General features: G+C 35.9%; 93 protein-coding genes, 4 tRNA genes and 5 pseudogenes. 35 read left to right on the forward strand and 67 right to left on the reverse strand.

The features are described 5' to 3' along the window. Both ACFINY_RS05475 and ACFINY_RS05480 read left to right on the forward strand, forming a co-directional pair. Positions 1–606: pseudogene (locus ACFINY_RS05475) on the forward strand (DNA adenine methylase); the annotation flags it as partial. Positions 607–729: 123 nt separating this feature from the next. Next, a pseudogene (locus tag ACFINY_RS05480) lies at positions 730–1,097 on the forward strand (XRE family transcriptional regulator). 100 nt (positions 1,098–1,197) lie between these two features. On the opposite strand, the gene ACFINY_RS05485 reads toward ACFINY_RS05480, so the two are convergent. The 4 genes from ACFINY_RS05485 to ACFINY_RS05500 form a co-directional block, all read right to left on the reverse strand. After that, positions 1,198–1,273 (reverse strand) — tRNA-Thr (locus tag ACFINY_RS05485). 195 nt (positions 1,274–1,468) lie between these two features. Beyond that, positions 1,469–2,827, reverse strand: coding sequence for an acetyl-CoA carboxylase biotin carboxylase subunit (accC, locus tag ACFINY_RS05490; RefSeq protein WP_375657794.1), 1,359 nt, complete (start codon positions 2,825–2,827; stop codon positions 1,469–1,471). Between the two features lie 14 nt (positions 2,828–2,841). Further along, positions 2,842–3,339: an acetyl-CoA carboxylase biotin carboxyl carrier protein gene (gene accB / locus ACFINY_RS05495; RefSeq protein ID WP_375700914.1), complete on the reverse strand. Its 498-nt coding sequence runs from the start codon at positions 3,337–3,339 to the stop codon at positions 2,842–2,844. A gap of 260 nt (positions 3,340–3,599) precedes the next feature. Then, positions 3,600–4,472 (reverse strand): DsbA family protein, encoded by an 873-nt coding sequence (locus tag ACFINY_RS05500; RefSeq protein WP_375611947.1) that lies wholly within the window; start codon positions 4,470–4,472, stop codon positions 3,600–3,602. 345 nt (positions 4,473–4,817) lie between these two features. On the opposite strand from ACFINY_RS05500, the gene glpD reads away from it, so the two are divergent. The 3 genes from glpD (at position 4,818) to cobT (ending at position 9,418) form a co-directional block, all read left to right on the forward strand. Next, positions 4,818–6,347: a glycerol-3-phosphate dehydrogenase gene (gene glpD, locus ACFINY_RS05505; RefSeq protein ID WP_375611946.1), complete on the forward strand. Its 1,530-nt coding sequence runs from the start codon at positions 4,818–4,820 to the stop codon at positions 6,345–6,347. Between the two features lie 699 nt (positions 6,348–7,046). Next, positions 7,047–8,027: a tRNA dihydrouridine(20/20a) synthase DusA gene (gene dusA, locus ACFINY_RS05510; RefSeq protein ID WP_375611945.1), complete on the forward strand. Its 981-nt coding sequence runs from the start codon at positions 7,047–7,049 to the stop codon at positions 8,025–8,027. 392 nt (positions 8,028–8,419) lie between these two features. Continuing rightward, the gene (gene cobT, locus ACFINY_RS05515) at positions 8,420–9,418 is read left to right on the forward strand and encodes a nicotinate-nucleotide--dimethylbenzimidazole phosphoribosyltransferase (protein ID WP_375611944.1); all 999 of its coding nucleotides are present in this window, start codon (positions 8,420–8,422) and stop codon (positions 9,416–9,418) included. Positions 9,419–9,453: 35 nt separating this feature from the next. On the opposite strand, the gene ACFINY_RS05520 is transcribed toward cobT, so the two are convergent. The 7 genes from ACFINY_RS05520 to topA all read right to left on the reverse strand — a co-directional run bounded on the left by ACFINY_RS05520 (position 9,454) and on the right by topA (position 18,091). Further along, positions 9,454–9,945: an Lrp/AsnC family transcriptional regulator gene (locus ACFINY_RS05520; RefSeq protein ID WP_375608344.1), complete on the reverse strand. Its 492-nt coding sequence runs from the start codon at positions 9,943–9,945 to the stop codon at positions 9,454–9,456. Between the two features lie 21 nt (positions 9,946–9,966). After that, entirely contained in the window at positions 9,967–10,596 is a 630-nt protein-coding gene (locus ACFINY_RS05525) for a uracil-DNA glycosylase family protein (protein ID WP_375611943.1), read from the reverse strand. 27 nt (positions 10,597–10,623) lie between these two features. Then, positions 10,624–11,187, reverse strand: coding sequence for a thermonuclease family protein (locus ACFINY_RS05530; RefSeq protein WP_375611942.1), 564 nt, complete (start codon positions 11,185–11,187; stop codon positions 10,624–10,626). A 331-nt stretch (positions 11,188–11,518) separates the two neighbouring features. Then, positions 11,519–11,686: a 50S ribosomal protein L33 gene (rpmG, locus tag ACFINY_RS05535; RefSeq protein ID WP_004864083.1), complete on the reverse strand. Its 168-nt coding sequence runs from the start codon at positions 11,684–11,686 to the stop codon at positions 11,519–11,521. A gap of 102 nt (positions 11,687–11,788) precedes the next feature. Beyond that, positions 11,789–12,961 carry an MFS transporter gene (locus ACFINY_RS05540; RefSeq protein WP_375700915.1) on the reverse strand — a complete coding sequence of 391 codons (1,173 nt, stop codon included), beginning with the start codon at positions 12,959–12,961 and terminating at the stop codon, positions 11,789–11,791. Between the two features lie 276 nt (positions 12,962–13,237). Beyond that, a complete protein-coding gene (gene rnr / locus ACFINY_RS05545; protein WP_375611940.1) occupies positions 13,238–15,514 on the reverse strand; it encodes a ribonuclease R in 2,277 nt (758 codons plus the stop codon). Between the two features lie 3 nt (positions 15,515–15,517). Then, positions 15,518–18,091: a type I DNA topoisomerase gene (topA, locus tag ACFINY_RS05550; RefSeq protein WP_375611939.1), complete on the reverse strand. Its 2,574-nt coding sequence runs from the start codon at positions 18,089–18,091 to the stop codon at positions 15,518–15,520. Between the two features lie 263 nt (positions 18,092–18,354). Between topA and ACFINY_RS05555 the strand changes: the two genes are divergently transcribed. Then, on the forward strand, positions 18,355–18,561 hold the full coding sequence (locus tag ACFINY_RS05555) for a hypothetical protein (RefSeq protein ID WP_005773510.1): 207 nt from the start codon (positions 18,355–18,357) through the stop codon (positions 18,559–18,561). Here ACFINY_RS05555 and dprA read toward each other — a convergent pair. From dprA to ACFINY_RS05575, 4 genes are read right to left on the reverse strand one after another with little or no spacing between them, the layout of a single operon-like run. Further along, entirely contained in the window at positions 18,491–19,723 is a 1,233-nt protein-coding gene (dprA, locus tag ACFINY_RS05560) for a DNA-processing protein DprA (RefSeq protein WP_375611938.1), read from the reverse strand. The genes ACFINY_RS05555 and dprA overlap by 71 nt on opposite strands. Further along, positions 19,680–20,312, reverse strand: coding sequence for a glycerol-3-phosphate 1-O-acyltransferase PlsY (plsY, locus tag ACFINY_RS05565; RefSeq protein WP_375611937.1), 633 nt, complete (start codon positions 20,310–20,312; stop codon positions 19,680–19,682). Before plsY ends, dprA begins: the two co-directional genes overlap by 44 nt. Before the next feature lie 11 nt (positions 20,313–20,323). Further along, entirely contained in the window at positions 20,324–21,625 is a 1,302-nt protein-coding gene (locus tag ACFINY_RS05570) for a dihydroorotase (RefSeq protein ID WP_375611936.1), read from the reverse strand. Continuing rightward, positions 21,622–22,587 (reverse strand): aspartate carbamoyltransferase catalytic subunit, encoded by a 966-nt coding sequence (locus ACFINY_RS05575; protein ID WP_375611935.1) that lies wholly within the window; start codon positions 22,585–22,587, stop codon positions 21,622–21,624. Before ACFINY_RS05575 ends, ACFINY_RS05570 begins: the two co-directional genes overlap by 4 nt. Positions 22,588–22,712: 125 nt before the next feature. On the opposite strand from ACFINY_RS05575, the gene ACFINY_RS05580 reads away from it, so the two are divergent. Beyond that, on the forward strand, positions 22,713–24,332 hold the full coding sequence (locus ACFINY_RS05580) for an acyl-CoA dehydrogenase family protein (RefSeq protein WP_375611933.1): 1,620 nt from the start codon (positions 22,713–22,715) through the stop codon (positions 24,330–24,332). Here ACFINY_RS05580 and ruvX read toward each other — a convergent pair. Then, complete coding sequence (ruvX, locus tag ACFINY_RS05585; RefSeq protein WP_375611932.1) at positions 24,317–24,796, reverse strand: Holliday junction resolvase RuvX; 480 nt, start codon at positions 24,794–24,796, stop codon at positions 24,317–24,319. The two genes, ACFINY_RS05580 and ruvX, sit on opposite strands and share 16 nt — an antisense overlap. Positions 24,797–24,943: 147 nt before the next feature. Here ruvX and gatC point away from each other — a divergent pair, with 147 nt between their 5' ends. Both gatC and gatA read left to right on the forward strand, forming a co-directional pair. Next, positions 24,944–25,231: an Asp-tRNA(Asn)/Glu-tRNA(Gln) amidotransferase subunit GatC gene (gene gatC, locus ACFINY_RS05590; RefSeq protein WP_273791024.1), complete on the forward strand. Its 288-nt coding sequence runs from the start codon at positions 24,944–24,946 to the stop codon at positions 25,229–25,231. 31 nt (positions 25,232–25,262) lie between these two features. Next, positions 25,263–26,747 carry an Asp-tRNA(Asn)/Glu-tRNA(Gln) amidotransferase subunit GatA gene (gatA, locus tag ACFINY_RS05595; protein ID WP_375611931.1) on the forward strand — a complete coding sequence of 495 codons (1,485 nt, stop codon included), beginning with the start codon at positions 25,263–25,265 and terminating at the stop codon, positions 26,745–26,747. Between the two features lie 95 nt (positions 26,748–26,842). On the opposite strand, the gene ACFINY_RS05600 is transcribed toward gatA, so the two are convergent. The 5 genes from ACFINY_RS05600 to ACFINY_RS05620 form a co-directional block, all read right to left on the reverse strand. Next, the gene (locus ACFINY_RS05600; RefSeq protein ID WP_273791026.1) at positions 26,843–27,553 is read right to left on the reverse strand and encodes an ABC transporter ATP-binding protein; all 711 of its coding nucleotides are present in this window, start codon (positions 27,551–27,553) and stop codon (positions 26,843–26,845) included. Then, a complete protein-coding gene (locus ACFINY_RS05605; protein WP_375611930.1) occupies positions 27,540–28,322 on the reverse strand; it encodes an ABC transporter ATP-binding protein in 783 nt (260 codons plus the stop codon). The genes ACFINY_RS05600 and ACFINY_RS05605 overlap by 14 nt, the downstream gene beginning before the upstream one ends. Continuing rightward, complete coding sequence (locus tag ACFINY_RS05610; RefSeq protein WP_375611929.1) at positions 28,319–29,377, reverse strand: branched-chain amino acid ABC transporter permease; 1,059 nt, start codon at positions 29,375–29,377, stop codon at positions 28,319–28,321. The genes ACFINY_RS05605 and ACFINY_RS05610 overlap by 4 nt, the downstream gene beginning before the upstream one ends. Continuing rightward, entirely contained in the window at positions 29,377–30,453 is a 1,077-nt protein-coding gene (locus tag ACFINY_RS05615) for a branched-chain amino acid ABC transporter permease (protein WP_375611928.1), read from the reverse strand. Before ACFINY_RS05615 ends, ACFINY_RS05610 begins: the two co-directional genes overlap by 1 nt. A 114-nt stretch (positions 30,454–30,567) precedes the next feature. Beyond that, positions 30,568–31,701 (reverse strand): ABC transporter substrate-binding protein, encoded by a 1,134-nt coding sequence (locus ACFINY_RS05620; RefSeq protein WP_273791030.1) that lies wholly within the window; start codon positions 31,699–31,701, stop codon positions 30,568–30,570. A 323-nt stretch (positions 31,702–32,024) separates the two neighbouring features. Here ACFINY_RS05620 and ACFINY_RS05625 point away from each other — a divergent pair, with 323 nt between their 5' ends. The 4 genes from ACFINY_RS05625 (at position 32,025) to ACFINY_RS05640 (ending at position 34,967) form a co-directional block, all read left to right on the forward strand. After that, entirely contained in the window at positions 32,025–32,600 is a 576-nt protein-coding gene (locus ACFINY_RS05625) for a cold-shock protein (protein WP_273791031.1), read from the forward strand. 251 nt (positions 32,601–32,851) lie between these two features. Continuing rightward, the gene (locus ACFINY_RS05630) at positions 32,852–33,364 is read left to right on the forward strand and encodes a DUF192 domain-containing protein (protein ID WP_375611927.1); all 513 of its coding nucleotides are present in this window, start codon (positions 32,852–32,854) and stop codon (positions 33,362–33,364) included. After that, the gene (locus ACFINY_RS05635; protein ID WP_375611926.1) at positions 33,361–34,134 is read left to right on the forward strand and encodes an alpha/beta fold hydrolase; all 774 of its coding nucleotides are present in this window, start codon (positions 33,361–33,363) and stop codon (positions 34,132–34,134) included. The genes ACFINY_RS05630 and ACFINY_RS05635 overlap by 4 nt, the downstream gene beginning before the upstream one ends. A 620-nt stretch (positions 34,135–34,754) precedes the next feature. Further along, positions 34,755–34,967: a DUF3126 family protein gene (locus tag ACFINY_RS05640; protein ID WP_375611925.1), complete on the forward strand. Its 213-nt coding sequence runs from the start codon at positions 34,755–34,757 to the stop codon at positions 34,965–34,967. A gap of 44 nt (positions 34,968–35,011) precedes the next feature. On the opposite strand, the gene radC is transcribed toward ACFINY_RS05640, so the two are convergent. From radC to sfsA, 3 genes are read right to left on the reverse strand one after another with little or no spacing between them, the layout of a single operon-like run. Next, positions 35,012–35,806 carry a DNA repair protein RadC gene (gene radC, locus ACFINY_RS05645; protein WP_375611924.1) on the reverse strand — a complete coding sequence of 265 codons (795 nt, stop codon included), beginning with the start codon at positions 35,804–35,806 and terminating at the stop codon, positions 35,012–35,014. 17 nt (positions 35,807–35,823) lie between these two features. Next, positions 35,824–36,654, reverse strand: coding sequence for a type I methionyl aminopeptidase (map, locus tag ACFINY_RS05650; RefSeq protein ID WP_375611923.1), 831 nt, complete (start codon positions 36,652–36,654; stop codon positions 35,824–35,826). Then, positions 36,647–37,363, reverse strand: coding sequence for a DNA/RNA nuclease SfsA (gene sfsA, locus ACFINY_RS05655; RefSeq protein WP_375611922.1), 717 nt, complete (start codon positions 37,361–37,363; stop codon positions 36,647–36,649). Before sfsA ends, map begins: the two co-directional genes overlap by 8 nt. Positions 37,364–37,665: 302 nt before the next feature. Between sfsA and ACFINY_RS05660 the strand changes: the two are divergent. From ACFINY_RS05660 to ttcA, 4 genes and pseudogenes are all read left to right on the forward strand, one after another. Next, a pseudogene (locus ACFINY_RS05660) lies at positions 37,666–38,503 on the forward strand (RNA methyltransferase). Next, entirely contained in the window at positions 38,496–39,323 is an 828-nt protein-coding gene (murI, locus tag ACFINY_RS05665) for a glutamate racemase (protein WP_375611921.1), read from the forward strand. Before ACFINY_RS05660 ends, murI begins: the two are co-directional and overlap by 8 nt. A gap of 170 nt (positions 39,324–39,493) precedes the next feature. Continuing rightward, positions 39,494–40,111: a 30S ribosomal protein S4 gene (gene rpsD / locus ACFINY_RS05670; protein WP_273722651.1), complete on the forward strand. Its 618-nt coding sequence runs from the start codon at positions 39,494–39,496 to the stop codon at positions 40,109–40,111. Between the two features lie 267 nt (positions 40,112–40,378). Continuing rightward, positions 40,379–41,254, forward strand: coding sequence for a tRNA 2-thiocytidine(32) synthetase TtcA (gene ttcA / locus ACFINY_RS05675; protein WP_375628128.1), 876 nt, complete (start codon positions 40,379–40,381; stop codon positions 41,252–41,254). A gap of 525 nt (positions 41,255–41,779) precedes the next feature. Here the strand turns inward: ttcA and rimO are convergent. Continuing rightward, the gene (gene rimO, locus ACFINY_RS05680) at positions 41,780–43,093 is read right to left on the reverse strand and encodes a 30S ribosomal protein S12 methylthiotransferase RimO (RefSeq protein ID WP_375700916.1); all 1,314 of its coding nucleotides are present in this window, start codon (positions 43,091–43,093) and stop codon (positions 41,780–41,782) included. A 461-nt stretch (positions 43,094–43,554) separates the two neighbouring features. Beyond that, positions 43,555–44,259 (reverse strand): transcriptional repressor LexA, encoded by a 705-nt coding sequence (gene lexA, locus ACFINY_RS05685; protein WP_375611918.1) that lies wholly within the window; start codon positions 44,257–44,259, stop codon positions 43,555–43,557. A gap of 1,204 nt (positions 44,260–45,463) precedes the next feature. Here lexA and ACFINY_RS05690 point away from each other — a divergent pair. From ACFINY_RS05690 to ACFINY_RS05730, 9 genes are all read left to right on the forward strand, one after another. Then, positions 45,464–45,539, forward strand: a tRNA-Lys gene (locus ACFINY_RS05690). Between the two features lie 539 nt (positions 45,540–46,078). Then, positions 46,079–46,978 (forward strand): septal ring lytic transglycosylase RlpA family protein, encoded by a 900-nt coding sequence (locus ACFINY_RS05695; protein WP_375610370.1) that lies wholly within the window; start codon positions 46,079–46,081, stop codon positions 46,976–46,978. Between the two features lie 1,089 nt (positions 46,979–48,067). Continuing rightward, entirely contained in the window at positions 48,068–49,231 is a 1,164-nt protein-coding gene (locus ACFINY_RS05700; protein ID WP_375700917.1) for a D-alanyl-D-alanine carboxypeptidase family protein, read from the forward strand. Positions 49,232–49,259: 28 nt separating this feature from the next. Then, complete coding sequence (gene tmk, locus ACFINY_RS05705; RefSeq protein WP_375613423.1) at positions 49,260–49,904, forward strand: dTMP kinase; 645 nt, start codon at positions 49,260–49,262, stop codon at positions 49,902–49,904. Beyond that, on the forward strand, positions 49,901–50,944 hold the full coding sequence (locus tag ACFINY_RS05710) for a DNA polymerase III subunit delta' (RefSeq protein ID WP_375700918.1): 1,044 nt from the start codon (positions 49,901–49,903) through the stop codon (positions 50,942–50,944). The genes tmk and ACFINY_RS05710 overlap by 4 nt, the downstream gene beginning before the upstream one ends. Positions 50,945–51,020: 76 nt before the next feature. Next, a complete protein-coding gene (gene metG, locus ACFINY_RS05715) occupies positions 51,021–52,580 on the forward strand; it encodes a methionine--tRNA ligase (protein WP_375611914.1) in 1,560 nt (519 codons plus the stop codon). Then, complete coding sequence (locus tag ACFINY_RS05720) at positions 52,570–53,343, forward strand: TatD family hydrolase (RefSeq protein WP_375611913.1); 774 nt, start codon at positions 52,570–52,572, stop codon at positions 53,341–53,343. The genes metG and ACFINY_RS05720 overlap by 11 nt, the downstream gene beginning before the upstream one ends. Positions 53,344–53,353: 10 nt before the next feature. Further along, the gene (locus tag ACFINY_RS05725; protein ID WP_375611912.1) at positions 53,354–54,163 is read left to right on the forward strand and encodes an MBL fold metallo-hydrolase; all 810 of its coding nucleotides are present in this window, start codon (positions 53,354–53,356) and stop codon (positions 54,161–54,163) included. Positions 54,164–54,271: 108 nt separating this feature from the next. After that, the gene (locus tag ACFINY_RS05730; protein WP_273791051.1) at positions 54,272–54,631 is read left to right on the forward strand and encodes a hypothetical protein; all 360 of its coding nucleotides are present in this window, start codon (positions 54,272–54,274) and stop codon (positions 54,629–54,631) included. A gap of 310 nt (positions 54,632–54,941) precedes the next feature. Here ACFINY_RS05730 and ACFINY_RS05735 read toward each other — a convergent pair whose 3' ends face one another. Genes ACFINY_RS05735 through pcsA form a run of 3 tightly spaced genes read right to left on the reverse strand, consistent with a single transcriptional unit; the run spans position 54,942 to position 57,238 of the window. Further along, a complete protein-coding gene (locus ACFINY_RS05735; protein WP_375611911.1) occupies positions 54,942–55,355 on the reverse strand; it encodes a DUF6163 family protein in 414 nt (137 codons plus the stop codon). Continuing rightward, positions 55,352–56,398, reverse strand: a complete 1,047-nt coding sequence (locus ACFINY_RS05740) for an enoyl-CoA hydratase/isomerase family protein (RefSeq protein WP_375700919.1) — start codon at positions 56,396–56,398, stop codon at positions 55,352–55,354. The genes ACFINY_RS05735 and ACFINY_RS05740 overlap by 4 nt, the downstream gene beginning before the upstream one ends. A gap of 21 nt (positions 56,399–56,419) precedes the next feature. Further along, positions 56,420–57,238 (reverse strand): phosphatidylcholine synthase, encoded by an 819-nt coding sequence (gene pcsA, locus ACFINY_RS05745; RefSeq protein WP_375611909.1) that lies wholly within the window; start codon positions 57,236–57,238, stop codon positions 56,420–56,422. A 185-nt stretch (positions 57,239–57,423) separates the two neighbouring features. On the opposite strand from pcsA, the gene ACFINY_RS05750 reads away from it, so the two are divergent. The 4 genes from ACFINY_RS05750 (at position 57,424) to sodC (ending at position 60,781) form a co-directional block, all read left to right on the forward strand. Beyond that, positions 57,424–58,650, forward strand: coding sequence for a UbiH/UbiF family hydroxylase (locus ACFINY_RS05750; protein ID WP_375611908.1), 1,227 nt, complete (start codon positions 57,424–57,426; stop codon positions 58,648–58,650). Between the two features lie 503 nt (positions 58,651–59,153). Continuing rightward, positions 59,154–59,498 carry a hypothetical protein gene (locus ACFINY_RS05755; protein ID WP_375611907.1) on the forward strand — a complete coding sequence of 115 codons (345 nt, stop codon included), beginning with the start codon at positions 59,154–59,156 and terminating at the stop codon, positions 59,496–59,498. After that, positions 59,476–59,799 carry a hypothetical protein gene (locus tag ACFINY_RS05760; RefSeq protein WP_375628109.1) on the forward strand — a complete coding sequence of 108 codons (324 nt, stop codon included), beginning with the start codon at positions 59,476–59,478 and terminating at the stop codon, positions 59,797–59,799. Before ACFINY_RS05755 ends, ACFINY_RS05760 begins: the two co-directional genes overlap by 23 nt. A gap of 454 nt (positions 59,800–60,253) precedes the next feature. Beyond that, complete coding sequence (sodC, locus tag ACFINY_RS05765; protein ID WP_375632234.1) at positions 60,254–60,781, forward strand: superoxide dismutase [Cu-Zn] SodC; 528 nt, start codon at positions 60,254–60,256, stop codon at positions 60,779–60,781. A 546-nt stretch (positions 60,782–61,327) separates the two neighbouring features. Here the strand turns inward: sodC and ACFINY_RS05770 are convergent. From ACFINY_RS05770 to ACFINY_RS05810, 9 genes are all read right to left on the reverse strand, one after another. Continuing rightward, the gene (locus tag ACFINY_RS05770; protein ID WP_375611904.1) at positions 61,328–62,266 is read right to left on the reverse strand and encodes a COG2958 family protein; all 939 of its coding nucleotides are present in this window, start codon (positions 62,264–62,266) and stop codon (positions 61,328–61,330) included. A 370-nt stretch (positions 62,267–62,636) separates the two neighbouring features. Continuing rightward, positions 62,637–65,390 (reverse strand): DEAD/DEAH box helicase, encoded by a 2,754-nt coding sequence (locus ACFINY_RS05775; RefSeq protein WP_375700920.1) that lies wholly within the window; start codon positions 65,388–65,390, stop codon positions 62,637–62,639. A gap of 22 nt (positions 65,391–65,412) precedes the next feature. Then, complete coding sequence (locus tag ACFINY_RS05780; RefSeq protein ID WP_375611902.1) at positions 65,413–67,053, reverse strand: site-specific DNA-methyltransferase; 1,641 nt, start codon at positions 67,051–67,053, stop codon at positions 65,413–65,415. An 83-nt stretch (positions 67,054–67,136) separates the two neighbouring features. Then, the gene (locus tag ACFINY_RS05785) at positions 67,137–67,538 is read right to left on the reverse strand and encodes an SUF system Fe-S cluster assembly protein (RefSeq protein WP_273787976.1); all 402 of its coding nucleotides are present in this window, start codon (positions 67,536–67,538) and stop codon (positions 67,137–67,139) included. Continuing rightward, positions 67,531–68,775, reverse strand: a complete 1,245-nt coding sequence (locus ACFINY_RS05790) for a cysteine desulfurase (protein WP_375700921.1) — start codon at positions 68,773–68,775, stop codon at positions 67,531–67,533. Before ACFINY_RS05790 ends, ACFINY_RS05785 begins: the two co-directional genes overlap by 8 nt. Positions 68,776–68,785: 10 nt before the next feature. Beyond that, complete coding sequence (gene sufD, locus ACFINY_RS05795) at positions 68,786–70,048, reverse strand: Fe-S cluster assembly protein SufD (protein WP_375611953.1); 1,263 nt, start codon at positions 70,046–70,048, stop codon at positions 68,786–68,788. 11 nt (positions 70,049–70,059) lie between these two features. Next, positions 70,060–70,815, reverse strand: a complete 756-nt coding sequence (sufC, locus tag ACFINY_RS05800; RefSeq protein WP_375611899.1) for a Fe-S cluster assembly ATPase SufC — start codon at positions 70,813–70,815, stop codon at positions 70,060–70,062. A 159-nt stretch (positions 70,816–70,974) separates the two neighbouring features. Beyond that, a complete protein-coding gene (sufB, locus tag ACFINY_RS05805; protein WP_375700922.1) occupies positions 70,975–72,486 on the reverse strand; it encodes a Fe-S cluster assembly protein SufB in 1,512 nt (503 codons plus the stop codon). A 139-nt stretch (positions 72,487–72,625) separates the two neighbouring features. Further along, positions 72,626–73,801, reverse strand: a complete 1,176-nt coding sequence (locus tag ACFINY_RS05810; RefSeq protein ID WP_375611897.1) for a cysteine desulfurase family protein — start codon at positions 73,799–73,801, stop codon at positions 72,626–72,628. 160 nt (positions 73,802–73,961) lie between these two features. On the opposite strand from ACFINY_RS05810, the gene ACFINY_RS05815 reads away from it, so the two are divergent. The 3 genes from ACFINY_RS05815 (at position 73,962) to ACFINY_RS05825 (ending at position 76,895) form a co-directional block, all read left to right on the forward strand. Beyond that, entirely contained in the window at positions 73,962–74,642 is a 681-nt protein-coding gene (locus ACFINY_RS05815; RefSeq protein WP_375611896.1) for an alpha/beta hydrolase, read from the forward strand. A gap of 323 nt (positions 74,643–74,965) precedes the next feature. After that, positions 74,966–76,219 carry a tyrosine--tRNA ligase gene (gene tyrS / locus ACFINY_RS05820; protein ID WP_375650266.1) on the forward strand — a complete coding sequence of 418 codons (1,254 nt, stop codon included), beginning with the start codon at positions 74,966–74,968 and terminating at the stop codon, positions 76,217–76,219. A gap of 190 nt (positions 76,220–76,409) precedes the next feature. Further along, positions 76,410–76,895: a peroxiredoxin gene (locus ACFINY_RS05825; RefSeq protein ID WP_375646714.1), complete on the forward strand. Its 486-nt coding sequence runs from the start codon at positions 76,410–76,412 to the stop codon at positions 76,893–76,895. Positions 76,896–77,233: 338 nt separating this feature from the next. Here the strand turns inward: ACFINY_RS05825 and prfB are convergent. The 3 genes from prfB to ACFINY_RS05840 form a co-directional block, all read right to left on the reverse strand. Beyond that, a protein-coding gene (prfB, locus tag ACFINY_RS05830) for a peptide chain release factor 2 (protein WP_375650261.1) occupies positions 77,234–78,362 on the reverse strand; the annotation gives its coding sequence in 2 pieces (ribosomal slippage) (positions 77,234–78,292 and positions 78,294–78,362; 1,128 coding nt in all). A gap of 170 nt (positions 78,363–78,532) precedes the next feature. Next, positions 78,533–80,998: a penicillin-binding protein 1A gene (locus ACFINY_RS05835; protein ID WP_375611892.1), complete on the reverse strand. Its 2,466-nt coding sequence runs from the start codon at positions 80,996–80,998 to the stop codon at positions 78,533–78,535. A 168-nt stretch (positions 80,999–81,166) separates the two neighbouring features. Then, positions 81,167–82,396, reverse strand: coding sequence for an N-acetylmuramoyl-L-alanine amidase (locus ACFINY_RS05840; RefSeq protein ID WP_375700923.1), 1,230 nt, complete (start codon positions 82,394–82,396; stop codon positions 81,167–81,169). 586 nt (positions 82,397–82,982) lie between these two features. Between ACFINY_RS05840 and ACFINY_RS05845 the strand changes: the two genes are divergently transcribed. Next, positions 82,983–85,613, forward strand: a complete 2,631-nt coding sequence (locus ACFINY_RS05845; protein ID WP_375700924.1) for a ribonuclease E/G — start codon at positions 82,983–82,985, stop codon at positions 85,611–85,613. An 89-nt stretch (positions 85,614–85,702) separates the two neighbouring features. Here the strand turns inward: ACFINY_RS05845 and ACFINY_RS05850 are convergent, their stop codons facing one another. The 24 genes and pseudogenes from ACFINY_RS05850 to ACFINY_RS05965 all read right to left on the reverse strand — a co-directional run bounded on the left by ACFINY_RS05850 (position 85,703) and on the right by ACFINY_RS05965 (position 113,919). Continuing rightward, positions 85,703–86,314: an invasion associated locus B family protein gene (locus ACFINY_RS05850; RefSeq protein ID WP_273791265.1), complete on the reverse strand. Its 612-nt coding sequence runs from the start codon at positions 86,312–86,314 to the stop codon at positions 85,703–85,705. 1,559 nt (positions 86,315–87,873) lie between these two features. After that, entirely contained in the window at positions 87,874–88,743 is an 870-nt protein-coding gene (locus ACFINY_RS05855; protein WP_375700925.1) for a hypothetical protein, read from the reverse strand. Between the two features lie 261 nt (positions 88,744–89,004). Then, on the reverse strand, positions 89,005–92,505 hold the full coding sequence (mfd, locus tag ACFINY_RS05860; RefSeq protein WP_375700926.1) for a transcription-repair coupling factor: 3,501 nt from the start codon (positions 92,503–92,505) through the stop codon (positions 89,005–89,007). Between the two features lie 5 nt (positions 92,506–92,510). Continuing rightward, on the reverse strand, positions 92,511–92,798 hold the full coding sequence (locus tag ACFINY_RS05865) for a succinate dehydrogenase assembly factor 2 (RefSeq protein WP_375611887.1): 288 nt from the start codon (positions 92,796–92,798) through the stop codon (positions 92,511–92,513). Positions 92,799–92,863: 65 nt separating this feature from the next. Beyond that, positions 92,864–93,544, reverse strand: coding sequence for an ABC transporter ATP-binding protein (locus ACFINY_RS05870; RefSeq protein WP_375611886.1), 681 nt, complete (start codon positions 93,542–93,544; stop codon positions 92,864–92,866). Then, entirely contained in the window at positions 93,544–94,812 is a 1,269-nt protein-coding gene (locus ACFINY_RS05875) for a lipoprotein-releasing ABC transporter permease subunit (RefSeq protein WP_375611885.1), read from the reverse strand. The genes ACFINY_RS05870 and ACFINY_RS05875 overlap by 1 nt, the downstream gene beginning before the upstream one ends. Positions 94,813–94,823: 11 nt before the next feature. Further along, the gene (gene proS, locus ACFINY_RS05880; RefSeq protein ID WP_375611884.1) at positions 94,824–96,149 is read right to left on the reverse strand and encodes a proline--tRNA ligase; all 1,326 of its coding nucleotides are present in this window, start codon (positions 96,147–96,149) and stop codon (positions 94,824–94,826) included. 203 nt (positions 96,150–96,352) lie between these two features. Then, positions 96,353–98,029: a ribonuclease J gene (locus ACFINY_RS05885; protein ID WP_375611883.1), complete on the reverse strand. Its 1,677-nt coding sequence runs from the start codon at positions 98,027–98,029 to the stop codon at positions 96,353–96,355. Positions 98,030–98,074: 45 nt separating this feature from the next. Continuing rightward, the gene (locus ACFINY_RS05890) at positions 98,075–98,878 is read right to left on the reverse strand and encodes a biotin--[acetyl-CoA-carboxylase] ligase (protein WP_375611882.1); all 804 of its coding nucleotides are present in this window, start codon (positions 98,876–98,878) and stop codon (positions 98,075–98,077) included. A 5-nt stretch (positions 98,879–98,883) separates the two neighbouring features. After that, positions 98,884–100,338, reverse strand: coding sequence for an NADH-quinone oxidoreductase subunit NuoN (nuoN, locus tag ACFINY_RS05895; protein ID WP_375611881.1), 1,455 nt, complete (start codon positions 100,336–100,338; stop codon positions 98,884–98,886). A gap of 17 nt (positions 100,339–100,355) precedes the next feature. Beyond that, positions 100,356–101,825, reverse strand: a complete 1,470-nt coding sequence (locus tag ACFINY_RS05900) for an NADH-quinone oxidoreductase subunit M (protein ID WP_375611952.1) — start codon at positions 101,823–101,825, stop codon at positions 100,356–100,358. Then, on the reverse strand, positions 101,825–103,789 hold the full coding sequence (gene nuoL / locus ACFINY_RS05905; protein ID WP_375611951.1) for an NADH-quinone oxidoreductase subunit L: 1,965 nt from the start codon (positions 103,787–103,789) through the stop codon (positions 101,825–101,827). Before nuoL ends, ACFINY_RS05900 begins: the two co-directional genes overlap by 1 nt. Positions 103,790–103,795: 6 nt before the next feature. Then, positions 103,796–104,104, reverse strand: a complete 309-nt coding sequence (nuoK, locus tag ACFINY_RS05910) for an NADH-quinone oxidoreductase subunit NuoK (RefSeq protein WP_273791275.1) — start codon at positions 104,102–104,104, stop codon at positions 103,796–103,798. Positions 104,105–104,117: 13 nt separating this feature from the next. Continuing rightward, a complete protein-coding gene (locus ACFINY_RS05915) occupies positions 104,118–104,738 on the reverse strand; it encodes an NADH-quinone oxidoreductase subunit J (protein ID WP_375611880.1) in 621 nt (206 codons plus the stop codon). Between the two features lie 94 nt (positions 104,739–104,832). Next, on the reverse strand, positions 104,833–105,324 hold the full coding sequence (gene nuoI, locus ACFINY_RS05920; RefSeq protein ID WP_273723184.1) for an NADH-quinone oxidoreductase subunit NuoI: 492 nt from the start codon (positions 105,322–105,324) through the stop codon (positions 104,833–104,835). 14 nt (positions 105,325–105,338) lie between these two features. Then, positions 105,339–106,385 carry an NADH-quinone oxidoreductase subunit NuoH gene (gene nuoH / locus ACFINY_RS05925; protein WP_375611950.1) on the reverse strand — a complete coding sequence of 349 codons (1,047 nt, stop codon included), beginning with the start codon at positions 106,383–106,385 and terminating at the stop codon, positions 105,339–105,341. Positions 106,386–106,407: 22 nt separating this feature from the next. Then, a complete protein-coding gene (gene nuoG, locus ACFINY_RS05930) occupies positions 106,408–108,477 on the reverse strand; it encodes an NADH-quinone oxidoreductase subunit NuoG (protein WP_375611879.1) in 2,070 nt (689 codons plus the stop codon). A 68-nt stretch (positions 108,478–108,545) separates the two neighbouring features. Next, positions 108,546–109,850: an NADH-quinone oxidoreductase subunit NuoF gene (gene nuoF / locus ACFINY_RS05935; protein WP_375611878.1), complete on the reverse strand. Its 1,305-nt coding sequence runs from the start codon at positions 109,848–109,850 to the stop codon at positions 108,546–108,548. A gap of 130 nt (positions 109,851–109,980) precedes the next feature. Continuing rightward, positions 109,981–110,671: pseudogene (nuoE, locus tag ACFINY_RS05940) on the reverse strand (NADH-quinone oxidoreductase subunit NuoE). Next, positions 110,671–111,861, reverse strand: a complete 1,191-nt coding sequence (locus ACFINY_RS05945) for an NADH-quinone oxidoreductase subunit D (protein ID WP_375611877.1) — start codon at positions 111,859–111,861, stop codon at positions 110,671–110,673. Before ACFINY_RS05945 ends, nuoE begins: the two are co-directional and overlap by 1 nt. Before the next feature lie 120 nt (positions 111,862–111,981). Continuing rightward, positions 111,982–112,593: an NADH-quinone oxidoreductase subunit C gene (locus ACFINY_RS05950; RefSeq protein WP_375611876.1), complete on the reverse strand. Its 612-nt coding sequence runs from the start codon at positions 112,591–112,593 to the stop codon at positions 111,982–111,984. Between the two features lie 14 nt (positions 112,594–112,607). Further along, positions 112,608–113,189 carry a NuoB/complex I 20 kDa subunit family protein gene (locus tag ACFINY_RS05955; protein WP_375606831.1) on the reverse strand — a complete coding sequence of 194 codons (582 nt, stop codon included), beginning with the start codon at positions 113,187–113,189 and terminating at the stop codon, positions 112,608–112,610. After that, entirely contained in the window at positions 113,180–113,545 is a 366-nt protein-coding gene (locus ACFINY_RS05960; RefSeq protein WP_005773599.1) for an NADH-quinone oxidoreductase subunit A, read from the reverse strand. The genes ACFINY_RS05955 and ACFINY_RS05960 overlap by 10 nt, the downstream gene beginning before the upstream one ends. Before the next feature lie 297 nt (positions 113,546–113,842). Then, positions 113,843–113,919, reverse strand: a tRNA-Asp gene (locus ACFINY_RS05965). Positions 113,920–114,091: 172 nt separating this feature from the next. Between ACFINY_RS05965 and ACFINY_RS05970 the strand changes: the two genes are divergently transcribed. Then, positions 114,092–114,167 (forward strand) — tRNA-Val (locus tag ACFINY_RS05970). Positions 114,168–114,201: 34 nt separating this feature from the next. Here ACFINY_RS05970 and ACFINY_RS05975 read toward each other — a convergent pair. Both ACFINY_RS05975 and ACFINY_RS05980 read right to left on the reverse strand, forming a co-directional pair. Beyond that, a pseudogene (locus ACFINY_RS05975) lies at positions 114,202–114,635 on the reverse strand (XRE family transcriptional regulator). A 49-nt stretch (positions 114,636–114,684) separates the two neighbouring features. After that, the gene (locus tag ACFINY_RS05980) at positions 114,685–115,299 is read right to left on the reverse strand and encodes a hypothetical protein (RefSeq protein ID WP_375611875.1); all 615 of its coding nucleotides are present in this window, start codon (positions 115,297–115,299) and stop codon (positions 114,685–114,687) included. Between the last annotated feature and the right edge of the window lie 44 nt (positions 115,300–115,343).

Below are 115,343 nucleotides of genomic sequence, written 5' to 3' on the forward strand. Positions count from 1 at the left end.
GGCTCTGGTGTTATTTTCCTAAATAAAAGACCAGCAAAATATTCCGTGATTAATGATTTGAATGGAGAGATCACGAATCTGTTTCAATGCGTTCAAAACCATTTTGATGATTTAGCCAAACGATTGGAGTAGTTTGTTTGTTCAAGACAGTTGTTTTTTGACCTTGCTGCGATTGACCCAGAAGAGCTCTCCAAAGTTGAAAGAGCCGCACGGTTTTTATTTCTCCAGCGTTGTGTGATGTATGGGAAAAAAGAGTATGTCTCTTTTAGCTTTGGAAGAAAAAAGCCTATAGCATTTAATCCCGAAAAGCTTTTAGCGAGGATGAAACGTGTTAGACAGAAGCTTCTTGATACGACGATTTTAAATTTGTCGTGGGAGCGGGCTATCGAGCTATTTGATGCACCCGACAGTTTATTTTACCTAGACCCTCCTTATCTTGTAAAGAAGAAGTGCTATAGCTCTGGGAATTTTGTTGAAGATGATTTTGTAAGTATGGCAAAAGTTCTCAAAAGTATTCAAGGCAAATTTGTCTTGAGTCTGAATGATTGTGATGCGGTTCGAGAGATCTTTAAGGATTTTGACTTTTTAGAATTAGAGACCCTTTGAACCTCTGGTTTTGCTAAAAAATCACTCCGAAAAGAACTCTTGATTCGCAATAATTGAAGAAAATCATAAAAAGATTTGTTAGAATCAGAAGAAAATATTTCTTCTCTAATAGGACTTTTTTTGATGCTTACACCATTTGGTAAAACCTTACGCAAACTTCGCATTGATCATTCAGAACGCCTTTAGATATGGCTAAAAAATTAGACATATCTGTAGCATTTTTATCTTCTGTCGAGATTGGCAAAAAATCTGTTCCTGTAGGACTGGAGAAAAGGATCATAGAGCTTTATGGTTTAGATAAAGAGAAGGCTTCTCTCTTAAGGAAAGCAGCTTATGCTTGTCGCAAAAGTTTTACAATCAAGACTTCTGATCCGTTGAGGCGTGAAGCTGTTGGTGAGTTTGTTAGAAATTTAGAGAATTTTTCACAACAAACCTTAGCAGAATTAAAAGACCTTCTTGAGAAAGTTTGCAAAAAAAGAGGCGTCCTATAGAGATAGGTTAAAAAATCCTATTCCCTAACTTTTATTTACGCGTCCCTCACTGTAAAAAATATATGGAAAATCAATAAATCATTTTGGATAAAAAAGAGCATGGTGCCCCCAGAGAGACTCGAACTCCCGACCCCCTGATTACAAATCAGGTGCTCTACCAACTGAGCTATAAGGGCGTAACCATGTAGGAGTTAGCACAAACTAACAAAAAGGAAAACAGAAAATTATTAAATTTTATGTATATTAAAAGAAAACTATATAAAAAATAACCAATTTATTTCCTTTTACCACTTTTTACAGCAAGGTTGGCACTATCCTTATGTTGATATCTTATAGAATCTTTTATAAGAATGCACTATTTTGCTATCAAATTACGAATCTGAAGACTTTGATTGATGAGAAAGGTATTTTTCAAGCCAGTGAATATTATAATTACCATCAGCAACATCTTGATTATTAATAAGATCGCGAAAAAGAGGCAGTGTAGTTTTTATCCCATCGACGACAAATTCATCTAAAGCACGCCGTAAACGCATCATACATTCTAAACGGGTACGTCCATGAACAATCAGCTTTCCAATCATGCTATCATAGTAAGGAGGAATGCGATAACCTGAATAAGCGCCTGAATCAACACGAATCCCTAAACCTCCAGGTGTATGAAAATGTGTAATGGTTCCAGGTGATGGCGTAAAGTTAATAGGATCTTCTGCATTAATACGGCATTCAATGGCATGACCAGAAAAACAGACTTCATCTTGTGTCACTGAAAGTTTACAGCCTGATGCAATATGGATTTGTTCGTGGACTAAATCTATACCTGTAATTGCTTCAGTTACAGGATGCTCGACTTGTAAACGTGTATTCATTTCAATAAAATAAAATTCGCCATTTTCATAAAGAAATTCAATAGTACCAGCTCCACGATATCCAAGTTTGGCACAGGCATTTGCAACAATACTTCCAATTTTTTTCCGTTCTGTTTCATTAAGTGCAGGTGATGTAGCTTCTTCCCATACTTTTTGATGCCGTCGTTGAAGTGAACAATCGCGTTCTCCTAAATGAATAGCATTTCCCGCACCATCACCTATGACTTGAATTTCAATATGACGGGGTTTTTCTAAATATTTTTCTATGTAAACAGCGTCATCACCAAAAGCAGCTTTCGCTTCTGAACGTGTCGTTTTGAGAGCTATAGAAAATTCTTGTTCAGAATGAACAACCTTCATACCACGTCCACCACCACCGGCAGAAGCTTTGATAATAACTGGATAACCAATTTCACGAGCAGTGCGTAAAGCATCTGATTCTTCAGTGACGGCCCCATCTGAACCGGGAACTACAGGAATACCAAGTTTTTTGGCGGTTTTCTTTGCTTCGATTTTATCGCCCATGATTCGGATATGAGTAGCTGTTGGACCGATGAATGTAATATCATGAGCTTCTAGAACATCCGCAAATTTTGCATTTTCAGAAAGAAAACCATAACCTGGATGAACAGCATCAGCTCCTGTAATTTCACAAGCAGCAATAATTTGCTGAATACTCAAATAAGAATCGCGAGCGGGAGGAGGTCCAATACAAACACTTTCGTCAGCAAGACGAACATGCATTGCATCTGCATCAGCGGTAGAGTGAACAGCCACGGTTTTTATGCCAAGTTCTTTACATGCACGTAAAACGCGAAGAGCAATTTCTCCCCGATTAGCAATGAGGATTTTTCGAATCATGGTTGCCCCTCGTTTTATTCAACAATAATAAGTGGTTCACCAAATTCAACAGGTTGACCATCTTTGACAAGAACAGTGGTTACTGTGCCTGAGCGTGGTGATGAAATTTGATTCATTGTTTTCATGGCTTCAATAATAAGTAATGTCTCCCCTTCAGAAACATTTTGTCCTACTTCTACAAAAGGTTGCGCGCCTGGTGAAGGTGCAAGATAAGCTGTTCCAACCATGGGAGAGGTTATTGTGTTTTTTGATTTATCTTCTTGGATAGATTGTATAGGAGATTCAGCTGTTGGAACTGGAGAAGATGTTACAGAAAAAGTAGGAGTAGAAACAGGAGCATAGATTGCTTGCTCAGAAGAAATTAAGGTATTTTGGCGTGAGACACAAATACGAAGCTCCCCTTGTTCAACTTCAATGTTCGTTAAATTTGTATCATTCAAAATTTCAGCAAGATCACGAATAATTTTCGTATCAATTGCGGTTTTTGCCGAATCCATTTTTTTTGTTGCCATTTTATTTCTAACTCCTTGATCAATGAAGATCGTCATTATCTCATTTTATGACCGAATCTCATTTTATGACCGAATATCTCTAGATTAGGGATGACATCTTTTGAGGCTTTAAAGATTTTTATTTCCTTTAAATCATTATACTTTGCAATTTAAAACTTGTATCTGCTTTACGTAAAATTGCACTTATAAGCCTGTTATCAAAAAAGAGAAAGCATAAAATTACCTCATTTACAGTATTCTTCCTAAAACGGATCAGGTATTCACTGTGTATTATCTATCGCTTGTTTTAGAATATCTTGTCTGGCTGCGCCGATGAATATTTTATTACCAATGATGTAAGAAGGTGTTCCCGTAATATGAAGTGCAGAGGCAATTTGAATGTTTTCTTTAAAAGCGTTTTGCAGAGTGGGATCTTTTATTGCATTATGTAGTTTTTTTTCATCTGCTCCTAATGAAACAGCTATTTTTATAGCTTTAGCTTCATTTGCACGCCCTTGATGCATTAAAAGCTTTTTATGAAACTGAGGATATTTTTCTGGAAATTGTTTTCGAAATGCATAGGCAACGGTATGAGCCGCCATAGAATCAGATCCCAAAATCGGTAAATCCTTGATAATAACCCGTAGATCTGGATATTCTTTTATCAAGCTTTCTATATCTGAATAGGCACTTTTACAAAATCTGCAATTGTAATCAAAAAAATCAACAAGTATTTTTTTACCATTTGGATTCCCCAAAACAGCGTCATGAGGAGAGTGAAAAATTTCCTTTTCTAATGAATGAATGACAGAAGTTTGTTTTTGGTTTTCGTATTCATTCTGTTTTTCCAGCTTATCTTGAAGAATAAGCTGCATTTCAATCATAATTTCTGGATGAGTAAGAAGATACTCTCTGACGATTTGTTGAATATGATGAGAATCAGTATGTGGTATCATTTTTTCTTTAAGCTTAGATAAAAAGCTAGAATCTTCCAAAAGTTGTGATTTAAGCTTTTCTAAGCTTAAATCATTTGCTGTTTTTGAGTGTGATGTTGCGTTTGATAAAGAAGGTAAAAAGATTAAAATACTCGACATAACTATGACTAAAATTTTTGAAAAAAGTATTATTTTCGAGTTTTGAGAGTGATAATTCATTTGTATACCTTCACATTTTTTAGGGTGTCACTGAGTGAACTATATGAAAAGCGCTATCTATGTGCAATGAAGCATTTAGTTATAGTGTATCTTTAAGAATGAGAAAAAACATCAATTTTTCTCTAAAAAGATTTCATATGATAAACCTTGTCTTGGTAAGGATTATGTTTTGTAAAAGATAAAAAAAATCTCTTTAATTTGTCAAATGTTGTTTTGATGTATAAGGGTATCAAAAGCTTTTTGTGCATGTTTATTTTAGGAAAAAGTACGTTGATAATACAATGAAGAACACTTGTATTATTTTTTCCTGTTGATTTATTGAGTACTGAGAAACAAAATAAAATAATGAAAAGTGAAATTATGAAAACCACAACACATTATGAGCTGTTTATCATTGGAGGAGGGATAAACGGCTGTGGATTGGCAAGAGATGCAGCAGGACGCGGATTTAAAGTGGGATTGGCTGAAATGAACGATCTTGCATCTGGGACCTCAAGTGCGTCAACAAAGCTTATTCATGGTGGGCTTCGTTATCTTGAACACTATGAGTTCAAACTTGTTCGTGAAGCATTGAAAGAACGCGAGATCATTTTACGTATGGCTCCACATATTGTGCGTCCTTTGCGTTTTCTCCTTCCTTATCATAAAGAATTGCGCCCTGCTTGGATGTTGCGTTTTGGACTTTTTATTTATGATTATTTAGGGAATTGGAATCAGAAATTGTGGCGCAGTAAAACGATTAATTTTTCAAAAAAATTTTGCTCTACACTGAAGAAAGAATATCAGAGAGGTTTTGAATATTCTGATGCAAGAGTAGATGATGCGCGTTTAGTTATTGGCAATGCTCGTGATGCAGAAAAGTGGGGAGCTGATATAAAAGTACGAACAGAAGTTCTCTCTTTAAAAAAAGAAGACAATAAATGGCGTATCTTTCTTCAAGACAAGTTAAGTAGCAAAGAATATAGTGTCACAGCTTCTTATGTCGCGAATATGACAGGTCCTTGGATTGATCATGTTTTAGCAAGCATATTAGATTGTAAAGAACATTCACCAGTACGGCTTGTTAGAGGTTCTCATATTTTGGTTCCCAAGCTTTATACTCATGATCGTGCTTATATTTTTCAAAATGGTGATGGGCGTATTATATTTGCTATTCCGTATCAAGAAGATTTTACCTTACTTGGAACAACAGATTGTAATTATCAAGGAGATCCGGCTGACGTTCATATTACTGATACAGAAATTGATTATATTTGTGCAGCAGCCAGTGAATATTTCATACAACCAGTGTTGCCTGAAACGATTGTCTGGTCTTACTCGGGAGTTCGTCCACTCTATGATGATGGAGCTTCAAAAGAACAAGAAATTACGCGCGATTATGTTTTAAAAGAAATGGGAACAGGAACGACACCAAAGATACTTAATCTTTATGGTGGAAAGATTACAACTTATCGTAAGTTGGCTGAAGATGCGATGAAATTTGTTGAAAAAGAGCTTGGTAAAAAGGGAGCATCATGGACGGCTAAGGCAGTACTTCCAGGGGGTGATTTTCCCTATAACAAATTAGATACAATCGAAAATAGGATTGCTCTTTTAATGCCAGATTTAGATGCTTTTACACATCGCAGGCTTGCACGCTCCTACGGTACGGAAGCATTGGTGATCTTTGCACATGGTAAGGCAAATAAAGGAAAAAATTTTGGACATGGGCTTTATGAAGTAGAAGTAAAATGGTTGATGGAAAAAGAATGGGCTAAAGTATGTGAAGATGTGTTATGGCGTCGTTCAAAACTGGGGCTCCTATTTAATGAACAAGAGGTTGATACTCTTTCTTCCTATATGCAAAGCCAACAAGAGATTGAACAACGTTTATGATCATTTCATTTTACAGATTGTATCTGCAATATTGTAAAATATTTTCCTTCGAGAGATACTGATATTATTATAGATATTAAAAAGGCAATGGTTGTCTATACCCTGATTTTAGTTTTTTTTTGCAAGAATCACGAAATGGCAAAATTAGATAGAATATTTAAGATGAAATTTGTCTATCTTATAAAGTGAAATCTAAGAATATTACCAAAAAGAACTCATTGATAAAAAATAATTTATAATTAGATTCCTGTGAAATAAGGGTTTTTCCTTCTTTAGGAGAAGATAAAGCTACTTTCTGTATCGTTTATTTGCACAATGAGTTAAAAAAATCTAAAGAAAATTAAATCGATCATGAAAAATTCTATAATGTGTTAGTTTAGCATTTATTATCTTAAATGCTGTACTAAATCATGTAAGGGAAGAGGCTTGAAGAGCGTAAGAAGAACTTATAAATGAGTTTTTTATATTATAGTAAAAATCTTCTTTTTTCATGTTTATATACCTGAACACTAATCTATGAGAAATGCGATATTGTGTTGTGGCATGATTGATTGTAGTAAACCTTGATATCAATTGAAAATAATGAGCTGTTATTATACTCATGATAGTATAAGAGAATAAAATTTTCCGTAAACTAAAAGTAAGTATTTTTTTTTATGTATAAAGAGAGAGCTATAGGGACATGAGAGTAATACCCTCATGATATTTTACAATCTTCCATCGCCTATAAAATTTGCAGTAGCACCAATGTTGGACTGGACAGACCGACATTGCAGATTTTTTTATCGTCTTTTAACGAAAAAAGCTCTCCTTTATACGGAAATGATGGTAGCAGATGCTGTCATTCATGGTGTTCGCGAACAATTGTTGGCTTTTAGCGACAAAGAACGTCCAGTTGCATTACAATTAGGGGGGGCAGATCCGAAAAAGTTAGCAGAAGCTGCACGAATTGCTGAGGATTTTGGCTACAACGAAATAAATCTCAATGTTGGTTGTCCATCAAATCGTGTTCAAGCAGGTGTCTTTGGAGCTTGTTTGATGCTACATCCAGACATTGTGGCAAATGCCGTAGAAGCAATGAAACGAGAGGTTACTATACCTGTAACTGTCAAATGTCGGATTGGAGTGGACGAACAAGATGAAGAATTAGCATTAGATCTTTTGGCTAATCAAGTTTGGAATGCTGGATGTGATGCGCTCTGGATACATGCACGCAAGGCATGGCTACAAGGATTGAGTCCGAAAGAAAATCGCAATATTCCGCCCCTTAATTATGAAAGGGTTTACAAATTAAAACGTCAATATCCTCATAAATTCATTGGGATAAATGGTGGAATTAAATCGATTGATGAGATCAAAGAACACTTAACTTTCTGTGATGCTGTCATGGTTGGTCGCCAAGTTTATCATGATCCAACTTTGTTAAAACATATTGATTTTGAACTCTATGGTGAGTCGCAGAATAGTCTAAGTGAGAGTGATCTTATTGAGCTTATGTGTGATTATGCAGCTCGACATATTGCATCGGGGGGGCGGCTTTCTCATGTGACACGTCACATGATTGGTTTATTTCATGGGCGGGGTGGGGCACGTCGATGGCGGCAAATACTATCAAATGATGCGACAAAACCAAACGCAGATATATGTACTTTAAAAGAAGCTTTTTATGCTCTCATTTAATAACAGTCAGACAATTAACATATATTAAAGTTGAGATCCTTTGCGTTTTGATTTCTTTGCGATAATTTTGATCCTTTTAATTTTATAAGTTTTTGAAAGTTTATAACTTTTATTATGAATAAGAATGTTAGAATTTATATATTAAACGGCATGCTGATTATACCTATTAAATAAAAAATAACTTAAGGGTATCACTGTAAAGGTAGTCATAAGATATTAATAACATTTTGAATCTTGCACGTTTGTTATTGGGGTAGAAAATAGAATGTAGAAATTATTGCTTTCATAGTATTTAACATTTTTAAAGCACTGTTAAAAAAACAATAAATTATTCATATCCTGTATATATGACGTGATTTTCATAAACATTGTAGATTTTAAAAGGTATCCTTATGATCGCTAGTCCATTTGATGATTTTCGTGCTTTACTTACAAATTTACCTGTTGCTGATGAGTTTTCTATAATTTTGGCAAAAAAACGGCAAAAAAACTTAACAAAAGAGCAAGGAACATTGGGAAAACTAGGAGATCTTGCTGTTTGGTATGCGGGGTGGAGAGGTACAGAAAAACCTATAGTAACGCGACCTTTGGTTGCTATTTTTTCTGGAAACCATGGTATTGTAGAGGAGAATATTACACCATTTCCACAATCTATGACACAAAAAATGGTACAAAATTTTGCATCTGGCGGTGCTGCTATCAACCAAATTTGTATCGCTTATGATCTGGGATTAAAAATTTTTGATTTAGCATTGGAATATCCAACAATGAATATTACCAAGGATGCTGCAATGGACGAGAGAAGTGCAGCTGCTACAATGGCATTTGGAATGGAATCCATTGCGGGTGGAACAGATCTTTTATGTATTGGTGAAATGGGAATTGGAAACACAACAATAGCTTCAGCTTTATGTTTAGCATTGTTTGGTGGAGACGTTGAAGAGTGGACAGGATATGATATGGAATCGGAGGGTGATTTTTATCAGCGTAAAATAGCAGCGGTTAAGGCAGCAGTTTCCTTGCATAAGGAGCATTTAAATGATCCTTTTGAGATAATGCGTCGCTTAGGAGGACGTGAAATTGCTGCTATGGTTGGTGCTATTTTAGCGGCAAGAATGGAAAAGATACCCGTTATTTTAGATGGTTTTGTGGCAACAGCAGCAGCAGCGATCCTTTATAAAATACATCCAAAAGCTCTTGATCATACCCTTGTTGGACATGTTTCTTCTGAGACAGCTCATCGTAAACTTTTAAAAAAAATTGGCAAAGAACCACTTCTAGATTTGGGGATGCGTCTTGGTGAAGGGACAGGAGCAGCTATGGCAGCTGGTATTGTCAAAGCTGCTGTTTTAACACATGCACAAATGGTGTTTTTTAACAAGAAAGTTTGAATGCCTAAAAGATCATAAGACGGATATAAAAAATCTTAAGAGCTTTGTTCATGCGTCTTGTCGTGTAATTTAATATAATTAAGTGGAAGTTCTGTTGTATATTTAATCTGTTCCATTGCGAAAGAAGAAGAGACATCACGGATGTCAATTTTAGAAATTAATTTTTTATAAAAAAGATCATAAGCTTCAATGTTGGGCACAACAACACGCAATAAATAGTCAATATCTCCACTCATTCGATAAAATTCAATGACTTCACGGAATTCTTGCACAATTTTTGAAAAACGCTTAAACCATTCATGACTATGTGTATTTGTGCGAATAGACACAAAAACAGTGACGTGTGCGTTTACTTTTTCTGGAGAAAGAACAGCAACACGACGCTGAATGACGCCATCTTCTTCAAGTTTTTGAATTCTACGCCAGCAAGGAGTGGTCGAAAGTCCCACTTTTTTAGCAATATCAGCAACAGAAAGTGTCGCATTTTCTTGCAAAAGATGTAAAATTTTTCGGTCAAGACGATCCATATTTTTTCTCAATATTTTAATTTATAAAAATTTACGCACTAAACAACGCAGATATACAATAAGCTCATCGTTAAACCATGGTTTTTTCTGTAACCAAGAAGTATTTCGCCATGACGGATGAGGCAAAGGCATAACATTATAGCCTCGAGGTTGAGGAATGGAAAGAATATTTCTCCAATCACCAACAGTTGCAGAAACGGTTTTATGTTTTAATTCTGTAATGTGCCACTTTTGCGCATAACGACCAATGGCAAGAACAAGCTTTATTTGAGGCATTGCCTGAAATATCTTTTCATGCCATATTTCTCGACATTCACGTCTTGGTGGTAAATCAGCTTTATTTTTATCATAACCTGGAAAACAAAATCCCATAGGAACAATAGCAAAGAGAGATTTATTATAAAATTCTTCTTTCGTGACACCTAGCCAATTACGCAATTTTTCGCCAGAGCGATCATTAAAAGGGATAGAAGTTTCATGGACACGCAACCCTGGTGCTTGGCCTGCAATTGCAATCGAAGCAGTATCGGATAAATAAACGACAGGGTTTGGTTCATGAGGAAGAGGAGGAAAATAATGGGGTTGTTGGACGCAAACACGACAGGAATAGATCTCTTTTTCAAGTTTGATAATTGGGCTACATTGTTTCATTAGTAAATAAAATTAAAAAATATTTTTTTATTCTGTGCGAGGATTTGCTTTGCGCCATTCTTTTGGTCGTTGAAAACTTGATGCCCATATTCCTTTCTTTTTCTTTCTAGCTTCTTGCTCTTCTTTGGGGTATTCATAATAATTTACAGCCCAACCATTATGTACAAGTGTTGCGTTGATATTGCTAACTTGTTTTGTTTTACATGTTGCAAGAATACGGCGATATTTATCTGTTTTTTGCCAGTGACATGTAACAGTTTGATTTTTTAATAGTTTTTCTAAATATTTCTTTGCCTCAAGCCCACAAGGGTAGCGTGCTTCTTTTTTTCCACAAAATTGGTGGAGTTCAGGAGCATCAATTCCAGCTAGTCGAATCTTAATTGAAGAAATCATAATGGTATCGCCATCAATGATTAATGCATTTCCTTCAACAGTGTTTTGAGAAGAAAATTTTTCTTTTTGAGGCAACAGCTGAGTTTTCTTAAAATAAGTTGACATAATGATAAGAATGCTAGCAGCGACAAAAATACTGAAACCGATAACTTTTAGATTAAAGCTTCTTAGATTAAAATGAGAAAAAGATTTTTTCATGAAATAAAGAAACTGCTAACATTATTATAACTCTATTTTAGTATTGTTTATAATTGACCCGAGAAACTTTATTCATATGACGAAACAGTGTTTCGTTTTAATGACAAAATTTTCATTAGATATCACAATAATCAAATACTCATACAGAATATATGTAAGCAACTTAAATAATAAATCAACTTATCCAAATCCGTACAAAACATACAAAGTTTAAAGTAAACTTTTTAAACTTAAGGAAATAAAAAAACATCCCTCAAAAAATAACTTTGAAGAGCAATACTCCCACATTTCTTTTGGAGTATAAAATCTATCAATTTAATAATAATTTTATTTATTTAATTTTTGTTTCCTTAAATTCAACGTGCTTTTTTACAACTGGATCATATTTACGCTTGCTCATTTTATCTGTCATTGTACGGCTGTTTTTCTTTGTTACATAGAAAAAACCAGTATCTGCAGTTGATAAAAGCTTGATCTTAATGGTTGCTGCTTTAGCCATAATGTAAATACCCTATTTATACTGAAAAAATATTATTGCTGTCAAAACTTATTTCCGACATCATCAGATTTTCCGGCAACACTACGGATGTTCTCAAAAAAGTCAAGAGCTGATTAATTTTCTCATAAGTTGGACAAACACCAAAATGACATATAAACCGAAAAAAACAGCCATGGCTATTGAAAAACCAAAGGGTTTAAAGATATCCATGGATTTTCCGATAAAGGTCGGTCCGATGAGCATACCAATTCCATAACAAAAAATAAAAGCAGAATTAGCAGCAGCAAGTTCTTGCCCCTTGAGACGGGCTCCTAAATGTGCAAGACTAATTGTATAAAGGCTCGCTGATACACCACCCAGAAAAAACAAATCAAGCATCAGAATCCATGGATATTGAAGAATCCATGGTACTATAAAAGTTCCTATAAAACCTAGAATAGCGCAACTCATCAGCGGGTAGCGTCGATCTTTGGCGTAGTCGCTTATAATGCTGATAGGAATTAAGAGGAAAATATTCCCAAGTGCAAGGGTTGCCATAAAATGTGCTGCTTCATTCTCATTATAACCAATGGATAAACTAAAGGGTATTATAAGAGTTAATACGCCCATTTGAATGGCCCCGTAAACAAGGACCGCCATCATTGCACTTGGAACGTGAAAAAGATAACGAAAAAATGGCATATATTGATTTTTTTGAAATTCTGGACTTAATTTCCAAGCGGTAAGAATTGGTATAGTAGCAAGTATAATAAGGCTATATCCAACAGCAAAAGGAATAAATCCTTGTGTTCCCACTTTTGCTAGCAGCGTTAGACCTATTATAAACCCTAATCCTAAGACAATAGCATAAATAGAAAGGATCAAACCGCGTTTTTTTGGGGGAGCATAACTGTTGATCCAAAACTCTGACAGGATAAACATAACTGTCATGCTGAAATGTAATATAAACTTTAAAATAAACCAAATCCATATGGGATCAAAAAAATAGAATCCTAAAAAACTTAAAGATTCTATCGCCATCATAAGCAATATTGTTTGAGCGATTCCTAAGCATAAGGCAATTCGAGACGTAAAAATAGCTGCAATAATTGTGGCGATTCCACCAACTGTTCCACTATAGCCGATTGTACTGTTGGAAAGTCCTTTCTCTGCCATAAGAAGAGAGACAAGTTGTGTTCCCATTGCCAATGCTGTTCCAACAGTGCCAATGGTTGCAATAGCGGCAATAATTGCACGCAAAGAATTATTTTGAGAGTCAAAAGGTTTTTTTTTCATGAGAATGGCTTAAGGTACTCTTGTTTATTTAAACAATGAAAAGATGAGCTGAAATGAAAGGGAGCCAAAACTATCCTTTGCAGTTTCTCTCATTTCCTAAGTATAAAAAACTGCAAGATTTTTATATGGTTATTATAGACTTAACAATAAAATTTACCCTCTTGTATACTAAAGAAAGAAGATTGTACATATAAAATAATATAAATATTATATAATATAAGCCATTTCTTAAATTGAATTTATTATTCATATTATATTTAATGGAGGGCAAGAAGATTAATTTTTTCTTTTCCCATAAAAAGTATACTTTTGTTTTTTTAATTTGTTTTTATGGTAGGATGTCGGTGAAAATTTTATTGGACGAGGTTTTGTTAACAGTTCAAAGCATAAAGCGCCAGCAAAAGGTTGTACCGTTATAAGTTTTACTTCTACAACATCACTGAGCTGATAGCCTTTATGGCTACGCTGTCCTACAAGAACATGTTGTGCTTCATCAAAATGATAATAATCATTTTTAAGTGTAGAAATATGGACAAAACCATCTGTATTGAGTTTATCAAGTGAGATAAAAAGACCTGCTTTTGTAACTCCGGAAATGCGACCTGTAAAAATACGACCGATTTTATTCATTAAATAGTGAGCAACAAGCCGATCAATCGTTTCTCTTTCAGCCATCATTGCACGGCGTTCGTATAAAGAAACTTGCGTAGCAATTTCTGCAAGATTTTGTTCTTGTGTATCTGTTAATTGATCATTTCCTAATTTGAGAGCTTTAATGAGTGCTCGATGAATAATGAGATCAGCATAACGACGGATTGGTGATGTAAAATGTGTATAGTTCTGCAAATTTAAACCAAAATGGCCACTATTTTTAGGGTTGTACTCTGCTTGTGATTGTGAACGCAAAATAACTTGATTGACTAGTTCTTGTTGTTGAGTATGAGCGACCTTTTCTAAAATTCTATTAAGGCGCGCTGAGGTAAGTTCGCTTCCGCGGGAGAGTGGTATCCCCAAACTTTGAAGAAAGCTCCGAAGTATTTCTTGCTTAGCAAGAGAAGGTTTTTCATGAATACGATAAATGAGCGGCTGGTGATGTTGTTTTAATGTTTCAGAAGCTGCAATATTAGCTTGTATCATAAACTCTTCAATTAAACGATGCGCTTCTAGTTGTGGTTCACTCACAACATCTTTTATGCATCCATTTTGATCAAGAATAATCTTTTTTTCTGCAATTTCTAATTCTAGTGGTTGGCGACGATTTCGCGCAGCTTTAAGGCATGCATAGGCTTCCCATAAGGGGTGCAAAATGCTCTCAAAAAGAGGGGTTATTTTTTCATTTATATTACCTTCAATTGCCAATTGTACTTCTTGATAAGAAAGTTTGGCTCTTACACGAATCATAGTACGATGAAAACTATGTTTTCGTTTATTACCGTTTGCATCAAAAATCATACGAACGGCTAAAGCTGGTCTTTCTTTTCCTTCACGCAGAGAACATAAATCATGAGAAAGGCGTTCAGGTAACATTGGCACAACGGTATCGGGAAAATAAACAGAATTTCCACGTTTCAATGCTTCTTTATCTAAAGCACTTCCTGTTTTGATATAATAAGAAACATCTGCAATGGCTACAATAATAATCCAACCATCATTATTTGCTGGATCCTTATCCTTGGTTGCATAAACTGCATCATCATGGTCTTTTGCATCTGGTGGATCAATTGTAATAAAGGGTAATTGTCGCCAATCTTCACGATTATCCATATTGGCAGCTTTGATATGTTTGGCTTGCTCAAGAACACTTTCAGGAAAAATATAAGGAATTCCTTTCGAAAGAAGCGCTATCATTGAGAGTGTTTTCTCACTCTTAATGTGCCCTAAAACATTCTTTATTTTTGCGCTCTTTAATCCGTAACCAGTATTTTTTTTTATTTCGACTTCAACGAGATCACCAATTTGAATCTTCATTTCTGGAGACATTTCAACAATGAGTTCATTGGTTTTGCGGTCTATAGGATCAAGGCGCCATTGATTATTTTCCAATTTTCGTACAATAGCAAATGCGCTTTTGGGAGATACATCAATTTTACGAATAATTCGTCCCGTATAAGGATGGCTTGAGCTTTCAGAATTTTTATTTCGAAAAACTTTTACAAGAATATGATCTCCAACACCAATATTACTTCCTGTTATGTGATGAAAAGAGTGTATTTCAATATTGGGCTTTGGAGAATCTTCCCATTCAAGAGGTTGTGCAATAAAACTTCCATCTTTATCACGTCCGCTAATTTTTACTAAAGAAACAGGGGGTAATTTTCCTTTGTTTATTGCTCTTTTGTGGTGTTTAGATATGAGATTTTGATCCTTTAACTCACGTAACATATCTCTAAGCCAGATACGAGAATCGCCTTTTAAGTTAAAAGCTTTAGCGATTTCTCGTTTACTTGAGTGGTTAGGATTCTCAATTATAAAGGAAAGGATTGCTTCCTTATTGGGAAAAGTTTTCCCCTTGAATGAAGAGAGATATTTTATGTTTTTTTCACCTTTAGCCAAAATTTATGTCTCTTTTATTTTTGCTTTTGTTTTAGAAGAAGCTCTTTTTGAAGTTGTTTTTTTACTCGATGCTTTAGCCGATATAAGTTCTAGTGCCTCTGGAAGTGTTACACTAATGGGATCTTTATCTTTTGGCAATGTTGCATTAATTTTACCCCAATTGACATAAGGACCATAACGCCCGTTGCGCACGGTAATGGTTCCTCCTTCGGGATGCTCTCCTAATGTTGCCAATGCTTCAGGTGTTGTTCTGCTTTGCCTGGTTTTGTTTTCTTGTTGTTCTGCTAATACTGTAACAGCGCGATTGATACCAATATCAAAAACTTCATCTGCATGAAGAAGGCGCGCAGATTTTCCATTATGGCTAAGATAGGGACCATATCGTCCAATCGTAGCCGTGATTGTTTTTCCGGTTTCAGGATGAATGCCAATTTCACGGGGAAGGGATAGTAAAGCCAAGGCTTTATCAAGGGTTACATTTTCTGCCTGCCATTCTTTTGGTAATCCTGCACGCTTAACTTCTTTGCTTTCACCAAGTTGAATATAGGGACCAAACCGGCCATTACGAAGAGAGATCTCTTTTCCTGTTTCAGGGTCAATACCAAGTATAACAGGTTCATCATTGCGTACAGCTTCATTCTCTTCTCCAGTATCTGTACCAAGTTGGTGTGTGTATTTACATTCGGGATAATTGGAACAGCCAACAAAAGCACCATAACGCCCAAGTTTTAATGATAATTGACCATTTTTACAAAGAGGACAGGAACGCACATCACTTCCATCTTCGCGTTCAGGAAAAGCGAGAGGTGCTAATGTTACATTTAAAGCATCAAGAACATTGGTTATACGGAGTTCTTGGATATTGCTAATAGATGCATTAAATCCATCCCAAAAATCTCGCAATACGTCTTTCCAAGAAAGTTTGCCATCAGAGATAAGATCCAGCTTTTCTTCAAGATCTGCTGTGAAACCATATTCTACATAGCGATTAAAAAAATTTTCAAGAAAGGCTGTAACAATACGTCCCTTGGCATCGGGAATAAGCTTTCGTTTATCAATGACAATATATCCACGGTCACACAATGTCGCTAATGTGGATGCATAAGTTGAAGGACGACCAATTCCTAACTCCTCAAGCTTTTTAATTAATGAAGCTTCAGAATAACGAGAAGGGGGCTCTGTGGTATGTTGTACAGATTCAACTTTTTCTTTTGTAAGTGCTTCACCAGTGTTTATTTGTGGTAAACGTGTTGTTTCATTTTCTTCATTATTTTCTTCGTCTCGTTGATCCGTGTAGACGGAAATAAAGCCATCAAAACGAACAACAGATCCTGTTGCCCGTAGATTTGCACGCTCTTCTCCTTGCTGTGCTTCAATTTCAACGGTTGTACGTTCAATGTCAGCAGAGCGCATTTGGCTGGCAATGGCACGCTTCCATATCAGATCATAGAGCTTTGCTTGATCGCTATCGAGAAAATTACGGACTTGACTAGGATTGCGTTGAAAATCTGTTGGGCGGATCGCTTCATGTGCTTCCTGTGCATTTTTTGCCTTTGTTGAATAAAAACGTGGCTTTTCAGGAATATAGTCTTTTCCGAAAGTTTCATGAATAACTTTTCGTGCTGAATCAATAGCCTCTGGTGCTATCTGCACACCATCGGTACGCATATAAGTAATAAGCCCTGCCGTTTCACCATTAATTTCAATGCCTTCATAAAGCTTTTGGGCAATTTGCATAGTGCGAGAAGCTGAAAAACCTAGTTTTGAAGAAGCTGCTTGTTGTAGTGTAGAGGTCGTAAATGGAGGAAAAGGATTTCTCTTTGTAGGTTTTGCTTCAACACTGAGTGTATGATATTGAGCTTTCTCCAGCATAAAGCGAATTTGGTCTGCTTGTTCTTGAGATTGAATATCAAGCTTGCCTATTTTTCTTTGATTAAACATTGTCAATCTTGCTTGGAAACTATCATTTCGGATGGTTTTTAACTGTGTTGTAATGGACCAATAATCTTCTTTGATAAAATGTTCTATTTCTGATTCACGATCACAAATAATACGCAAAGCAACCGATTGAACGCGTCCTGCTGAACGCGCACCAGGGAGTTTACGCCATAAAACAGGTGAAAGTGTAAAACCAACGAGATAATCGAGAGCACGACGTGCAAGATAAGCATCGACAAGGGATGTATCAATATCACGTGGATTATTCATAGCATCAAGCACAGACTTTTTGGTGATGGCATTGAAGACAACTCTTTTAATAGGTTTATCTTTTAAAACTTTTTTTTGACGGAGAACATCCAGAATATGCCATGAAATAGCTTCCCCTTCACGATCAGGGTCTGTTGCTAATATAAGGCTATCGGCTTCTTTAACGGCTTTTGCTATTTCATTTAAACGTTTAGCGGCAGCAGAATCTATATCCCATTTCATAGAAAAATCTTGATCCGGTAAAACAGAACCATCTTTTGCAGGCAAATCACGAACATGTCCAAATGATGCGACAACTTTGTATTGAGATCCAAGATATTTATTAATTGTTTTTGCTTTTGCTGGAGATTCAACGATAACGATATTCATAATTTTACCCAAATATTGAAATAAAAATTTTTTTATAAACGCCTTTTACGCGAATAGCTAATGCCAATTGCTTAAGAGCACATAAAAAATATTAGCCATATAAAAAACATGAATATTGTACAACTTATGATTGTCATTATTAGAGTACACCCTATATAGAATTACACGATTTATTTTCCACTGTTATTACAAAAACATACGGCGAAATACTAAGATAACGTCTATTGAGAGGTAGGAGGGAAAATGCTCAAGGATAGAGGATTATGTTTATAAATCATTTAAAAGTTATCCAATATATTACAGACATGTCAAAGCAAATGAATCAGATGGCGCGTCAGGCGCACAGTCCGCTTTTAGCATTGCTTTTGGATATGGTTGCCAAAGAAGGGCAAAGCATTATTAATAGTGCTGAGGCTCTTGGGGAAGATCAAGATTCGACAATGACACACAACCACCAGAGTGTCGAATAAGCTTTCCAGCAAGGTCGAGTTCTACCAACAAGAGGTAGAGAGCTGGGAGTGAAACACCTGAGTGGATACTGAGTGTGTCTAAATCGATTGGCGTTGTTGAAAGAGCGGAGAGAACTGCTGCACGTGCTGCATCATCATCTGCTAAAGAGGGATCACTGTTTTTTTCATCTGCTAAATTAAAATTCTCCTTTTCAAGTTGTAAAGAGGATGGTTCCTCAAAAAAATTGAGTTGCGAATTTGGAAGCGGTGAAATTAATGGCGTAAGTGTTTCTATAATGTCAGAAGGATGTGTGGTGAGTAGAGCACCGTCTTTGATAAGATTGTTTGTACCAACAGATCTTGGATCAAGTGGAGAACCGGGAATGGCAAAAATTAACCGTCCCATTTCAGCTGCTTGACGTGCGGTAATTAAGGACCCTGAGCGCAGGGCTGCCTCTACAACCAAGAGACCAAGTGATAGAGCTGCAATAATACGGTTTCTTCTTGGAAAATCGATAGCACGCGGCTTCCAAGAAATGGGCATTTCGCTGATGATGGCTCCACCGTTGGCGATAATATCTTCGTGCAACTTTTTATTTTCAGGAGGATAGATATGATCAATTCCTCCAGCCATGACTGCAACAGTTCCTGTTTTTAAACTTGCTTGATGCGCAACGCTATCAATTCCACGAGCGAGCCCAGAAATTGTTACAAAGTCTGCTTCTCCGAGAAAACGCGCAAATTGAGCCGTAAGCTTTTTCCCAGCAGCTGAAGCATTTCGAGAACCTATAATTCCAATAGAAGTTTTTTGAAAAATTGAAATATTACCTTTGATAGCAATAAGCGGCGGAGGGGCTTCTGTAACCTTAAGAAAAGCTGGATAGTCTGGTTCGCCCATACCGATGAACCGAATATCTAATCTTTCAGCTTCTTGCATTTCTTTTTCTGCATCTTCTAAGCTTGCTATTTTAATAGATACAGAACCACCCCCTTTTCTACTAAGCTCTGGCAGTGCTGCCAGAGCATTTTCTGCTGTTTTATAATGATCAATGAGATTGCGAAAACTAACAGCTCCAATATTTTCACTGCGCAATAACCGTAACCAGCTTAGACGTTGATGATCAGTAAGCAGGATTCCTTTATTTATCTCCGTGTTGCGTACCAATCTTACTTTCTTCCCCAATTAATAATCTACCGATATTTGCAGAATGTTTTATAAACACAAATACGCTCATCACAATCAGCATACAATAGAAATAAGAAGCGGAAAAATAAAAAACAAATATCGGTGTGATCGTAACAGCAATAAGCGCAGATAATGAAGAATAACGCATGAGGAGAAAAATCGCACTCCATACAATAATAAAAATAATTGCTGCAGGCCAATAGATTCCTAAGCAGACTCCTAGATAGGTAGCAACACCTTTGCCACCTTTAAATTTAAGCCATACGGGGAAAAGATGTCCTAAGAAAACAAAAAAGCCTGCTAGAGAAACAAGGATACTATTGTCTAGCGGATCACTAAAAAACTTTATAACGAAAACAACGATAGTTCCTTTCAACATATCACAAAGAAGTGTTAGAGCAGCAAGCTTTTTATTTCCTGTTCGTAAAACATTTGTTGCTCCAATATTGCCGGAACCGATTGTTCTTATATCACCAATTTTGAACAATTTCGTAAAAAGAAGCCCAAATGGAATCGAGCCAATGAGATAAGATACGAGGAAAATAAACCATGGAGTGGACTGAAAAAATATTTCTGCTTCATTCATTAAGAATCTCATTAAGTTTGTTGATCAAGTTTAAAAACGTTTTTCCCTTTCACAAAAGTCTGGATCACGCGTCCTTGAAAACGTGCATTCTCAAAAGGGGTATTTTTTGAACGTGAATAGAGCTTCTCTTTCGAAACAACCCATGGTTCTTCAAGATCAACCACAATAAGGTCTGCATGAGCCCCTTTTTTGAGTGTTCCTGCATTGAGTCCAAAGAGCTTTGCAGGCGCCGTTGACAAAAGTTCCGTTATCCGTAGAAGAGATAGGCTCTCATTATGATAAAGACGTAAGGCTGCGCTCAATAAGGTCTCCATACCAATAGCGCCAATTGCCGCGTCATTAAATGGTAAATGTTTTGTGTCGATACTCTGAGGATCATGAGAAGAGACAATAACATCTATAATCCCATCCTTTATTGCTTCAATCATTGCTACACGGTCTTCTTCTGTACGCAATGGGGGCATTAAGCGAAAAGAAGTGCGATATTGTCCAATGTCATTTTCATTGAAAGATAAATGATTAATAGATACACCCGCTGAAATTTTCTCACTGCGTTTTTTACCTAAACGAAGTGCATCAGCAGAGAGTGCTGTCGATATTTGAGCGGCATGATAGCGTGTTTGCGTTAATGCTGCTAAACGTAGATCTCTTTCAAGTGGGATAACTTCTGCTTCGCGAGGGATGCCAGAAAGACCAAGCCAACTGGCAAGCAGTCCTTCATTCATCACACCTTGCCCTGTAAGATCTTTATCTTGCGTTTCATGCATCAATGGAACATCAAAATCGCGTGCATAAGTCATTGCACGCCGCATAACAGATGAATTTTGAAGTGTTTTTTTTCCTTCACTAAAGGCAACGGCTCCAGCATCTTTGAGCAAACCAAATTCGGTTATTTCTTGTCCGTTGAAACCTTGTGTGATTGAAGCAACGGGATAAATATTGACCAATGACATTTCCTGTGCTGTATGCGTAATAAATTTAACGAGTGCTACATTATCAATAACTGGATGCGTGTTTGGCATCATAAGAAAGGAAGTAATACCACCTGCTGCGGCCGCGTAACTTGCTGATGTAATTGTTTCACAATGTTCATTCCCTAATTCTTCAACAAAAACGCGCGCATCAACAAGTCCAGGGAGAATTGCTTTGTTTTGTGCGTTAATAACTTCTGCTTCTTCAGGGAATCCCTGATTCAGAGCTTCTTTTCCAGCGGCTATAATTCGTCCATTTTCAACAATAACTGTACCAATTTCATCGATTGCGCGCGAAGGATCAATAATACGAGCATTTTGAAAAACAATTGGTTTTATCATTTTTTTTCTCCACTGATCTTTGCGCGTGAATCTAATAAAGCCTCCATGACAGCCATACGCACTGCAATTCCCATTTCTATTTGTGTATGAATCATACTTTGTGGTCCATCTGCTATGTCGGATGCAATCTCTACACCACGGTTTAATGGGCCAGGATGCAGAATAATAGAATCATTTTTGGCATAGGCTAAATTTTCTTTATGTAAGCCAAAATAATGGAAATATTCACGCGTAGAGGGAATAAAAGAGCCTGTCATCCGTTCATGCTGTAAGCGCAACATCATGATAACGTCAGCATTTTTAAGACCTTCTTTCATCGTGTTAAAAACCTCAACACTCATATGAGCGATTTCTGCGGGTAAGAGTGTTGAGGGAGCAACAGCACGAACACGAGCACCCAAAGCATTGAGACACAGGATATTGGAACGGGCAACACGTGAGTGTAAGATATCTCCGCAAATCGCAACAGTTAATCCTTCAATACGACCTTTTGCCCTTTTAATGGTTAGAGCATCTAATAAAGCTTGGGTTGGATGTTCATGAGCACCATCACCTGCATTAATAACACAACAATCAACTTTTTGCGCTAATAAAGCTGCCGCTCCTGCACTGTTATGGCGAAAAACCAGTATATCTGGCTTCATCGCATTGAGAGTTGTAGCAGTATCAAGTAATGTTTCTCCCTTTTTTACAGATGAGTTGCCGATCGCAAGACTCATCACGTGTGCACCTAGCCTTTTACCCGCTAATTCAAAAGAAGATTGTGTTCGCGTAGAGGCTTCAAAAAAGAGATTAATTTGAGTCCGTCCATGCAAAGTAGATTTTATTTTATCAATTTTGTTAGAAAGGATAATATTTGCTTCTGCACGATCAAGCAATGTATTAAGATCTTGTACACTCAGATCTTTAATAGCTAAAAGATGTTGATGAGGGAAAAGTGGGAAAAAATTATCTTGCATCATAGCATTCTTCTTTATCTCTCTCTAAACAGGTTAAACAAGCATTTGTTTGAATATGATAAATGTTTCTTAACTCTAAAAAGACAAATAGTCTATGATATGAATGATTTGAATGTAGGAATATACCTATGAGTGCTGTATCTGCGCAAAATACTCGTCGAAAAAATACATTTCTTAGCGATACGCTTATGTTTCGTATTGCTTCTACTTTGCCTAAGTTTTTGTTAGCAAGTTTTGAAGAAATAGGGGATTTTGCCGCGAGTCGAGAAGCATGGAAACTTTCTTGCTTAGCGAATCATTATAAGCCTTTACTACGCTATAATGATGAATGGGGGCAACCAACAGAAAGATTAGAGATCCATTCTTCCTATCAAGCTCTTCAACAATATTCTAGACAAGCAGGTTTGGTTACCTCGCTTTGGGAAAATACGAGCTCAGAAAATGGAGTACGCTATCAAGCGCGTGCGATTCGTTTAGCTTTATCTGCTGGTTTAGAAACAGGACATTTGAATGAAGTTATCATAACGAGTGCAGCTATTGCCGTTTTAATTAGTGATATTGAGCTCTTCAAAAAATGGCAAAATGTACTTTTATCACGCCAATATGATTCCTCATCAAAACCTATTCATCATAAAAAGGCTGCTTCTCTAACTTGTGCATTTGACGATATTGAAAAATACGCTTTCAATTTTCCAAGTGTTAAGAAAATTTCTTTCGATGAAAGTATGGAACGTGATCTATATCGTTTAAATGTTGTAAAAACCAACGTTATTAATCCTACCGCTGACGGATATCTTGTTAGTGCAGATTTAGATGGTCATTTAAGTTGTTTTTTTATTCCACGCATACAAGAAAATGGCGCATTAAATGGATCTATATCGATTCGTCATTTAATTCAGCGTTCTGGAGAACTTTTAACACCAGAGGGGGTTGTCGACTTCCAAGGCAGTTATGGCTGGCTTTTGGGAAATGCTGGAGAAGGGCTTAAAGTTATTAAAGATATCGAGACGATGATGCGTTTCGATCAATCTGTCATATCGGCAGGTGTTTTACGAGCGGCTCTTCAATTTGGTATGGATTTTTTCCGGAAAAAAATCCCCAATCAGCCTTTACCTCCACTGACAGAACGTATTTTTGCAGATATTGCATTAGATATAGCTGCCTCACAAGCATTGGTTTTGCGTTTAGCGAGAGCATTTGACAATGCAGCAAATGACCGTTCTGAAGCAGCTTTTGCCCGCATTATGACACCTATTATTGCTTATCATGTAAGTCAATTGGTTGTGCCTATTATTGGTGAAATTATCGCACAACTTGGTATTGAAAGTTTTATAGAGAATAATCCATTATCACAAATGTTGCATAATGGGCCTGCGCGAATTGTGAGAAATAGTTCTGCTAATCAATTGGTAAAGGATGCCATTCTTATTGCTGAAAAAGCACCGGGATTGTTTCAGAAATTGTTGGAAAAAATTGCTCTTGATATTGGACCAGCAGGACCCCGAGCAATTGAAATTATTAAGTCAGCAGATGATATGGCATCAGCAAATGAAGGTGCAGGAAGATTTTTTGTTGAACAAGTAGCTTATGCAGCAGCAGCAGCAGCATTACGTTCTACAGACATAGAACATGTTGCGAATGCCTATATGGAAAGCCGCCTTGGGGGACAATGGAGATCTTCTTACGGGATGCTCATTGCACGATATAATGCAGGGCATTTGCTCAATGTTCTCTATCCTTCCATATGATGAAAGTTTTGAATTCTATTGAGAGCACCTTGCAATATAAAAGCGGCGGCGGCCGAATCAATACGGCTTGCTCTTTTAGCGCGCGATACATTCATTTCTAAAAGAGACCGTTCCGCAGCAATTGTTGATAAACGTTCGTCCCAAAAAACAAATGGAATTTTTGTATAAGCTTTCATATTACTCACAAAAGCTCTGGTTGCTTGAACACGAGAGCCACTGCTTCCATTCATGTTAAGAGGTAAGCCAATGATAATAACGCCTACATTTTCACGGTCAAAAATTTTAATAAGTGTGTAAGCATCTTCTGTAAATTTTTTTCGCTGTAGTACAGGACGCGGATTTGAGACAGTCAGCCCCATATCAGAAATCGCAATTCCGATCGTTTTTGTCCCTAAATCTAAGCCTGCTATTGTTTGTCTAGGCAAAAGATGTTTTATAACTTCATCTATATTAATAACAGTCATAAAGGTATAATACGTTTTTTAATGTTTCAGATCTATAGTTATATTCTTTATTCATGTTATCTAATATTCTTGCACTTACAAGTGCAGCCTTGTATAGCCAGAATAAAGATCAATAAATAAACAAAAAAGCAGAAAGGCGTAAAGAGTATGTCTGTTGATCAAGAGACAGTCAAGCGGATAGCACATTTAGCAAGGATTGCCCTCCACGATGATGAGATAGAACCTGTGACAAAAAAATTCAATGCTATTTTAGGTTTTGTAGAACAATTGAATGAAGTTGATGTCAGTGGAATTGAGCCATTAACATCTGTGATGCCGATGACTCTACGAATGCGTGAAGATAGTGTTACAGATGGTGATAAAGCAGCAGATATTGTAGCCAATGCCCCTGTTACAGAAGAAAATTTTTTTCTTGTCTCAAAAATTGTTGAGTAACTTTTTATATTTTTGAAATTTGAGAACCAATATGACTGATTTAACAACTCTCACAATTGCGCAAGCTCGTGATGCTCTAACAAAGAAAAATCTCAAAGCAACAGAATTAACGGAAGCTTATTTACAAGCAATAGAGTTGGCGAATCCAACTTTGAATGCTTATGTAACAATAACAGCAGAACAGGCAATGAAAATGGCTGCTGAATCAGACAGTCGCTTAGCGAAAGGGCAGGGAGGGCTTTTAGAAGGAATTCCCTTGGGGATTAAAGATCTTTTTGCAACCTATGGTGTTCATACTCAAGCCTGTTCAAATATCCTTGATGGTTTTAAACCGCACTATGAATCAACTGTCACGGCTAATTTATGGCAAGATGGTGCTGTGATGTTAGGAAAACTTAATATGGATGAGTTTGCTATGGGCTCATCCAACGAAACATCATATTATGGTCCCGTTATTAGTCCATGGAGAAAAAAAGGCTCAAATGAAAAACTCGTACCCGGTGGTTCTTCGGGAGGATCCGCAGCCGCTGTTGCTGCACAAATTTGTGCTGGTGCAACTGCAACCGATACAGGTGGCTCAATACGTCAACCAGCAGCTTTTACTGGAACTGTGGGAATAAAGCCAACTTATGGACGTTGTTCGCGATGGGGCGTTGTCGCGTTTGCTTCATCTCTTGATCAAGCTGGACCTGTTGCTAGAGATGTTCGTGATTGTGCTATCTTACTCAGATCAATGGCCTCTTTTGATGAAAAAGATTCTACTTCCGTCAATTTACCAGTTCCTGATTATGAAAGTTATCTTGGTCAATCAATCAAAGGAATGAAAATCGGTATTCCAAAAGAATATCATGTGGATGGAATGTCTCCAGAAATTATTGAGCTTTGGCAAAAAGGAATAAATTGGTTAAAAGAAGCAGGTGCTGAGATTAAAGATATTTCTTTGCCCCATACAAAATATGCTCTACCTTCTTATTACATTATAGCTCCTGCAGAAGCCTCTTCTAATTTAGCGCGTTATGATGGTGTGCGTTTTGGTTTGCGCATGCCTGGGAAAGACATCATTGAGATGTATGAAAATACGCGTTCTGTTGGTTTTGGTGATGAAGTCAAACGGCGCATTCTGGTTGGGACTTATGTTCTTTCATCAGGTTATTATGATGCCTGTTATTTAAGAGCTCAAAAAGTAAGAACACTCGTAAAACGTGATTTTGATCAATGTTTTGCTTCAGGCATTGATGCTATTTTGACACCAGCAACACCAACATCTGCTTTTGGTATTGCTGATGAAAAAATAAAAAATGATGCTGTAGCAATGTATCTTAATGATATTTTTACTGTACCAGTTAATATGGCTGGATTACCAGGAATTTCTGTTCCTGCTGGTCTGTCATCAAATGGTTTACCTCTAGGATTGCAATTGATTGGTAAACCTTTTTCTGAAGAAGTCATTTTTCAGATAGCGCACATTATTGAACAAGAAGCAGGAATATTCAGTGCAGAAAAATGGTGGATGTAATAGTCAAAATTCACAAAGGAGCATTTCTCATCCTTAATGAGAAATGCTCTTTTAAATGGTGGAGGGAATGAGCTCTATTTCCTTAATTCGTAGTCTTACCCACCAAGATAGGCTTCTTTAACACGCGAATCAGAGAGCATAGTTTTTCCTTCACCGTGAAATAAAATATGTCCTACCTCTAAAATATAAGCATAGTCAGCTATGGAAAGTGCAGCAAATGCATTTTGTTCAATAAGAAGAACAGTTTTCCCCATATCATTAATTTTTCGAATAATCGAAAAAATTTCTCGAACGAGAAGTGGTGCTAACCCCAACGAGGGTTCATCTAATATGACCATATCAGGATTGCTCATGAGTGCACGGCCCACAGCAACCATCTGTTGTTCACCACCTGACATTGTTCCTCCCAACTGTTTTGCTCTTTCACGTAGGCGCGGAAAAAGGTCAAATATCCATTCAATATCACGGGAAATTCCCTGCTTATCGTGACGAATATAAGCGCCTAGATGAAGATTCTCTAAAACAGTGAGATGGGGCATGATACGTCGTCCTTCAGGGCTTAAAGCAATCCCTAATCGCAAAATCTCTTCTGGTGATTTTTTAATAATAGATTTGCCATTATAGGTAATTTCTCCATAAACAGAGCGATTAAGCCCTGTAATAGAACGTACAATACTGCTTTTTCCTGCACCATTGGCTCCAATTAAAGTGACAATACTGCCCCGCTTTATGGACATAGAAAGATTTTGGACAGCTTTAATGGCGCCATAATGAACGTAAAGATTTTTTATTTTAAGAATATCCATAAACATCTCCGCCAAGATAAGCTTCAATAACTTTAGGGTTATTACGAATTTCATCTGGTGTACCACTGGCAATGCAACAGCCATATTCCATAACCAAAATATGTTGGCAAAGCCCCATAACCACTTTCATATCGTGCTCAATAAGAAGAATTGTAAGATCAAAGTCTTTTTGCACTTTTGCTATGAATTTTCTAAGATCTTCACTTTCTTGTGGATTCATGCCAGCAACAGGTTCATCAAGAAGAAGCAATTTGGGCTTTGTGGCTAACGCACGTGCAATTTCTAGACGTCGTTGCACACCATAAGGTAAAGCTGTTGCCGATTGATTGGCAAGATGATCAAGTTGTAGCTGTTCAAGGAGCTCCAAGGAATTTTTATAAACTTCCTTCTTTTCTTTTATTGCTTTTGAAAAAAAGAGAGCTGAAGAAAACCAAGGATATTTTTGTCGAACATGCGCTCCTACCATAACATTCTGCAAAACCGTTAACCCTGAGAAAAGACGAATATTTTGAAATGTTCTGGCAATATGGCTTCTACAGATAATATAAGGAGACGCTCCAGAAATTTTTTTCTCATCAAAAAGAATGATGCCGCTTGTAGGAGCATAAAATCCAGAAATCATATTGAAAACTGTTGTTTTTCCAGCACCATTGGGACCAATTAATCCAGTAATACTTCCTCGTTTAATTGCCATATTAACATTATTTACAGCAACTAATCCGCCAAAACGCATTACAATATTATTGAGTGAAAGGATATTGTCGTTCATAGCTTTCCCTCAGTATTAGAAAGCTTTTTGCGTGTCAAAAAGCTATAAATTCCATTCCATGAAAATTCTCGTTGTCCCATTAACCCTTTTCTCCAAAACAAGATAATTACCAGCAATAAAAGAGAAAAAACAACCATACGAAGCCCTGGGGTTTCTGGAATATGTATAAAACCTAAGTCAAATGGACTTTCAATGATACGAAGCCATTCAAGCATGACTGTAATAATAATGCTGCCAATAATGCTCCCTGTAATTGAACCGAGACCACCAGCAACAACAATCATTAAAATATTAAAAGTCAGAAGAAAATTAAACATTTTTGGATCAATGGTTGAAATAAGAGCCGCCATTAATGCGCCACCTATACCTGCAAAAAATGCTCCAACAGTAAAGGAAAAACTACGGTAGAAAAAAGCATTAATTCCCATAGTTTTCGCAGCTATTTCATCATCACGGATAGCACGTAATACGTTACCAGTATTGCTTTGCAGTAAGAGGACAATAAAGAGAACTGTAAATGCTAGCCAACCATAGTTCCACCATAATGTTGCATTTTGAGGTATTCCTTTGATTCCCAAAGAGCCATTTGTGAGCGATGTTGCGTTCGTAATGACAATGCGAATAATTTCCGCAAAACCTAATGTTGCAATTCCAAGATAATCGCCACCAAGACGCAATATTGGTAAAGCAATTAATAAACCTACAACAGCAGCACACAAACCACTTACGACAACAGCGATAAAAAAAGGTAACTGCAAATGATATAATGGTTCAGCAATAGGATCAAGAATCCACATCATTTCTTTTTGTTCAGGGGAAAGAAGTAAAATTGCGCAAACATAAGCACCAATAGCCATAAATCCAGCATGTCCAAGAGAAAACATACCTGTGAAACCGTAAATCAAATTAAGCGAAATTGCCAATATCGCATTAATAGCAATCAGATTGATGATACGAAGCGTATAGTCATTAAAATGGCTATCAGCATAAAATAAAAAACCTATGAGAACTAAAACACTTATACACGATAAAACAGTTGTCGCTGACTTTGCCATTAGATTTTCTCCTGATTTCTTTTACCCATTAATCCTGTGGGCAATATCAATAGAATCAGAATCAATAAAATGAAAGCGAAGGCATCTCGATATCCAGATAGCGCGGGGAAAAATGCGATAATCATAATTTCAATAAACCCTAATAACAATCCTCCCAACATTGCTCCTGGTATCGAACCAATACCTCCGATAACAGCAGCAATAAATGCTTTGAGACCAGGAAGAACACCCATATAAGGCTGAATTTGAGGATAACGTAAAGACCACATAATGCCTGCTATGGCGGCAAGAGCTGAGCCTATTCCAAATGTAAACGCAATAACTTTATTGACAGACACACCCATCAAACGTGTTGTTTCAATATCATGGGAGATTGCGCGCATAGCAAGACCCGGTTTTGTTTTATGGATAATCCATAATAGTAATAAAATAAGAATTAATGACACAAAGGGAACGATCAGAGACATGGGAGCAATTCTGATGATACCATCTGCTCCTGATCCTAGATGCCATAAAAATGGTGTTACAAGAAAGTCTGGCTGTTGTACACCTTTCGGAACACCACTAAAGAGTACAGTAGCAAGATTTTCAATAAAAAAAGAAACACCAATTGCACCGATAAGTGCCGAAATACGCGGAGCATGGCGTAGAGGTTTATAAGCAAATTGATCAACAGCAACACCCACAGCACTTGTAATAAAAATGGAAAAACAAAGAGCTAAAACCCAAATCGGTGTAAAGTCTTGCGGGGAAATTTTAAAATAATAAACAAATCCTAGCGCAAGAATTAAAAAAGCAGCAATCCAATAAATTGGAGGACGCCTTTTAAAGCCTATAAAGACCGAATAATAAACAAGAGCAGCAAGGAACAAAAGAAGAAAAGCTGCCCAAGCAGGCATAAAGCCAATTGTGGAAAAGAAAACAAAATATGCTCCCAGCATAAAGATATCACCGTGAGCAAAATTAATGAGTCTCAGTATACCGTAGACCATGGTGTAGCCAATAGCAATAAGCCCATAAAGAGATCCCAATGCCAGTGCATTAAAAAAGTACTGGATGAACATTTCAGTGCTCATCTCTCATCCTTCCACATTTGTTAATTTACATAGGACAATAAGAAATTTCTAAGTTTTTGGTTGAGAAAAAGATCCTCAACCAATTCTTGCATTTTAATAAGCACAACTTTTTAATTAAAAAGCAGGTTTAACTTCTTCTAAATAAACACGTTTTCCATCCTGTATTTTAATGATACCAATAGGAATTTTAGGATTATGATTTTCATCCATTGACATATCCCCAAAGGGGGTAGGAAAATCTTTTAATTGGCTAAGTGCGATAGTAATTTTTTCACGATCAGTGCTACCAGCATTTTCAATAGCCTTCATGAACATCATATAACTCGTGTATCCCAAAACAGAATTGATATTTGGCTCTTTGTCTGGGTAAGCTTTTTTCCATTCTTTTGTGAATTCTTGCGCAGCTACTGACATATTTGGCATATCCTCACTATAGGGAAGTGTCGTATGTAAGAAACCTTCTGCAGCTTTTCCTGCAATCGTAATGGTTTCTGGATTATCCATAGCATCTCCACCCATAATTTGAAATTTAGCCCCTAATTCTCGTGCTTGTTTCATGATGATAGCACCTTCAGAAAAGTAAGATGGAATGAATAAGATATCAGGTTTCTGGGCGATAATTTGCGTGAGAACAGCTGAAAAGTCCTGATCTCCAGAATTATAATTTAAATTTGAGATAACTTCACCACCTAATTTTTTGAAAGCACGCGTAAAATAACTTGCAAGACCAATAGCATAATCGCTTGAAATATCTTTAAGGATAGCAGCCTTTTTTGCGTGTAAAGTTTGGCTTACATAAGTTGCGATTCCTACTCCTTGATAGGAATCAATAAAGCAAGCACGAAAGTAATATTTTTTACCCTGTGTAACAAGGGGACTTGTTGAGGACGTTGCAATGGTTGGAGTCTTTGCCTTTTCAGATATTTCACCACCTGCTAACGAGAGCGAAGAACCATAGCTACCAATGATTCCACTCACTTTTTCACTTGCTGTTAAACGCATAACAGCATTAGCCGCTTCTACTTTATCAGACTTATTATCAATAATAACAAGTTCTACTTTACGTCCTAAAATTTCTGGAACTTTTTTATGGGCTAATTCTATACCTCTAATTTCAAGCTGACCTCCAAATGCATTTTGACCACTTAATGGAAGATAAACACCAATCTTAATAGGTTCACTCGCATAAACATTTGCTGTAAATGCCATAAATGCTGCGATTATCGTAAGGATTTTCTTCAATTGCATTGCGCATTTTCCTTAATTGAATTGTCGTTTTTTCACCTTATATTGAACTTCTTCATCATGCAAGTTACACATTAATCAAAATATCATTATGTAAAAAAACTTTTATATGATCTCTTTTGTAGGGCACTTCTTGTAAGGTATGTAAAGTGTACAATCAAATAGTTTTATAAATATTCACGTTGATATTCTCTGACATTAACATAGAAGATACGACAATGTGGGGAAATCTTATCTTGGGGCTTGCGTGTTGATACAAGAGCAATGTTTACTTAAACCTAGAGAATCAATATCGTACAATTTATAAGCTACAGGATCACGTTATTATGACGAGTAAGGATGCATTAAAGGATTGTTCCCCATCTGAGGATAGTATAGGTGCTTGTGGGGAGATTATCGAAATCAGTGGTGTCATTAAGTGGTTTGATGGTAGTAAGGGGTATGGATTTATTGTACCTGATTTACCTCATTTTCCAGATATATTATTGCATGTTACGGTAATGCGAAGGGATGGTTTTCAAACAGCTTTAGAGGGAGCTAAAGTCATTTGTGCTGTGGAAAAAACTGAACGAGGGTTAAAGTGCGTTCAGGTGAAATCCATAGATTGTTCTTCAGCAATTCATCCATCAGAAGTTCCTGCCCGTACCCATGTTGTTGTTACTCCAGAAAGTGGACTAGAACGAGCAATTGTTAAATGGTTTAATCGTGACAAAGGATACGGTTTTCTTAGCCGAGGGCAAGGAACAGAAGATATTTTTATTCATATGGAAACATTGCGCCGTTTTGGTTTAGCAGAGCTTCGTTCCGGCCAAGTTGTTCTTGTACGTTTTGGTAAAGGAGAAAAAGGTTTAATGACAGCAGAGATTTATCCGGACATAGGCATTCCTTTAGCTACGCATTGAATTTCACGAGTGAAATCAGTGTGTTTTCTATATTTTTAAAGATGGTTATTCCGTAAATTGCTATAGAGGTAGATTTTTAAAGAAAATATGGCTCTCGTTAATCCATAAACCAAATGAAGAAAATTTCGCATATTACGTTGAAAAAACTAGAAAATAACAAGGAAGCAATCCTCCTTTTTTTTTGACTTTTAAACTCTGGTACTTTTTATTTTAGAAACAAAATTTAAAATTTTTCTGTGGTGGAGACAAGAATGTTAAAGCCTTTTAAAAAGGGGTATATTGTTTTATTGGTGATGCTTTTTATGTTAGATATGCCTGTTGTTGTAGCAAAGGAGCCCATAGAGATTCCTGTGCATCCGATTCCTTTAGAAATACATACAAAGCAAGGTCCGGTTTTTTATAAGGTAGAGATTGCTTTTACGCCATCTCAAGCAGCAGCTGGTTTAATGTATCGAACTGATTTTCCACGCGATCGTGCAATGCTTTTTAAGCAGCTAAAAAGTTCTCGATCCGGAGATGAGCAGAAAATTTTTATGTGGATGGCAAATACGCCTTTACCTTTAGATATGATTTTCTTAAACTCTGAGGGAATTATTGTATCGATTATTGAAAATACTTCGCCACTTTCAACAAATACCATTTCATCAGAAGTTCCTGCAGCTTTTGCACTTGAAATTAACGCTGGTGAAGTTTCTAAAAAAAAGATCCAAAAAGGACAACGTGTTATTCATCCTGTACTTTGTGGAAAGTGCAATAAAAAATGACCGCTGAAGATATTCGTTTTTTTGAATATAATGGTTTGCGATTTGCTTATCGAGAAGAAGGGCAGGGCGCGCCTATTTTGTTGATCCATGGTTTTGGATCTTCTGCACGGGTGAATTGGTATGCAACGGGTTGGTTTCGTATTCTCACTGAAGCAGGATATCGTGTTATTGCTCTTGATAATCGCGGTCACGGAGATTCAGTTAAAAGTTATGATCCTATCTTTTATACACCTCAAGCTATGGCTGGCGACGCAGTAAAGTTACTGCAGCATTTAGAGTTATCTAAAGCCCATGTTATGGGATATTCTATGGGGGCTCGTATTAGTGCTTTCATGGCTCTTTTGCATCCAACATATGTACACAGTGTTATTTTTGGTGGTTTAGGTATTGGTATGGTGACGGGAGCAGGAAATTGGGAGCCTGTTGCTGAGGCCCTTTTAGCAGAAGATATTTCCACTATTACCAATACGCGCGGTTTAATGTTCCGTAAATTTGCAGATCAAACGAAAAGCGATAGGCGTGCTCTTGCTGCTTGTATCATTACATCAAAACAGGAGTTAACGGCGTCTGAAGTTTACAAAATCAAACAACCAGCACTTGTTGCCGTTGGTTCATTAGATGAAATTGGCGGTGATGCAGAGCCATTGGCAGCCTTGTTGCCTTGTGGTGAAGCTTTATCAATTCCTGATCGAGATCATATGCTTGCTGTAGGCGATAAAGTTTATAAAAAAGGCGTTATCGATTTTCTTTCTCGTTATCCTATAAAATAAGAACTCTTCATAGCTTTTAGAATTTACAGAAATACCCAATATTTTTATTTCGTATAAATTGAAAAAAGCTTATTAAAAAATCTTTCTGTTGTGACGTAAGTTTTTATAAAAAATGAAAAGAAAAATAAACTCTTATTAGCTTATTTTGTATATTTTTCAGAGACGTAATTCTTCTAAGATTAGATAATTATACTTTAAAGGTTATTAAAAAGAATTATTTTCGAATGATGTAATAAATATTTTTTGCTAAAAAATGTAGTTTTAAATAAAAAATATTTTTATTTATATTTTTTATAAAATAAACAAAATTATAAATTATTGATCAATTTATTCTTACGAATATGCATTTTAAATACAGATGCTAAAATTGGAGATAAAGTAAAATTATTAAAAATATACAGTTTTTTTTTTGCCATTTTTTAATCTATACGGGTATATTTAATAATGATAGACTCCTTTTGTAAACGTTCTTTATGAATGTATAAAGAACGTTGTGAATATATGTAATATTAAGTAAATATTCAGATTATGCTTTTTTACTGACTTTACAGAATCATAAGAGTGTCTTATTTGCACGACACGCAATTATTTTAATCGTTTCAAAAAAACAGGAGAGCATAGTGAATGCTGATGAAATAAAAAAACTTGATAATTATTTTAGAAATATATTCCAAAACTCAGCATTGCAAGTCAGAGCACGTCCTAAAAAGAGTGATTCTTGTGAGGTTTATATGGGAGATGAGTTTTTAGGCATTATCTATCGAGATGAAGATGAAGATGAGCTCTCCTATAATTTCTCAATGGCTATATTAGATATTGATTTAGAAAATTGATTCGTTATTCATAGTTGAATGAAGTCTTTTTTATCCCATAAGATTTATATAAGTTTTAACGCTTTAAAACTCGTATGGTTATTTCGTGCAATAATAAGATGGTCATGGATAATAATGCCTAATGCATTTGCTGCATCTTTTAATCTATATGTCATTGTTATATCTGCATTAGAGGGGGTGGAATCGCCAGAAGGGTGATTGTGGACTAAGATAAGTCCTGATGCGGATAACTCTAAAGCTCGAGAAATAACTTCACGAGGATAAACAGGGGTATGATCAATGGTTCCAGTTTGTTGCACCTCATCAGCAAGTAAGCCGTTTTTCTTATCAAGAAACAAAATACGAAACTGTTCACGTGTTTCGTGAGCCATAACAGCTTTACAATACGCTAACACTTTATCCCATGATGAAAAAATATCGCGCTTAAACAATTGCGCACGAGCAAGACGTCCAGCAACATCTGAAATAATTTTTAAATCAACTGCAGTGGCGGGACCACATCCTGGAATTTCTTGAAGTCGGTGAATATCCGCTCCCAACACATCAGCTAATGAACCAAAACGCGCTATCAAATTTTTAGCTATGGGTTTTGTGTTTGCACGGGGTATTGTGCGAAAAAGCAATAATTCAAGATATTCATAATCTTCAATTGCATTTCCTTTTGACTTTAAATAGCGCTTCCGAAGACGTTCACGATGGCCTTGATAATGTTTATGAAGCTGTGCGTTTTTCTGAGGCTCTTCACTTTTTCTTTCTGATACTGGGGTGAGTGGAGAACTCGATGTTAATGCAAAGTGATTACTTTGAGTATCTTCCTTTTGTTTTAATTTTTTAGCCATAACATCTCTACATTGCGTTAGGTATGGGAATTTGGAATATAAAAAATATTTTTAGGAGATTGTGTAAATATTTCATACCCTTCATTTGTAACACCAATTGTATGTTCATATTGTGCTGTCAGAGAGCGGTCACGGGTAACAGCAGTCCAACCGTCAGATAAAATCTTAACTTGTGGTTTACCAAGGTTAATCATAGGCTCAATTGTAAACATCATACCTTGTTTTAATTCAACTCCTTCTCCAGGATTTCCATAATGGAGAATATTGGGAGCATCATGAAAAAGCTGGCCGATACCATGTCCGCAAAAATCTCTCACAATTGAACAGCGTTCAGATTCTGCATACTGTTGAATGGCTGCCCCAATATCACCTGTCGTTGCTCCAGGCTTAACGACAGCGATTCCTTGCATAAGACTTTCATAGGTTATTTTTAGCAAGCGTTCTGCGGCACGCCTAATTTTTCCAACAGGATACATTCGGCTTGAATCCCCATGCCAACCATCAAGGATAAAGGTTACATCAACATTTACAATATCACCTTCTTGCAAAGGTCTTTTATTGGGAATGCCATGGCAGACAACGTGATTGATAGATGTACAGCATGAATGGCTGTATCCATGATAATTTAGATCAGCAGGAAGTGCTCCTCGCTTAGCTCCAAAAATAAATACAAAATCATCTATTTCTTGCGTAGTAACGCCCGGCTTAATAATATCTGTAAGCGCATCAAGGCATTCTGCAGCAATACGACCAACTTCACGCATTTTAGCAAAAGCATAATCATCGAAAATGCGGATTTTTCCATTAAATTTTAAAGGGATTTTATTATATTCGATATACTCAGTCATTGTTTCTTCTATTTTCTATTTTTACTCTCTGAATCGGAAAAATGCCTTCTACACTTACATGACACTTTACAGCATAACATTCTACTCCTGATTTTAATGCTAAATCAAACTTACGTCCATAGAGTGGATCAAGATCATGACAAATTGTAAAAGCTGAGCAATCTTCTCGTTGAATAATATAAAGCATAGCAGCTCGTTTTCCTTGTTGTACAACTCCTATGAGCTCATCAAGGTGACGTGCACCACGTTTTGTTTCGCTATCAGGAAATTCTGCTAATCCTTTCTGACGAATAAAATGAACATTTTTGACTTCTAGGTAACAATCAGGAAGAATGTCATCACGTAAAAGAAAGTCAATTCGTGATTGTGTCCCATAGCGTTGTTCTTTTAAAATTGTTTTATATCCATTTAATTCTGGTAGTAATCCGTTTTGAATTGCTTCTAACGCAAGTTTATTGGGTAAAGAAGTATTAATACCAACCAAAGTATTATCGGCTTCAATAATTTCTAATTGATAGGCATATTTTCGTTTGATGTTGTTATGATAAGAAAGCCAAATATTGGTGTTGAAAGCTGTTAATCCAAGCATTGATCCTGTATTAGGTACAGACACGGTGAGGACATGCTGATCATCTTGTTGAACATCCGCAAGGAAACGTTTATAACGACGGATAAGCTTTGCAGGAAAAAGTTTGGGAATAAAGTGCATATCCCTTTTTTAGGATTTATGATTTCATAATTCAACTGAGATTATGATTTATAGGGGCTGTTCCCTATTAAAAAAGATAAAATTGATGTAAAAAACGCTACGATATCTTATATAAATTGTTATAAATTCCATCGTTCACTTTAATGGCTTTTAAAATTTATTATTAGGTTTAGAAACTATTATCTTTGAATGAAAAGATAGATTATCTATAAGTTATTATTAAACAGCATTAGAGTATTGTGAAAAAGGTTTCGTAAAAATAGTGGAGAGGGAGATAGTTTAAGTGAAACTAGGTAAGATTGATGGCAGGAACGAATAAGAATCGTGAAAATTTAACAAATGGTCCCATTATTATTTTAGTTGAACCGCAGCTTCCTGAAAACATTGGTATGGTCGCAAGGGCAATGGCAAATTTTGGGCTTTCTAAGCTTCGATTAGTCAATCCTCGAGAAATGTTTCCAAATGAAAAAGCTAGAGCTGCTGCAAGTAAAGCTGATCATGTCATTAACAACGCTGTGATTTTTAACACATTGCGTGATTCAATTGCAGATTTACACTATGTTTTTGCCACAACAGCACGTGAAAGATGTGGATTTAAAACTGTAAAAAGTGCTGTCGAAGCAGCAAGCGTATTACGTCAGCGTGAAAGTATCGGACATAAGACCGGGATTGTCTTTGGAAGAGAGAGATGGGGACTAGAAAATGATGAAATCAGCCTTGTTGATGAAATTATTACTTTTCCAGTTAATCCTGCTTTTGCGTCACTTAATATTGCGCAAGCGGTTCTTTTAATGTCTTACGAATGGATGAAAACTGGTTTAGAGAATGTCAGCGATACGGCATTTCGTGCCGCGGAGATGGAACCTGCAAATAAAATAATATTCCATGGTTTTTTATCTCAATTAGAAGAGGCTTTGAATATCCGTGGGTATTTTAGACCCCCAGAACGCAAAGAAGTGATGCTTGCAAATTTGCGCTCTGTTTTTACGCGCGCTAACTTTAGTGAACCTGAGGTTCGTTTATTGCGAGGCATTATATCTTCTTTGGATCATTTTTCGCCACAATATCCACGGGGGAGTAGAGCACCGGAAGAGCGTGATCGTAAAAAAATTAAAAATAAGTGTGAAAACTAATGGATGAACGACCTGTTCTTTTTTTTGATAGCGGTATTGGTGGTTTAACAGTGTTCAGGGAAGCGCGTATTCTTATCCCCGACATGCAATTTATCTATGTTGCTGATGATGCAGGATTTCCTTATGGAAATTGGAAAGAAAATATTTTGAAAGAGCGTATTTTGAAGATTTTTACAAATCTTTTAACACGTTACAATCCAGCTTTATGTGTGATTGCTTGCAACACTGTTTCTACACTGATGATAGCAGATTTACGACAGAATTTTCCTCATGTCCCTTTTGTAGGAACGGTTCCTGCAATTAAATCAGCTGCGGAACAAACAAAATCTGGTTTTATTTCCGTATTAGCGACTCCTGGAACAGTTAAACGTGCTTATACAAATGAATTAATTAACTCTTTTGCTGGACAGTGTCATGTTCAGCTTGTGGGAAGTAAAAAGCTGGCTGGACTTGCTGAAGATTATTTACGGGGAAAATCTATCGATTCAGAAGAGTTAAGAAAAGAAATCTTGCCATGTTTTGTGGAAAAAAATGGACAATATACGGATGTTATTGTTTTAGCCTGCACACATTATCCTTTTTTGATTAATTTCTTTCGTGAACATGCTTTATGGTCCGTTGAGTGGATTGATCCGGCGAAAGCGATCGCCAAACATATCAGATCTTTATTACCATTGTCGGGAAAGATACACCATCAATATATAAAGAAATATCAAGATTTTGCGTTGTTGACATCAAAAAATATCACTTCTTTAACGGAGAATTTGTTTAAAGGATTTGGCTTAAAACTCATGAAAGGAGTTGACTTTGGGTTACGAGACCAATAATGATGATCTAGCTATTTTTTCAAGAAAATAGCATTAATTGACGTGTCCCGTGGATAACTTTGCATATTGATATGTTAAGGTATTCTGTCAGTCTTTAGTATTTAAAGGCAGAGGAGGGCGCGTTTCCTTGGGGTCTTAAGATCTCGTGTTTTATTTTATAAGGAAATGCGATGAGTAAACGCGAAACAACAAAGTATAAAATTGACCGTCGTATGGGAGAAAATATTTGGGGGCGTCCAAAATCTCCTGTCAATCGTCGTGATTATGGTCCAGGTCAGCATGGACAGCGTCGTAAAGGAAAACTTTCTGACTATGGGGTGCAGTTGCGCGCTAAACAGAAATTGAAAGGGTTTTATGGAGATATTTCAGAAAAACAATTTCATAAAACCTATGAAGAAGCTGCTCGTCGACGGGGCGATACTGGTGAAAATCTTATCGGTCTGTTAGAATCACGTTTGGATGCTGTTGTTTATCGTGCAAAATTCGTACCTACGATTTTTGCTTCTCGCCAATTTATCAATCACGGTCATGTTAATGTCAATGGGCGGCGCACAAACATTCAATCTTATCGTTGTAAACCCGGTGATGTTATTGAGGTTCGGGAAAAATCGAAACAACTTGTTTTAGTGTTAGAATCAGTGCAATTGGCAGAACGTGATGTCCCTGATTATATTGAAGCAGATCATAAACAGATGAAAGCAACCTTTACACGTATTCCTGCTTTTGCAGATGTTCCTTATGCTGTGCAAATGGAACCTAATCTGGTTGTTGAATTTTATTCTCGATAATTTTTCTGTAAGAGAAATTGTTTCTCTCTTCTATTATGATAACTTCAAAATATTATGTTATTCTTACAATATTTGAAGTTAATAAGTTCTTTTTGTAAATGGTTCTATATTAAGTTTATTGCTATGTTTTATAGTCATAAATTTGTATAGTTCCATTTCTTTTTTGTGTATCTAATTTATAAATTCAAAAAACATAAATGTAAGCTTGCTTTAATATTTGTTTTTATCTTTGCAAAACGAGCCGTTTATTGTGCAGGATATGGTATTATGAATGATGTTTCAGTTGAATATCAGGCAATAGAAGAAAACAAAGGGAGAGATGATCCTTTAATAAGCGAAGCAGATAATTGTCATCCAATGTTTCGTGTTGCTCCTTCAAGCGTAGAATTTAATAAATTGCGCAAACGACTTTTACGTCATATGCGACAAGCTTTGGATGATTTTTCTATGCTCTCTACAGGGAAAAAATGGCTTGTTGCTTTATCGGGTGGAAAAGACTCTTATGGTTTATTAGCGCTTCTTTTAGACTTAAAGTGGCGAGGTCTTTTATCCGTTGAAATTCTAGCCTGTAATCTTGATCAAGGGCACCCAGGATTTCCTAAGCATATTCTTCCAGACTTTTTAAGTTCTTATAAAATTCCATATCGTATTGAATATCAGGATACTTATTCCATTGTTACAGATAAATTGGCAGAGTCGCAGACATATTGTTCACTTTGTTCTCGATTACGACGTGGTAATCTCTATCGTATTGCACGTGAAGAGGGATGTTCTGCATTAGTTTTAGGTCATCATCGTGATGATGTTTTAGAAACATTTTTTATGAATTTGTTTCACGGTGGCCGATTAGCTGCCATGCCTGGAAAACTTAAAAATGATGAAGGAGATCTTTTTGTATTACGTCCTCTTGTTTATGCTGCTGAGGAAGATATGGAAAAATTTTCTCAAGAAATGCAATTTCCAATTATTCCTTGTAATCTTTGCGGTAGTCAAGATGGATTACAACGTAATGCAATGAAAGAAATGCTGAAAAATATAGAAAGACAAATGCCAGGACGTAAAGATACGATGATTCGCGCTTTAACAAATGTACGCCCAAGTCATTTGCTTGATAAGAAATTCTTTGATTTTAAAACGTGTTAATAAAAATTAGATATTTTAAAAATAAGTTTAAAGAGTTTAAGATAAGATACTTATTTATAATGATAATTTATTTTTTTCATTTAAATATCGTCAGATTGTTTTGTTTCAAATTCTCTTATATTGCTTCCATAAAAAATATCCGTTTGCATATCACAAAGGAAATTCTTGTGTGCATAAAACACTCTTGAAAAAAGTTTCCTTTCACTAACCAATGACTGTCGCAATATCAAAAATAGGAAAATAGTACGATTGTCGATTTGCTCTTTTGTTAATTAAAAATGGTGTACCTTGTGGATTTTATTTTATTCTGTTGCGCCGCCGTCACCGTCATTTAAGGCATTAAATTAAGAGAATATATAACTGCTTGGTATTTTGGGAGTGTATAGCAAACACTCAGAGTAAGGATTGCTCGTAAATTCTCATGAAGTGAGTTACATGATCGGTTCTTGTTATGAAAAATCGCTTTTTTATAAACCAATGCTGATAGAAATCTTCATCATTGAGGACAGGGAAGGAGTTAAATTTTTAAACTGCTATACCATAAAGGTCATAGGCATCCGATTGTTCGATTTTAACGGTGACAAATTCACCAACACGCAGTGGGCGTCGTGATGATATATGGACAACACCATCTATTTCTGGAGCATCGTACTGACTACGTCCTTTGGCAACTTTTCCTTGACTTTCATCGATAAGCACTCGGAGTCTTTTTCCAATTTTTTTCTTTAAAAGATGTGTAGAAATTTGTTGTTGTTTTGCCATAAAACGATGCCAGCGGTTTTCTTTCACCTCTTCAGGAATATTTTCTAATCCCAAATCATTTGCGGCAGCTCCTTTTACTTCTTCATATTTAAAGCACCCCGCGCGTTCAATTTTTGCTTCTTCTAGCCATTCTAGAAGTATATTAAAATCTTCATTCGTTTCACCAGGAAAACCAACGATAAATGTTGATCGCAAAGTAAGATCTGGACATATTTTCCGCCATTTTTCAATTTTACGGTTTGTTTTTTCCATAAGTGCGGGACGCTTCATGTGACGCAAAACAGTTGGTGATACATGCTGAAAAGGTATATCCAGATAAGGAAGAATTTTTTTTGCAGCCATAAGTTCGATAACTTCATCAACATGGGGATAAGGATAAACGTAATGCATACGTACCCAAATACCCATATCGCCTAGTTCGCGACAAAGATCAAAGAATTTAGTTTTGATTGTACGATCTTTCCAAGAATTTTCGAGATATTTAAGATCAACACCATAAGCACTCGTATCCTGTGAAATAACCAAAAGTTCTTTTACACCCGCTTGCACGAGTTTTTCAGCTTCACGAAGAACATCGCTGATGGGACGTGAAGTGAGATCACCACGCAAAGTAGGGATGATACAAAAACTACACCGATTAGAGCATCCTTCAGAAATCTTTAAGTAGGCGTAATGGCGAGGTGTTAAACGAATACCTTGGGGAGGAACTAAATCAAGAAAAGGATCATGAACAGGAGGAATTGCTGTATGAACAGCTTCTATAACGCTTTCATAAGCTTGCGGTTTTGTAATAGCCAATACATTAGGATATGTTTGGCGAATAGCATCAGGATCAGCACCAAGACACCCTGTTACAATAACTTTTCCATTTTTTTTAAGAGCTTCATCAATATTGGCTAATGATTCTCTCCTTGCCGAGTCAAGAAAACCACAGGTATTCACAATAACGACATCAGCTCCTTGATGTTGACGTGAAATCTCATACCCTTCAGAGCGAAGGCGTGTAATAATTCGCTCAGAATCTACGAGTGCTTTTGGGCATCCGAGGGAGACAAAACTAATACGAGGTGCTACCATGATGATCCTACAATTACTATGAATGATTGAGTTACGCTTTTATTAATTTAAAAATAATGTTCTTTATTTTTATACCTATGCAATACAATCTGTTACAAAGTTATTTGATTTTTTTCTACAAAATTTTATGTGTTTTTATGCATGCATACAATTTTGTCTTATTATATCGTAAAATTCCGTTATTGAGGATGATGATATAAGACAGCTTCCTTCAAAGCATTTAAGTTCTTTTCAAAGTACGTGGTGAATATTTTAAAACTTACTTGTCAAGCCTTGCATTAAGTGAAGAACATGGAGGGAAGGGAAAGTGAAACCTGCTCGATAAGGATCTGGATTGTTTATAAACCGAATTGGGGGCATCCTTTGGCTGTGGAGAAGAAGTCAATTGCGTGTGGCACAATAAAAAAAATACTCAACAGCTTCTTATTGCGATATCTATCGCGTACTATAAGGTTTATTTTTTAATATTTGCGAATAAGTCCGGTAAGTTTTCCTTGTATTTCTATACGCTCGGATTCGTATGTCCGTACTTCATAATGAGGATTTGCGGCTTCTAATGCAATAGAAGCTCCTTTGCGTCGATAACGTTTTAATGTGGCTTCTTTTTTATCAATAAACGCAACAATAATTTCACCTGTTATTGCTGTATTTTGACGTTTTACAATGATCGTATCTTTATCAAAGATACCAGCCTCCATCATAGAATCATCTTTAACTTCTAATGCGTAGTGCTCACCTGTATTAACCATATCGAGTGGAAGAGAAAGGCTGTTTATTTGTTGCAGTATAGCAGAGGCGGGTACGCTTGCAGAAATACGTCCCATAATAGGAATGGTGATATTTTTTTTTTCTTCTTCATCAAAGGGACTCAAGCTTTTTGATATTTCCCTTTTATTTCTTTCTATTATACTGGGAGAAATTTTACGTGCTAAAGAAAGGTTAAATGTTATTTTCTCAGGAAGTCGAATCACCTCCACAGCACGAGCACGATTGGGCAAACGACGTATAAAACCTCTTTGTTCTAAGGCTATAATGAGCTTATGAATACCAGACTTTGAAGAAAGCTCTAATGCATTTTTCATTTCTTCAAAAGAAGGAGGAACACCAGTTTCTTTTATATGGTTATGAATAAACAAGAGTAGCTCATACTGTTTACATGTTAGCATTCAATATTCCAATCAAAATAATAAAAATTAGTAAAGTAAAAATACATGTATATATAACACTTTTACAATTTTTATCGCCAAATCAAAATTATTTTCTTTGTTTTTGATCTTATCGTTTAATAAAGCAATATTTTTATTTATAGATATATTTAAATTATTATTTATATAGCTATATAGCTACATTAATATTAAATAATGTATAAAATACTTTATAGTTCTGACTGAATTATATAACACCAAATTTTATGACCAGTATTATCCTTTTCTTCTAAAAATATATCTACATGTTTTGTAATTTCTGATATAAAAAAGTTAAATAGAAGGCATTCTATATATTTAGAACTCTCTATGGGTATTTAAAATCATTTTACATACTGCATATTATTTCTGCTTTTTTATTCTTAGTAAAATTATCTACAGCTCTAATAGTGAGCACAATTTATAGTCATTCGGGATATTTTCAATGAGACTAAATTTTGCTTCATATCTACTTTATTCTATAGGATAAATTGGCTTTCGTTATATATTCATTATGCATAAATAAAATTATACTCTCAAAATGCCATTGTTGCTCATTGTTCCATTTTCAGGTCTAACGTGTCAACTGCTATATACTATTTTCATGAACCCTAATGTTACGATAAATTTTGATTATTGAAAGGAGGCATAAAAGGTATTTTCATTTCTTTTTTATAGTTTTATTCTCTCACTTATATTGGTCAAGAAAATGCTTTTTATTGTTTCAATATAAAAAAGATTTGAAATGAGATAAGCTTACAGTATTTGAGACTTCTCACTCAAGTGAAAAATAATAAATTATTATAAATCAATATATTATCTTATAAAGCTGTATTCATATTTGAAAATTAAACACTAAAATATAAAGATATAAAAATAATATTATAATAAAAGGTATTTTTTCTTCTCTACCCATTATGCTCAACAACCCATGTGAGGGGAAGGGGGTATTGCTCATAATTTTAACGCTTCGAATCTATGCAATATTTTGCAGTGAAATTTTTCCTTTATTGAAACTTCAAAAAGAAGATTAAAGAGTACTTATACAATGATGAAGTAAAGGGGCGAAAACGGAAAATTATTGATAACTGAAGAAAATAATAATATTTTTTCCAAAAGGTGTTGACCAAATGGAAAGTCAACCGTATGTTCCCTTCACTTTCTGCAAACTAGATAGCTTGTGTGAGAGCGCGTAGCTCAGCTGGTAGAGCAACTGACTTTTAATCAGTAGGTCCAGGGTTCGAATCCCTGCGCGCTCACCAAATTTAAGTAATATCAATAGGCTATAAAAAATTTAAGAATCTTTTTTGTTTTGATTCTTTTTGAAGTTTTTATCGATTCTATAGTCTGTCATTTTCTATCAGCTGTTTTTGGAATAGAGCGGTGCTATGCTGTCTCCATTTTCAACAAACTTACGGATAGGGTTGTACCTGCGTTGGCAGCACATGCGGTTTCTAATTTTCTCAATCCATAGGTGGTTTTTAATACCCACTGCATTACATGATTCGCAAAACAGTTGCTAAAATCACCACTTATTCACACTTATATTATGAAATGAATTTTCTATAAGATGTTGATTTGTTTAAATTTTAATCTTTTTAACATCTACTATAGTACATTTATTTTGTATGAAAACCATAAAAAGGTTAACAATACGTTAATTTCTTGATAGAAGGGGCCAATTCAAGAGTGGTATATGCGCGAGGGGAATCATTTAAAAACGTAAATTCTTCCGTTGCGTACAAAAAGCGTGACGTGGTTTTTACAAGTAGTACTTAACAGAAATAAGTGGACTGAATAGATGCCTTCAAATAGAAAAAAGAAAATTACTTTTATGATTAAACCAACACTTCAATTGTTTTCTATGATCGTCATTTCTCAGTCACTGGTATCTTGTTGCGCAAGCCAAACTATGAATTTTTCAATAAAAGATTCCTATCATAATAAACCAATTAACGTAAACACTTCTGTACTACCTCAACAAGTATCTAATAAGAAGAATCAATCGGAAGAAAAAAAGCGTGGACGAGCGATTGTTGGTAAACCTTATCAAATAAAAGGAAAGTGGTATTATCCTCAAAGTGATCCAACTTATAAACGTGTTGGCGAAGCATCATGGTATGGTTCAGATTTTCATGGACGTTTAACTGCCAACGGTGAAATTTATGACATGAATCTTTTGACTGCTGCTCATCCTACAATGCCTTTACCTAGCTATGCTCGTGTTACTAATTTGAAAAATGGGTCTTCAATCGTTGTTAGAGTGAATGATCGCGGACCTTTTATGAAAGACAGAATCATTGATTTATCAAGGCAAGCTGCGGCAATATTGGGGTATGTAGATAGGGGGGTCGCAGATGTTAAAGTAGAATATATTGCTGAAGCACCTGTTGGCTATTATGATGCTGCATATTTAATGTCCTCTTATACTCCTGGAAATGCTGCCCCATATTCATTAGCGTCGGAAAATGTTGCGAAAAAAAGAGAAACTGTTTTGTTAAAAGAGCAGCGCAATACAAGGAACAAAAAAGAATTAGCTAAAGCAGCTGCTGTTGAACAAGAACAACGTAATAAAACTGTTGCAGTTAAATTGCCAGAAATTGGTCCTATCATGGTTGATAAGCCGATACCATTCGATCAAGTTGCTTCTATAAATAAGCTAAACAAAAAAACAAAGGTTAATTGGCTACAACTGTTTTAAGAAAAAATGCATTGATTTTTTATCTATATAATTTTCTAGTAAAAAAGGTAAGAAATTACGGATTTAGTGTAGGATTTTTATCTTAAAGCGCTTTGTCCTTTTCAAAAAGCGTGGTTGGGTTCTATTATTATAAATTCAGTACGGCCTTTCCACTCCATTGCTGGTCTATTCGTCGTTTTATGATATTGCTTGCTTAATAAAGCGTGTACTTTTCTTGCTGTAATAGCTTTTGCTAGACGAAGGTAAATTATTGTGTCAGTCTGTTTGTGTAATCTCTAAAACAACTTGTACTCTCGATTTGAGAGGAATAAAAAGCTTAACAAGTAAAAAAATATTTTCTTTTGATTCGGCCTTGCATCTTTCTAAAGTATCTACGGTAATATCTTATGAAAAGATTATGCATTATCTCATGCTTTTGTTTATCATGTTCTTTAATGGAGTAAGTTCCCTCACGAAAAACAGAGCGTCTCAAACAAAATACACTTACATTGCCAATTCATGGACTTATTTAAAAGAGACATACTTTAACACGCTACAAGCCTATTTTGCGACAGCGCCTGTGAATGGTATAACTGTTAACGCCTTTAGACATCAGCATCTTTACTCTTATGAAGATATAAATCGACACCATCATACACTTTGCAAGCCCCCAATGTTTTGTGCGATAATTCTTAACACTTGAGAGGTTTATAAGAAGTATTTTTACTCTCTTTTTTAATAATTTTTATCCATATACGAACCCTACTTATGACCCGTAAGTAAGCGATTTTTAATGAATTCAATATGAGAAGAGGGGATGAGAGAATCTTACAGTATTTTGAGTTAGCTTCAATTTTAAAATGATAATTTATCATAACAAATCAAAATACTATCAATAAAAATAGGAAAAAATCTTTTGTCTCTCATACATTTAAAATGTTAAATTGAACCTACATGGAAGATAAAAAACGTGTCATATTATTTTTTCTAAAGCTAAATGAAAATAAAATCTTTTTATGAGTTGTAAATAATTCCTCAATTTTCAGAAATCAAAAAGTTTTTTCCTATATAAGATTCTTTATGTTGATCTTTGGGATGGGAGGAGCAGCTATGTATACAGCATTAAGGATCTTATTGATATTATGGGGAGTATTGGCATTTGATACGTGGGGGAGAGCACAAGATTTTCAAACTTCCGCATCACAACTGTTATTACTCGATGATGATACAGAGACAATACTTTATGAAAAACAAAGTGATATTCCTTTTTTTCCTGCTTCATTAGTAAAATTGATGACAGCAGAAGTTGTATTTCATCAATTAAAAAAAGGATTATTAAAAAGTACGCAGAAATTCAAGGTCAGTGAAAATGCTTGGCGCAAAGGTGGAGCACCTTCCGGTACAACCACTATGTTTGCAAAGATAAAGACAGAAATCAGTGTTTCTGATCTTTTACGTGGTTTAATTATTGTGAATGGAAATGATGCTGCTATTATTCTTGCTGAAGGAATATCAGGACATGAAGATCATTTTGTAAAACTGATGAATCAGCGCGCAAAAATAATCGGATTATCTCAGAGTCATTTTGTTAATGCTACAGGGCTACCCGAAGAGGGACAATTTGTAACTGTGCGTGATATGATTATATTAGCACGTCATATTGTTCAGGAATATCCGGATTATTATGCACTTTATTGTGAGCCTCATTTTACATGGAATAATATTTTTCAACGTAATAAAAACCCTCTTATTTCTAAGGAAATTGGTGTAGAAGGATTTGGTTTTGGCTACAGTGAAAAAGAAGGTTTTTCAATGGTTGCCACCATTTCTAAAAATCATCGACGTCTTTTTTTAGCAATCAATGGTTTGCAAGATGGTAAAAAATATACAAAAGAAATAGAACGCATTCTTCAATGGGGGATGACGGCATTTGATCTCAAAACAATTTTCACAAAAGAAGAAACGGTTGGTCGTGCTTCTGTTTACGGTGGTAAGAAAAATTTTGTTCCACTCATTGTTAAAACACCAATAAGTTTTATGCTTTCGAATGAAAAAAAAGTAAATGTTAAAGCAAAAATTAAATATCATGGTCCATTGAAAGCCCCCATCGTTTCTGGGCAATCAGTTGGTGTTATTCAAATTTTAGAAGATAAAAAGGTTCTTCTGGAAAAACCAGTTTTTGCCGGAATGAATATTCAGGAAGGAAGTTTCTTTGCAAAAGTAAAAAATGCATTCTATGAAATAACAATTGGATGGTTACGGAAATATTTGTAGTTACGCGCTAATAAGGTTAAGGTCATACGTGTCAGGTTATTTTATTACATTCGAAGGAGGGGAGGGGGTAGGAAAAACGGTGCAGATTTCTTTACTTGCTGAGTCTCTCTCTCACCAAGGTTATGATGTTGTTACAACACGAGAACCAGGAGGAACGCCAGGAGCAGAAGCAATCCGGCATATTTTGTTGTCGGGGCAGACGCAACAGTATGGACCGTTGATTGAAGCTGTTTTGTTTACAGCTGCACGCGCTGACCATTTTCATGAAGTTATTGCACCTTCTTTGCAAAAAGGTAAAATCGTTTTATGTGACCGCTTTATTGATTCTACACGCGTTTATCAAGGACTCAATAATAGAGTCAGTTCTTCTCTTCTTTCTGTTTTAGAGTGTATTGCGCTCAATGGTATTTTGCCTCATTTAACATTTTTATTAGATATGCCAGCAATGTGTGGTATGAAGCGTGCAAATTTACGAAGAAAAAAAACAGAAGAAATTGATTATTTTGAAAAAGATCAGTTGGAAATTCAAGAACAAAGACGTCAGGCTTTTCTTCAATTGGCCAAACAAGAACCCCATAGATTTCGAGTCATTGATGCCACTGGCTCAGTGGAAGCTATTGCTCATCAAATAAAAAATATTTGTCATCAGGTATTGTTGGATCAGCTTTCATGAGTAATTTAAATACCTTACGCCAATATGATGATATTGATACAATTTTATCACCATCCCAGAACAATGTTATCTTTGGTCATGAGGATGTGCGTCATTTTTTGACACAAATGCTTAAAGAAGAGCGTTTACATCATGCATTATTATTTGAAGGAGAATATGGGATTGGAAAGGCTACATTAGCCTTTCATCTTGCTTGGAACATTTTAAGTTTTCAACAGAGTGCTTTCTTGAAACCCGATCCTTATTCTACCCCATGGCGCCAAATTACACAAGGAAGTCACCCTGGTCTTTTGTATATTTCACGTCGATTTGATGTGAAAACGCAAAAGTTTAAAACAGGAATACTCGTTGATGATATCCGTGATATTATGCATTTTTTAAGCCGAACATCACAAGAAAATGGATGGCGTATAGTTATTGTTGATTCTGCAGATGATATGAATAGAAATGCAGCAAATGCAATTCTTAAAATACTTGAAGAACCACCTACAAAAACGTTATTTGTTATTATCGCGCATTCTTCTGGCAAATTGCTTCCAACAATCCATTCACGGTGTCAAAAAATCTCTTTTCGTCCCTTGAATAACGATGAAATGAAAAAAGTTATTACACATATTTTCGCCAATCAGGATTTACCTGATGAGAAAACAATTGAAATGATTATTGAAAAATCTAAAGGAAGTCCTCGAAAAGCTGCTTTACTTGTTTGCCATGGCGGTTTTGAAATTATTAAAACAATTGATGCTCTCCTAGAGAAACCTGTTTGTAACGCAATGATTGTACATACTCTTGCACAAACATTTTCATCTGTTTCTTCTACATTCCAATTTCAACAATTTTGTGATGAAATTCTTAATAAAATTCAAAAAAAAGCTATCATGCTCGTTGAAAAGGGAGACTTATTTCTCTCAAAAAAATATGCGGAAAAATGGCGGGAGATTCATCAAGAAATAGAGGAAATACAACTGTTTAATCTCGATAAAAAGCAGTTTGTTATTAACTTGCTTTTTAAAGTTCATAAGATCATTCATGAGGATTAGTTTTTCCGTGACAATGCGATAAACAAACGTTATGTCATAATATCTTTTATTTATAGCGTTTTACAACGAGTATGACATGCGTGACACATATTACATAACAACTCCCATTTTTTATCCTAATGGTGCTCCACATATTGGACATGCTTATAGTGCAATTGCAAGCGATGTTTTAGCCCGCTTTCAACGGTTAAACGGAAAAAATGTATTTTTTCTTTCTGGTACAGATGAGCATGGTCTCAAGATGCAACAAACCGCAGCTGCATTAGGCATGACACCTCAGCAGCTTGCAGATCGTAATAGTGCGGTGTTTCAAAAAATGCTTGCAGTATTAAATTGTTCTAACGATGATTTTATCCGTACGACAGAAGAACGCCATTATCAAGCTTGTCAAGAAATTTGGAAAAAGATGGAAGCAAATGGCGATATTTATCTCGGTCGTTATACGGGGTGGTATTCGGTTCGCCAAGAAGCCTATTATGAAGAAAAAGATACGGAAGTTGGACCAGACAACATCCGTCGTGAGAAGGAATTAGGCTCTCCAGTTGAATGGAATGAAGAAGAAAGTTATTTTTTTAAACTTTCTCATTATGAAAAGGCTCTTCTTGAATATTATGAAAAACATCCTGATTTTATTGCTCCATTTGAGCGGCGTAATGAAATTATAAGTTTTATCAAATCAGGTTTAAAAGATATCTCTATTTCACGCGCAAGTTTTAACTGGGGAATTGCTGTTCCTGAGAATCCAAAGCACGTGATGTATGTCTGGGTTGATGCGCTTACAAATTATCTATCAGCAATAGGTTTTTTCAATGAAAATTCAAAAAAACGTGATTTTTGGCCTGCAAATACGCATATTATTGGTAAGGATATTATTCGTTTTCATGCAGTCTATTGGCCGGCATTTTTAATGTCTGCTGGAATTGAATTGCCTAAAAATATTTTTGCCCATGGTTTTTTACTTAATCGTGGTGCAAAAATGTCAAAATCTATTGGAAATGTCGTTGATCCTTTTGAAATGGTTGATCATTATGGTCTTGATCAGGTCCGTTATTTCCTTCTCCGTGAAGTGCCATTCGGACAAGATGGTAGTTATAGTCATGAAAGCCTTGTGAACCGTATTAATGCTGATCTTGCTAACGATCTTGGTAATTTAGCACAGCGCTGTTTGTCTATGATTGCCAAAAATTGTAATGCACAAGTCCCGAAACCAGCTTTATTTTTAGCTCAAGATAAACAGCTTTTAGAACAATCTCTTCAAGTACTTGAAACTGTACACCAAGCTATGTCTTCTTATAGTATGCATTTAGCACTTTCAGCTATTTTTTCAATTGTAGCAGATGCCAATCGCTATTTTGCCAACGAACAACCTTGGAGTTTACGTAAAAACGATCGAGAACGATTTTCTACAGTTCTTTATATAACTGTAGAAATCTTGCGGAGAATAGGAATTATGCTTTTGCCTTTCATACCCCAATCAGCAACGAAACTTCTTGATAGCCTTGCGGTTGCTGAAGATGATCGGTTATTGTATCATATAAGTCATTCAAAAATTCAAGAAGGGCTTGATCTTCCACCACCAGAACCAATTTTTCCTCGTTATATCTTGAAGAAAGAAGACACTCATCATGTTGATTGATACACATTGTCATCTTGATTTTGAAGATTTTTCACAAGATTTGGATAATGTTATCCAACGGGCTTTAGATGCTGACGTTAAACGTATGATAACAATTTCAACCCATGTTTATAAGTTAGATAAACTGTTAGCCATTGCGCAAAGCTATGATCAAGTCTTTTGTTCCGTTGGAACACACCCCAATCACGCGCATGAAGAACAAAATATTACAGCGGAAGAGCTTATACAGCTCTCGAATCATCCTAAAATTGTTGCGTTTGGGGAAGGGGGCCTTGATTATCATTATGATTACTCTACACCAGAAGAGCAAAAGAAAGTTTTTCAAGAACATATCATTGCTTCTCGAGAAACACAGATTCCTCTTGTTATACATTCACGCAATGCCGATATCGATATGGAGAAAATATTACGTGAACAAATAAAAGAAGGAGCTTTTCCCTTTATCCTTCATTGTTATTCGTCTGGAATGCAACTTGCTCGTGCTGGAATTGAACTTGGTGGTTATATTTCTTTTTCGGGTATTCTTACTTTTAAAAACGCACTTGAAATCCGTGAAATAGCAAAAATTGTGCCCCATGAGCATTTGTTAGTGGAAACAGATGCTCCATTTTTAGCACCTAGTCCCCATCGAGGCAAAACAAATGAACCATCTTTTGTATGTTATACAGCAGCTGTTTTGGCTGAAACAATTGGCTTAAGCATTGAAGAAACAGCTCAAATAACAACGCGTAATGCTTTTCGTTTATTTAGCAAAATGAAATAAGGCAAAAGATATGTGTGATCAATACCGATTTACAATATTAGGTTGTGGTCCTTCTCCAGGAGTGCCAAGACCTAATGGTGATTGGGGAACATGTGATCCGAATAACCCTAAAAATAAACGCTACAGAAGTTCTTTATTAGTTGAACGTATTAAACCTTCAGGAGGCAAAACAACGATCGTTATTGATACAGGTCCAGATTTTCGCTCACAAATGATCGATGCGCGTGTAAGCCATCTTGATGCTGCTCTTTACACGCATTCTCATGCAGACCATATCCACGGTATTGATGATTTACGCAGCTATGCACTTGCACAAAAATGTTTAATAGATATCTATGCCGACAGATTTACACTAGAGCATCTCAAAAGTGCTTTCGGATATTGTTTTCAAACTCCAAAAGATTCATCTTATTCTCCCATTTTAAAAGAGCATCTTATCAATGAAGATAGCCAATTTATTATTCAGGGGCAGGGCGGAGAAATAAGCGTCAATACACATTTACAACACCACGGAAACATTCATTCCTTAGGTTTTCGGATTGGGAACGTTGCCTATTGTACGGATGTTAGTGAATTTCCTGAAAAAACTTTATCCAAATTAATGGATTTGGATGTTCTCATCATTGAAGCTCTTCAATTTAAATCCCATCCGAGTCATTTTTCTGTTGATCAAGCATTACAGTGGATAGAATATTTAAAGCCAAAACAAGCAATACTCACACATATGGACAGATCGCTGGATTACAATAAGGTTATAAATTACGTTCCATCCTATGTAAAACCTGCATATCAAGGTCTTACTTTTGAAACAGATGCATAAGCTTATTATGCGCAATATTTAAGTTAAATAAAATACTTTTAAATTTATCCTTTATTTTATTTCATTTTTGACATATTTAGTGTTTTTTATGTCAAAAATGAGGCTTTTATGTATAAGAATTTTAAGCGGGGTGTATGTATTGTGGTTTTAGCGGTTTCCTTAACAGCATGTGGGGGGCGTTTAGAAAAAAATATTGCAACGACAACATTACATGACGGATCAATGAGTTGTGCCGATATTCAACGGGAGTTTTTTGCTAATAAACGTCAGATTAATGATACAATTGCAGAGCGTTCTAAAGCAAGAAATAAGAACGTGGCTTTAGCAGCAGCAAGTGTTGTATTTGTACCTGCTTTGTTTTTTATGGATACTAAATCCAGTGAAAGTAATGAAATTTCGGCTTTAAATAATCGTAATGCTGTTTTAAGCGATCTTGCACGTATGAAACGTTGTAAAATAGTACAGTAATTTTTCTTATTTTATTATAGGTAATTTCGTTATCACTATTTTTGGTCTTTAAGGAATATACCTTAAAGACCAAAGTTTATTTTAAAAGTAAATTGTATGATATAAATATTATGATGATGTTTTAAAGTAGGGTTTTCTTTTTGGATAAAGGATTTATCTTCTGCATCATATTATCGCATAATATATATTATGGAACTTTATGGAAAAGTATAGCTAGCATCAGCGTTTTGAGGAACGAAGCTTTAAAATGAGCTACTTAAGTTAGCTAAGATCGAAAATCGAGCCTGTTATTCTGGCTCGAAAATTTCAATCACAATGTTTTTTTATTTTTTACTCTTTTAAAAAAAATAATTACAATTTGTAGTACTATAAAAGCTAAAAACAATATTCCATGAAATAATGGTACAAATGGCTGATAAATAAAATCGGAATAATATATTGTTATTGCTTCAATCAATGCTGCAATACACCACACAATGATACCCCATAGTGAATACATCCAAAGTCCAACTAAGGCAATAGGATAGAGAATAGCCAATATAGCTGATGCAAATTGCCACTGCCAAGGCATAAGATCAAAACGCCATAGAATACCTGGAAAAACACCAACAAGACGTATCCAATAACAAATACCTAGAACTAAGCAAATAAGTGCCAAAAACCGTAAGTAACAGTTATAGATTAAATTGATTTTTGAAATCTGTTTGTGAGAATTATTTTTCACAATAATAACTCTTGTTCAACAGGTTGGAAGTAAGAATCTACCATTTCATCTGTCACATTTGAAAGTTTATCTGGTTGCCATTGAGGTCTTTTATCCTTATCGATTAACATAGCACGTATACCTTCATAAAAATCATGTGAATGAATCATATGATACGCTATGCGGTTTTCAATTTTCATACAATCTTCCAACGTTTGAGATGAATTTTGTTTCATTTGTTTCCAGATAACTTTTAAACTTGTCGGAGAACGTGACTGCAAAATATCATAACATTCTTTAGCAAATAAAACATCTTCATTGCTTTTTTTATGTAGCAACTCAAGACATTCTTCTAAGGTATGTGCACTAAAACAAGTGTTAATAATACAACGTATTTCATGACTTGTTTCATAGTCTTTTGTAATTGCTCGCTCGTTTAAAGCTAAAGTAGGATCTCCTTGCTCAATAACAGCTTTTCTAATCATATCGAATTCAGTTTCAGCAACGGCGTGTGTTGCTAATCCTAAATTTAAGCAATCTCCCCACTTTATACGTGCGCCCGTTAATGCAAGATAGATACCAAAATGATTGGGAAGAGATGGTAAGAAAAAACTTGCACCTACATCTGGGAAAAATCCAATCGCACCTTCTGGCATAGCAAAAACTGTATTTTCTGTAACAATTCGATGCGAGCCATAGAGAGAAATACCTATCCCTCCTCCCATCCAAATACCGTTTAAGAAAGAAATGTAGGGCTTTGAAAAATGTTTGATATAAGCATTTAAACTATATTCATTTCTAAAGTATTGACAAGCAGCAGCACTTTTCCCCATATGATAGATTTCTACAACATCTCCACCAGCACAAAAAGCACGCCCTTCCCCTTCAATTAAGACACAAGAAACATTATCATCTGTTTCCCATGTTCTGAGAGCTTTTTTTAAAGCTGAAACCATTCGTTGATTAAGAGCGTTTAATGCTGAAGGACGTGTGAGCTTTATAATACCAGCACGCCCTTCTTTCGTAAAAGAAATATCATCATCTGCTCCAAAATTAATTCGCATCTCACACCCTTCTTAAAACAATTATTTCATTGTTTTTTTTATACTTTTTGCCCCAAGTTTAGGAAATATTTGCATGATTGCGCCAATACAATATGTATAAATTCCTGTTACCGAAATTCCTATTTTAACCCAATAGGGAGCCTCTAGTTGATAAAAGAAGGCAGAAATACCAAAAAAACACCATAAGAGAAAAATGGGAAAATTAATTCTACGTAAACGAAGTACTCTTACTGGATGAATAAAATAAATTGGCAAAAAAGATATAATCGCCGATAGAACAATAATGATAAAAGTAATCCACTCTCCTGGTCTGACGACAAAAAGCGTAAAAATCATCATATTCCAAACAACAGGAAATCCTTTAAAAAAGTTTTCTTTGGTTTTCATACTAGTATCTGCATAATAAATAGCAGATGAAATAACAATAATTGCACTCAATGAAAATGATAACCCTACCCCCATGAAACCACTTTGATAGAGTGCAAAGGCAGGAATTAAGACATAAGTCACGTAATCAATAATATTATCTAACAGCTCTCCAGACCATGTTGGAAGAACGTACTTAACATCAAGTTTGCGTGCAATTGGTCCATCTATACCATCAACGAGAAGAGCAAGCCCAAGCCAACAGAACATAGCTGTCCATTCTTTTTGAGAGGCTGATATAAGAGAAAGAAACGCTAAAAATGATCCCGAAGCTGTTAGTAAATGAACGGAAAAGGCCTTTGCTTGTGGCATTGTTACTTTTTTATGGCGTAATAATTTAGCATTTGTTTTGATTTTCTTTGTTAATTTACGTTTCAAGGTTTTCTTATCCTCGTTTTTAAAGTCTTCAACCATCTATCAATACGCCATTTTTTAACGATGATATAACTCAGCATTTAAAAAAATCATAAAAAGGTTACTTTTTTATATCGCATTATTTATTACATACTATAATAATAGAAGAGCTTCATATAATAAAAAGAGAGAGATCATTTGGAAATGTTAAAATATTTTCTCAATGAATAAAGGTTCAAATCGTTGTGATATTTGAAAAGGAAGAGCATAAAGATATTGCTGTTATTGGTGCAGGTCCTGTCGGAATGTTAGCCGCGCTGAGTCTTGCACAGAAGGGACTTTCTGTTTTTCTTGTTGGGCCCCCTGCTCATACAGATGAGTTACGGACAACGGCTCTTATGATGCCTGCAATACGCATGCTTCAAAAACTCAATATTTGGGATAATCTTCAAAAACATGCAGCTGCTTTATCGTCCATGAGAATTATAGATATAACTTCTAGAATTGTGCATGCTCCTACGGTGCATTTTTCTTCTACTGAAATTGGCGAAAAAGCTTTTGGCTATAATATACCTAATGTAAAATTGAACAGTGCTTTAGTCGACGCTGTTACACATACGCCCAATATTACAAGATTTGTTTCTGCAGCCAAATCTGTTCATCACACAAAAAACCATGTATGCATTACTCTTGCTGATCATAGAATTATTCAAGCACCACTTGTTGTTGCAGCTGATGGACGTCACTCTCTTACACGTGCCGCAGCAGGGATAAGTGTCAAACAGTGGAATTATCCCCAAAAAGCACTTGTTCTCAACTTTTCTCATGAGTTTTCTCATCAAAATACATCAACTGAATTTCATACAGAACACGGTCCATTTACACAGGTTCCACTACCAGGACGAAGATCTAGTCTTGTATGGGTTGTTCATCCTTCTCGCGCTGAGGAATTATTAAATATAGAACCAAAAACAATTGCAAAAATGATCGAAAACCAAATGCAATCAATGCTTGGAAAGCTAAGCTTAGAAACATCAATTCAAGTATGGCCGCTTTTCGGACTTCTTTCTCATCATTTTGCTGCTAATCGAACAATTTTAGTGGGTGAAGCCGCTCATGTTTTTCCCCCTATTGGAGCACAGGGATTGAATTTAGGATTCCGTGATGTCCAAACTTTAATTGATATTTTACCCAATAAAATATCCAATTCTAACTCTGAAATGATTGTTGCACATTATAACAAATGCCGCAAACCAGATATATTAATCCGAAGTGGAGCTGTTCATACACTGAACTCTGCTCTACTTTCTCATATGTTGCCTGTTCATATCATACGAAGCATTGGGCTTGGTTTGTTGCATAGTTTCCCACCATTACGTAATTTATTTATGCGCGAAGGAATGTATCCCGGTTATGGATTTAAGGAAATTATGCAAATATTTCCAACAAAATCATCAAAACAGCTCTACTAAGCAATAATGGATAATAACGTAAAATAATAAATTGCATTTTGAATCATATCTATTACTGATATAAAAAATATTTTTGTTCTTTCTAAGAAGTAACAAATTATATTAAAATAATTAATTATATTTATTTGATTTATTTATAATAATAACATGTGTAATTAATATAACTGTAAATTATTTTTATTAAAAATTATTATATATATTTAGTATGTTGATATGAAATAAGAGAAAACTGAATTATAGACTACAAATTAAATTATAAAGATATCTTGCTAAATTATATCTGTTAAATTTAGAACTATAAATAAAATGAAAAATAATACCGTTTTGAAAAATTTATTTTATTAAATTAATTTTAATAAGAAAATAAATAAAAACAGTTTTATTTAATCAATATATTTTCAAAAATTTTTATTGTTAAGTATAATATTAAAAATAAAATCATCTTTGGAACCTGTTAGTAACACAGAGGTTAATGAAGTGTTGTTTCAACAAATGGTAACAAGATGACACTAAATAATTTTTTGAAATTAAGTACTTTTTTTATAATGATTGCATGTGTCTCGTTGATAGTCACGACTTCAATAAGTGAAGTTTTTCACCTTCCTTATTGTCAAACCTTTACCTATAGCTCTACTCAAAAGGTCACTAAAATAGGTCAGAACTCATTTACTGCTTCACAAGTTAAAAATTGTCTTATGCAAAATGGTTTTGAGAATATTAAACGATTGCGCTTAGATGACAATGGTATCTGGCGTGCTTTAGTAAAATTTAAAAAGTCCCATTTTTTCGTATCCGTTGACTATTCAGGAACAGTTAGCATTCAAAATGAAAGAAAAGAATATGATTGATTTAAAAACTTACAGCAACGTTTCTTTTCACAGCTGTAAGAAAAAAAAATTAAAAAAGTACTGCCATTCTATTAAAGAATTTTCTTTCATTGGCGGTTTAAATGGTAGCATATCAGGAGCTATCGCGGCAACTCTTGCAGCTTATGGTTATATTGCTCTTCCAGGATTTGGTCCAGTTATCGCAATGGGTATAGGAGTAGCACTTTCTTCCGGAATAATAATAGGAGCACTGATAGGATCAGGAATGGGAGGGAGTGTCGGTATATGCTGTATTTTATTGGGAAATTTATATGAATCATAATAATTTTTTCTCTTATAAATTTCATAATGAATAGAAATTTCTCGTCATTTTTTCTATGAAAAACAATTAAATCATCAACAAATTATATGTTCTTTTTTTGATGAAACGATCATCATATTGTAAATGAAATAATAGCTAACTTACTAAAATTCCTTATTTAATTTCTTATTATACCTCAAAAAGTAGATTTTTTAAAAGCATCTCTTGAAGAAATGTAAGTGAGATATAATTATCCATCCATAAAAGCTGTATTTTTTATAGATCAAAAAATAAAAGTTATGTTCAGAAATATATATAAACACACTTTAATTTATTTGCTCTTTCTAATAACAGAATATTTCTATGTAAATTATTTTTCTTAAAGTTAAATTTAAGACATTTATATAATATATCATTAATATAGATTGTTATTTATAGACAACAATATATTAAAATATAAGTATAAAGGTATTTTATGAAAAAAATATTATTATCATTATTGTTTTTTATGGCATTTTTAATTCATAAAAATTCTGCATTAGCACTATCAAAACAAGTAAATATTTATAAATTAGAATATAACAATTCCAAAAAGGCTATTGGTAGCATTAAAATTGAAGAAACCACATACGGTTTGATTTTCATCCCTAATTTATCTACTTTATCAGAAGGAATGCATGGTTTTCATGTACATGTAAATCCTTCATGTGATACAAAAGATGGCATAATTGGTGGAAGCGCAGGTGGACATTATGATCCGGAACATACCGGAAAACATTTAGGACCTTATAATGTCAATGGTCATCTTGGTGATTTACCAGCACTTTATGTTGATAAGCAGGGATATGCCATAATGAGCGTTCTTGCTCCACGATTAAAAAAAATCTCTGAAATTAAAGGGCGCTCTTTAGTCATTCATTTAGGGGCTGATAATCAATCAGATAAACCATTACCGCTTGGCGGAGGTGGTGCACGTTTAGCGTGCGGTATTATTGAAAAATAAAGAGAGTATTGTGGCAGACTGAGACAGTACACACTCCCTTTACCATAAGGTGTGAGAGAAATTTATTTTTTAAATCTATTTCAAGAAATTGAGTAAACTGTGTGAATATTTTATAAAATTAATGTTTTTTTGAATGTTTAGTTCGGATAACAAAAAGCTTAATAATCATCAAAACGAACAGCAATGGAAATTAAAGAAATAGTAGTGTAAATTCTCCGTAAGAAGACTTCAATATGAGGAAGTAATATTTTCCATGCTTGATGTAAAAAAGCAAAAAAGTCGAATTTCACTCTCTATAATAAAAAATTTATAATAAATTATAATCATTAAGTCTAGTATCTAATGGAATCACGCTCAATGCACAAAATATAACAGGTCTAAAACAGAATTTTTACTCTTCCCCTACTCAACCCTACTCATGAGGTACGTGAGAAAAATTTTAATTGATACAATATCAATATAATAAGTCAAACAAAATAATTAGAGTAATTTTTCATCACTCTGAAAAAAGGCTTTTAAATAATAGAGTCTTTTTAAAAATACTCCTCATAGATACATACGATCCCAATCTAGTGGACGCATCTCACCAGTTTGATAAAATTGACGAATGAGCTTAATATAATCAAGAAAATCTTTGTTTTCCTCCACTAATCTATTAGCAGTATCCCAATCAATATCACTACGTTCTTTGGCAGGAATTAAGATTTCACTCTCGGAAGAGTTTTCCTTATTAAGTCTTATAAATCCAATTCCATGCAAACTTGAAAGCATCCGAAGCTCTTTTAATGTATCAACTCCTTCAATTTCACTAGCAACTAAATAACTCAAATTAGCCCATGAAGAATTACTAACTGTTTGAAAAAATGCTTTTCGTAAATTTGAACGATTGATGAGAATTTTTACTTCAAAAGACCAAAGCTTTGTCTTTTTATCAAAATATTGCAAAACACAGTCTTTGATTTCACGATTCCATTCCTTGCTTAAATCTTGCATCCCTACGAGATCTGGATAAAGCCATTTATTTCCGCCTGCACCATGTTTATTACGAGAACATTTCTCATTAATGCGCTTGCTATAAACTGCAAGCTCTGACCATAAAAATTTAGATAATAATGGATAAAGATCATGCTCTTTAACAGAGCCATCTTCTGTTCTACTCTTTGCATTGTCCTCTATTGTATCAATTTCAGCACTATCTGTTTGTTCAGTAAAATAATATTGTCGCGGTCGTCCTTCAGTGGTTTTAATTTCTGAATAACGCTTTTGTAACTGAGGGCGTTTTGCCCCTATTTCAGCAACAATTTGCTGAATAAGAGCTGCATCACTATTAAGGGGAGTGATTATTGCCGTTGAATTCTTTTGTTTTTGACGGCATTTTTCTGGGTAATTTTCAAATATCCATTGAGCAATTTCTCGAGCTGTAAACTTTTTTGTCGGGTTTTTCTTTAAAAAATTAAAAACAGTGTTTGTTAAATTTAAAGTCATATGAAAAACTCCCCCTTTTATCCTCTGGGTATTTCATTATATTCAGGCGTTTTAAATGAAAGAACAATAAACTGTTTAAGTTTTTTAAAAAAAGAACATTTATCAAATTACTCAATAAAATTAAAATATTTTTTTTAATTTATAACTATAACTCAAAGATCTTTTCACATAACGAAAATAAGATTGTACTTTTATAAAAAATTGTAAATGTGCTACAAATCCCCATACAAAAGCATAATCTTGTATAACTTTTCTATACATTTTTCTTTTAACGTCGTTAGAAAAAAGTTAAAATAATTATTCAAACATTTGATTAAACCTCACACCCGTCAATTAAAAAACTTAAGTGTTTTATTTTTGAAGCAAAAAGTTATAAGCTCTCAAGTATAGATTCTGAAATGGTAAACTCTGCACACAAACCTTCAAAACTACTATTTGCTTTAATAGCATCATGGGGAATAAGAACATAATACCATTTTTTATCGCCATAAGTCGCCGCATAGCGCGTTGCATGACAACACCATTGAACTGCAGCTTCTCTCTTTTTTAAAACAATAGGATTTTGCATTTCAGAGGCTTTTTTAGGCTCACAAAGATATTTGGCATCCTTCGTTTCTACAACAAAGTCTGGTTCATAGATTGATCCTTTATCATATTCTATCTTGAAAAAACCTCGAGCGGGTTTCATCCATTTCAAGACTTGTGCATCATCCTCTAATATTTGAGCAAATCGTAATTCCCCTTCTACTGAATCAAACTTTTGTAAAGGATAACAGCATTTTCTAAAGCCGCTGAATACAAGTTTTTTAATATCGCTTTTAATGGCAGGAATATTACGAAAATCAAGAGGAGACGTCCCTTGCGGCAACACATAATGGATAGGTTGTAAAATTGTAAAACCTCGTGTAACTTTAACCGCATAATCTTTTTGCGTTTCCCATTGATGTTCTCTTAATTGCGCAACAATAAAACTAGTAAGCTTGTGCTGATAGTGAATTAATACGTTCTCAACAGCTGTATCATTGGGTAAATAAGATCGGAAATGTTCTACTATCTGACTAGCTAATTTTCGTAATAAGAGCGTATGGTTATCATAATCGACAAAGTCATTATCAATCAAACCACGAATGATATAGTTTTCAAGATAAGGCTCTTTGACATATTCATTCTTAGATGTGAGAAAAATGCTTTTATGGGTACGCAATTCTCGAATTAAAAGTTCTTTACTAACAGGTTGAAAATTTAAGTTTTCTAAATTTTCCAAATCAAAATCATAAAAACCATAAGTAACATCACGCGAAGGAATGAGTATAATATTTGGAATATTTATTATAAATTCTGTTAATTGTTTTGTCAGAATTGTCACCACTTTTGATACAAGAGACTTTTGTGATGAAGGCTTAATATTCATAACTTTATTAGCAATTTTTTCTTGCATCTGTGCAGAACAAAGCATTTGAGAACTTGGCAATTTATCATTCTCTTTGATAAGATCCCACGCGATCGCTGCAATATCTTGCTCTTCAGGTGTTAATGTAGGGGAATCTGTATGACGTAATATGATACCTTGTAAATCAGAAAATGCTCCATTTATATCGGAATTACGTATTACCATCGTTTGCATCAATAAAGCTTCTACTTGACTTGGAACTGTCACTATATCGGTCTTTTCAAAGGGGATATTCCCTCCTGTTCCAATCTCAATATGCTTTTTTATAATTGAGTTTGGATCGTTTGCACGATCAATAATATCTTGAAAACGATCATGCGCAATAATTGTTAAACGATCAATAGCTTCCACGCCTGTTCTATACCCATAAGGCAAACGCAATCCACGCCCAATTGTTTGCTCTGTTAAAATTTCTGAAGCCGATGCACGCAACGGTACAATAGTATAGAGATTCGTAACATCCCACCCCTCCTTTAATTTATTAACGTGAATAACAATTTCTGTTGAGTCATGAGAATCTTCAATTGCAATCAGCTTTTGAATATTTTGATCTTCTTCTATATTCGACTGTTTTGTATGAATCTCTATAACTTTTCCCTTATAAGCTCCTGCAAAAAAATCATCTGATTCCAATAAATCACGCAATTTCTGTGCATGATTTGTATCTTGAGCGACAACTAAAATAAAAGGCTTAACGAACTTTCTGTTATAATCTTTTGCATAGACAATTAAATCTGCTTTCACGTTTTCATGGGCATGAATTGCATCTTGTAATTTGATATGTTCTAATTGTTCAGATGTATAATTTTGAGGTTGAAAATCTTTACGTGTAGCAACAGCAGGCTCTTTTACAAAACCATCTCTCATAGCCTCTGCAAGTGAATAACTATAGACAACATTTTTAAAATCTACGGGTTTTGCACCTATTGTTTTTGGTGTCGCTGTAAGCTCTATTCCTAAAACAGGTTTTAACTCATTAATTGCTGCCGCACCAGCAGAAGCTCGATAACGATGTGCTTCATCCATTAACAAAACTAAATCAGGAAGATTTGCGAGATAATCAAAATAACTTTCACCAATCGTTTCTTGTAAGCGTTTAATTCGCGGAATACTAGATTTTAGTGCGCCTTTTTTATTATCCGTTGTATTAATTTTAGAAATATTAAAAATATTGATAAAGGCCGTATCTCCATTCTCAAACAAACGCTTTTGTCCTTGAATATGGTGTTCATCAACGCGAATACCTTTACCACTTTCATAATCTTCACCTGTAATAATAACGGGTCTATTGGCAATAAATTCACTCATTCCACTGAAAACATACTTCGGACTTTGGGGACTAAAATCCTGTTTTAACTTTTCATAAATAGTCAAATTTGGCGCTAAAACAAAAAAATGGCGACTATGACCTGTTAAATAAAGATAGCTGATAAAAGCCCCCATAAGTCGCGTTTTCCCAACACCCGTTGCTAAGGCAAAACAAAAAGAGGGAAAATTTCGTTCAAAATCTTGTACAGAAGGATAAAGATTTTTTATCACTTCTAACTCTGTAACAAAATCAGCATTTTTAGAAAGCTCTATATTTTCTAAGATTTTTACCAAAATATTTAAAGATTCACGTTGAGGATTACGTAACGATAAGCGAGCAGAAATCCTTTTTTCAACAGTGTTCATGAAAAACTCCGCTTTTTATATATTATTCAAATAGATCTAATTCTGCTTGCGCAATATCTTTATTTTTGCTGTTTTCTTTTACCACAATCACTGGTTCAAGATTGGCTACATTTAAACTGTAATCGTCCCTTCCCCATTCGCATTTTTCTAATATTGCACGGGGGATTTTAGTGAGTGTCAGATTTTCAAAGGATGCTGATTTTGTATCAAAGGCTGTACCACAAATCAGCAACGTGCGATGAGAGCCTACCTCTTCACTCATTATACGGAGTTGTTCATGGGTCATAGCGCTTGTTGTGACATAAATATAATCTGTTTCGGTTGAATACCCTTGCATCCAATAATGATTTTCATCAGGTGCGTAGGTAAATCCCATATGTTTGCACATGGCTTCTGATAGCATGGCAGCATTATATTCGCGACTAATAATCCATTGTCCCCATGGATCTTTTTGCAACAGGGAAGGTGCAAGGCGATAATAACGGAATCCCCCGCCACCTTGCCAATTGACACTTTTGGAAATTCCCCCTTGATCAGTTCCATCAATGACTTGTTTTAAACGAGGGATAATGTGGGTGTGACAATGCTCACCAAGTTCAATCATAATCCACTTCCTTCCCATTTTATGGGCAACAGCACCGGTTGTGCCAGAACCAGCAAAAGAATCCAGTACAAGATCACCGGGATTAGTAGCAAGTTGAATAATGCGTTCCATTAAACGTTCCGGTTTAGGAGTTGTAAAGACACTATCAAAATTGAAGACTTTGGCTTCTTTTTTTGCATCTTGATTATGGCCAACTTCCTGATAAGGCCAAATGGTCATTGAAACCATACCATTTTTTACCTCTGATAAAAAACGTTTCATAGAAGGAACATTACTTCCTGTTGGACCAAACCAAATACGATTATCATTCAATAATTCAAAGAATTTTTTTTTATTCATAGCCCAACTTCTACCATTAGGAGGCATTACCTTGCGTCCAGAAGGTGTGATGATTTCATAAATATCCTTAGGTGTTACTCTTTTTACAGATAAATCTCCAGATTTCCAAGGACCGCGAGGATCATTATCAGGATTTTTATAGCGCGCATCCATATCGCTTGAACGAGGAAGCAATTGAGGGCGCCAAATCGTTTTATCTTTAGCATAAACCATTATAAAATCATGATTATCAGAAAGCCATTTTGTATCATTTTGTGGAGCATATTTCTTTTGCCAAATAATATTGTTGATGAAATTTTGGCGACCAAAAATTTCATCCATCATCACTTTAAGATAGGCTTGTTCATCATCATCAATTGATATCCAGATACTTCCATCATCCGCCAGTAAATGATGTAACAATTCTAGCCTGTCTCTCATAAGGCTGAGCCATATGGAATGCTCTAAACCATCTTCATAATGTTCAAAGGCATTGCCTGTATTATAAGGCGGATCGATATAGATACATTTTACCTTCCCCATATATTCTTGTTCAAGCGCTTTGAGTGCGAGTAAATTATCACCAAAAATGAGTTTATTATCAAAAATATCTTGGGATGATATTTGATGCGAAGCGTGATAAGATTTTTCAAGATCTTCCAATAAAATACGAGGCTCTAGTTTTGGGCGTTTTTCTTTTCCAATCCAAGTGAGTTCTAGTTTTTGTTTATTATAACTCATGCGATCGTCCTTAAATTTAAACGCTTATGAAAAGTAAACAGCTTATTCATGAATGGCTAAATTAGAGTCTCTTAACAATACTTTTAGTACCATCCGACAGCAATTTGAGCTTCTTCTGACATACAATCAGGTGTCCATGGTGGATCAAAAGTCATAGTGACTTCAACATACGAAACCCCTTCAACTGCACTGACTGCATTTTCTACCCACCCCGGCATTTCACCTGCAACAGGACATCCCGGTGCTGTAAGAGTCATTTCAATTTTTACTGAACGATCATCTTCAATATCAATACGATAAATCAGTCCTAGCTCATAAATATCAGCAGGAATCTCTGGGTCATAAACTGTTTTGAGAGCAGCAATAATATCATTTGTCATACGATCAATTTCGTCTGCTGGAATTGCTGATATGTAAGATTTTTTATTTTCGCTTACAGTTTCAACGGATTCTGTAGAATGACGCTCTTCAATTGATTCAGCCATTAAAAAATGTCCTTGTTTCTTGCAATGCTTCTACTAATTGATCTATATCCTCTTGAGTGTTATACATGGCTAACGATGCGCGGCAAATAGATGTTAGACCAAAGCGCTGTAATAAAGGCTGTGCACAATGAGTTCCCGCACGTATCGCAACCCCTTTTCTATCAATAAACATAGCGATATCATGGGCGTGAATCCCTTCAATTGTAAATGATATAATAGCTCCTTTATTGGGAGAATGACCATAAATACGCAATGACTCAACCATTTTAAGTTTTTCCTGCGCATAAGCTAAAAGGGACCTCTCATGGGCATGAATCGTGCTACGACCTTTCTCTTGTATATAATCAATAGCCGCAGTTAATCCAATAGCTTCCACGATAGGAGGAGTGCCTGCTTCAAAACGGTAAGGAGGAGCATTATAAAAAACCTTATCGATTGTTACCTCCTCGATCATTTCCCCTCCCCCTTGAAAAGGACGCATTTCTTCTAATCTATCTTCTTTACCATACAAAACACCAATACCAGTGGGTCCATAAAGCTTATGACCTGTAAAGACATACCAATCACAATCGAGATCTTGCACATCAACGGTTAAATGTACTGCTCCTTGAGAACCATCAACAAGAACCGGAATAGAATTTTGATGTGCTAGCTTAATAATCTCTTTAACAGGAGGCACAGTTCCTAATATATTGGACATATGCGTTATAGCAACAAGCCGCGTTTTTTCGCTTAAAGCCTTTTGGAAATCTTCAATGTGCAGAACACCATTTTCATCGACAGGAACAAAAATAAGTTTAACACCTTTTTGTTCACGGAGAAAATGCCAAGGAATAATATTTGAATGATGTTCCATGATCGTTAGAACAATCTCATCACCTTCTTTGAGTTGTGGCATCGCCCAACCATAAGCAACAGTATTAATAGCTTCTGTTGCATTTTTCGTAAAAACAATTTCTTCAGCTTTTTGAGCATTTAGAAAAACACGAACGGTTTCACGAGAATTTTCATATGATTGTGTTGCTATATTGGCTAAAAAATACATTCCCCTATGCACATTAGCATAACTATAGTGATAATAATTATTCATTGCATTGAGTACTGACATTGGTTTTTGGGCAGAAGCACTACTATCAAGATATGCTAATCGCTTTCCATAAACTTGATGGTGCAAAATAGGAAAATCACGCCGAATTTCTTCGACATTATAAGTAAATGTTTGTACGTTATTTTCCATTTTTTCTACCTTAAACATTTTTTTCAAGCCATTTACTAATGATATTCTCCAAAACGATTTGAATATTATCTTGCTTGATGTCATCAATGAGCTCAGAGATAAATCCTTTAATCAAAAGTGCTCGCGCCGTTTTAAATGGGATACCACGTGTCATAAGATAAAAAAGATAATCATGATTAATATTAGCAACTGTTGCACCATGACCACATGCAACATCATCAGCAAAAATCTCCAGTTCAGGCTTTGCATTAAATTCTGCATCATCTGAAAGAATAAGGCTATTACAAGCCATGCGTGCATCTGTTTTTTGCGCTTTTTGAGAAACACGTATTATTCCTTGGAAAACACCAACAGCCTTATCTGTAACCACATTGCGTATAATTTCGGTTGATGTTGATTTTTCTTCCACGTGACGAACAGTCATTGTAAGATCACTATGTGTTTGTCCTGATAATAAATTTATGACGCGTAATTGAAAATCAGATTCTTCTCCCTGTAATTCAATATCGATTTCTTGGCGATTTAATTGACTCCCTATATTAATGACATAAAGTGATAACTTCGCTCTTTGATCAAGAACAGCACAAAATCGACCAAATTGTGTAGAATTAAAATCACGATTGCGAATGAGAATCCACGTAACATCACTATCAGCAGCAACATTTAATGAAAATATTGAACTGACAAAGGTATCTTTATCATTGCCAACCTGATGTTCAATAAACATAACTTGACTATTTTTATCAACTTTTATATCCGAAAAAATATGAGATTGTCCCCCCATTTGTATATTTTGTAATTCAATGGGGATATTTAACTTTGTATTTTCAGGGATGTGAAAAAGCCAACCATCTGTAACAAAAGCTGTATTTAACTGTCCAATAAAATCTTCATCAGAAATGTTTTGATTTATCTGTACAGAATTATCTTCTAATGCGTCTGAAAGGCGTTTTACTGCAATGTTGTCTACCTTTGACTCTATCGATGTTTTTCCATTGTTTATGGAGAAAACAGCACTTTCTGAAAGCAATGCATCAACCAATTGATTGTCTTGAACTTTTGAAAAATTGCTAATAGACTTCAGTAAGGTACGCAGATTGGTATAATGCCAACTTTCGATTTTACGGGAAGGAAGCCGTGTCGTTTGAAACTGCTCAATAGTTTTCTTGCGGATTTCCTGTACAGCTTTATCACCAGGTAAGTGGTTTACATACTGATTAAAATTACTGAGTATATTTTCTTCAACCGCTAACAAGTTTTGCTGTGCATTCATATTTAATAACCTCAAACCGCTTCCCTAATAAGATCAGCATACCCATTTTCCTCTAAATAAAGCGCTAAGGATTTATCACCGCTTTTGATAATTTGTCCTTTATAAAGAACATGTACCGTATCAGGAATAATATAATTAAGCAGCCGTTGATAATGGGTAATCACCAAAAATGAACGTTTTGAATCCCGAAGTTTATTAACACCATCTGCAACAATTTTTAGTGCATCAATATCTAAGCCAGAATCCGTTTCATCTAAAATGCAAAGTGTAGGTTCAAGAAGTGCCATTTGTAAAATTTCAGCGCGTTTTTTTTCTCCACCTGAAAAACCTACATTTAATGGACGCTTTAGCATATCCATATCTATTTCAAGTTTGGCTGAAACTTCTTTAACACATTTTATAAATTCAGGAATTTTAAGTTCTTCGTCACCTCGCGCTTTGCGTTGAGAATTCATCGCAACTTTTAAAAATTCCATTGTTGCTACCCCTGGTATTTCCATTGGATATTGAAATGCAAGAAAAACACCATATGCAGCACGTTCTGCTGGATCCATTTCTAAAAGTGATTGTCCATTATAGAGAATATCTCCTTCTGTTATTTCATAATCATCACGACCAGCAAGCAAATAAGATAAAGTTGATTTTCCGGCTCCATTTTGTCCCATGATAGCGGCAACTTCTCCATCTTGAACTGTCAAGTTTAAACCACGAATAATTTCTGTATCGGTTTCAGCAATACGGGCGTACAAATTTTTGATCTCTAACATAATTTAATCCTGTTTTGGCTGTTTTTCAGATATCAATGCGTATTATTTTACCTTAGCATCCATCTACTTTTGTAATTACCATAGAGGTCATTTTTAGCATTATGTGCTACCGTTACAGCCTTTTTACATAAAGTCTTCTATTTATCTAATTAAATAAAATTATCCAACACTACCTTCAAGGCTAATACTAATAAGCTTTTGTGCTTCGACAGCAAATTCCATGGGAAGTTTTTGAATGACCTCTTTTACAAAACCATTTACAATTAATGCGATAGCTTCTTCTTCCGGAATTCCTCTTTGCATAACATAAAAAAGTTGGTCATCAGAAATTTTTGATGTTGTGGCTTCATGTTCAAACTGAGCTGTTGCATTTTTTGCTTCAATATAAGGAACTGTATGCGCACCACAATCATTTCCGATTAACAAACTATCACATTGCGTAAAGTTACGCGCATTTTGTGCTTTTCGATGCGCTGTGACTTGTCCCCGATAAGTGTTATTTGAAAAACCTGCAGAAATACCTTTGGAAATAATGCGACTGGATGTATTCTCTCCCAAATGAATCATTTTTGTACCAGAATCAATTTGTTGATAACCGTTTGCAACAGCAATAGAATAAAATTCTCCACGCGCATTATTACCACGGAGTAAGCAGGATGGATATTTCCAAGTAATCGCAGAACCGGTTTCAACTTGTGTCCATGAAATTTTAGAGCTATCACCTCGACAATCTCCACGCTTCGTCACAAAATTATAAATACCGCCCTTTCCATCTTTATCGCCAGGATACCAGTTTTGTACTGTAGAATATTTAATCTCTGCATTTTCAAGGGCAATAAGCTCAACAACAGCAGCATGAAGTTGGTTTTCATCACGTTGGGGTGCTGTACACCCTTCAAGATAAGAAACATAGGAATCTTCAGCGGCGATAATCAATGTTCGTTCAAATTGGCCAGTGTTGCGTTCATTAATCCTAAAATAAGTTGAAAGCTCCATAGGACAACGAACCCCTTTGGGAATATAAACAAATGAACCATCTGTAAAGACAGCAGCATTTAAGGCCGCATAATAATTATCACTTATAGGTACAACTGTTCCTAAATATTCTTTAATAAGCTCAGAATGTTCAATAATCGCCTCTGAAATAGAACAAAAAATCACACCGGCGCGTGCCAGCTCTTTTTTGAATGTTGTTACAACAGAAACAGAATCAAAGACTGCATCAACAGCCACCTGCCCCGATACAGACATACTGTCATCAAAAGTGGAGGGATCAGACTGTTTTCTTACTCCTGCCAAAATCTCTTGTTCTTTAAGGGGAATGCCAAGTTTTTCGTACGTTGCTAATAACTCAGGATCCACTTCATCCAAAGATTTTGGTCCTGTATGATTTTTGGGAGCAGCATAATAATAAAGCTCCTGAAAAACAATTTTAGGATATTCAAGACGCGCCCAATGAGGCTCTTGCATTGTCAGCCAACGGCGGTAAGCTTTTAAGCGCCATGTTAGCATCCATTCAGGCTCATTTTTTTTAGCGGAAATAAATTTGATAATATCCTCATTTAAGCCTTTTGGAGCTTTATCGGTTTCAATATTGGTTTCAAAACCATATTTATATTGGTCAACATCTATTTCACGTACTTGGCGTATCGTTTCTTGTACTGCCGGCATCAATTTTCTCCATTTTTTGGCGTCAAAAACCGGTAACTAAAGTCTTGTTTTTTACAAGATTAAAGTAAGCAAGTTATCTCCTAGGCTATAGGTAAAGCGCAAAAATTTCAATCAAACTTATTTTATTTTTAAAATAATTCTAATTTTTATAACTTTCTGATGATAAATCTTCCCCTTTTTTCCTGCTTATAATTTGAGAAAAAAACGACAGAAAATCATCAATATCTTCAGAAGTTGTGCCACGTCCTAGCGAAATGCGAATGGCACCATTTGGAACATGATACCCCATTGCCTCCAACACTTTGCTTTGTTTTACTTTTCCTGAAGAACAAGCAGAGCCGGATGATAAAGAAAACCCTTCTAAATCAAAAGCAATTTGCATCGTTTCAGCTTTTATATTTTTCACGGTAAAGTAAGTTGTATTTGGCAAACGTTGAACTCTTTTGCCAAAAATATCAACATTTTTACTTATTTTTTGTAGTCCAGCTTCTAATTTATTGCGTAAATATATTAACTGTTTTATTTCCTCCTGTGTGAAGCAATCAGTCATTGCTGCCCCAAAAGCAGCAATAAGGGGCAATGCTTCTGTTCCTCCACGGAGACCTTTTTCTTGTCCTCCCCCAATAATAAGAGGGTGTGGCATGAGAAGATTACCACATGAAACAAAAGCACCGATTCCTTTAGGACCGCCAACTTTATGTGCAGACAGTATAAAAAAGTCTCCTCCTAGCTGATGAATATCCACAAAATTTTTATCTACATATTGTGTTAAATCAACTATAAGAGTGCCTCCTAAATCCCGAACAATAGCGGCGATTTCTGTTAACGGTTGAATAACACCCGTTTCACTATTTGCAGCTTGAATAGCAACAAGAGGTAAACCTTTTGTTTTATCGTGAACCGTTAAGAGTGATGTTAATTTATCTTGTTGTATGAGCCCATCTTGATCAACATCAATGACGCTTATCAACTCTTTAGAAAAACGTCCTCCCTCTGCAACAGAGGGATGTTCAGTCGCTCCAAGGTAAAGGTGAGAAAATTTAACTTTTGCTTTCCCCATATTGTAAAAGGGTGTTAACAAAGTCATTGCAGCTTCACTCGCACCAGAGGTAAATACCACGTGATCTGGATCTGTTTTCAGATTTTCAGCGATTTGCCGACGGGCCTTTTGCAACAAAGTTTTAGCGGCACGCCCTTCCTTATGAACCGATGATGGATTACCAAATATCTCTAAAGATTCCAGTAACGCCATCCGTGCCACTTTTTTGAGCGGTGTTGTTGCGTTATGATCAAAATATCGGCGTTTTATAACCATTTTACATCGCAATCATTAATCTTATGAATTGATTGAAAAAATAGCGCATTTTTCTTGAAAAGTGCACTAAAAAAAGAATATCTAATAATTATTTAAGAGATTCTATGGTAAAAGTCGACTAGGGTCAAAGAGAGTCCTTTATTGCATTAAGGAGCATTTTATGCCAGAAATTATTTTTAACGGTCCCGCGGGTCGGCTCGAAGGGCGTTATCAACCTTCACAACAAAAAAATGCACCCATTGCGATCATTTTGCATCCTCATCCCCAATTTGGTGGAACTATGAATCATAAAATTGTCTATGACCTCTTTTATATGTTCCAACAACGTGGCTTTACAACTTTACGTTTTAACTTTCGTGGTATTGGTCGTAGTCAGGGTGAATTTGATTATGGAATAGGAGAACTTTCAGATGCTGCTGCTGCTCTCGATTGGGTTCAAACACAACATCCAGATTCTAAAAATTGTTGGGTAGCAGGATACTCATTTGGAGCATGGATTGGTATGCAGCTTTTAATGCGCCGACCAGAAATTGAGGGATTTATCTCAGTTGCCCCTCAGCCTAATGTTTATGACTTTTCATTTCTTGCACCTTGTCCCTCTTCTGGACTTATCATTCATGGCGGTATCGATAAAGTTTCCCCTCCAAAAGATGTTCAAATACTTGTCGATAAATTAAAAACACAAAAAGGTATCATCATCACACAAGAAATATTGGAAGAAGCTAATCACTTTTTCAGTGGATGTCATGAAAAACTTATTGAGCGATGTACCCACTATTTGGATAACCATATCTCCAATGAACTTCTCGCTCCTCCTCCTGAAATACTTTCACTAACTTAGGAAAATACGATAGATTTATAAAAAAATTAGCAAAAATTGTCTCTGATCATAACAAAGTAATTTTTTTAGTCTGCATTTAAAACTTTTCTAAATTTTATTTCAGGATAGAAATGAGAATAACAGCATACCTTTTTTCTATTACTAAGAAGTCTCTTTTTTAGCGTATAAAGATAATAATACCTGTATTATTATCTTTATATTACCAATATGTCTCTTTCTCTTGTGAGGTGTGCGTCAGTTATGATAGATAACGCATTAATAATTCGCTATATAATCGCCTATTATATACAATAAATGCACTCTTAAATTAGGAAATTAAATCTGTGTTTGCCTTTAAATCTGATTTTTTACACATTATGAGCGAACGTGGTTTTATCCACCAAATTTCAGATGAAAAAGGCTTAGATGATCTTTTTTCAAAAGAAACTGTAAGCGCTTATACTGGATTTGATCCAACAGCATCGAGTTTACATGCTGGAAGTCTTCTTCAGATTATGATGCTTTATTGGTTACAAAAAACGGGTCATCGCCCCATTGCTTTAATGGGCGGAGGGACCGGATTGATTGGTGATCCTTCCTTCAAAGACGAAGCACGACGTCTTCTGACACAAGATGATATTGCTACAAATATTGATGGTATTAAAAAGGTATTTGCTAACTATTTGACATTCGGTGACCGAGAAACCGATGCTTGTATTGTGAATAATGCTGAATGGTTATGCAATTTAAACTACTTAGAATTTTTGCGTGATGTAGGAAAGCATTTTTCTGTCAACCGTATGTTGTCATTTGATTCTGTCAGACTCAGACTTGAGCGTGAGCACTCTTTGTCATTCTTAGAGTTTAATTATATGATTCTGCAAGCTTATGACTTTGTTGAACTTTATAAACGTTATGGGTTGCGTATGCAAATGGGGGGCTCTGATCAGTGGGGCAACATTATTAACGGAATCGAATTAGGACATCGTTTAGGAACACCGCAATTATATGCGTTAACATCACCATTGCTGACAACCTCTTCCGGTGCCAAAATGGGTAAATCATTGAATGGGGCTGTATGGCTAAATGCGGATAAACTTTCACCTTATCAATTTTGGCAATACTGGCGCAATACAGAAGATGCTGATGTAACACGATTTCTAAAGCTCTATACTCCATTGCCAATGGATGAGATTCTTAAACTTTCTCTATTACAAGGAACTGAAATTAACGAAGCAAAAAAAATTCTTGCAACAGAAATTACAGCAATGTTGCATGGACGTGTTCTTGCTGATGCAGCAGCAGAAACGGCTCGCAAGACGTTTGAAGAAAAAACTCTGGGAGAAAATCTTCCAACTGTTGAAATTAATGCCTCAGAATTAAAAAAAGGTGTTGGATTGCTCACTCTTTTAGTACAAGCAGGACTCGCTAGATCTAATAGTGAGGCACGCCGACACGTTCAAGGTGGAGGTGTCCGTGTAAATGATCAAATAATAAAGGATGAAACACATCTTATTATTGAAGGGGATGTCAGTGCAGAAGGAACCATTAAACTTTCTTTTGGTAAGAAAAAACATGTTGTGATGAAACCAATATAATCTTTTGCTGTTTTGTTTATGTTGTTCACGTCGAGCTTGTTCTTTCAATTCAATCGTTGTGATAGGGCGAATTTTGTTAGGGAAATAAAAGTCTCTTCAAAACGATAAAATTCTAGAGAGTTGAATAGTTCTTTTCTTCTGTGTACTCTGATATCTTATACCTGTTACACAAAAAAGAAAGATGAAAACAATGACAAGACCAATGAAAGGTGCTCTTGCTCCTGATTTTACTTTGCCGCGCGATGGAGGAGAGACAGTGTGTCTTTCTGACTTTAAAGGAAAGCCTGTTGTTTTATATTTTTATCCCAAAGATGACACCAGTGGTTGCACAAGTGAAGCACTTGATTTCACAAAATTAAAGATGAAATTTGATGAAATCGGTGTTGCTGTTATTGGAATCTCTCCAGATAATGTAAAAAAACATGATAAATTTAAAATAAAACATGAACTTGATGTCATCTTGGTTTCTGATGAAGAAAAAACGACCCTCGAAGCTTATGGTGTTTGGGTTGAGAAAAGCATGTATGGACGCAAATATATGGGAGTTGAACGGAGCACTTTTTTAATTGATGCAAATGGAATAATAGCAGAAGAATGGCGCAAAGTAAGCGTATCTGGGCATGCTGAAAATGTTTTAGCTACTGCAACACTTTTATATCATAATGGTAACTTGTAAATTGAGTGTTTGATTTACCTTCAAAAGCAAAAGTTATTCTCCCTAATTGATTTTAGTTTTTCAACGGATTCGATTTTTACAATATATTGATTTATAAGGATAATGAATTGTTTTACATTTATATTAGTCCCCCGAATATCGCAAAATTTTCTGATTTCAGATTCTTCCTATCACTTGCAATATCATAAGCAGAATTAGCGTGTGAGAAAAAATTGAAGAAAGGAACAAGAAAATCCCCCTTTAAACCTTTAAAGTATCAAAGGCTATATAACATCACAGCATCCATAAAACGAACAGCTTAAGAAAAAATCTATATGGCTTGAAGGAAGGATATATAATTAACGAATATCCTCAATTTTTTTGTCTTGTCCATAAATGCGCCGTGCGAGTGCTGCCTCTATAAATGCATCTAAATTACCATTAAGTACGGATTGTGGATCCGTATTTTCAATTCCTGTACGCAAATCTTTGACAAGCTGATAGGGTTGAAGAACATAAGATCTAATTTGATGTCCCCATCCGATTTCTGTTTTAGAAGATTCAGCAGCATTGGTTTCTTCTTCTCTTTTTTTAAGCTCTTCTTCATAAAGCCGTGCACGCAACATCGACCAAGCCGTAGCGCGATTTTTATGTTGAGAACGCTCTGTTTGACATTGAACAACAATACCCGTTTTTATATGTGTGATGCGAACAGCAGAATCTGTTGTGTTAACATGTTGTCCTCCTGCTCCAGATGCACGATATGTATCAATACGCACATCTGCCTCTGAAACATCAACTTCAATATTGTCATCAATAACTGGATAGACCCAAATGCTCGCAAAAGAAGTATGGCGCTTTGCATTCGAATCAAATGGAGAAATCCGCACTAAGCGATGAACGCCTGATTCTGTTTTTAACATTCCATAAGCATTATGCCCTTTTACAAGAATAGTCGCTGACTTTATTCCTGCTTCTTCTCCATCATGAACTTCTAAAATTTCAACCTTCATTTCATGCTGTTCAGCCCATCGCATATACATACGTAAGAGCATAGAAGCCCAATCTTGGCTTTCTGTTCCCCCTGCTCCAGCATGAACTTCTAAATAGGTATCATTCGGATCTGCCTCTCCTGAAAGAAGTACGTCAATTTGCCTTTTATCTATCTCATTTTTAAGATTACGTATTGATCTTTCTGCATCAGCGATAATTTCCACATCACTTTCTTCTTCGCCCATCGCAATAAGCTCAATGCATTCTTCAAGTGTTTTTGTAAATGATAAAAGACCATTGATTGAATCATCGAGACGTTGACGCTCACGCATCATATCCTGTGCTCGTTGTGCATCATCCCATAATGATGGATCTTCCGCTTTTTGATTAAGATATTCAAGACGCTTTAGTGATTGATCCCAGTCAAAGATGCCCCCTTAGCAATTGTATTGCTTTCTGGATTTCATCAACTAATGTTTCTATTTCTGCTCGCATAATTTAACACCGTATTTTTAAAAACTCTTTTTGGTTGTGTCTCTTAGCATTTTATACAAATTTAATAGCTGCTATCAGAAAATGGTACAATTCTATCACTCTATTTATAGAACCGACATTGTAAAAAAGAGATAAAAACCATGACTCATGGCAAAAGGAGATTTTGTCGATTAATACAGCCCACCTGTCCCACTTTCAAGTGCTTTGTTGACTTGTGGAGAAGTCGTTACTGCAGGAACACCTTCTTGAAAAGAATTTGTACTCCCAATAACTTGATATATATCAGCAGGACCAGTCCCTGGTTTAAATGCTTCTATAATGACATCTTGATCTCCTCTTTCGGCAAGCATTCCTGTTTTCCGATTAATTGGCATTAAAATCATACCTTTTGGCATCTTAAAGGGAACATCTGGCTTCCCTTTAAGAGCATCTGCCATAAAATCACCAAAAATAGGTGCAGCTAATGAACTTCCTGTTCCATTATATCCTAACGAAGCTGGTTGATCATAACCGACAAAAATACCAACGACAATGTCAGGAGTAAATCCCATAAACCAGACATCCTTAGAGTCATTGGTTGTTCCTGTTTTAGCGGCAATATGTCGATTAAGATAACGTAAACGTGCCGCAGTACCACGCTGAACAACCCCTTCCATCATCGAGGTAATTTGATAAGCCGTCATAGGGTCAAGAACTTGATCTCGCTCATCAATCAATGTGGGCTCACTTTGATTATTCCATGAATTCGTATTACAATTTTCGCAAATACGATCATCATGACGATAAATTGTCTTCCCATAACGATCTTGAATTCTGTCTATCAGAGAAGGTTTAATAGAGCGTCCGCCATTGGCAATAACGGAATAAGCTGTAACCATCCGTAATACTGTTGTTTCACCAGCCCCTAAAGCCATGGGAAGATAAGGCTGCAATTTATCTACCACCCCAAAGCGTTCTGCATATTCAGCGACAAGAGGCATTCCCATATCATTGGCAAGCCGTATTGTCATAAGATTACGAGAATGCTCAATACCGTAACGCAACGTTGAAGGTCCTGCAAAGGTACCACCATAATTTTTGGGTTGCCAAATTTCACCATTATATTGACGAACTTCAATGGGGCCATCTAAAACAACGGATGCTGGTGTATATCCGTTATCAAGAGCTGCTGCATAAACAAAAGGCTTAAAAGCAGACCCCGGTTGGCGGTAAGCTTGGGTTGCACGATTGAATTCAGATGCGGCAAAAGAAAATCCTCCCACCATAGCAAGAACGCGCCCTGTATGAGGTTCCATAGCAACAATTGCACCTTCAACCTTTGGAATTTGTTGTAAACGATAAGTGTTGTTTGTATTGGATAGTTTTTCAACAAAAATGACATCCCCAACTTGCAGAACATGAGATAAATTCTGAACAGTTTTTCGATAACCATTTTCTTTTACAACATGGAGTGCCCATTTTGAATTAGCTTCAGATAAAACAGCAATTTCCCGTTTTTTTGATAATATACCTGAAGCTTCGCGCTGTGGCTGTAAACCAATCTCTACTTTGTTGGGATTAGTAGAAAGAACAACAGCTAAACGCCATTCAGGAACATCACTTAGCCCTATGATATCTGCAAGTTCTGCCCCCCAATCACCTTTCTCATCAATATGCGCATAAGCTCCACGCCATCCTTGCGCATGATCAAATCTAATTAATCCATCGTGCAAAGCACGTCGCGCAATAAGTTGTAAATGCGGATCAAGCGTTGTACGAATGGAAAGCCCACCTTCATAAAGTGTTTTAGCCCCATAGCGATGTATTAAACGACGCCGTACTTCTTCAGTAAAATAATCAGCTGCAAAAACATAGCTATCACTCCCACGGATTGTCGCTCCTAAAGGTTTAGCTTTCGCTTTTTCACCTTGTTCACGCGTTACATATCCATTTGCAATCATCCGGTCTATAACCCAATTACGCCGATCAATAGCACGTTGTGTATTCTTAAATGGATCATAATTTGCTGGTCCTTTTGGAAGAGCAGCCAAATAAGCACATTGTTCTAGCGTCAGGTCATTGACGGATTTATTGAAATAAGTCAAAGAAGCAGCTGCTATACCATAAGTGCCACGACCCAGATAAATTTCATTGAGATAAAGTTCGAGAATATGATCTTTTGAATAAGTTTTCTCAATACGCATTGCTAAAATAGCTTCCTTAAATTTACGTTCTAACGTTGTTTCTGAACTTAAAAGGAAGTTTTTAGCGACTTGTTGCGTTATAGTTGATGCACCCTCTGGACGTCTTCCAGAACCAATATTACGAATATTATTGATCAAAGCTCGAGAAAGTCCTTCAGGATCTAAACCAAAATGATGATAAAAGTTTTTGTCTTCAGCCGAAATGAAAGCATTTATAACAAGCTTTGGTATTGATTGAATCGGTAAATAGAGGCGATGTTTTGTTGCAAACTCTGCCATAAGACGGCCATCAGAAGCATGGACACGGGTCATTACCGGCGGCTCATAAAGTGAAAGAACTTCATAATCAGGGAGTGCATTTGCTTGACCACTGGTCATAACACCCCACGTTATTGCACCATAAAGTCCAATAGCAATAAAAAAACGAAGAAGATATCTTAAAAAAATCATCATAAAAACGGCTATCGCTTTCTTAAGAATTAATTAAAGAAAAAATACGTTACTTCAAACACACCAAGTGGATATCACCACAAGATTGAGATCAAGAGAAATTGTTTTCTATCTTTTATTTATACCAGGGTACACTAGAAGCCCATATTGATACTCTATTTTCTCATAAATTTAAAGAGGCTGTATCATTTTCTGCCTATAATCAGCAAATTGACGAATAGAATGAGCAATAGAGGCTGCCATTTGTTTTCTCCAATGAGGATCATTTAATAACTTTTCATCCTCTTTATTGGATAAATAACCTATCTCTATCAAGACTGAGGGTATATCTGAAGCTCTTAAAACTTGAAAATTAGCATACCGATGTGGGTTATTAATCAAGTTAATATGATTCTTTGATAAATTTGAAATAACACTATTTGCAAAATTAACCGAAAATGTATGTGTTTCACGTCGTGTAAGATCCATCAAAATATCTGTAACTTCGAGCGTTTCATCTGCAGGCAAACCATCAAGCAAATCAACTTTATTTTCATTTTCAGCTAAAGATTTTGCAATGGCATCAGAGGCTTTATCTGATATGGTATATACTGTAGCACCGCGAAGAGAATGTAGATCAATCGTATCCGCGTGAATAGATATAAAAAGATCCGCATCAAACTCTTGCGCTTTTTTAACTCTTTCACTTAGTCTTAAAAAAATATTGGAATCTCGTGTCAAAGCAACGGTAATATGAGAATCCTTTTGTAATTCGTCTCGCAATGCACGCGCAAAGTCTAAAGTCACATCTTTTTCTAAAATTCCAGTAACACCCCGCGCACCACCATCAATACCACCATGACCAGGATCAAGAACAACACGGAAATTATATGCTGGCATTAACTGTGTTTTTGTATCAAAATTGCTTCTTTGCTGTTTTTTTAATATCTCATCAAATTTTTCTTGTGTACTTTTACGAATATCAATCAGCAACTGCCATAAACCATTATTTAATTTTTTTACGACATTTTTTTCAACCACAAAAGCCGTTTTACTTGTCAAAATAATGCGTGAGGTCTGTATGTCAGAGAAAGCATAACGCACATCTGAAAGCATAACGGATAATGTATTCCGTTTCTTTAAAGGTGTATTTTGCATCGAAAAGTCAATTGTAGGTAAATTGATAACCAAACGTACGGGCCTGTCCAAAATCTGTAAACGAACATTTGGTTTTGAATTAAAAACCGCAATAATACGCGTATGAATACTATCACCAATGGTTCGAAAATTAATAAGTCTCAGAGGATCTGCGGCTTGAACACTAGTTTGGAGTAGCAAAAAAGATAATAAAAAGTATGTGACGAGCACAATAACATCCCCATAAGCTGTTTTCAGCTTTTTGGTAAAAAAAACTCTTATCATAAGCAAAATACTCTACATTACCTTTGTAATAATTTATCTTGTTTACATAAAATGATACACCAATTTATTATCTATTTTTCAATAAAAGCTAAATAAACACCTCAAAACGAAATTAAGGGCATAAAGATATTATAATTATACATGATTTACATTGTTACTTGCCAAACGCATGATATCAACATAAAAGAATATTTATGCTTCCTAACTGATAATAGTCATCTAAATTATCTGTAACTCATATTAAGTTGTCTTTAGAGGTTTTTTGTCTATTATGCGTTGAGACTTTTTTATGGATGAAAAATTTCTATGTTGTAACATTAGGATTGCATTACTTAAGATTCGTTGGTTCGGATATCCGAACTGTTTTAAAGATTATTTTACCGGAGACTTTTAAGAAATATGAGTCATAAAAAACAGATGGAAATAATGATGAGAAATGGTGTAAATGCAGTCATGCCTCTGCACGTGGTGTTCCGTCCTGTTTTTCTGGTACCTCCCTTTTATGGCAGACAGCCTTTTATGTTTACGAATAGTTATAGCGTTCGTTTGAATAAAATTGTGCATGTCGCCTTCAGGATATTAACTTATGTCAAACAAAATGCTTATAGATGCCTCCCATCCGGAGGAAACACGTGTTGTTGTTGTTCACGGCAACAAAATTGAAGAACTTGATTTTGAATCAGAACATAGAAAACAGCTCAAGGGGAATATTTATCTCGCACGTATTACGCGTGTAGAACCGTCTCTCCAAGCGGCTTTTGTTGAATATGGTGGAAACCGACATGGTTTTTTAACATTTTCTGAAATTCATCCTGATTATTATCAAATTCCTATTGCTGATCGCCTTGCTCTTCTTGAAGAAGAAGAAAAAGAAGCTGTAGGAGAAAATTCTGTAGATACCTTTACGGAAGAAGCAACTAAAAATAAAAAACGCTCCAGAAGAACAAAAAAAAGTGAAAAAAACAATGTTATAGCAGCCGATATTGAAAATGATATCACATCTGAAGCGATAATAATTGATAATACAGAAGAAGCATTAAATGCTGATATCTCTTATGATGAGATCGAAATGGTTGGTGCTGAGGACATCCGTGAAGAGCTCCCAATTTATCAAAGAAAACAAGGGCGCCAGTATAAAATTCAAGAAGTCATTAAACGACGTCAAATTTTGTTGGTACAAGTTATCAAAGAAGAGCGTGGTAATAAAGGTGCTGCCCTTACAACATATCTATCTCTAGCTGGTCGTTACTCTGTTCTAATGCCCAACACAGCACGTGGTGGTGGTATTTCAAGAAAAATTACGAATGTACAAGACCGTAAGCGTCTTAAAGAAATCGTAAAAGAATTAGCCGTTCCAAAAGGTATGGGTGTTATCTTACGAACCGCTGGTGCCAATAGAACAAAAGCTGAAATTAAACGTGATTATGAATATCTTATGCGATTATGGGATACTATTCGCACTTTGACACTCGAGTCAACGGCGCCATGCCTTGTCCATGAAGAAAGCAATCTCATCAAGCGTTCTATACGAGATCTTTACAATAAGAACATTAGTGAAATTCTTGTCTCTGGAGACCAAGGATATCGTGAAGCGAAAGACTTTATGCGTATGCTCATGCCAAGCCATGCAAAAGTTGTGCAACCTTACCGTGATCCTACGCCCATTTTTGCAAGAAATAATATTGAAATTCAACTTGATAAAATGTTGCAACCACAGGTTTCTTTAAAATCTGGTGGTTATCTTGTTATTAATCAAACAGAAGCACTTGTTGCTATTGACGTAAATTCTGGCCGCTCTACGAAAGAATTCTCTGTTGAAAAGACAGCCTTACAAACTAACCTTGAAGCTGCTGAAGAAGTAGCGCGTCAATTACGCTTGCGTGACCTTGCTGGTTTAATTGTGATTGATTTTATTGATATGCTTGAAGAACGCAATGTGAAGCTGGTCGAAAAAAAATTAAAAGATTGTTTAAAAAACGATCGTGCTCGTATTCAAGTAGGTCATATTTCACACTTCGGCCTTTTAGAAATGAGTCGTCAACGTATTCGCATATCGGTTTTAGAAAGTACGACACAGCCCTGCCCACATTGCGCAGGAACAGGAAATATACGTTCTGAATCATCAATTGCGTTACATGTCATGCGCTCAATTGAAGAATATCTTCTTCATAATTCGCAACATAATATTATCGTGCGCACCCCCGTAGCAACAGCGCTTTATGTATTAAATCATAAACGCAATATTCTTGTTAATTTAGAAGCTCGCTTTAAACTTAATATTAGTATTGAAGCAGATGATAGTATTGGAACACAACATCTTGTTATTTCTAAAGGCTCAATAGCAGAGAGAATTTCTCAATCTTCATTGGAAGATGACAATAAGCAAGAAATTGAAGATTCTGTTTTCATAAAGAGTGAATCTATTGAAAATCCTTCTCCCATTGAAACAAATCAAAAGCGTCGGCGCAAAAATCGTCACGGTGAAATTACTGATCATTCTCTCTCCAACGTTCATAAAAAAGAAGATACCTTGAATGATGATTCTTATCGTCGAGGACGTCGTCGAGGACGTCGTGGTGGTCGACGCAATCAAGATAATAGTTTTCATCAGATTCGCGTTCCTTATGCAGAACCAGTGGGAGATTTTGCTAAGCAAGCTTTAGCAGAAATTAAAGCAGCGCATCGCAAACGTCGTGTTTCACCTGCTAAATCTTTTGAACTTGAAGAAACAAAAAATAATACACAAACTCTAGATATACAACAACAGAGTGAATCTGAAAAAAATGATACAAGTATTAAACCTAAAAAACGTAAAACACGTTCTTCAAAAGTAGTAGAAAATCAACTTTCTTTAGAGAATGATCAAAATATTGCAGAACAAAAAGCTCTTGAAAAAAAACCTACAACCAGTCCGGTGCGTAAAACTAAAACAAAAAAAGCAGACAAAGCTATTCATGAGGTAGAAGATAAAGCTCTTGAAAAGAGTAAAAAATCAACACGTGGAACACGTAAAAAATCATCTTCTAAAGAGACAACGCAAATACAAAAAATATTAGAGCAAGAAACTGTAATCGAGATGGAGAAAGTTATCGAAACCTCTCCTTCCCAAATTGAAGAAACAATTAATCAACCCGTTGTTATTTCATCAACGCCTAATGATTCTTCCAAAACTGAACGTATTGGTTGGTGGAAACGCAGAATTCTTTCGAAAAATTAAGGATTAAAAAAAACCGCCACAGAAAACTGTGGCGGTTCAAATAAACAATTATAGAAAACGTTTTGACCAACTTTTATGGTGTGGTTTTATTACTTTTGTTTCGCTTTTTCTTGCTCAGCCCGCATACGCTCTTCAATTTCTTTTTGCTTTGATTGAATAGCTTGCTGCAGCTTTATTTGTTCTTGTTGGAAATCTTTTTCCTCCATACCAGGACCGGTATAGGCTGCTGTAAACCCATTAAGAGAAAATTCAATAGGATTAGCTGAACCACGGAAATTAACTGTGGTTACAACCATTTTTGTACCACTTTTCATAGCTGCTATAAGCTTATCATCTAAGACATCATTAGCAATACAACTTGGTCCATTACAAATAATATAAGGAATTTTTTTAGAGAACTCGTCACCAATTTTAATGTGAACACCTTCTGGCAAAAAACGACCTGTAGGCACTTGAATACCTATACGTTTCTCATTTTGCTTCCCTTTTATTTCAACAAGATTAAAAGCCGTTAAAGGTTGTCCCGTATTCGATAATACAGTATTCATTGTATTACAAATATCAACATCATGCTGCTTACTGCAAACTTTGTACCAACCTTGTGATAAAGTTTGCGCATTTGCAGAAATACCAGCTATAAGAAAAAGGGCAGCGGCTCCAACTAATACTGAAACAGCAGAATAAACATTTTTATGCGACATGATTAAGTTAATCCTTTCAACGCGCTCTTAAGTAACTTCAAAAAAATATTAAATATAATTCCAACTTAATTTATTAAATTATAATGAAATAACAATTAATTTTACTATTTTTACTTCAATATAAAAAAAAAAGTCAAATTTAGAGAAAAAATACGACGAGCCATTCTAATTTTTATACACTCATATCATTTCCCCTCTTCATCACATTGGTATTTGATGCAATCTATCCATAAAACACCTCTGTGCATTTAAACTAAGATTACACAAACGAATCAATATTGCAATATTAATTAAAATAAACTCTGATACTACTCTAAAAAACTTACTAATTAAAATTTTTACATTTATTACTCTTCATGTTAAGCTTATAGAACCTTTGCAACAGGTGTTGCAATGCATGAAGCTCCAAAATATCAGATAAATTTTACTGTTTTCCTTATGTGCCTCGTGTGATACACAAAAACAAAATCATCTACGATATTATTGAAACATTTAATGAATTAAAACCACTGATTGTCTAAAATTTCTGCATAATTGTAAGAGAGCTTTTTGCTAATGAACAATTTTCTGCCCTTGTTTACAAAATAATAGTGATACGCTTTTGTAATAAAAATTTTATATTCCATAGCGTTTAACTAAACAGTTTAGTTTAAAAATACGCTACTAAAGAAGTGCTTTTTTCTTAATTAAACAACACATTTTCTTAGAGAGAAAATCTATAACTGCTGAAAATATTTTATTTATAATAAACTTTCTTAAAATATAATAACATATTAATTTATAATAATAATTTATCTTTTTTCTATTTCTATATTGTATGAAAGATCCTAATAGCGCAAACCTCTCTTATGTTGAATCAATAAAATTTATCCACTTGTACATCACAAGCGGAGTTAGTTTTATAGATAAACTACTGAACAAAGGAAACCCTCCCTATGAATCATCTCACGTGCCTAAAGCCATAATAAATTTATGCTCATATATTAAACATCTATTATTGCACTTCTGTACAAATATCATCTCTCAGTTTTATAACGTGAATAAAAAATATAGCTTTTATCAATTTCTTTTAAGTTATTTCTTAAATAAAAGAAGCTTCTAAAATGATAAATTCTTTTCAGCTTTCACAACATCAAAGATATAAATCGTTAATGATTTAAGTTTTAAGAAAAAATGAATTCAAAGTATCATTTTGTTTCCCTATATAACACAATTTAGAGCTATAAAATATTTCTCTTATCGTATTAATGAAACAATATTTATGATATGAGATGTATCGTCATTAAAATAATTAATCAGATAAAAATAAAAAACTACAAGCACAAAAAATTATGCATAAAAAGAAAACATAAAAAAGATATATGAGTTTATTATTTAATATATATATTAAATCTTATATGATAAGAATAACAGATAATATATTACGTGTATAATATTACTTTATTATAAATAATAAATAATAAGTAATAACTCAAAAAATAAAATATATTATTACTAATATGTTTTAACTATTGTTTAGTATATCAGCTTAATTTCTCTGTATTTATATGAGTAAATTTTTAATTGAATAACTCTTCAACATGGGAACGCATACGATTCATAATACTCTTTCTCTTTTCTGGCAGCATTATATTATATATTTCTCTCGTGCTTCTACATAATAAAGGAGCAGATTTTACATTCGAAGGATTGCGCATCACCATATCCTTTATACCACTAATTATCTCTTCTTCAAAATCTGAGACACTAATCACCATTCGTTCTTCAAAGTGCTTTATTAATTCAGGATCTATTGAATTGATTGCATCTTTTGCCCATCTAAAATCTTTTTTCCTCCAACCAAAATCTTTCCGTAATAAATCCCCTATATCACTGTCCAACAGACTCTCTTGAATTTTACAAGAAAGAACCATAAAGGGATAGAGTCGTATCGTTTCATCAATCGCTCTATCGTTAAGAGTTTCTACATTTGCTGTATCATCACTCATTCCTAATTCAGAAGCGCTTCGAGACCTTAGATATTCTGTTGCTTTACTTAATTTTCTTTCATACTCTCCTACTCTATACTCTCTTGCCCTATGCGCTCTATATGCTAAATTCTCCATTTCTCGCGCTAAATCACTTAGTTTTGAAGAAAGCTTATAACGCTCTTCATTAAGGTCTCCGTGTTCTTGTAGCAGCTTATCATGTTCTATATTATGAGAACGTATTTGCGAAAGTGTTAAATCAGCAAATGTCTTTTCAATGAATTTCATCCTCTTTTCAATAACTTGTAGTCTTTCTTTAATACGCTTATATTTCTCATCAAGCGTTAAACCAGAAAGAGATAATTCGGTTAAGCTAAACTCAGCGTGAGCGTTTTTTACGCCATATATCAAAGTGAGTAACAAAAAAACGATAGTTAGACACTTTTGTAATGAAGAAAGCATGCTATCTTTATCTAAATTCTTTCTAAAAAATTTACAGGAGCTTATTAGCTTATTATATTGAAAGTGCTATTTATTGCAGTTAAACCGTCTAATCTATTTCCTTCATTATATCAATACGTATATAATAAAAACTAAATAAATATATAAAGGGTTCTTTATTATAAACTTAAATTTTATTCTTATAAAAAATCAATAATTTTTTGTTTTTATAGAATAATTTTATAAAAATGAGTAATAGTTCTGAAACAATAAAGATATTTTTTAAACAGAATGTTGTTCTGCCATTTCGACAAGCTGTGTTATAATATTCGCTGCTCCAACAAGCCTTTCATCCGCTGTGGACCAATCACGAATAAGAGCAATACTTTGATCTGGTCGGATTTTTGCCATTGAACCTTGTTTTCCCACCCACTGAACAAGAGCAACACTATTTGCGAAATAGTTATTACGAAACTGTATGACAATCCCCTTTGGTCCTGTATCTAATTTTTCTACATGCGCTTTTCGACACAATGTTTTGATATAAAAGACTTTAAGAAGGTGTTGAACCTCAAGGGGTAAAGGACCAAAGCGATCAATTAACTCCGCTGCAAATTCATCAATTTGTTCTAAATCATCAAGTTCTGTTAAACGACGATAAAGTCCCATACGTAACGATAAGTCAGGCACGAAACTTTCTGGTATCATCACTGTTGTACCAAGGGAAATTTGAGGTGACCATTGCTTATCTTCATTTAGCTCTCCATCTTTTAATTCAGCAACAGCTTCTTCAAGCATTTTTTGATAGAGTTCAAATCCAACTTCTTTGATATGCCCCGATTGCTCTTCACCTAAAAAATTGCCTGAACCGCGGATATCCATGTCATGGCTTGCCAATTGAAAACCGGCCCCTAAGGTGTCAAGAGATTGTAACACTTTAAGACGGCGATCAGCAGCAATTGTTAAAACTTTACCAGCAGGAAATGTAAAGAGAGCATACGCACGTTGTTTTGAACGTCCTACCCTACCACGTAACTGATAAAGGGCAGAAAGACCAAACATCTCAGCACGATGCACAATTAGGGTATTGGCTGTTGGAATATCAAGACCTGATTCAATAATGGTTGTTGAGAGCAGCACATCATATTGTCCATCATAAAATGCATTCATGATATCATCAAGTTGTCCAGCCGGCATTTGTCCATGAGCCACAACGAATTTCAGTTCTGGCACATGTGTTTTGAGATATTCTTCTACAAAAGCCAGATCAGAAATACGAGGACAAACATAGAAGCTTTGTCCACCACGATAATATTCTCGAAGCAGGGTCTCTCGTATAACAAGTGCATCAAAGGGTGAAATAAAAGTACGAACCGCCATTCTATCAATGGGGGGGGTTGTTATCAATGAAAGTTCACGTACACCCGATAAAGCTAACCCTAAAGTGCGTGGTATGGGAGTTGCTGAAAGTGTGAGAACATGAATATCACTTTTAAGCTCTTTTAAACGCTCTTTGTGTTTGACACCAAAATGCTGTTCCTCATCAATGATAAGAAGACCTAACCGTAAAAAATTAACTGCATCACTTAATAATGCATGGGTTCCAATGACAATATCGATTGTACCATCTGAAACACCTTTTTTTACTCGTGCAAGTTCTTTCGCTTTTACAAGCCTCGAAGCATGTCCAATTTTAACCGGTAATCCTTGAAAACGCGAAATAAATGTTTTGTAATGTTGACGTGAAAGCAAAGTTGTCGGTACAACAACAGCAACCTGATATCCATTTAATGCTGCAACAAAAGCACTTCGAATGGCTACTTCAGTTTTTCCAAAACCAACATCACCGCATATCAAGCGATCCATCGGCTTGCCTGAGGCTAGATCGTCCAAAACAGCATCAATTGCATTCATTTGATCTTCCGTTTCTTCATAGGGAAAGCAAGCAACAAACTCATCAAATGGTCCAATTGGTGGAAGTAAAGCAGGCGCAGCACGAGTCATACGCTCTGCAGCTATACGGATTAATTGCCCTGCCATTTCCAATAAATGTTTTTTAAGCCGAGCTTTACGTGCCTGCCAAGCAACACCTCCTAATTTATCTAAAGTTACCTCTGTTCCTTCTGAGCCATAACGTGAGAGAAGCTCAATATTTTCAACAGGTAAAAAGAGTAAATCACCTCCAGCATATCTAATTTCAAGGCAGTCTCGTAAAATTCCAGTGGTTCTGATGGTTTTAAGACCAACAAATTGGCCAATACCGTGGTCGATATGCACAATAATATCACCAGAATTTAAAGCAGAAATTTCAGAAATAAAATTTGTATTATTCTTACGCCGCTTTGGCGATCTTATAAAACGATCGCCAAGGATATCTTGCTCTGCTATAATAGCCAAATCTTCAGCCACAAAACCATGTTCTATCATGATAACAGCTGCTAATATGCGATCTCGAGGTGTTGCTTTGACTGTTTGCAAAGATTTTGCAACATCTATTTTTTTCAATCCATGCTCATCGAGAACTTGTAACAAACGATTGAGAGATCCTTCACTCCAACACGCTAAAAGCACTTTTTTACCAGCAGCGCGTAAAGATGCGATATGATCAATAACACTTGAAAAAACATTTTTTTCCTGCGCATTACGCTCTTTTACAAAATCATATCCTTGTTTAACATTTGTGTGAATAACAGTTTGTTCCAAACTTTGTGGAACATTAAAAGGAGAAAAATCAATACGCTGTGAAGATTGTTGCACACCTTCCAAAACACGCTCTGGCGTTAAATAAAAAAGACTAGGATCTATTGGATGATAAGAAGTAGAATTTTTTTCATCACTTTCGCGCTCTTTGCGCGCATTATAATAGTCTTCAATAAGACGATAGCGCTCAATGAAAACTTCTTCTATGAGATGCTCAAAAACTATCGGTAAATTGCCACAATGATCAAAAAAGCTATCAAGGTTTTCATAAAAAAATGGAAGCCAATGTTCCATACCGGCAAAACGCCGACCTTGAGAAATTGCTTCATAAAGCATGTTATTTTTTTGTGATACACCAAATGTACGGGTATAATTGCTTTTAAAACGACTGATACGTTCTGGTGTAAGAGCAACCTCACTCATTGCCTGTAATAAAAGTTCAGTTTTTTGGCCTGTTGTCCTTTGACTTTCTGGATCAAATACGCGGATACTTTCTAGGGTATCTCCAAAAAAATCAAGGCGTAAAGGTTCAACATCCATCGGAGAAAAGATATCAAGTATTCCTCCTCTTACAGCAAACTCACCAATATCACGGACAACCGTAACGCGTTCAAAACCATTGGTTTCTAGAAATTGAATAAGATTTCCCATGTTATTGCGCTGGCCAACACGTGCGTGAATAAGCTGAGCTTCTATCATTTCACGAGGAGGCAACTTTTGCATAATTGCATTTGCTGTTGTTAATATAATTGCAGAATATGGATCTTTCCGTAAATTTGCTATGTGTGCCAATGTTGATAGTCGACGTGCCATAACAGCAATTCCTGGTGATACGCGATCATAAGGCAAACAATCCCATGCAGGAAATTGAAGTACGGGTAAATTGGGTTCAATAAAATTTAAAACTTGTTGTAAATGCGCAATTTTTGTTCCGTCACGGACAACATAGAGGAGCGGTTTACCTTGTGCAATTTCTGAACTTAATTTAGCAAGCGCAAAGGCTTCAAATCCATCAGTAACGCCATCTAAAATCATACGAACAGAATTATTTTTGGGAATAACAATTTTTTTAAATATAGGCATCGGGATTAATAACTTAAGCAAGTACGATAATTGGCAATATCACGGAAAAGTGGACTATCAACTTCAGAGGGGGGCAAAATTTCTCCAGTAATCCATGTGAGTAAATCACGATCATCAAAAGACATAATATACTCAAGCTCAGAGAGCGTTTTATCATTCATCCCAGTAATATGAGCATCGACATAATGTCCAAAAATGAGATCCATTTCACGAATACCGCGATGCCATGCACGAAAAATCAATCGACGACGACGAGCATCTAATTGATTTTTGTCAACGACAAAAACTGTCATAAAAAATCTCCTTTAATAAAGTAATATAAACTATTCAATTAGTCGTATAAAATTTTTACCTTGCTTTAAGGAAGTTCTATAATCTTTTGTTCTTTAAGTGTAATTCGACGATGCATTTGCTTAGCTAAAGCGTAATTATGTGTTGCAATAAGAGCAGAAAGACCAGACTGACGAACAAGGATAGATAAAGCTTGAAAGACATAAGCTGAAGTTACTGGATCAAGATTTCCTGTAGGTTCATCAGCCAAAAGAACCGAAGGGCCATTTGCTACTGCACGTGCAATAGCAACACGTTGTTGTTCTCCTCCCGATAACTCTGAGGGACGATGGTTCGCACGATGAGAAATACGCAGATACGTCAATAATTTGCGTGCACGATCTTCTGCTATGGATTTTTTTAATCCTGCTATCATTTGCGGTATCATGACATTTTCTAACGCCGTAAACTCTGGAAGTAAATGATGAAATTGATAAACAAAACCAATATCATTTCGTCTTATAGCTGTTCGCTCACTATCAGAGCGCTTTGCACAAGAAACACCTCGTAACATCACATCACCAGCGGTTGGTTTTTCTAATAATCCAGCAATATGAAGAAGTGTTGATTTTCCAGCACCAGATGGTGCAACAAGTGCAACAAGCTCTCCACGATTAAGAGTAAAATTCGCTTTATCTAAAACAATGAGCGGCTTATGACCCTCGAAAAAGCGTCTTTCAATCTCTACAAGCTCTAAAATAGCTGTCATTATTCATACCTCAAAGCTTGTACGGGATCTAGCTTAGCAGCACGCCATGCCGGAATGAGAGCAGCAAGAAATGACAAGAATAAAGCCATCATAGCAACCAAGATGGTCTGTTTCCACTCAATTTGTGCAGGCAATTTTGTTAAAAAATAAAGTTGAGGATTAAAAACGTCGACATTAAATAACCAAGATATAAAATCTTGGATATGATTAATATTCGCGGTCGCGATAACACCTAAAATTAAGCCCAATATCGTTCCAATAAAACCAATCATCATTCCTGTAATGATAAATATACGCAAAATCGCACTTTGTTGAGCACCCATCGTGCGTAAAATTGCAATATCATGACTTTTATCTTTTACAAGCATAATCAGTCCTGAAATAATATTTAAAGCAGCAACAAGAACGATCAGAGAAAGAATGAAAAACATAACATTTCGTTCAATCTGTAAAGCTGAAAAAAAAGCCTGATTACGTGTACGCCAATCAATTAAATAAACCTGTTGATCAACTGCTTTTTCTACAACGGGTTTTATTTGATCAACTGCATCAGGATCATTTAAAAATAACTCTAAAGACTGAACCTTATCGCCTAAATTAAAAAACATTTGTGCTTCATGAAGAGGCATAAAGACAAATATTGAATCATATTCAGACATACCAACTTCAAAAATAGCAACGACTTTATAAGCTTTCACTCGTGGCGTAACGCCAAAAGGAGTCTCATCACCATCTGGAGTAATGATACGAATATCTCTTCCAACTGTTAATCCTAATTTTTCTGCTAAGCCACTTCCAATTGCAACACCTTCTTCTTGATCAAACCGAGAAATCGATCCTAATTTAATGTTTTGAGAGACTGTTTTAAGCTTTTCTAGATCTTGTTTGCGCATACCACGAACTAACGCGCCAGAGCCACCTTGAACTTCACCTTGAACAAGTGCTTGACCTTCAATAACAGGCAAAGCAAACTTCACGCCATTTGTAGTTTCTAAAGAAGAAATAAGAGTCTTATAATCAGCAAAACCAGAATCAACTGTTTGAATAATAAGATGCCCATTCATACCAAGAATACGATTGAGAAGTTCTGTACGAAAGCCATTCATCACCGCCATAACAACAACCAGAGCAAATACGCCCAACATAATCCCAATAAGAGAAATAATTGAAATAACAGATGCAACGACATGTTTTTTATTGGGAATCATATAACGAAAAGCGATCATCCACTCATAAGATGAAAAGCATTTGTTTTTCAGCCTCTTCATAATATTTCCTATTAAATTATAGAAAGTTGGCTGAGCACATCTTCAACCTTTAGAGATTTTTTTATTCCTGTTTTTCGATCTTTAATTTCAACTTCATTTTGTGCAATGCTGTTAGGACCAACAATGATTTGCGTTGGCAAACCAATCAAATCCATTGTTGCAAATTTTGATCCAGGGCGTTCATTTCTATCATCTAATAACGGATCAAAACCAACCTTCTTTAATCCCTGATAGAGAAACTCACATGCCTGTGTGCATTTTTCATCATCGGGCTTCATATTGATAATCCCAAAATCAAACGGTGCCATCGACTTTGGCCAAATAATACCATTTTCATCATGAGAAGCCTCAATAGCGGCCGCAACAAGACGCGAAGGCCCAATACCATAAGATCCCATAGAGACCACATGCTCTTTTCCATCTTGTCCCATAACTTTTGCTCCCATTGGAGCAGAATATTTAGTACCAAAGTGGAAAATATGCCCTACTTCAATACCACGCGCTGAAAGACGATTATGATCAGAAACTTTAGCCCACTCCTCTTCATTATGCATTTCTTCCGTTGCTGCATAAAAAGATGTCCATTGCTTAACAATATCATCTAAAACAGCTTTATCACTAAAATCGATTGAACTATCAGGAATGGTAAGTTCAAGAAATTGTTTATCACAGAAGATAGCACTCTCTCCTGTTTCAGCCAAAATGATAAATTCATGACTGAGTTCCCCCCCTATTGGACCTGTATCTGCACGCATAGGAATTGCTTTTAAGCCAAGGCGAGAAAAAGTGCGTAAATAAGCAACAAACATACGATTATAAGATGTTTCAGAGCCTTCATAATCAAGATCAAAAGAATAAGCATCTTTCATTAAAAATTCTCGTGCTCGCATCACACCAAAACGTGGACGAATTTCATCACGAAATTTCCATTGAATATGGTATAAATTAAGCGGAAGATCTTTATAAGAACGAACATAAGAGCGAAAAATATCTGTTACCATCTCTTCATTGGTTGGACCATAAAGTAAATCACGCTTTTGACGATCTTTAATGCGGAGCATTTCCAAACCATAATCATCATAACGACCGCTTTCACGCCAAAGATCAGCAGACTGAATTGTAGGCATCAATATTTCTATTGCACCCGCACGTTCTTGCTCTTCACGAATAATTTTACAAACTTTATCAAGCACTTTTTTTCCCAAAGGAAGCCAAGAATAAATCCCTGATGTTTGTTGTCGAATCATTCCAGCGCGCAACATGAAGCGATGAGAAACAATTTCTGCTTCTTTAGGATTCTCTTTTAAAAGTGGAAGGAAATATTGAGAAAGACGCATTGAAATAATTAACTCCTAATCAGATCTATCATATCGGAACAATTTATCACACCCTCTATTCATCTATAGCCGCATCCTGAATACTTGCAAATATAACGATCTTATCATTTAAAAATTTATTGTGCTTTATTCTCTATTTTTCTTATTTAGCAATAAAATAAAAATGCTCTTCTCTTTTTAAATAACGTAATAGGAAAGTTCTTTTATTTTGACCGATGTAAAAAAACTGTACAGATAGGTTTTTTTTGCCAAATTTCATGAACAGCCGCTCTTACTGCACGTCGTGTTGCCTCTCGAATAAGTTCATTATTTTTCTGTTTCATGCGTGGGGTATTATAAACTGTATTTTCTACGATATCTAAAAGAATATCTTTTAAACTTTCCCCCTTTCCATTACTTTCAGGTAACCCGAATGTTGTTAGACCTATATCCCCTAATAATTCATGCTTACTATTTATATGGAGAGAAATAGTAACATGACCAGCATAACTTAGTTTACGGCGTTCACGAATCCCTAATTCATCTTCATCTCCAATTAAGCAACCATCCTTATAGATGCGGCCAACAGGAACTTGATCAATAACTTCTACAGGCTCTGGTGCAAGACGTAACATATAGCCATTTCTGATATCCATAACAGTTTTAATACCCGCTTGACGTGCTAAAGTTGCCTGAGCCTTAAGATGCATTGCTTCCCCATGTACAGGGACAAGTATTTGTGGCTTTATCCAATCATACATCTGTAAAAGTTCTGAACGACGGGGATGACCTGAAACATGAACAAGTGCATCTTCATTCGTAATAATTTTAATACCCAAATCAATGAAACGATTTTGTACCTCAATAATCGCTTTTTCGTTTCCTGGAATACTTCGTGATGAATAAATAACGGTATCACCAGCGGAAAGTGCAATATTTTTCATTCCATCACGTGACAGTTTAGCCAAAGCAGCACATGGCTCACCTTGGCTCCCTGTGACAATTAAAACAAGATCTTTTCGCGAGATGTAGCCATAATCATCTTCCGTTACAAATGGTGCTAAACCATTCATATAACCAAGCTCTTGTGCAACCATAATACTTCGCTTAAGGGAACGCCCAATGACAAGCACCTTACGTCCAGCAGCTTCAGCTGCAAGAGCAATAGAACGTATCCGACCAATATTAGAAGAAAAAGTTGCTATCGCAACGCGCCCTTCAGCTTTAGAAATAATCTCTGAAAGACTGGCTTGAACTTGCTGTTCTGAAGGAGAGATACCATCCCGACATGCATTTGTGGAATCACAAAGTAATGCTAAAACACCTTTTTTGCCTAAAGCACGAAATCTTTTTTCATCGGTTACAGCCCCGAGTGAAGGGGTATGATCAATTTTCCAATCACCAGTATGAATCACAGTCCCCAAAGAGGTTGTAATTGCTAAAGATACAGATTCTGGTATTGAATGGTTAACGGCTATAGCCTCTACAGCAAAGGAACCTACCTGAAAACAATCACCAGCTTGAAAAATATTGAGTAAAATTTTTTGAGATTCAAAATCTAATTGTTTTTTAGTTTCCAATAATCCTGCCGTAAAAGGCGTACAGTAAATCGGCACTTGTAACTTTGGACATAAATCAAGAACGGCCCCATAATGATCTTCATGTGCATGTGTTAAAACAAGACCCCGTATATTGTGTTTTTCACTTTCTAGAAAACGAATATCAGGCAAAACAAGATCGACACCTGGTAATTCAGAACCAGCAAAACTAATCCCCATATCAACCAGCAGCCATTCACGAAGATATTGGGGACCAAATCCGTAAGCAGCTAAATTCATCCCTATTTCACCTACACCTCCCAGAGGTAAAAAAACAAATTCACATCTATTGGCTGCAACCATAAACATCTCCCAAATCATTAAGGTATCTGATGATAAAATAATTTTTCAATAACGGCCTGCATTAACAGAATCAGCCAAACCAAAATGAACATCCCCAGCTGTTATAATGGCTGTCTGACCGTCTTTTCGCTTTATGATGCAGTTAAAATCACTATCAAGACCATCAAAAATACCCTCAATGACTTTTTCATCATTCACCACTTTGACATGTTTCCCAAGATGAGCGGAATATAAAAGCCATTTTTTTCGGATTATTTCACATCCTTTTGGTTGTTTCCAAAGAAGGTAATTTTTAGAAAAACACTCCGTCAAAACCGTAAATAATTGTTCTGCATCAATACGCAACCCGATATTCTTTAAGCTTGAAGTGGAATAGGGCGCATCTTCATAATTATATTTCACATTTATTCCAATCCCAATAACCAAGGCATATTGTTGTGATGACAATTTTAAAATCTCAAGCAAAACTCCAGAGCTTTTTTCTCCTCTGAGCAAAATATCGTTTGGCCATTTTAAGCTCACAATATTGTTTGTCTGCTTTTCCTCTTTTATCAATTGTTTTATTGCCTCTGCCACACTTACTCCAGCAACAAAACCAAGTTGAGCCGCAGTTTGATGAACAATATCATCAATTAATAAAAGACTAGAATAAAGGTTCCCTTTTGGACTAGACCAAGTCCTCCCTCTTCTTGCTCTTCCCTGTGATTGTTCTTGTGCAACAATCCAAAGATTACCTTGATGACCAGTTTGCGCTTTTCGTTGCGCAATGAGATTTGTTGAATCAACACTATCGTACGCTTCAACAGTGTATCCCTGTTTTTGTGCAAAATCTGATAAAGTATAAACCATATTCGTTAAAACAATGCTGTTGCTGCTTTTTCTGCTAGCTCAGCGAACCAAACTCCAAAAAGCGCGTAAAATAAAATAAAGAATACAGAAAGACCAAGACAAAATTGAAGCTCTTTCGATAAAGCAACAAAATGCGCTTTTGCATCATCAAACCACATAATTTTAATGATTCGCAAATAGTAAAAAGCCCCAACTACAGACGCTATCATCCCAACGACAGCAAGTAGCGTAAGTCCAGCGTGGACAGCAGCAGAAAATGTATACCACTTTCCAAAAAAACCAGCCATAGGAGGTATGCTTGCTAAAGAAAAAAGCTGTATTGTCATCACAACAGCCATAAACGGATTCGTCTTTGCTAACCCTGAAAGATCATAAATATTTTCAACATTTCCATTCTGAGAGCGCATTCCAAGAATAAAGGCAAATGAACCAAGCGTCATTCCAAGATAAATAGTCATATAAAGGATAACGCTTTTTATCCCAAGCATATCTCCAGCAGATAAACCAACAAGTGCATAACCCATATGACTGATCGACGAATAAGCCATTAAGCGCTTAATATTATTCTGACCGATTGCAGCAAAAGCACCCAGTATCATTGATGCAATCGCCATGAACACCAAAATTTGTTGCCATGCAGGCATCACGTTATCAACACGCCCTAGGGGAATAAAGGTCACCACAATAATACGGATGATTAAAGCCATTGCAGCAACTTTAGGGGCACCAGCAAAAAATGCTGTAATCGGTGTGGGCGCTCCTTCATAAACATCAGGTGTCCACATATGAAACGGAACAGCAGAAATTTTGAAAGCCAAACCAGCTAAAATAAAGACAATTCCAAAAATGACCCCCAATTGTACATTTTTGCCTTTTAAAGCAAGAGCAATTTCGTGAAAACCAATTTGACCGGTAAAACCATAAAGCAAAGAAATACCATAAAGAAGCAAACCTGAAGATAATGCTCCTAAAACAAAGTATTTTATACCGGCTTCAGAAGATTTTACATTATTACGATTAATCGCTGCTAAAACATATAAAGCTAAAGATTGCAGCTCTAACCCCATATAAAGCGACAGCATATTACCCGCTGAAATCATAAACATCATTCCAAGGGTTGCTAAAAGAACAAGTACTGGAAACTCAAATATATTAAACTTTTGTGCATTGGCAAAACCAACAGACATGATAAGAGAAAAGAGTGCACCAATAAGCATTAAAATTTTCATATAACGACTAAAGGAATCGATAACGAGCGCATTGGTTTGAAATGAACCATTTTTCGGAAAAATTATAAGAATAATAATGGTTGCCACAAGAATTGCTATGGCTAAACCTGTCACTGTTAAAGAAGCACGTGTATTGGAATAAACACCAATCATAAGCAGCACGACAGCTCCTAATGCAATTAAAAGCTCTGGAAGAATTAAGACTAATTGCGCTATTATTTCAGTTTGCATGTGCATTCTTCCCTTATCTAGTGCAGTTTATTGATGAGGGTTTCTACGGAAAACGCCGTTGCCTTAAGAATAGGCGTTGGATAGATACCAAAGAATATTGTAAGAATAACCAATGGATAAAGGAGGAATTTTTCTCTTAAAGAAAGATCTATTAATACTTTTAAATTCTCTTTATCCAAGGAACCAAAAACCACACGCCGATAAAGATAAAGGGCATAGGCTGCCGATAAGATAACACCTGTTGTTGCTAAAACAACAACCAATTTATTTACTTGAAAAACACCTATTAAGGTTAAAAATTCACCCAAAAATCCTGAGCTTCCAGGCAAACCAACATTTGCCATGGTGAAAATTAAGAAAACAACAGCATATTTAGGCATATTATTCACTAAACCACCAAACGCTGAAATTTCACGTGTATGCAAGCGATCATAGATAACCCCAACACAAAGAAACAATGCTGCTGAAACAATTCCATGGGATAGCATCTGATAAATAGCCCCTTGTATCCCCTGTTCATTCGCAGCAAAAATACCCATCGTTACATATCCCATATGCGCTATTGAGGAATATGCAATAAGTTTTTTGATGTCACTTTGAACAAGTGCAACCAGTGATGTATAAATAATAGCGATAAGCGATAATGTGAAAACAAAAGGCGCAAAATCTGCTGAAGCGATAGGAAACATAGGCAAAGAAAAACGAAGAAAACCATACCCACCTAATTTAAGTAAGACACCAGCTAAAATAACAGAACCCGCTGTCGGTGCTTCTACGTGAGCATCAGGGAGCCATGTATGAACTGGCCACATTGGCATTTTAACTGCGAAAGAAGCAAAAAATGCAAGCCATAGCCATATTTGCATATGAGCAGGAAACTGATAATTGAGTAAAGTTGGTATATCAAGTGTCCCAGCCTCCCAATACATAACCATAAGAGCAACCAGCATAAGCACTGAACCAAGTAAAGTATATAAGAAAAACTTTATACTTGCATAAACACGACGTGCTCCTCCCCATACACCTATAATGATAAACATTGGAATGAGGCTGCCTTCAAAAAAAACATAGAATAGCATTGCATCAAGAGCACAAAAAACACCAATAATCGCAACTTCTAGAAGAAGAAACGCAATCATATAGGCTTTTAATCTCTCTTTAACATTCTCCCAACTTGCTAAAATACAGAAAGGTAAAAGAAAAGCCGAGAGAACAACAAAAAGAATAGAAATACCATCGACCCCCATATGATAGCTAATACCCCCCCCTAACCAACTGGATTTTTCAACCATTTGAAAATTTTGGTTGCTAGAATCAAATCCTATCCAAATAATTAAAGAAATAATAAAAACAAATAGAGTCGTAAAAAATGCGACATTACGTATATTATGGCGTGCTACTTCACTATCATCTTTGATAAACAAAATCAGAAGAACACCAACAAGCGGCAAAAATGTAACCGTAGAAAGAATAGGCCAATCGGTCATTAGTTTACGCCCCCGATCATCATCCATGTAATGAGCAATGCAACGCCGATAAGCATTGCAAATGCATAGTGGTAAAGATAGCCTGTTTGCATTCGAACAACTCTATTTGTAATATCAACAACACGCGCTGCAATACCATTGGGACCTAGACCATCAATAATCTTACCGTCTCCCACTTTCCAAAGAAAAGAACCAATTCTAAAGGTAGGACGAACAAATAAAAAGTTATATAATTGATCGAAATACCACTTTTGGTAAAGAAAGTGATACACTCCTGGCATAATACGCGCCATTTTCTTGGGAAGAGAGGGAGCCACAATATAAAATAAATAAGCCAACATAAACCCAAGAATCATTGCTATAAAAGGCGACCATTTTACCCAATTAAAAACATGGTGAGCATCATGAAGAATATGATTATGGCTGCTTGTAAATAATGCTCCCTTCCAAAAAGCATTATACAAGTCACCAAAAAAGTAAGGTTGGAAAACGACACCAGAAAATATTGCTCCAATAGATAAAAGAAAGAGTGGAATCAACATAACTGGAGGCGATTCATGAACATGATGCATCACATCAACTGTTGCCCGTGGTTTACCATGGAATGTCATAAAGATAAGTCGCCATGAATAGAAACTTGTTAAAAAGGCAGCAAAAACAAGAAGATAAAAAGCATATCCTGAAGCAATATTATGAGATGCAAAAGCAGACTCTATAATCGCATCTTTTGAGAAAAAACCTGCAGTCCCGAAAAGTGTTCCTGGAATTCCAACACCGGTCAAGGCAATGGTCCCGACCATCATCATCCAATAGGTGACCTTTATATGTTTGCGTAACCCACCCATTTTTCGCATATCTTGTTCATCAGACACAGAATGAATCACAGAACCTGCACCAAGAAACAATAAGGCTTTAAAAAAAGCATGCGTAAAAAGATGAAAGACAGCAGCGCCATAAGCTCCAACACCTAATGCCACAAACATATAACCAAGTTGAGAGCATGTAGAATAAGCAATAACACGCTTAATATCATTCTGCACCAACCCCACAGTTGCTGCAAAAAACGCTGTTGTTGCACCAACAATAATAATCACGGTCAAAGCAGTTGAAGAAAGTTCAAAAATTGGCGACATACGCGCAATCATAAAAACACCAGCCGTTACCATTGTAGCGGCATGAATAAGCGCTGATACAGGGGTTGGCCCTTCCATTGCATCAGGCAGCCAAGTATGTAAAAGAAATTGTGCGGATTTTCCCATCGCACCAATAAATAATAAAAGACATGTAATGGTAATTGCCGTCTGCCCATCAAATTGCCAATCTAAAAATGTCATATTTTGTATAAAGCTCTTGTCGGCAGCTTTTGCAAAAATAGAGGCAAAATCAACCGATTGGAACAAAACAAAAATACTAAAGATTCCTAAGAGAAAACCAAAGTCTCCAACACGGTTAACTACAAAAGCTTTCATTGCGGCCTTATTAGCAGAATCGCGCTGAAACCAAAAACCAATGAGTAAATAAGAAGCAAGTCCGACACCTTCCCATCCAAAAAACATCTGAATCAAATTATTGGATGTGACCAACATAAGCATCATAAATGTAAACAAAGAAAGATAAGAAAAAAAACGAGACCTTGAAGGGTCATGGTGCATATAACCAATTGAATAAATATGCACTAATGCCGAAACACTATTCACAACAATAAGCATGACAGCTGTTAATGCATCAACATGTAAAGCCCAATTAAAGCTTAAGTCACCAACAGTCATCCAATGTAATACCAATACATCAATCGCTGGAATATGACCAAGTGCAGTACTGAAAAATGCTATCCACGATAATATGGCAACAACAACCATAAAGCTACATGTTATCAATTCACTCGCACGATCTCCTATCGTTTTTCCACCTAGTGCAGCAATTAAAAAACCCAAAAGCGGAAGAAAGACAATCGTATAATACATCACTGGTTAGCCTTTCATTACATTAACATCTTCAACCGCAATGGAACCACGATTACGGAAAAAAACGACCAGAATTGCTAAACCAATGGCAGCTTCAGCAGCTGCTACGGTTAAGACAAATAAAGCGAATACCTGACCAACGAGATCATGAAGAAATGCTGAAAATGCAACAAAATTGAGATTAACTGAAAGCAATATAAGCTCAATGGACATCAAGATAATAATCACATTTTTTCTGTTGAGAAAAATTCCAGCAATACCAATTGTAAACATCAAAGCAGAAACAGTGAGATAATGTGTAATATCAATATACATCTGCATAGCCCCCTTACATACCTTTGCCTGATTCAACTTGTTTGATTTCAATGGCACTTTCTACCGTTCTAGAAACTTGCTCCGCAATAGATTGCCGCTTTACTCCTAATTTATGACGAAGTGTTAAAACAATAGCTCCAATCATTGCAACCAATAAAATCATTCCAGCAATTTGAAAATAGAAAACATAATCCGTATAGAGAATATCACCTAATGCTTGTGTATTTGTTCGCTGCGCTAAATCTGGCATTGGTTGCGTAACATGCGTTCTCAAGACTGGAGAAAAATAGCTACTCATAAAAACAACAATCAATTCTACAGCGATAATAACACCAATAAGAGCTCCAATAGGAGCATACCGAAGAGTTCCACTCTTTAACTCAGCAAAATCAACGTCAAGCATCATAACGACAAATAAAAATAAAACAGCGACAGCTCCAACATACACAACAAGCAGAATAAGCCCTAAAAACTCTGCTCCTGCAAGTAAAAACAAAGCTGCTGCATTAAAAAATGCGAGGATTAAAAACAAAACAGAATGCACTGGATTGCGTGCTGTAATAACAATAACTGCACTTGTTAGCATAATAAAAGCAAACAAATAGAAAAATGCCGCCGCTAGATCTGTTAGCATAGGCTTCTCCTTAATTATTCAAACAATTGGTATAAACTTCATACCAGATTACAATTTATCGGAAAAATATCCGACACCTCATTTAACGATACACTTAACGATAAGGCGCATCCATCAATATATTTCGAGCAATTTCTCGCTCCCAGCGATCTCCATTCAATAAAAGTTTTTCTTTATCATAATAAAGTTCTTCACGTGTTTCCGTCGCAAACTCAAAATTTGGACCTTCGACAATAGCCTCAACCGGACAGGCTTCTTGACAAAAACCACAGTAGATACATTTAACCATGTCTATATCATAACGGACAGTTCTACGTGTACCATCATTGCGCCGTGGACCAGCTTCAATTGTAATCGCTTGAGCAGGACAAATCGCTTCACATAATTTACAAGCAATACACCGTTCTTCACCATTTGGATAGCGACGCAATGCATGCTCACCACGAAAACGCTGAGATACAAAACCTTTTTCATAAGGATAATTAATCGTGGGTTTTGGTGAAAAAAATTGACGCATAGCTAAGAAAAAAGCACTCACAAATTCCAATAGAAGAAGTGACTTTGCCGCCTGAATAAAACCTGACATCGTAAAATCTCCTCTTAAACGAAATCCGTAAACTTTAAAAAAGCAGCAGTTATCACAACCATTGTTAGTGAGAGAGGAAGAAAAACCTTCCAACCAAGCCGCATGAGCTGATCATAGCGATAACGTGGAACAAATGCTTTGACCATAGCAAACCAAAAAAATACAAAACAAACTTTTAAAACAAACCAAATGATACCAGGAACCCAATTAAGCCACCAAACATCTAAGGGAGGCAGCCAACCGCCTAAAAATAGAATGGTTGTTAATGCGCACATTAAAACAATCGCAACATATTCACCTAGAAAGAAGAGCATGTAAGGCGTTGAAGAATATTCTACCATATGACCAGCAACAAGTTCAGATTCTGCTTCCACCAAATCGAATGGAGGACGGTTTGTCTCTGCAAGCGCAGAAATAAAAAATATAATAAACATTGGAAAAAGGACCAACCAATTCCAATCGAGAAAACTGTTAAAAGGAAGACCAAGAGTTGTACCAAGCCCGTGCGTTTGTTTAAAAACAATTGTTGTGAGATCTAACGAACCACTTATTAAAATGACAGTCACAAGCACAAAACCAATGGAAACTTCATAAGAAACCATTTGTGCCGCCGAACGAAGAGCTCCTAAGAAAGGATATTTTGAATTTGATGCCCATCCCCCCATAATAACACCATAAACTTCAAGAGATGAAATGGCTAAAATATAAAGCAAGCCAACATTAATCTTTGCAACCTCCCAGCCCTCATTGACAGGAATAACAGCCCAAGTTGATAAAGCAAGTGTCGCTGAAACAAAAGGAGCCAAAAGAAAAACCCCCTTATTTGCACCTGCTGGGATAATAGGTTCTTTCACAACAAATTTAATTAAATCTGCAAAAGACTGTAACAAACCCCATGGTCCAACAACGTTTGGTCCACGACGCAATTGTACCGCTGCCCAAATTTTTCTATCTGCGTAAAGAAGATAAGCAACTAAGATCAAAAGAACGACTAAAAGAAGCAGTGTTTTTCCAACGATAATAAGTAATGGCAACAGCCAAGTCATAAAGAAATCATACATCATTATTCCTTTTCCTTTGCCTTTACTCTACAGTTTGCGTAACATGGTTTTTTGCAAGAGATGAACATTCAGCCATAACGGCAGAAGCACGTGCTATCGGATTTGTCAAATAAAAGTCTTTAATCATAGAAGTAAATGTTTGACTCTCTAGAGAAACCATTTTTGAACCAAGCACCTTAAGATTACTTATATCAGAAGGCACTATATCATCAACGGCACAAAGATGTGGATAATCATTAAACAAACATTGTCTTAATTGAGAAAGAGAATCAAAAGGAAGCCTTTGTCCTAAAATATCCGATAAAGCACGCAAAATAGCCCAATCTTCTTTTGCTTCACCTGGAGCAAAACCAGCCCGATTTGTCATTTGAACACGTCCTTCTGTATTCACATAAAGCCCTGATTTTTCAGTGTAAGCAGATGCAGGCAAAATAACGTCAGCAGCATGTGCACCATTATCACCATGGCTCCCAATATAAACTGTAAAAGCTTTTGTATTGGCTAATTCTACTTCATCAGCACCAAGCAAAAATAGAACTTCACAGGTTTTAAGTATATTTGCAACCCCAAGCTTAGAAGTAAAGCCTATGTCCAACCCTCCAACAATCGATGCTGCATTATGAAGAACCCCAAACCCATTCCATGTCTCACTAAGAGCACCTATATTATCAGCTAATTTAGCAAGACTTTTTAAAACAGATAAACCTTCACTTCCTGAAACCGCTCCCTCTCCGATAAGAATAAGGGGCCTCTTCGCTTCTTTTAAGACATTAAAAAAAACATCCTCTCCACGAATAAGTGTCGTTAATGTATCACTCCCAGATCCAAGGTAAGAATAAGGATAACGTAAATCGACTTTCTCTCCAATTAATGCAATAGGAAAATTGCCCATCCGTTGGCGCTTTAAAATACGCGCATTTAAAACAGCTGCTTCATGACGTGGATTAGATCCCACAATAAGCAGTGCATCAGCCTGTTCAATACCTACAATTGTAGGATTAAAAATATAACTCGAGCGCCCAAACTCTGGCGATAAAGCCCCTCCTCTTTGACGACAATCAAAAAGCGTTGAGCCCAAAGAACTCAATAATGCTTTAAGGGCATACATTTCTTCAACAGAAGCAAGATCCCCCGCAATGGCTCCAATTTTTTCTGGAAAAATTTTAGAGATTACCATTTTAATTTTTGCAAAAGCTTCTGTCCAACTGACAGGTTGAAGCTTTCCATCTTTGCGTACATATGGCTTATCAAGCCGCTGAGTCCGTAATCCATCCCAAATAAAACGCGTTTTATCAGAGATCCATTCCTCATTTACATCTTCATTCGTACGCGGCATAATCCGCATAACTTCACGGCCGCGGCTATCAATACGGATAGCACTACCAAGCGCATCCATCACATCAATCGATTCCGTTTTTACCAATTCCCACGGACGGGCATGAAACGCATAAGGTTTTGAAGTTAAAGCTCCCACTGGACAAAGATCAATAACATTTCCCTGTAATTCAGATGTCATAGCTTTTTCAAGATACGTCGTAATTTCAGCATCTTCACCACGACCGATCAAACCAAGTTCAGAAATACCTGCAACTTCCGTTGTAAAACGAACACACCGTGTACAATGAATACACCGTGTCATAACAGTTTTGACGAGAGGTCCAATATATTTATCTTCTACAGCACGTTTATTTTCTGTATAACGAGAACAATCTCGTCCATAAAGCATTGCTTGATCTTGAAGATCACACTCTCCCCCTTGATCACACACTGGACAATCCAAAGGATGATTAATGAGAAGAAATTCCATAACACCTTCACGTGCTTTTTTTACCATCGGTGTATTGGTAAAAATCTCAGGTGCCTCACCGTTAGGCCCCAATCGTAAATCACGAACCCCCATAGCACAAGAAGCCTGAGGTTTTGATGGACCACCCTTAACCTCAACTAAACACATACGACAATTTCCAGCAATTGACAAAGATTCATGAAAACAAAAACGTGGAATTTCTACCCCAGCCGCCTCAGCAGCCTGAAGCAAAGTGTAATAATCAGGAACTTCAATCTCTTTGCCATCAACTTTGATATTTATCATCACCCATCCAACCTGCGGATAACCCACTTAAAATTTGCATTCGGTTGCTCTTAAAACAAAATCCTTTATTAAACCGCTTCTAAAGCAATATTTTTGCTTTGGACTACATTTCGCGTGTATTCATCAATTCTACGCTCGATTTCCGGACGAAAATTACGTATCAACCCCTGTACAGGCCATGCGGCAGCATCACCAAGCGCACAAATAGTGTGTCCTTCAACCTGTTTAGACACTTCAAACAAAAGATCAATCTCGCGTTTTTGCGCTCTTCCCTCAACCATACGCCCTAAAAGACGCATCATCCAACCCGTCCCCTCACGACACGGTGTACACTGACCACAACTCTCGTGCTTAAAAAAAACAGCTATACGCCAAATTGCTTTGATAATATCGGTTGATTTATCCATAACAATCATTCCCCCTGTGCCAAAAGAAGACCCGACATCTCGCATCCCATCAAAATCCATAATCGCATCGATCATATCCTCACCACGGACGACTGGACAAGAAGCCCCCCCTGGAATAACTGCTAAAAGATTATTCCATCCACCACGAATACCACCCGTATGTTTTTCAATTAATTCACGGAATGAAACACCAAGAGCGTCTTCAAATGTACAAGGAGCGTTAACATGCCCTGAAACCATAAATAATTTCGTGCCAACATTATTTGCTCGTCCGATTGATGAAAACCACGAAGCACCCCGCCGCAAAATCGTTGGAACAACGGCAATAGACTCTACATTATTTACTGTTGTTGGACAGCCATAAATCCCCATATTGGCAGGAAATGGTGGTTTAAGCCGAGGTTGTCCCTTTTTTCCCTCAAGACTTTCAAGAAGGGCCGTTTCTTCACCACAAATATAAGCACCGGCTCCATGATGAATGATAATATCGCAAGCATGCCCATATTTTGTTTTTTTGCCAAGCAAACCTGCATCATAACATTCATCAACGGCAGCTTGTAGCGCTTCACGCTCACGAATATATTCACCACGAATATAAATAAAAGCAACATTGGCTCCCATAGCAAAAGTAGCGATTGCACATCCTTCAATCAAAGTATGGGGATCATGCCGTAAAATATCACGGTCTTTACATGTTCCAGGCTCTGATTCATCAGCATTGACAACCAAATAATGAGGACGCCCATCACTCTGCTTTGGCATAAAGGACCATTTCATTCCGGTAGAAAAACCAGCACCACCACGACCGCGTAAACCCGACGCCTTCACCTCATCAATAATCCAATCACGACCTTTGTCAATAATCCCTTTCAGACCATTCCAATGTCCACGCGACATCGCAGCCTTTAATGATTTGTCTTTTAAACCATAAATATTGGTGAAGATACGATCTTTATCAGCTAGCATACCCCACCTTTTTTTTCTATTACCCGTAGCATTTTTAGCTTTTCCTCAAATGCAATTTTTAAATATCTTTTCAAGATTTCTTACTTTTCGTTAAATGTTGCCATCATGGGTAGAATAATAAAATATTTTCTCAAGAAAAATACTTAATTATGTTCCCCATTCTTTCCTTATCCTTTTTTGGTGAAGACTTGAGAGATCTTTTTTTCTTTCTCATCATCAAGAAGAGATGTTAAACCACTAATTGGCTCCGACGATTTACGACTATTTTGCGGACCAACAGCTATCTCAGGACCCTTTCCTGCCTCAAATGCATCGATAATCTCTTCAAGGCGTTCAGCTGTAAGATCTTCGTAAGTATCTTTAAAAATCATAACCATGGGAGCATTAACACAAGCACCAAGACACTCCACCTCTTCCCATGACAATGTTCCATCCTGATTGGTCGTAAAAGGTTCATGATGAATTTTTTTCTGACAAACTTTAATCAATTCATCAGAACCACGTAACATACAAGGCGTTGTCCCACAAACTTGAATATGCGCTTTTGTTCCAACAGGCTTAAGCTGAAACTGAGTATAAAAAGTAGCAACTTCTAAGACACGGATATATGCCATAGAAAGAATTTGAGCGATATGTTCAATTGCAGCACGTGTCACCCAACCATCTTGCTCTTGTGCACGCATTAATAATGGAATGACAGCTGATTGCTCACGCCCGACAGGATACTTTTCTATAGTATTTTTTACCCATATTTGATTTTCTTTTGTAAAAGAAAACTCTGCGGGCTGATAGATATCATCTGCAAGACGGCGTACGGACATTAGCGATCAACCTCCCCAAAAACAATATCAATCGAACCCAAAATAGCTGTAGCATCCGCCAACATATGGCCTCGGGTTAAAAAATCCATAGCTTGGAGATGAGCAAACCCAGGAGCACGCAACTTGACACGATAAGGCTTATTGGTTCCATCAGAAACAAGATAAACACCAAACTCACCCTTCGGAGCTTCCACAGCAACATATACTTCTCCAGGAGGTGTATGAAAACCTTCCGTATAGAGTTTAAAGTGATGAATCAGTGCTTCCATCGAGCTTTTCATTTCACTCCGCGTCGGTGGTACAATTTTGCGATCCAAGCTCGAAACCGGTCCATTTTTTTCAGTACTCAGTAAACGCTCCACACATTGGCGCATAATTTTCGCTGATTGACGCATTTCTTCCATACGAATAAGATAGCGATCATAACAATCGCTATTTTTACCTATAGGAATATCGAATTCCATTTCATCGTAACATTCATAAGGCTGACTTTTACGCAAATCCCATGGAACACCAGCGCCACGAATCATAACCCCAGAAAAACCGCGTGCCCAAGCTTCATCAATACTTACAACGCCAATATCCACATTACGCTGCTTAAAAATCCGATTTGGGGTCACAAGCGCATCAAGTTTTCCGAGAGAAATAAGAAATGGATCAATAAAATCACCAATATCCTCAACTAAAGATTCTGGTAAATCTTGATGCACGCCACCAGGACGAAAATAATTTGCATGAAGACGAGCACCACAGGCACGCTCATAAAAAATCATCAATCTTTCACGTTGCTCAAATCCCCAAAGCGGTGGTGTTAAAGCACCAACATCCATTGCCTGTGTCGTTACATTAAGCAAATGATTAAGAATACGCCCAATTTCAGAAAACAAAACACGTATTAATTGCCCTCTTTTAGGAACTTTTATATCTAATAACTTTTCAATAGCAAGAACAAAAGCATGTTCCTGATTCATAGGAGCGACATAATCCAAACGATCTAGATAAGGACCAGCTTGAAGATAAGTCTTTGTTTCCATTAATTTTTCAGTACCGCGATGCAACAACCCAATATGTGGATCTACACGCTCAACAACTTCACCGTCCAGCTCCAGAACCATGCGCAAAACCCCATGCGCGGCAGGATGCTGCGGACCAAAATTGATATTAAAGTTTCGAACATTGACCTCAGCCACAATCAACCCCTTGCTTTTTAAAAAACTTCATATCAAATATCAAAAAATCTATCACGCTAAAAAATATTTAATTATTTAAGAAATACAGTACTCTAATATAATGCCTTATCAAAACCAATATTATTTTTTTTCATCTGCTTTCCCATCACATGGCAAAGTATACTGTCCTCCTTCCCAAGGAGAAAGAAAATCAAAATTACGCATCTCTTGGCGCAAAACAACAGGCTCATAAATCACCCTCTTTGCTTCATTATCATAACGGCATTCAACAAATCCTGTCACAGGAAAGTCTTTGCGTAAAGGATATCCTTCAAACCCATAATCTGTTAAAATCCGTCTCAAATCTGGGTGTCCTGAAAATAAAACCCCATACATATCATACGTTTCACGTTCATACCACTCTGCGCCAGGATAAACCGTACAAGCTGAAGCAACAGGAGTATTTTCATCCGTACGAACTTTTACACGTAAGCGTAAATTCTCACGAGGAGATAACAATTGGTAAGAAACATCAAAGCGCTTATCGCGAAAAGGATAATCCACACCACTAATGTCTGTAAGATTAATAAATTGACAGCGAGGATCATCACGAACAAACATTAAGACATCGATAATTGCATCAAGACGTGCCACAATGGTCAATTCACCAAAAGCAAGAACAGTCTCTTCAAGCTTATTTTTTAATTTGTTTTCCAAATAAGCAGCAAGCTCAACCAATGTTTCATCCACCATGACAAGAAAACTCTCTATCGCTCTATGGATCCGGTACGACGGATTTTTTTCTGTAGCAACAATATGCCGTATAATAATGCCTCTGCTGTAGGTGGACACCCTGGGACATATATATCGACAGGCACGATACGATCACATCCCCGCACTACTGAATAGGAATAATGATAATATCCCCCACCGTTTGCACATGATCCCATAGAAATGACATAACGTGGCTCTGGCATCTGATCGTACACTTTTCTTAAAGCAGGAGCCATCTTATTTGTTAGAGTACCTGCCACCACCATCACATCTGACTGGCGGGGTGAAGCTCGTGGTGCATATCCAAAACGCTCATTATCATAATGAGGCATTGAGCATTGCATCATTTCGATAGCACAACAAGCCAAACCAAAACTCATCCACATTAAAGAACCGGTACGTGCCCAAGTAATCAAAGCATCTGCCGAGGTAACTAAAAACCCCTTATCTGATAATTCAGCATTGATATCACGAAAAAATTTATCGTCAGATCCTATCAGCCCACCAGTATTTGGATCAATGATTCCTTTTGGTTTTGGAGCCTCAATCGTTGAATTATTAGATCTTAATTCCATTCAAGGGCTCCTTTTTTCCATTCATATATAAATCCAATAGTCAAAATCGCTAAAAACACAATCATCGACCAAAAGCCAAACATACCTATTGATTCGAATGAAACAGCCCAAGGAAAAAGAAATGCAACTTCAAGATCAAAAATAATAAATAAAATTGACACCAAATAGAAACGAATATCAAACTTCATGCGTGCATCACTAAATGAATTAAACCCACATTCATAAGCCGATAATTTTTCAGGATCAGGGGAACGATATGCTACAATGTAAGGTGTAATCAACAAAACTCCAGCAATAACCGCTGACACAATAATGAAAATCAAGACTGGCAAATAAGAGCTCAATAAATAAGCCATAACCCTCTTCCATCGTAACGAAATGCCTGAGTTTAACACAATGATTCAATATTGCGAGACCAAACAGACAAATTTAACAATCGCTCTATTAACTCTATTCATACTGCTTCAAAGGCATACAGAGCGATACTTTTCTTATCGGCATAGGTAACGCAGAGCAAAGAAAGACGCAAGCCCTATTCTTATAAACCATATAAAAAGAAAGAAAAAACATATTTATTCCCAATCAAACACTCCACCACATCACTCATAGCATATGGATATTTTAAAAAGGAAATTTCATAAGGAATCACAAAATGGCGCGAGTGACGGGGCTCGAACCCGCGACCTCCGGCGTGACAGGCCAGCACTCTAACCAACTGAGCTACACCCGCGCATTTTTTCGAACCAATTTAATTTGGTACAAGCGGTCGTGTAAGGGGTTCATGCGTTTATGTCAAGAAGGATTATGCATTTTTAAAAAAAATTATCAAATACCATCTTTATTCTTGCGTTTAGAAAAATTTTTCCTTAAAGAGTCTCCATTCAATTGCTGATCATTGCATTGGGCGATTAGCTCAGCTGGTAGAGCGCCTCGTTTACACCGAGGATGTCGGGAGTTCGAGTCTCTCATCGCCCACCATATAGCTTTATATTCCTATTAAGTTTTTGATTCTTCATATATTTTTAAAAGATAAGGGATGCCTAAATAAAGTTAGGGGAATATGGTTTTTACTCTTTCCTTTACAAAGCGCATTCTTTTTGCCAGCTTTCTCTAACAATTTTTTAATAGTTCTAAATCTTCTTGTGAAATAATGTTTATCAGTCTAGCAAACATACCAACAGCTTCACATCTAAATGTATCAGAAGGCTTTATAGTGAAACTTTTACAATAAGAATCCGATTCTCTTTTCAAAATTTCTGCTACCTCTTGATCTAAACCATAAAGCTCTATGATCTTTTCCTCCAGTCCTACAGGAACAGATTTTTTGCTAATCTCGACAGAAGATAAAAATCCTACAGATATATCTAATTTCTTAGCCATATCTAAGAAGTGTTCGGAGTGATCAATGCGAAGTTTCCGTAAAATTTTACCAAAGGGTGTAAGTATTTAAATAAAACGCGTAAGGGTATAAGCTTTACGGCATAAACTGAGAAAATTATCCACCAATAATATGTTTCACGCAATCAGCAATGTGATTTACCTTCTTTGCATTAGCAGCAACTCCATTAAATTTTTTTATAATCCAATCAGCTCCTGTTCCAAGGTGTGTAATCCATGTTTTTTGAACAATAGGCTCAACAGCCCTCACAGTTTCTTCAGTAAATGTAGTTAATTCCAGAAATCTTTCACAAACAATTCGAGGCGCTTCAAAATCATTTGCTTCATTACGTACGGTAAACAAATTATCCAAATTATCGTCGTTAATAAGATAAGGGGAATGCGTCGAATAAATTACTTTATTGCCTTTTATGCTCGATAACGTTTGTAAGGAGCTTAATATTTTTCTCTGTGGATGAATACGTAAATTATTTGCTGGCTCATCCAATAAAAAAACTATTCCATTTTTGCTTCTATGCCTGCGAACTTCTGTAAGAACTTTAAAACAAAAAAACCAACGAAACCCTTTACTTCTCTCATGTAAATAAAAAAAGAGGTTATTTGCTTTAATTTGTAAACAATAATCTACAAAACCACTGACAGTATCGTGATCACTATTAGATTTTTCTATTATACAATAATCAAAAAGGCTCTTCCCTTCAGTAATATCCACCCAACCTTCCTTCACTACTGACTTCAAATAACCATTGATCAATC

The organism is Bartonella sp. AA23NXGY, from assembly GCF_042197165.1.
Taxonomy (GTDB): domain Bacteria; phylum Pseudomonadota; class Alphaproteobacteria; order Rhizobiales; family Rhizobiaceae; genus Bartonella.

Excerpts from the sequence above, each read along its gene's own strand:
- accC (WP_375657794.1), bottom strand. The coding sequence starts at position 2,827 with ATGATTCGAAAAATCCTCATTGCTAATCGGGGAGAAATTGCTCTTCGC.
- accB (WP_375700914.1), bottom strand. The coding sequence starts at position 3,339 with ATGGCAACAAAAAAAATGGATTCGGCAAAAACCGCAATTGATACGAAA.
- ACFINY_RS05500 (WP_375611947.1), bottom strand. The coding sequence starts at position 4,472 with ATGAATTATCACTCTCAAAACTCGAAAATAATACTTTTTTCAAAAATT.
- glpD (WP_375611946.1), top strand. The coding sequence starts at position 4,818 with ATGAAAAGTGAAATTATGAAAACCACAACACATTATGAGCTGTTTATC.
- dusA (WP_375611945.1), top strand. The coding sequence starts at position 7,047 with ATGATATTTTACAATCTTCCATCGCCTATAAAATTTGCAGTAGCACCA.
- cobT (WP_375611944.1), top strand. The coding sequence starts at position 8,420 with ATGATCGCTAGTCCATTTGATGATTTTCGTGCTTTACTTACAAATTTA.
- ACFINY_RS05520 (WP_375608344.1), bottom strand. The coding sequence starts at position 9,945 with ATGGATCGTCTTGACCGAAAAATTTTACATCTTTTGCAAGAAAATGCG.
- ACFINY_RS05525 (WP_375611943.1), bottom strand. The coding sequence starts at position 10,596 with ATGAAACAATGTAGCCCAATTATCAAACTTGAAAAAGAGATCTATTCC.
- ACFINY_RS05530 (WP_375611942.1), bottom strand. The coding sequence starts at position 11,187 with ATGAAAAAATCTTTTTCTCATTTTAATCTAAGAAGCTTTAATCTAAAA.
- rpmG (WP_004864083.1), bottom strand. The coding sequence starts at position 11,686 with ATGGCTAAAGCAGCAACCATTAAGATCAAGCTTTTATCAACTGCAGAT.
- ACFINY_RS05540 (WP_375700915.1), bottom strand. The coding sequence starts at position 12,961 with ATGAAAAAAAAACCTTTTGACTCTCAAAATAATTCTTTGCGTGCAATT.
- topA (WP_375611939.1), bottom strand. The coding sequence starts at position 18,091 with ATGAATATCGTTATCGTTGAATCTCCAGCAAAAGCAAAAACAATTAAT.
- ACFINY_RS05555 (WP_005773510.1), top strand. The coding sequence starts at position 18,355 with ATGTTTATAAATCATTTAAAAGTTATCCAATATATTACAGACATGTCA.
- plsY (WP_375611937.1), bottom strand. The coding sequence starts at position 20,312 with ATGAATGAAGCAGAAATATTTTTTCAGTCCACTCCATGGTTTATTTTC.
- ACFINY_RS05570 (WP_375611936.1), bottom strand. The coding sequence starts at position 21,625 with ATGATAAAACCAATTGTTTTTCAAAATGCTCGTATTATTGATCCTTCG.
- ACFINY_RS05575 (WP_375611935.1), bottom strand. The coding sequence starts at position 22,587 with ATGATGCAAGATAATTTTTTCCCACTTTTCCCTCATCAACATCTTTTA.
- ACFINY_RS05580 (WP_375611933.1), top strand. The coding sequence starts at position 22,713 with ATGAGTGCTGTATCTGCGCAAAATACTCGTCGAAAAAATACATTTCTT.
- ruvX (WP_375611932.1), bottom strand. The coding sequence starts at position 24,796 with ATGACTGTTATTAATATAGATGAAGTTATAAAACATCTTTTGCCTAGA.
- gatC (WP_273791024.1), top strand. The coding sequence starts at position 24,944 with ATGTCTGTTGATCAAGAGACAGTCAAGCGGATAGCACATTTAGCAAGG.
- gatA (WP_375611931.1), top strand. The coding sequence starts at position 25,263 with ATGACTGATTTAACAACTCTCACAATTGCGCAAGCTCGTGATGCTCTA.
- ACFINY_RS05600 (WP_273791026.1), bottom strand. The coding sequence starts at position 27,553 with ATGGATATTCTTAAAATAAAAAATCTTTACGTTCATTATGGCGCCATT.
- ACFINY_RS05605 (WP_375611930.1), bottom strand. The coding sequence starts at position 28,322 with ATGAACGACAATATCCTTTCACTCAATAATATTGTAATGCGTTTTGGC.
- ACFINY_RS05610 (WP_375611929.1), bottom strand. The coding sequence starts at position 29,377 with ATGGCAAAGTCAGCGACAACTGTTTTATCGTGTATAAGTGTTTTAGTT.
- ACFINY_RS05615 (WP_375611928.1), bottom strand. The coding sequence starts at position 30,453 with ATGAGCACTGAAATGTTCATCCAGTACTTTTTTAATGCACTGGCATTG.
- ACFINY_RS05620 (WP_273791030.1), bottom strand. The coding sequence starts at position 31,701 with ATGCAATTGAAGAAAATCCTTACGATAATCGCAGCATTTATGGCATTT.
- ACFINY_RS05625 (WP_273791031.1), top strand. The coding sequence starts at position 32,025 with ATGACGAGTAAGGATGCATTAAAGGATTGTTCCCCATCTGAGGATAGT.
- ACFINY_RS05630 (WP_375611927.1), top strand. The coding sequence starts at position 32,852 with ATGTTAAAGCCTTTTAAAAAGGGGTATATTGTTTTATTGGTGATGCTT.
- ACFINY_RS05635 (WP_375611926.1), top strand. The coding sequence starts at position 33,361 with ATGACCGCTGAAGATATTCGTTTTTTTGAATATAATGGTTTGCGATTT.
- radC (WP_375611924.1), bottom strand. The coding sequence starts at position 35,806 with ATGGCTAAAAAATTAAAACAAAAGGAAGATACTCAAAGTAATCACTTT.
- map (WP_375611923.1), bottom strand. The coding sequence starts at position 36,654 with ATGACTGAGTATATCGAATATAATAAAATCCCTTTAAAATTTAATGGA.
- sfsA (WP_375611922.1), bottom strand. The coding sequence starts at position 37,363 with ATGCACTTTATTCCCAAACTTTTTCCTGCAAAGCTTATCCGTCGTTAT.
- murI (WP_375611921.1), top strand. The coding sequence starts at position 38,496 with ATGGATGAACGACCTGTTCTTTTTTTTGATAGCGGTATTGGTGGTTTA.
- rpsD (WP_273722651.1), top strand. The coding sequence starts at position 39,494 with ATGAGTAAACGCGAAACAACAAAGTATAAAATTGACCGTCGTATGGGA.
- ttcA (WP_375628128.1), top strand. The coding sequence starts at position 40,379 with ATGAATGATGTTTCAGTTGAATATCAGGCAATAGAAGAAAACAAAGGG.
- rimO (WP_375700916.1), bottom strand. The coding sequence starts at position 43,093 with ATGGTAGCACCTCGTATTAGTTTTGTCTCCCTCGGATGCCCAAAAGCA.
- lexA (WP_375611918.1), bottom strand. The coding sequence starts at position 44,259 with ATGCTAACATGTAAACAGTATGAGCTACTCTTGTTTATTCATAACCAT.
- ACFINY_RS05695 (WP_375610370.1), top strand. The coding sequence starts at position 46,079 with ATGCCTTCAAATAGAAAAAAGAAAATTACTTTTATGATTAAACCAACA.
- ACFINY_RS05700 (WP_375700917.1), top strand. The coding sequence starts at position 48,068 with ATGTATACAGCATTAAGGATCTTATTGATATTATGGGGAGTATTGGCA.
- ACFINY_RS05710 (WP_375700918.1), top strand. The coding sequence starts at position 49,901 with ATGAGTAATTTAAATACCTTACGCCAATATGATGATATTGATACAATT.
- metG (WP_375611914.1), top strand. The coding sequence starts at position 51,021 with ATGCGTGACACATATTACATAACAACTCCCATTTTTTATCCTAATGGT.
- ACFINY_RS05720 (WP_375611913.1), top strand. The coding sequence starts at position 52,570 with ATGTTGATTGATACACATTGTCATCTTGATTTTGAAGATTTTTCACAA.
- ACFINY_RS05725 (WP_375611912.1), top strand. The coding sequence starts at position 53,354 with ATGTGTGATCAATACCGATTTACAATATTAGGTTGTGGTCCTTCTCCA.
- ACFINY_RS05730 (WP_273791051.1), top strand. The coding sequence starts at position 54,272 with ATGTATAAGAATTTTAAGCGGGGTGTATGTATTGTGGTTTTAGCGGTT.
- ACFINY_RS05740 (WP_375700919.1), bottom strand. The coding sequence starts at position 56,398 with ATGCGAATTAATTTTGGAGCAGATGATGATATTTCTTTTACGAAAGAA.
- pcsA (WP_375611909.1), bottom strand. The coding sequence starts at position 57,238 with ATGGTTGAAGACTTTAAAAACGAGGATAAGAAAACCTTGAAACGTAAA.
- ACFINY_RS05755 (WP_375611907.1), top strand. The coding sequence starts at position 59,154 with ATGACACTAAATAATTTTTTGAAATTAAGTACTTTTTTTATAATGATT.
- ACFINY_RS05760 (WP_375628109.1), top strand. The coding sequence starts at position 59,476 with ATGAAAGAAAAGAATATGATTGATTTAAAAACTTACAGCAACGTTTCT.
- sodC (WP_375632234.1), top strand. The coding sequence starts at position 60,254 with ATGAAAAAAATATTATTATCATTATTGTTTTTTATGGCATTTTTAATT.
- ACFINY_RS05770 (WP_375611904.1), bottom strand. The coding sequence starts at position 62,266 with ATGACTTTAAATTTAACAAACACTGTTTTTAATTTTTTAAAGAAAAAC.
- ACFINY_RS05775 (WP_375700920.1), bottom strand. The coding sequence starts at position 65,390 with ATGAACACTGTTGAAAAAAGGATTTCTGCTCGCTTATCGTTACGTAAT.
- ACFINY_RS05780 (WP_375611902.1), bottom strand. The coding sequence starts at position 67,053 with ATGAGTTATAATAAACAAAAACTAGAACTCACTTGGATTGGAAAAGAA.
- ACFINY_RS05785 (WP_273787976.1), bottom strand. The coding sequence starts at position 67,538 with ATGGCTGAATCAATTGAAGAGCGTCATTCTACAGAATCCGTTGAAACT.
- ACFINY_RS05790 (WP_375700921.1), bottom strand. The coding sequence starts at position 68,775 with ATGGAAAATAACGTACAAACATTTACTTATAATGTCGAAGAAATTCGG.
- sufD (WP_375611953.1), bottom strand. The coding sequence starts at position 70,048 with ATGAATGCACAGCAAAACTTGTTAGCGGTTGAAGAAAATATACTCAGT.
- sufC (WP_375611899.1), bottom strand. The coding sequence starts at position 70,815 with ATGTTAGAGATCAAAAATTTGTACGCCCGTATTGCTGAAACCGATACA.
- sufB (WP_375700922.1), bottom strand. The coding sequence starts at position 72,486 with ATGCCGGCAGTACAAGAAACGATACGCCAAGTACGTGAAATAGATGTT.
- ACFINY_RS05810 (WP_375611897.1), bottom strand. The coding sequence starts at position 73,801 with ATGGTTATAAAACGCCGATATTTTGATCATAACGCAACAACACCGCTC.
- ACFINY_RS05815 (WP_375611896.1), top strand. The coding sequence starts at position 73,962 with ATGCCAGAAATTATTTTTAACGGTCCCGCGGGTCGGCTCGAAGGGCGT.
- ACFINY_RS05825 (WP_375646714.1), top strand. The coding sequence starts at position 76,410 with ATGACAAGACCAATGAAAGGTGCTCTTGCTCCTGATTTTACTTTGCCG.
- ACFINY_RS05835 (WP_375611892.1), bottom strand. The coding sequence starts at position 80,998 with ATGATGATTTTTTTAAGATATCTTCTTCGTTTTTTTATTGCTATTGGA.
- ACFINY_RS05840 (WP_375700923.1), bottom strand. The coding sequence starts at position 82,396 with ATGATAAGAGTTTTTTTTACCAAAAAGCTGAAAACAGCTTATGGGGAT.
- ACFINY_RS05845 (WP_375700924.1), top strand. The coding sequence starts at position 82,983 with ATGTCAAACAAAATGCTTATAGATGCCTCCCATCCGGAGGAAACACGT.
- ACFINY_RS05850 (WP_273791265.1), bottom strand. The coding sequence starts at position 86,314 with ATGTCGCATAAAAATGTTTATTCTGCTGTTTCAGTATTAGTTGGAGCC.
- ACFINY_RS05855 (WP_375700925.1), bottom strand. The coding sequence starts at position 88,743 with ATGCTTTCTTCATTACAAAAGTGTCTAACTATCGTTTTTTTGTTACTC.
- mfd (WP_375700926.1), bottom strand. The coding sequence starts at position 92,505 with ATGCCTATATTTAAAAAAATTGTTATTCCCAAAAATAATTCTGTTCGT.
- ACFINY_RS05865 (WP_375611887.1), bottom strand. The coding sequence starts at position 92,798 with ATGACAGTTTTTGTCGTTGACAAAAATCAATTAGATGCTCGTCGTCGT.
- ACFINY_RS05870 (WP_375611886.1), bottom strand. The coding sequence starts at position 93,544 with ATGACAGCTATTTTAGAGCTTGTAGAGATTGAAAGACGCTTTTTCGAG.
- ACFINY_RS05875 (WP_375611885.1), bottom strand. The coding sequence starts at position 94,812 with ATGAAGAGGCTGAAAAACAAATGCTTTTCATCTTATGAGTGGATGATC.
- proS (WP_375611884.1), bottom strand. The coding sequence starts at position 96,149 with ATGCGTCTTTCTCAATATTTCCTTCCACTTTTAAAAGAGAATCCTAAA.
- ACFINY_RS05885 (WP_375611883.1), bottom strand. The coding sequence starts at position 98,029 with ATGGTTGCAGCCAATAGATGTGAATTTGTTTTTTTACCTCTGGGAGGT.
- ACFINY_RS05890 (WP_375611882.1), bottom strand. The coding sequence starts at position 98,878 with ATGGTTTATACTTTATCAGATTTTGCACAAAAACAGGGATACACTGTT.
- nuoN (WP_375611881.1), bottom strand. The coding sequence starts at position 100,338 with ATGCAAACTGAAATAATAGCGCAATTAGTCTTAATTCTTCCAGAGCTT.
- ACFINY_RS05900 (WP_375611952.1), bottom strand. The coding sequence starts at position 101,825 with ATGACCGATTGGCCTATTCTTTCTACGGTTACATTTTTGCCGCTTGTT.
- nuoL (WP_375611951.1), bottom strand. The coding sequence starts at position 103,789 with ATGTATTATACGATTGTCTTTCTTCCGCTTTTGGGTTTTTTAATTGCT.
- nuoK (WP_273791275.1), bottom strand. The coding sequence starts at position 104,104 with ATGTATATTGATATTACACATTATCTCACTGTTTCTGCTTTGATGTTT.
- ACFINY_RS05915 (WP_375611880.1), bottom strand. The coding sequence starts at position 104,738 with ATGCTAACAGATCTAGCGGCGGCATTTTTCTATTTGTTTGCTTTTATT.
- nuoI (WP_273723184.1), bottom strand. The coding sequence starts at position 105,324 with ATGTCAGGTTTTATTCAGGCGGCAAAGTCACTTCTTCTATTGGAATTT.
- nuoH (WP_375611950.1), bottom strand. The coding sequence starts at position 106,385 with ATGTATGATTTCTTTATGACTTGGCTGTTGCCATTACTTATTATCGTT.
- nuoG (WP_375611879.1), bottom strand. The coding sequence starts at position 108,477 with ATGATAAATATCAAAGTTGATGGCAAAGAGATTGAAGTTCCTGATTAT.
- nuoF (WP_375611878.1), bottom strand. The coding sequence starts at position 109,850 with ATGCTAGCTGATAAAGATCGTATCTTCACCAATATTTATGGTTTAAAA.
- ACFINY_RS05950 (WP_375611876.1), bottom strand. The coding sequence starts at position 112,593 with ATGGTGGATGAAACATTGGTTGAGCTTGCTGCTTATTTGGAAAACAAA.
- ACFINY_RS05955 (WP_375606831.1), bottom strand. The coding sequence starts at position 113,189 with ATGGAATTAAGATCTAATAATTCAACGATTGAGGCTCCAAAACCAAAA.
- ACFINY_RS05960 (WP_005773599.1), bottom strand. The coding sequence starts at position 113,545 with ATGGCTTATTTATTGAGCTCTTATTTGCCAGTCTTGATTTTCATTATT.